Annotated in this window: 105 protein-coding genes, 3 tRNA genes and 1 pseudogene (2 of these 109 only partly in view); 44 read left to right on the forward strand and 65 right to left on the reverse strand. The window is 66.0% G+C overall.

Annotated features, from left to right (window positions below):
* A protein-coding gene (locus tag LGT36_RS10030; RefSeq protein ID WP_226264401.1) for a TetR/AcrR family transcriptional regulator crosses the window boundary here: on the reverse strand, positions 1-378 show its 5' portion. Its footprint begins 234 nt before the window's first position; only the first 378 of its 612 coding nucleotides appear in the window; it begins with the start codon at positions 376-378; the stop codon falls past the left edge of the window.
* A gap of 137 nt (positions 379-515) precedes the next feature.
* Between LGT36_RS10030 and LGT36_RS10035 the strand changes: the two genes are divergently transcribed.
* Entirely contained in the window at positions 516-2,750 is a 2,235-nt protein-coding gene (locus LGT36_RS10035; RefSeq protein ID WP_226095188.1) for an MMPL family transporter, read from the forward strand.
* Between the two features lie 123 nt (positions 2,751-2,873).
* On the opposite strand, the gene LGT36_RS10040 is transcribed toward LGT36_RS10035, so the two are convergent.
* The 4 genes from LGT36_RS10040 to LGT36_RS10055 are packed head-to-tail and all read right to left on the reverse strand — an operon-like array spanning position 2,874 to position 6,922.
* The gene (locus LGT36_RS10040) at positions 2,874-4,385 is read right to left on the reverse strand and encodes an FtsX-like permease family protein (RefSeq protein WP_226095189.1); all 1,512 of its coding nucleotides are present in this window, start codon (positions 4,383-4,385) and stop codon (positions 2,874-2,876) included.
* A 4-nt stretch (positions 4,386-4,389) separates the two neighbouring features.
* Positions 4,390-5,598: a hypothetical protein gene (locus LGT36_RS10045; protein ID WP_226095190.1), complete on the reverse strand. Its 1,209-nt coding sequence runs from the start codon at positions 5,596-5,598 to the stop codon at positions 4,390-4,392.
* Positions 5,595-6,344, reverse strand: a complete 750-nt coding sequence (locus LGT36_RS10050; protein WP_226095191.1) for an ABC transporter ATP-binding protein — start codon at positions 6,342-6,344, stop codon at positions 5,595-5,597. Before LGT36_RS10050 ends, LGT36_RS10045 begins: the two co-directional genes overlap by 4 nt.
* Positions 6,341-6,922 carry a PadR family transcriptional regulator gene (locus LGT36_RS10055; protein ID WP_226095192.1) on the reverse strand — a complete coding sequence of 194 codons (582 nt, stop codon included), beginning with the start codon at positions 6,920-6,922 and terminating at the stop codon, positions 6,341-6,343. The genes LGT36_RS10050 and LGT36_RS10055 overlap by 4 nt, the downstream gene beginning before the upstream one ends.
* Before the next feature lie 195 nt (positions 6,923-7,117).
* Between LGT36_RS10055 and LGT36_RS10060 the strand changes: the two genes are divergently transcribed.
* Positions 7,118-8,305: a low temperature requirement protein A gene (locus tag LGT36_RS10060; RefSeq protein ID WP_226095327.1), complete on the forward strand. Its 1,188-nt coding sequence runs from the start codon at positions 7,118-7,120 to the stop codon at positions 8,303-8,305.
* 10 nt (positions 8,306-8,315) lie between these two features.
* On the opposite strand, the gene LGT36_RS10065 is transcribed toward LGT36_RS10060, so the two are convergent.
* Positions 8,316-9,041: a flavodoxin family protein gene (locus LGT36_RS10065; protein WP_226095328.1), complete on the reverse strand. Its 726-nt coding sequence runs from the start codon at positions 9,039-9,041 to the stop codon at positions 8,316-8,318.
* Between the two features lie 72 nt (positions 9,042-9,113).
* Here LGT36_RS10065 and LGT36_RS10070 point away from each other — a divergent pair, with 72 nt between their 5' ends.
* Complete coding sequence (locus LGT36_RS10070) at positions 9,114-9,872, forward strand: Pr6Pr family membrane protein (RefSeq protein WP_226095329.1); 759 nt, start codon at positions 9,114-9,116, stop codon at positions 9,870-9,872.
* Positions 9,873-10,073: 201 nt separating this feature from the next.
* Here the strand turns inward: LGT36_RS10070 and LGT36_RS10075 are convergent, their stop codons facing one another.
* Together LGT36_RS10075 and LGT36_RS10080 are read right to left on the reverse strand one after the other, a co-directional pair.
* Positions 10,074-11,468, reverse strand: coding sequence for a hypothetical protein (locus LGT36_RS10075; RefSeq protein ID WP_226095330.1), 1,395 nt, complete (start codon positions 11,466-11,468; stop codon positions 10,074-10,076).
* A gap of 70 nt (positions 11,469-11,538) precedes the next feature.
* Positions 11,539-12,027, reverse strand: a complete 489-nt coding sequence (locus LGT36_RS10080; RefSeq protein ID WP_226095331.1) for a carbonic anhydrase — start codon at positions 12,025-12,027, stop codon at positions 11,539-11,541.
* A gap of 74 nt (positions 12,028-12,101) precedes the next feature.
* Between LGT36_RS10080 and LGT36_RS10085 the strand changes: the two genes are divergently transcribed.
* On the forward strand, positions 12,102-12,884 hold the full coding sequence (locus tag LGT36_RS10085) for an SDR family NAD(P)-dependent oxidoreductase (RefSeq protein ID WP_226095332.1): 783 nt from the start codon (positions 12,102-12,104) through the stop codon (positions 12,882-12,884).
* Between the two features lie 106 nt (positions 12,885-12,990).
* On the opposite strand, the gene mmsB (LGT36_RS10090) is transcribed toward LGT36_RS10085, so the two are convergent.
* From mmsB (LGT36_RS10090) to LGT36_RS10120, 7 genes are all read right to left on the reverse strand, one after another.
* Positions 12,991-14,169 carry a multiple monosaccharide ABC transporter permease gene (mmsB, locus tag LGT36_RS10090; protein WP_226095333.1) on the reverse strand — a complete coding sequence of 393 codons (1,179 nt, stop codon included), beginning with the start codon at positions 14,167-14,169 and terminating at the stop codon, positions 12,991-12,993.
* Positions 14,166-15,719 (reverse strand): multiple monosaccharide ABC transporter ATP-binding protein, encoded by a 1,554-nt coding sequence (gene mmsA, locus LGT36_RS10095; protein WP_226095334.1) that lies wholly within the window; start codon positions 15,717-15,719, stop codon positions 14,166-14,168. The genes mmsB (LGT36_RS10090) and mmsA (LGT36_RS10095) overlap by 4 nt, the downstream gene beginning before the upstream one ends.
* Before the next feature lie 124 nt (positions 15,720-15,843).
* The gene (gene chvE, locus LGT36_RS10100; RefSeq protein WP_226094711.1) at positions 15,844-17,001 is read right to left on the reverse strand and encodes a multiple monosaccharide ABC transporter substrate-binding protein; all 1,158 of its coding nucleotides are present in this window, start codon (positions 16,999-17,001) and stop codon (positions 15,844-15,846) included.
* 166 nt (positions 17,002-17,167) lie between these two features.
* Positions 17,168-18,685, reverse strand: a complete 1,518-nt coding sequence (araA, locus tag LGT36_RS10105) for an L-arabinose isomerase (protein ID WP_226264474.1) — start codon at positions 18,683-18,685, stop codon at positions 17,168-17,170.
* Positions 18,682-19,395 (reverse strand): L-ribulose-5-phosphate 4-epimerase, encoded by a 714-nt coding sequence (locus LGT36_RS10110; RefSeq protein WP_226094517.1) that lies wholly within the window; start codon positions 19,393-19,395, stop codon positions 18,682-18,684. The genes araA and LGT36_RS10110 overlap by 4 nt, the downstream gene beginning before the upstream one ends.
* Positions 19,392-21,050, reverse strand: a complete 1,659-nt coding sequence (araB, locus tag LGT36_RS10115) for a ribulokinase (RefSeq protein WP_226264475.1) — start codon at positions 21,048-21,050, stop codon at positions 19,392-19,394. Before araB ends, LGT36_RS10110 begins: the two co-directional genes overlap by 4 nt.
* 159 nt (positions 21,051-21,209) lie before the next feature.
* Positions 21,210-22,211: a LacI family DNA-binding transcriptional regulator gene (locus tag LGT36_RS10120; RefSeq protein WP_226094981.1), complete on the reverse strand. Its 1,002-nt coding sequence runs from the start codon at positions 22,209-22,211 to the stop codon at positions 21,210-21,212.
* A 264-nt stretch (positions 22,212-22,475) separates the two neighbouring features.
* On the opposite strand from LGT36_RS10120, the gene LGT36_RS10125 reads away from it, so the two are divergent.
* On the forward strand, positions 22,476-23,930 hold the full coding sequence (locus LGT36_RS10125; protein ID WP_226094980.1) for a uracil-xanthine permease family protein: 1,455 nt from the start codon (positions 22,476-22,478) through the stop codon (positions 23,928-23,930).
* A 323-nt stretch (positions 23,931-24,253) separates the two neighbouring features.
* Here the strand turns inward: LGT36_RS10125 and LGT36_RS10130 are convergent, their stop codons facing one another.
* The 3 genes and pseudogenes from LGT36_RS10130 to LGT36_RS10135 all read right to left on the reverse strand — a co-directional run bounded on the left by LGT36_RS10130 (position 24,254) and on the right by LGT36_RS10135 (position 25,909).
* Positions 24,254-24,499, reverse strand: a complete 246-nt coding sequence (locus tag LGT36_RS10130) for a DUF559 domain-containing protein (protein ID WP_226264477.1) — start codon at positions 24,497-24,499, stop codon at positions 24,254-24,256.
* A 462-nt stretch (positions 24,500-24,961) separates the two neighbouring features.
* Positions 24,962-25,264 (reverse strand): annotated as a pseudogene (locus LGT36_RS14250) (type IV toxin-antitoxin system AbiEi family antitoxin domain-containing protein); the annotation flags it as partial.
* A 291-nt stretch (positions 25,265-25,555) separates the two neighbouring features.
* Positions 25,556-25,909 carry a metallopeptidase family protein gene (locus LGT36_RS10135; RefSeq protein ID WP_226095122.1) on the reverse strand — a complete coding sequence of 118 codons (354 nt, stop codon included), beginning with the start codon at positions 25,907-25,909 and terminating at the stop codon, positions 25,556-25,558.
* A 69-nt stretch (positions 25,910-25,978) separates the two neighbouring features.
* On the opposite strand from LGT36_RS10135, the gene LGT36_RS10140 reads away from it, so the two are divergent.
* The 3 genes from LGT36_RS10140 to LGT36_RS10150 all read left to right on the forward strand — a co-directional run bounded on the left by LGT36_RS10140 (position 25,979) and on the right by LGT36_RS10150 (position 26,346).
* Positions 25,979-26,051: transfer RNA gene (locus LGT36_RS10140), tRNA-Glu, on the forward strand.
* Between the two features lie 63 nt (positions 26,052-26,114).
* Positions 26,115-26,188: transfer RNA gene (locus tag LGT36_RS10145), tRNA-Asp, on the forward strand.
* Positions 26,189-26,270: 82 nt separating this feature from the next.
* Positions 26,271-26,346: transfer RNA gene (locus LGT36_RS10150), tRNA-Phe, on the forward strand.
* A gap of 20 nt (positions 26,347-26,366) precedes the next feature.
* Here LGT36_RS10150 and LGT36_RS10155 read toward each other — a convergent pair.
* A complete protein-coding gene (locus tag LGT36_RS10155; protein WP_226095123.1) occupies positions 26,367-27,455 on the reverse strand; it encodes a glycerate kinase in 1,089 nt (362 codons plus the stop codon).
* Positions 27,456-27,566: 111 nt separating this feature from the next.
* Between LGT36_RS10155 and LGT36_RS10160 the strand changes: the two genes are divergently transcribed.
* A complete protein-coding gene (locus tag LGT36_RS10160) occupies positions 27,567-27,947 on the forward strand; it encodes a phage holin family protein (RefSeq protein WP_226095124.1) in 381 nt (126 codons plus the stop codon).
* Here LGT36_RS10160 and LGT36_RS10165 read toward each other — a convergent pair.
* The 3 genes from LGT36_RS10165 to LGT36_RS10175 all read right to left on the reverse strand — a co-directional run bounded on the left by LGT36_RS10165 (position 27,944) and on the right by LGT36_RS10175 (position 29,862).
* Positions 27,944-28,909 (reverse strand): DMT family transporter, encoded by a 966-nt coding sequence (locus tag LGT36_RS10165; RefSeq protein ID WP_226095125.1) that lies wholly within the window; start codon positions 28,907-28,909, stop codon positions 27,944-27,946. The genes LGT36_RS10160 and LGT36_RS10165 overlap by 4 nt on opposite strands.
* On the reverse strand, positions 28,906-29,481 hold the full coding sequence (locus LGT36_RS10170; protein ID WP_226095126.1) for a methylated-DNA--[protein]-cysteine S-methyltransferase: 576 nt from the start codon (positions 29,479-29,481) through the stop codon (positions 28,906-28,908). The genes LGT36_RS10165 and LGT36_RS10170 overlap by 4 nt, the downstream gene beginning before the upstream one ends.
* Before the next feature lie 174 nt (positions 29,482-29,655).
* Positions 29,656-29,862, reverse strand: coding sequence for a BldC family transcriptional regulator (locus LGT36_RS10175; protein WP_226095128.1), 207 nt, complete (start codon positions 29,860-29,862; stop codon positions 29,656-29,658).
* 222 nt (positions 29,863-30,084) lie between these two features.
* Between LGT36_RS10175 and LGT36_RS10180 the strand changes: the two genes are divergently transcribed.
* Positions 30,085-30,258: a DUF3073 family protein gene (locus tag LGT36_RS10180; protein ID WP_226095127.1), complete on the forward strand. Its 174-nt coding sequence runs from the start codon at positions 30,085-30,087 to the stop codon at positions 30,256-30,258.
* Between the two features lie 45 nt (positions 30,259-30,303).
* On the opposite strand, the gene purM is transcribed toward LGT36_RS10180, so the two are convergent.
* The 9 genes from purM to LGT36_RS10225 form a co-directional block, all read right to left on the reverse strand.
* On the reverse strand, positions 30,304-31,446 hold the full coding sequence (purM, locus tag LGT36_RS10185) for a phosphoribosylformylglycinamidine cyclo-ligase (protein ID WP_248642064.1): 1,143 nt from the start codon (positions 31,444-31,446) through the stop codon (positions 30,304-30,306).
* The gene (gene purF, locus LGT36_RS10190; RefSeq protein WP_226095117.1) at positions 31,443-32,909 is read right to left on the reverse strand and encodes an amidophosphoribosyltransferase; all 1,467 of its coding nucleotides are present in this window, start codon (positions 32,907-32,909) and stop codon (positions 31,443-31,445) included. Before purF ends, purM begins: the two co-directional genes overlap by 4 nt.
* Positions 32,896-33,255 (reverse strand): hypothetical protein, encoded by a 360-nt coding sequence (locus LGT36_RS10195; RefSeq protein ID WP_226095118.1) that lies wholly within the window; start codon positions 33,253-33,255, stop codon positions 32,896-32,898. The genes purF and LGT36_RS10195 overlap by 14 nt, the downstream gene beginning before the upstream one ends.
* Positions 33,256-33,314: 59 nt before the next feature.
* A complete protein-coding gene (locus LGT36_RS10200; protein WP_226095119.1) occupies positions 33,315-34,256 on the reverse strand; it encodes a carbohydrate ABC transporter permease in 942 nt (313 codons plus the stop codon).
* Positions 34,256-35,329: a carbohydrate ABC transporter permease gene (locus LGT36_RS10205; RefSeq protein WP_370634251.1), complete on the reverse strand. Its 1,074-nt coding sequence runs from the start codon at positions 35,327-35,329 to the stop codon at positions 34,256-34,258. Before LGT36_RS10205 ends, LGT36_RS10200 begins: the two co-directional genes overlap by 1 nt.
* An 89-nt stretch (positions 35,330-35,418) precedes the next feature.
* The gene (locus tag LGT36_RS10210) at positions 35,419-36,777 is read right to left on the reverse strand and encodes an ABC transporter substrate-binding protein (RefSeq protein ID WP_226095120.1); all 1,359 of its coding nucleotides are present in this window, start codon (positions 36,775-36,777) and stop codon (positions 35,419-35,421) included.
* A 505-nt stretch (positions 36,778-37,282) separates the two neighbouring features.
* Positions 37,283-37,708, reverse strand: a complete 426-nt coding sequence (locus tag LGT36_RS10215; RefSeq protein ID WP_226094600.1) for a sterol carrier family protein — start codon at positions 37,706-37,708, stop codon at positions 37,283-37,285.
* Between the two features lie 117 nt (positions 37,709-37,825).
* Entirely contained in the window at positions 37,826-40,153 is a 2,328-nt protein-coding gene (gene purL, locus LGT36_RS10220; RefSeq protein WP_226264451.1) for a phosphoribosylformylglycinamidine synthase subunit PurL, read from the reverse strand.
* Between the two features lie 387 nt (positions 40,154-40,540).
* Positions 40,541-40,972: a hypothetical protein gene (locus LGT36_RS10225; protein ID WP_226095585.1), complete on the reverse strand. Its 432-nt coding sequence runs from the start codon at positions 40,970-40,972 to the stop codon at positions 40,541-40,543.
* Between the two features lie 178 nt (positions 40,973-41,150).
* Here LGT36_RS10225 and LGT36_RS10230 point away from each other — a divergent pair, with 178 nt between their 5' ends.
* The 16 genes from LGT36_RS10230 (at position 41,151) to yicI (ending at position 61,449) form a co-directional block, all read left to right on the forward strand.
* The gene (locus LGT36_RS10230; RefSeq protein WP_226095586.1) at positions 41,151-41,642 is read left to right on the forward strand and encodes a tetratricopeptide repeat protein; all 492 of its coding nucleotides are present in this window, start codon (positions 41,151-41,153) and stop codon (positions 41,640-41,642) included.
* 59 nt (positions 41,643-41,701) lie between these two features.
* Positions 41,702-42,985 (forward strand): serpin family protein, encoded by a 1,284-nt coding sequence (locus LGT36_RS10235; RefSeq protein ID WP_226095587.1) that lies wholly within the window; start codon positions 41,702-41,704, stop codon positions 42,983-42,985.
* A gap of 405 nt (positions 42,986-43,390) precedes the next feature.
* On the forward strand, positions 43,391-44,194 hold the full coding sequence (locus LGT36_RS10240; protein WP_226095588.1) for a sensor histidine kinase: 804 nt from the start codon (positions 43,391-43,393) through the stop codon (positions 44,192-44,194).
* Complete coding sequence (locus LGT36_RS10245; protein ID WP_226095589.1) at positions 44,191-44,850, forward strand: response regulator transcription factor; 660 nt, start codon at positions 44,191-44,193, stop codon at positions 44,848-44,850. The genes LGT36_RS10240 and LGT36_RS10245 overlap by 4 nt, the downstream gene beginning before the upstream one ends.
* A gap of 118 nt (positions 44,851-44,968) precedes the next feature.
* Complete coding sequence (locus LGT36_RS10250) at positions 44,969-45,742, forward strand: ABC transporter ATP-binding protein (protein ID WP_226095590.1); 774 nt, start codon at positions 44,969-44,971, stop codon at positions 45,740-45,742.
* Positions 45,739-47,286 (forward strand): FtsX-like permease family protein, encoded by a 1,548-nt coding sequence (locus LGT36_RS10255; protein ID WP_226095591.1) that lies wholly within the window; start codon positions 45,739-45,741, stop codon positions 47,284-47,286. Before LGT36_RS10250 ends, LGT36_RS10255 begins: the two co-directional genes overlap by 4 nt.
* Positions 47,283-49,262 carry an FtsX-like permease family protein gene (locus LGT36_RS10260; RefSeq protein WP_226095592.1) on the forward strand — a complete coding sequence of 660 codons (1,980 nt, stop codon included), beginning with the start codon at positions 47,283-47,285 and terminating at the stop codon, positions 49,260-49,262. The genes LGT36_RS10255 and LGT36_RS10260 overlap by 4 nt, the downstream gene beginning before the upstream one ends.
* Entirely contained in the window at positions 49,259-51,115 is a 1,857-nt protein-coding gene (locus tag LGT36_RS10265; RefSeq protein ID WP_248642066.1) for an FtsX-like permease family protein, read from the forward strand. Before LGT36_RS10260 ends, LGT36_RS10265 begins: the two co-directional genes overlap by 4 nt.
* 135 nt (positions 51,116-51,250) lie before the next feature.
* Positions 51,251-53,230 carry an FtsX-like permease family protein gene (locus LGT36_RS10270; RefSeq protein ID WP_226094804.1) on the forward strand — a complete coding sequence of 660 codons (1,980 nt, stop codon included), beginning with the start codon at positions 51,251-51,253 and terminating at the stop codon, positions 53,228-53,230.
* A 334-nt stretch (positions 53,231-53,564) separates the two neighbouring features.
* Entirely contained in the window at positions 53,565-54,053 is a 489-nt protein-coding gene (locus LGT36_RS10275) for a phosphoribosyltransferase (protein ID WP_226264415.1), read from the forward strand.
* Positions 54,054-54,109: 56 nt separating this feature from the next.
* Positions 54,110-54,532, forward strand: coding sequence for a rhodanese-like domain-containing protein (locus LGT36_RS10280; protein ID WP_226094611.1), 423 nt, complete (start codon positions 54,110-54,112; stop codon positions 54,530-54,532).
* A 238-nt stretch (positions 54,533-54,770) separates the two neighbouring features.
* Complete coding sequence (locus tag LGT36_RS10285; protein ID WP_248642068.1) at positions 54,771-55,799, forward strand: LacI family DNA-binding transcriptional regulator; 1,029 nt, start codon at positions 54,771-54,773, stop codon at positions 55,797-55,799.
* 110 nt (positions 55,800-55,909) lie between these two features.
* Positions 55,910-57,235 carry an ABC transporter substrate-binding protein gene (locus tag LGT36_RS10290; RefSeq protein ID WP_226094837.1) on the forward strand — a complete coding sequence of 442 codons (1,326 nt, stop codon included), beginning with the start codon at positions 55,910-55,912 and terminating at the stop codon, positions 57,233-57,235.
* A gap of 69 nt (positions 57,236-57,304) precedes the next feature.
* On the forward strand, positions 57,305-58,273 hold the full coding sequence (locus LGT36_RS10295; protein WP_226094835.1) for a carbohydrate ABC transporter permease: 969 nt from the start codon (positions 57,305-57,307) through the stop codon (positions 58,271-58,273).
* A 5-nt stretch (positions 58,274-58,278) separates the two neighbouring features.
* The gene (locus LGT36_RS10300) at positions 58,279-59,175 is read left to right on the forward strand and encodes a carbohydrate ABC transporter permease (protein ID WP_226094833.1); all 897 of its coding nucleotides are present in this window, start codon (positions 58,279-58,281) and stop codon (positions 59,173-59,175) included.
* A gap of 3 nt (positions 59,176-59,178) precedes the next feature.
* Complete coding sequence (gene yicI / locus LGT36_RS10305; protein ID WP_226264484.1) at positions 59,179-61,449, forward strand: alpha-xylosidase; 2,271 nt, start codon at positions 59,179-59,181, stop codon at positions 61,447-61,449.
* 69 nt (positions 61,450-61,518) lie between these two features.
* On the opposite strand, the gene LGT36_RS10310 is transcribed toward yicI, so the two are convergent.
* The 4 genes from LGT36_RS10310 to mmsA (LGT36_RS10325) all read right to left on the reverse strand — a co-directional run bounded on the left by LGT36_RS10310 (position 61,519) and on the right by mmsA (LGT36_RS10325) (position 66,280).
* On the reverse strand, positions 61,519-62,157 hold the full coding sequence (locus LGT36_RS10310) for a hypothetical protein (RefSeq protein WP_226095065.1): 639 nt from the start codon (positions 62,155-62,157) through the stop codon (positions 61,519-61,521).
* Between the two features lie 94 nt (positions 62,158-62,251).
* Positions 62,252-63,373 (reverse strand): sugar-binding protein, encoded by a 1,122-nt coding sequence (locus tag LGT36_RS10315; RefSeq protein ID WP_226095064.1) that lies wholly within the window; start codon positions 63,371-63,373, stop codon positions 62,252-62,254.
* On the reverse strand, positions 63,373-64,731 hold the full coding sequence (gene mmsB, locus LGT36_RS10320) for a multiple monosaccharide ABC transporter permease (RefSeq protein ID WP_226095060.1): 1,359 nt from the start codon (positions 64,729-64,731) through the stop codon (positions 63,373-63,375). Before mmsB (LGT36_RS10320) ends, LGT36_RS10315 begins: the two co-directional genes overlap by 1 nt.
* Positions 64,732-64,762: 31 nt before the next feature.
* Complete coding sequence (gene mmsA / locus LGT36_RS10325) at positions 64,763-66,280, reverse strand: multiple monosaccharide ABC transporter ATP-binding protein (RefSeq protein ID WP_226095059.1); 1,518 nt, start codon at positions 66,278-66,280, stop codon at positions 64,763-64,765.
* Between the two features lie 357 nt (positions 66,281-66,637).
* Between mmsA (LGT36_RS10325) and LGT36_RS10330 the strand changes: the two genes are divergently transcribed.
* From LGT36_RS10330 to LGT36_RS10340, 3 genes are read left to right on the forward strand one after another with little or no spacing between them, the layout of a single operon-like run.
* Complete coding sequence (locus tag LGT36_RS10330; RefSeq protein ID WP_226264485.1) at positions 66,638-67,810, forward strand: ROK family transcriptional regulator; 1,173 nt, start codon at positions 66,638-66,640, stop codon at positions 67,808-67,810.
* A 38-nt stretch (positions 67,811-67,848) separates the two neighbouring features.
* Positions 67,849-68,592 (forward strand): ATP-binding cassette domain-containing protein, encoded by a 744-nt coding sequence (locus LGT36_RS10335; protein ID WP_226095136.1) that lies wholly within the window; start codon positions 67,849-67,851, stop codon positions 68,590-68,592.
* Between the two features lie 34 nt (positions 68,593-68,626).
* Positions 68,627-69,868: an O-succinylhomoserine sulfhydrylase gene (locus LGT36_RS10340; RefSeq protein WP_226095135.1), complete on the forward strand. Its 1,242-nt coding sequence runs from the start codon at positions 68,627-68,629 to the stop codon at positions 69,866-69,868.
* 56 nt (positions 69,869-69,924) lie between these two features.
* Here LGT36_RS10340 and LGT36_RS10345 read toward each other — a convergent pair whose 3' ends face one another.
* The 3 genes from LGT36_RS10345 to LGT36_RS10355 all read right to left on the reverse strand — a co-directional run bounded on the left by LGT36_RS10345 (position 69,925) and on the right by LGT36_RS10355 (position 73,123).
* The gene (locus tag LGT36_RS10345; protein ID WP_226095134.1) at positions 69,925-72,234 is read right to left on the reverse strand and encodes a cation-translocating P-type ATPase; all 2,310 of its coding nucleotides are present in this window, start codon (positions 72,232-72,234) and stop codon (positions 69,925-69,927) included.
* 73 nt (positions 72,235-72,307) lie between these two features.
* Positions 72,308-72,544: a heavy metal-associated domain-containing protein gene (locus LGT36_RS10350; RefSeq protein ID WP_226095133.1), complete on the reverse strand. Its 237-nt coding sequence runs from the start codon at positions 72,542-72,544 to the stop codon at positions 72,308-72,310.
* Positions 72,545-72,664: 120 nt separating this feature from the next.
* A complete protein-coding gene (locus LGT36_RS10355) occupies positions 72,665-73,123 on the reverse strand; it encodes a MerR family transcriptional regulator (RefSeq protein WP_226264374.1) in 459 nt (152 codons plus the stop codon).
* 123 nt (positions 73,124-73,246) lie between these two features.
* Between LGT36_RS10355 and LGT36_RS10360 the strand changes: the two genes are divergently transcribed.
* Both LGT36_RS10360 and LGT36_RS10365 read left to right on the forward strand, forming a co-directional pair.
* Positions 73,247-73,948, forward strand: a complete 702-nt coding sequence (locus tag LGT36_RS10360; RefSeq protein ID WP_226097111.1) for an aspartate/glutamate racemase family protein — start codon at positions 73,247-73,249, stop codon at positions 73,946-73,948.
* A gap of 195 nt (positions 73,949-74,143) precedes the next feature.
* On the forward strand, positions 74,144-76,333 hold the full coding sequence (locus LGT36_RS10365; RefSeq protein ID WP_226097112.1) for a phosphotransferase: 2,190 nt from the start codon (positions 74,144-74,146) through the stop codon (positions 76,331-76,333).
* Here the strand turns inward: LGT36_RS10365 and LGT36_RS10370 are convergent.
* On the reverse strand, positions 76,322-77,338 hold the full coding sequence (locus LGT36_RS10370) for a GNAT family N-acetyltransferase (protein WP_226097113.1): 1,017 nt from the start codon (positions 77,336-77,338) through the stop codon (positions 76,322-76,324). The two genes, LGT36_RS10365 and LGT36_RS10370, sit on opposite strands and share 12 nt — an antisense overlap.
* A gap of 101 nt (positions 77,339-77,439) precedes the next feature.
* On the opposite strand from LGT36_RS10370, the gene LGT36_RS10375 reads away from it, so the two are divergent.
* Positions 77,440-78,465, forward strand: coding sequence for an LLM class flavin-dependent oxidoreductase (locus LGT36_RS10375; RefSeq protein WP_226097114.1), 1,026 nt, complete (start codon positions 77,440-77,442; stop codon positions 78,463-78,465).
* Positions 78,466-78,613: 148 nt separating this feature from the next.
* Here the strand turns inward: LGT36_RS10375 and LGT36_RS10380 are convergent, their stop codons facing one another.
* From LGT36_RS10380 to purS, 4 genes are all read right to left on the reverse strand, one after another.
* Positions 78,614-81,013, reverse strand: coding sequence for a S8 family peptidase (locus LGT36_RS10380; RefSeq protein WP_226097115.1), 2,400 nt, complete (start codon positions 81,011-81,013; stop codon positions 78,614-78,616).
* Positions 81,014-81,175: 162 nt separating this feature from the next.
* Complete coding sequence (locus LGT36_RS10385) at positions 81,176-82,174, reverse strand: ATP-binding protein (protein ID WP_226097116.1); 999 nt, start codon at positions 82,172-82,174, stop codon at positions 81,176-81,178.
* A gap of 272 nt (positions 82,175-82,446) precedes the next feature.
* Positions 82,447-83,151 (reverse strand): phosphoribosylformylglycinamidine synthase subunit PurQ, encoded by a 705-nt coding sequence (gene purQ / locus LGT36_RS10390; RefSeq protein WP_226097117.1) that lies wholly within the window; start codon positions 83,149-83,151, stop codon positions 82,447-82,449.
* On the reverse strand, positions 83,148-83,468 hold the full coding sequence (gene purS / locus LGT36_RS10395) for a phosphoribosylformylglycinamidine synthase subunit PurS (protein WP_226097118.1): 321 nt from the start codon (positions 83,466-83,468) through the stop codon (positions 83,148-83,150). The genes purQ and purS overlap by 4 nt, the downstream gene beginning before the upstream one ends.
* A gap of 93 nt (positions 83,469-83,561) precedes the next feature.
* On the opposite strand from purS, the gene LGT36_RS10400 reads away from it, so the two are divergent.
* A complete protein-coding gene (locus LGT36_RS10400; RefSeq protein WP_226097119.1) occupies positions 83,562-85,073 on the forward strand; it encodes a diguanylate cyclase in 1,512 nt (503 codons plus the stop codon).
* A 28-nt stretch (positions 85,074-85,101) separates the two neighbouring features.
* Here LGT36_RS10400 and LGT36_RS10405 read toward each other — a convergent pair whose 3' ends face one another.
* Positions 85,102-85,584 carry a hypothetical protein gene (locus tag LGT36_RS10405; RefSeq protein WP_226097120.1) on the reverse strand — a complete coding sequence of 161 codons (483 nt, stop codon included), beginning with the start codon at positions 85,582-85,584 and terminating at the stop codon, positions 85,102-85,104.
* Between the two features lie 103 nt (positions 85,585-85,687).
* On the opposite strand from LGT36_RS10405, the gene LGT36_RS10410 reads away from it, so the two are divergent.
* Positions 85,688-86,398: a trimeric intracellular cation channel family protein gene (locus LGT36_RS10410; protein WP_226097121.1), complete on the forward strand. Its 711-nt coding sequence runs from the start codon at positions 85,688-85,690 to the stop codon at positions 86,396-86,398.
* Here the strand turns inward: LGT36_RS10410 and LGT36_RS10415 are convergent.
* From LGT36_RS10415 to purD, 3 genes are all read right to left on the reverse strand, one after another.
* A complete protein-coding gene (locus LGT36_RS10415) occupies positions 86,395-87,366 on the reverse strand; it encodes a TrmB family transcriptional regulator (RefSeq protein WP_226097122.1) in 972 nt (323 codons plus the stop codon). The genes LGT36_RS10410 and LGT36_RS10415 overlap by 4 nt on opposite strands.
* A gap of 61 nt (positions 87,367-87,427) precedes the next feature.
* Entirely contained in the window at positions 87,428-88,306 is an 879-nt protein-coding gene (locus LGT36_RS10420) for a phosphoribosylaminoimidazolesuccinocarboxamide synthase (protein WP_226097141.1), read from the reverse strand.
* A gap of 17 nt (positions 88,307-88,323) precedes the next feature.
* Positions 88,324-89,613, reverse strand: a complete 1,290-nt coding sequence (gene purD, locus LGT36_RS10425) for a phosphoribosylamine--glycine ligase (RefSeq protein ID WP_226097123.1) — start codon at positions 89,611-89,613, stop codon at positions 88,324-88,326.
* Between the two features lie 158 nt (positions 89,614-89,771).
* Here purD and LGT36_RS10430 point away from each other — a divergent pair, with 158 nt between their 5' ends.
* Positions 89,772-90,026, forward strand: a complete 255-nt coding sequence (locus LGT36_RS10430; RefSeq protein ID WP_226097124.1) for a hypothetical protein — start codon at positions 89,772-89,774, stop codon at positions 90,024-90,026.
* On the opposite strand, the gene LGT36_RS10435 is transcribed toward LGT36_RS10430, so the two are convergent.
* Positions 89,995-91,122, reverse strand: coding sequence for a cell wall metabolism sensor histidine kinase WalK (locus tag LGT36_RS10435; RefSeq protein ID WP_226097125.1), 1,128 nt, complete (start codon positions 91,120-91,122; stop codon positions 89,995-89,997). The two genes, LGT36_RS10430 and LGT36_RS10435, sit on opposite strands and share 32 nt — an antisense overlap.
* Positions 91,119-91,838 carry a response regulator transcription factor gene (locus LGT36_RS10440; RefSeq protein WP_226097126.1) on the reverse strand — a complete coding sequence of 240 codons (720 nt, stop codon included), beginning with the start codon at positions 91,836-91,838 and terminating at the stop codon, positions 91,119-91,121. Before LGT36_RS10440 ends, LGT36_RS10435 begins: the two co-directional genes overlap by 4 nt.
* Before the next feature lie 140 nt (positions 91,839-91,978).
* Here LGT36_RS10440 and LGT36_RS10445 point away from each other — a divergent pair, with 140 nt between their 5' ends.
* From LGT36_RS10445 to LGT36_RS10460, 4 genes are read left to right on the forward strand one after another with little or no spacing between them, the layout of a single operon-like run.
* Positions 91,979-92,833 (forward strand): prolipoprotein diacylglyceryl transferase, encoded by an 855-nt coding sequence (locus LGT36_RS10445; RefSeq protein ID WP_226097127.1) that lies wholly within the window; start codon positions 91,979-91,981, stop codon positions 92,831-92,833.
* Positions 92,834-92,843: 10 nt separating this feature from the next.
* On the forward strand, positions 92,844-93,149 hold the full coding sequence (locus tag LGT36_RS10450) for a glutaredoxin family protein (protein ID WP_226097128.1): 306 nt from the start codon (positions 92,844-92,846) through the stop codon (positions 93,147-93,149).
* 1 nt (position 93,150) lies between these two features.
* On the forward strand, positions 93,151-94,110 hold the full coding sequence (locus LGT36_RS10455; RefSeq protein ID WP_226097129.1) for a cytochrome c biogenesis CcdA family protein: 960 nt from the start codon (positions 93,151-93,153) through the stop codon (positions 94,108-94,110).
* A gap of 3 nt (positions 94,111-94,113) precedes the next feature.
* Complete coding sequence (locus LGT36_RS10460; RefSeq protein ID WP_226097130.1) at positions 94,114-94,740, forward strand: peroxiredoxin; 627 nt, start codon at positions 94,114-94,116, stop codon at positions 94,738-94,740.
* Between the two features lie 28 nt (positions 94,741-94,768).
* On the opposite strand, the gene LGT36_RS10465 is transcribed toward LGT36_RS10460, so the two are convergent.
* From LGT36_RS10465 to LGT36_RS10485, 5 genes are all read right to left on the reverse strand, one after another.
* Positions 94,769-96,214 (reverse strand): multicopper oxidase family protein, encoded by a 1,446-nt coding sequence (locus LGT36_RS10465; protein ID WP_226097131.1) that lies wholly within the window; start codon positions 96,212-96,214, stop codon positions 94,769-94,771.
* Positions 96,211-96,522: an SHOCT domain-containing protein gene (locus LGT36_RS10470; protein ID WP_248642070.1), complete on the reverse strand. Its 312-nt coding sequence runs from the start codon at positions 96,520-96,522 to the stop codon at positions 96,211-96,213. Before LGT36_RS10470 ends, LGT36_RS10465 begins: the two co-directional genes overlap by 4 nt.
* Positions 96,523-96,586: 64 nt before the next feature.
* Entirely contained in the window at positions 96,587-97,363 is a 777-nt protein-coding gene (locus LGT36_RS10475) for an amino acid ABC transporter ATP-binding protein (protein ID WP_226097133.1), read from the reverse strand.
* Positions 97,350-98,009, reverse strand: a complete 660-nt coding sequence (locus LGT36_RS10480) for an amino acid ABC transporter permease (protein WP_226097142.1) — start codon at positions 98,007-98,009, stop codon at positions 97,350-97,352. Before LGT36_RS10480 ends, LGT36_RS10475 begins: the two co-directional genes overlap by 14 nt.
* A 5-nt stretch (positions 98,010-98,014) precedes the next feature.
* Positions 98,015-98,857, reverse strand: coding sequence for an amino acid ABC transporter substrate-binding protein (locus tag LGT36_RS10485; RefSeq protein WP_226097134.1), 843 nt, complete (start codon positions 98,855-98,857; stop codon positions 98,015-98,017).
* A gap of 361 nt (positions 98,858-99,218) precedes the next feature.
* On the opposite strand from LGT36_RS10485, the gene LGT36_RS10490 reads away from it, so the two are divergent.
* The 4 genes from LGT36_RS10490 (at position 99,219) to LGT36_RS10505 (ending at position 103,516) form a co-directional block, all read left to right on the forward strand.
* Complete coding sequence (locus LGT36_RS10490; RefSeq protein ID WP_226097135.1) at positions 99,219-99,842, forward strand: TetR/AcrR family transcriptional regulator; 624 nt, start codon at positions 99,219-99,221, stop codon at positions 99,840-99,842.
* On the forward strand, positions 99,839-100,573 hold the full coding sequence (locus LGT36_RS10495; RefSeq protein ID WP_226097136.1) for an ABC transporter ATP-binding protein: 735 nt from the start codon (positions 99,839-99,841) through the stop codon (positions 100,571-100,573). Before LGT36_RS10490 ends, LGT36_RS10495 begins: the two co-directional genes overlap by 4 nt.
* Positions 100,574-100,578: 5 nt before the next feature.
* Complete coding sequence (locus tag LGT36_RS10500; protein WP_226097137.1) at positions 100,579-102,909, forward strand: FtsX-like permease family protein; 2,331 nt, start codon at positions 100,579-100,581, stop codon at positions 102,907-102,909.
* Between the two features lie 163 nt (positions 102,910-103,072).
* Positions 103,073-103,516, forward strand: a complete 444-nt coding sequence (locus LGT36_RS10505) for a helix-turn-helix transcriptional regulator (RefSeq protein WP_226097138.1) — start codon at positions 103,073-103,075, stop codon at positions 103,514-103,516.
* Here the strand turns inward: LGT36_RS10505 and LGT36_RS10510 are convergent.
* From LGT36_RS10510 to purT, 8 genes are all read right to left on the reverse strand, one after another.
* Positions 103,510-104,808: an adenylosuccinate synthase gene (locus LGT36_RS10510; protein ID WP_226097139.1), complete on the reverse strand. Its 1,299-nt coding sequence runs from the start codon at positions 104,806-104,808 to the stop codon at positions 103,510-103,512. The genes LGT36_RS10505 and LGT36_RS10510 overlap by 7 nt on opposite strands.
* A 103-nt stretch (positions 104,809-104,911) precedes the next feature.
* Positions 104,912-105,934 (reverse strand): class II fructose-bisphosphate aldolase, encoded by a 1,023-nt coding sequence (gene fbaA / locus LGT36_RS10515; protein ID WP_226097140.1) that lies wholly within the window; start codon positions 105,932-105,934, stop codon positions 104,912-104,914.
* 45 nt (positions 105,935-105,979) lie between these two features.
* Positions 105,980-107,266, reverse strand: a complete 1,287-nt coding sequence (locus LGT36_RS10520; RefSeq protein ID WP_226095742.1) for an RNA polymerase sigma factor — start codon at positions 107,264-107,266, stop codon at positions 105,980-105,982.
* Positions 107,263-107,622: a YciI family protein gene (locus tag LGT36_RS10525; RefSeq protein ID WP_226095743.1), complete on the reverse strand. Its 360-nt coding sequence runs from the start codon at positions 107,620-107,622 to the stop codon at positions 107,263-107,265. Before LGT36_RS10525 ends, LGT36_RS10520 begins: the two co-directional genes overlap by 4 nt.
* 87 nt (positions 107,623-107,709) lie before the next feature.
* Positions 107,710-108,378, reverse strand: a complete 669-nt coding sequence (locus LGT36_RS10530) for a TrmH family RNA methyltransferase (RefSeq protein WP_226095744.1) — start codon at positions 108,376-108,378, stop codon at positions 107,710-107,712.
* Between the two features lie 10 nt (positions 108,379-108,388).
* Positions 108,389-109,597: an ABC transporter permease gene (locus LGT36_RS10535; RefSeq protein ID WP_226095745.1), complete on the reverse strand. Its 1,209-nt coding sequence runs from the start codon at positions 109,595-109,597 to the stop codon at positions 108,389-108,391.
* Positions 109,594-110,487 carry an ABC transporter ATP-binding protein gene (locus tag LGT36_RS10540; RefSeq protein WP_226095746.1) on the reverse strand — a complete coding sequence of 298 codons (894 nt, stop codon included), beginning with the start codon at positions 110,485-110,487 and terminating at the stop codon, positions 109,594-109,596. Before LGT36_RS10540 ends, LGT36_RS10535 begins: the two co-directional genes overlap by 4 nt.
* A 17-nt stretch (positions 110,488-110,504) precedes the next feature.
* Entirely contained in the window at positions 110,505-111,710 is a 1,206-nt protein-coding gene (purT, locus tag LGT36_RS10545; RefSeq protein ID WP_226095747.1) for a formate-dependent phosphoribosylglycinamide formyltransferase, read from the reverse strand.
* A 53-nt stretch (positions 111,711-111,763) separates the two neighbouring features.
* Between purT and LGT36_RS10550 the strand changes: the two genes are divergently transcribed.
* Entirely contained in the window at positions 111,764-112,441 is a 678-nt protein-coding gene (locus LGT36_RS10550; protein ID WP_226095748.1) for a DedA family protein, read from the forward strand.
* A gap of 24 nt (positions 112,442-112,465) precedes the next feature.
* Here LGT36_RS10550 and LGT36_RS10555 read toward each other — a convergent pair whose 3' ends face one another.
* From LGT36_RS10555 to LGT36_RS10565, 3 genes are all read right to left on the reverse strand, one after another.
* Positions 112,466-113,026 carry a LemA family protein gene (locus LGT36_RS10555; RefSeq protein ID WP_226095749.1) on the reverse strand — a complete coding sequence of 187 codons (561 nt, stop codon included), beginning with the start codon at positions 113,024-113,026 and terminating at the stop codon, positions 112,466-112,468.
* 32 nt (positions 113,027-113,058) lie between these two features.
* Positions 113,059-114,021, reverse strand: coding sequence for a hypothetical protein (locus tag LGT36_RS10560; RefSeq protein ID WP_226095750.1), 963 nt, complete (start codon positions 114,019-114,021; stop codon positions 113,059-113,061).
* 193 nt (positions 114,022-114,214) lie between these two features.
* A protein-coding gene (locus LGT36_RS10565; RefSeq protein WP_226095751.1) for a hypothetical protein crosses the window boundary here: on the reverse strand, positions 114,215-114,443 show its 3' end. Its footprint extends 689 nt past the window's final position; 229 of the gene's 918 nt are visible here — the last part of the coding sequence; the start codon falls outside the window, past its right edge; its stop codon occupies positions 114,215-114,217.

Here is a 114,443-nt window from a genome sequence, read left to right on the forward strand (position 1 = left end):
GCTCGACGCCTTCTCGTCATGGATGAGGGGCGCGAGGTTCGGGTCCTTCATCACGGCCACCACGTCGGCGTCGCATGAGGACATGGCCATGATGACGTCTCGAATGAAGCGTTCCCGCTCGGGCGCAGTAGTGAGGTCCCGCGGCTGCTCCATGACGGACGTGATAGCCGCGAAGGTCTGACCGACGATTTGCTGGAGCAGCACTTCCTTCGACTCGAAGTGGTAATACAGCGCAGCCTTGGTCACGCCCAGTTCGTCCGCGATATCGCGGATCGAGGTGCCCGCGAAGCCGCTGGTGGCAAACAGATGAGCCGCCACATCGAGAATGCGCTGGCGCGTGTTGGTGCGCGGCGCCTTGAGTTCGGCTTCGATGCTCATTTTCCCATTCTCTCACTGCGACCCGCCACTAGGGCAGCGACCGCGCGCGACGTTCCACTTGACGACCGTTTAGTCAGTATGCCACGATCGCCCTACCCCATCTTACCGGTCGTTCAGTCACTCCGAAAGGGTCTGAAATGAAAACCCTCGCCCGCCTCGCCACGACAAGGCCCATCCTCGTATTGCTCGCCTGGCTCACAGCCGTGGTGGGCCTCACCGCCGCCTCTGCCGCAGCCGGTCCCGACTTCCGTGACACCTTCTCCCTGCCAGGAACCGACTCCCAAGCCACCTACGACCTTCTCGACGAACGCTTTCCTCAGCAATCGGGAGACGCCGACACCGTCGTCGTCAGCGCCGACGCCGGCGACCTGAGTGCGTGGCAATCGACCATTGAGAAGGCCTTGGCCGAGATGGCCGCAGTCCCCTCCGTCGCCCAGGTGACAAGCCCGTTCACGCCGAAAGGCGCCTCGCAACTGAGCGCCGACGGCTCGGTGGGCTACGCCACCGTGGCGTACGACGAGGCCGCGTACAACCTGCCGATCGACGACATCGAGCACGTCGCAGAGCTGACCGCCAGCCTCGACGCGATCGACGGCCTGACCGTCGGCCACGGCGGCGGCCCTGCCTCACGGCTTCAAGAGCCTGAAGTGGGCATCGGCGAACTGATCGGCCTCCTCATCGCCGGCGTGATCCTGGTCATTGCGTTTGGCTCCGGGCGCGCGGCGACCGTGCCGCTGATCTCGGCCATCGCCGCCGTGACGGCAACCGTCGGCACCCTTGGGCTGGCCAGCAACCTCGGCCCACTCACGCCGTCCGCGTCGATCCTCGCCGTCTTGCTCGGCCTCGGCATCGGCATCGACTACGCCCTCTTCATCGTCAATCGCCACCGGCACTCGCTCAAGGCCGGCCGTGGCGTGCGCGAGAGCGTCACCGGCGCGATGGCCACGTCTGGCCGTGCGGTCGTGTTCGCCGGCATCACAGTGTTCATTGCGCTTGCAGGGATGCTCGTGCCTCAAATCGCCTTCCTCACAGGGCTTGCCATCACCGCGGCCATCACCGTCGCGTTCTCGGTGGCGGCCTCCGCCACGCTCGTGCCCGCGTTGCTCACGCTCTACGGCACCCGCATCCTGGGCAAGTCCGACCGTGCGGCCCTTGCCGAGCACGGTCGTGTCCCCGAGCCCGCGGCCACTCAGGGACGCTTCGCAAGGCTCGTCGAGCGTCGGCCGCTTGGCGCGTCGCTCGCCGCCGTCGCCTTCCTCGCTTTCCTTGCCATCCCTGCCCTCGACATCCGCTTGGGCAACTCCGACGCTGGCAACGACCCCGCTGGCACGCCGTCGCGTGTCGCTTTCGACCTGATGTCCACCGGCTTTGGCGCAGGTACCAACGGTGCAGTGGTGGTCGCAGTCGACCTGGGCGAGACGGGCGCCTTCACAGCCGACGCTCTTGCCGGGACCGCGCCGTTGCCACCCCAGTTGGCACAGCTGGCACAGGACTTGGCGGACGACGCTGGTGTGGCTGCGGTCATCGGTCCAGTGCCGAACGCTGCTGGCGATACGGCGCTCTTGAGGGTCGTTCCCGATTCTCGTCCACAGTCTGAAGAGACCAATGAGCTGGTGGAGCGCATCCGCTCCGACTACGCGCCTGCCGCGACTAACTACGACGTGCACGTGGGCGGCGTGACGGCGTCCAACATCGACTTCACCGACAGGATTGCCGATTCGATCCCGCTGTTCTTCGCCCTCGTGGTGGGGCTGTCAATGGTGGTGTTGCTCGTGGCGTTCCGCTCCTTGGTGTTGCCCCTCGTGGGAGCGGCACTCAACCTGCTGAGCGCTGGCGCCGCGTTCGGAATCTCCGTGGCGGTGTTCCAGTGGGGCTGGGGACACCAGCTCTTTGGCGTGGGAGGTGGCGGACCCGTGGAACCGTTCATTCCGCTGATCCTGTTTGCGCTCCTGTTTGGTCTCTCGATGGATTACCAGGTGTTCCTGGTCAGCCGCATGGCAGAGCTGTGGCACTCCACTCGCGACAACGCCTACGCGGTGCGCCGCGGCCTCGCCGAGGTCTCGCGCGTCATCGTCGCGGCGGCCTCGATCATGGTGGTGGTCTTTGGTTCGTTCGTGACGTCTGATGCCCGCTTCATGAAGCTGCTGGGACTCGGACTCGCTGTCGCCATCTTCTTGGACGCGTTCGTGATCAGGGTGGTGCTCATGCCGGCCATCATGCGCGTGCTGGGTGCCCGCTCGTGGTGGATCCCTCAGTGGCTCGACCGGCTATTGCCGCATATCGACATCGACGGTCACGACCATGACAACCGGCCACCAACCGTAATCGATGGCGCGGCGCCGCGCGAACCCGAGCCGGTGCTCGCGCGTTAGCAAGACGAGCGCCTACCCGAGAGGGCGACGCACGCCCTGTGGGGATGACGCGACGGGATGTGAACGGATAGACCGCCGCGTGGTCCCCGCAGGGCACTTCTGTTGGCCGCGCCGCTGGCCCATCTACGCGGCCAAACGGTAGTGGGTGGCCCGGACAGGCTTGGTGAAGGCGGCCGCGAGCAGACCGACCACGGACGGAAGCGCTATCAATGCGGCGCCAAGCCACAGCCACGGCGGGCTGAACTGCATGTCAAGGCTCTGGTAGCTCAAGGTCCATGTCGTCATCAACCCGGTTGCCAGTCCCATGGCGCTGGCCACTGCCACGATGATGGCGCCTTGCCAGCCTGCGGAAGCCCTTGCGAGGCGAGGTGAGGCGCCCAGCGAGGCCAGAGTGAAGTCGTCCCTGCGGGCATCGGCGCGAGCCAAACCTAACGCCACTCCGGTCGCGGCGCCGGCCACGAGGAGCGCCACCGCCAATGCTGCATAGGCCAGTAGCAACTGGTATTGAGGCGTCTCGTAGAGGCGTTCAACGCGCAACCAACCGCCGCCTGCGGTCGTCAATGCTGCGTTGATCCGCGCTTCCTGCTTCTGGTCGATGCCGCCGTCCACGTGGACGTATACGGTGCTCGGAACCACCGGGTATCCGAGCTCCGCCGCCGTGGCTGGCGAGATGATCCCCGCGAACGCTCGCGTCTGACCACCGGCAGTTCGTTCCACGACGGCGGGCAGGCCAAATTCTCCTGACGGCTTGTTTGTCGGCCCCGCCTCGTCCCCGTACGACGGATAGTTCCCGGCAGCGTAGTCCCACAGTTGGATGGTCAGCGCCCCGTCGGTCACCTGATCAGGATTGAACGCCACCGCCTCGCCACCTGCGAGCGCGTCCAAGGCCGCCTGCGACGGCTCCTGACCCGTGATGGCACTCAACTGTGCGGCACCTCCAACCGCCACGTTGGAGTTCCAGGCCACGTCGTCGTCGCAGCGCGGATCCTCGGCAATCTCGCGTGCCGTGCGCCCCTGGTGGAGGCAAAGAAGTTCTCGCGGATACGCCACCTCGGGCACCAAGGTGCCCGGCTCCACGGTGCCGGTGTCCCATGCCGCCACCTCGGTGATGGTGGCGTCCGGCACCACGCTTCGTACCGCCTCGACCAACTCGCCCGCTGTGGTGGAGGTGGCGTCCATGTCGAGATAGAGCCTGCCGTCGCCAAGGGGCGCCTGGAAGTCCCTCTCTCCCTGCCATCGGGCGATGTCTTGGTCGTTCGTGACCACCACGGCTGTCGCTATCGCCAGCGTTGCCCCGATGGCGGCGATCACGGGAACGGTGCGCCCCACGTTGCGTGCGGCGTCCCTCGCGGCAAGCCGTGCTGACACGCTCACCGGGGCGAGGACCCGCGCGAGGCCACGCAAGAGCGCGGTGGAGACAAAGGCAAGTCCCGCAAACGTCGCCGCGAAGCCCGCTATCAGCAGCACCGAGGCCTGGTTGGCCATGGAGGAATCGTCAATGACGTCGAACGACGCCTCGAAGCGACGTGTGGCGACGATGTCGAGCGCCACACCTATCGCCACGAGTGCGGAGCCGACCCAGGCCATCCAGCGCCGCGGCGGTGAAGGCCTGCGTGCCCCGCGCAACGCTGACATCACGTCAAGACGAGACGCCACCGCTGCGGGAATGAGCGCCGACAAGGCCCCCGCCAGGGCGCAAAAGGCGATCGCGGCGGCCGCGTGGAGGGGCTGCCAGTGATAGCCCCAGACTGCACTCTCGCCGCCGTTCCCACCCGCGTTGAGCAGGTAGGCGATCCAGCCCCATCCCGCGCCGAGTCCAATGGCGGCGCCCACCACGCCGCCAATCGTCCCCAGCAGGAATCCCGTCGCGACTCCCACGGTGGTCAGCGCCCCCCCTGCTCGCGCCGTTTGCGGCCAGCAAGGCGAGCCTTCGCTGGTCCCGGCGGAAGCCAACGGAGAAGGCCGACCCTGCCAGCAAGGCCAAAGCGATGAGGCCGATGCCTGCGGTGGCCAGCATGGCGGGTGCGACCCCGTCGCTGCCGGACGAGGGCCCATAGGCCACGTCGGGAGGGTCGAGCGCCACGGCACGTGAGTACGCGACCACACCCAGCGTGTTCCACTCCTGGATTTGCGCCCACGTAGGCGCCAGGTCAGGTAGGTACCACGTCACCACAGGCTGGTCGCGGTCACCGACCATCGCTGCGTCGGTCAGCACGACGAAGTCTCGGTACGAGCCACGGTATTGCTCGACAATGCCCGTGACCGTCGCAGTCATGTCAGGAGAGGTCAACTCCACCGAGTCGCCCACCGTCACCTCGAGAAGCTCCGCCGCGCTGACAGATACCAGCACCTCGTCGGCTGCAACGGGGGCAACTCCTTCGACCACGTCATACAAGCCCGCAAACTCGGTACGCCACAACTCCCCGGCGAGATACTGGGCCCCCACCAGCGCATCGCCGGCACGCACGGTTCCGCCGCCTTGGGCTACCGGGATTGCCTCGGTTCCCGACGGAAGGATGGCCTGCACGTCGACTAGTGCGGCACCAAGTTCCGAGAACTCGACGTCTTCCGTCCCCACGGTGCGGGGGTCCGTCGGCGCTTGCACCACCGACTGGCCACCCCACATGCTCCCATCGAGCCACGCCTGGTTCTGTCCTAGTTCTGCGCGAATCTGTTGCTGGGCGGTGGGCTGCTGGCTGACATGGACTGTGCCTACAGCCATCAGCACCGCACCCGCCAGCGAGACCATCGTGACCACGAGCACGCCCTGGCGCGGGGCGCGCCGTAGTTCCTTGGTCGCCAAACGCAGGGCCGTGAGCCCGCGCCACATGGGGGCGAGTGGCTTCACCGCACTTCGCCAGCGAGTAGTTGCTCTGGCCGGGACGCAGTCGACTGATCGATGATCCGCCCGTCCGCCAGGTACACAATGCGGTCAGCCCATGCGGCGTGGCGTGGATCGTGGGTCACCAATACCACCGCGCCGCCCTCATCGACTCGCTCTCGCAACCCAGCCAGCACATGGTCACCGGTGACGGAGTCCAGAGCTCCCGTGGGCTCGTCGGCAAGCAGCAGCCCGCGTGTTCCCACGATGGCGCGCGCGATAGCGACGCGCTGCTGCTGACCACCCGAGAGGTCGTCAGGATAGTCACTGCTGCGCTGTCGCATATTGACTGAGGCAAGTGCCCGCCTGGCCTCAGACCGCGCGGTGGCGCGGGAGGCGCCCGCAAGGTCGAGCGGCAGGGCAACGTTCTCGAGGACCGTCAGGGCTGGCATGAGATTGAAGTCCTGGAACACGAAGCCGATGCGCTCGCGACGCACGGCCGCGAGTTGGCGGCGGCCGAGCGTACCAAGGGAGAGCCCACCCACCTCGACAACTCCGGAGGTGGGAGTCAGGAGCGCGCCCGCAATGGCGAGCAGGGTGGACTTCCCTGAGCCTGACGTGCCCATGACGGCCACCATCTCTCCCGCCTCGACGTCGAGGCTCACGTTCTCGAGCGCGTGGATGGAGGTGTCGCCGGAGGGGTAGGTCTTGTTCACTTCTCGAAGGCGTAGCGCGGGGCCTGAATCTTCACCGGTCCTTGCCGCGCGCCTCATGACCGACCCACCGTTTCGTGGGCGACCGTATCTGTGGAGGCCGGGGCCGCGGCCTGAGCGCGCGAGGCGCGCCGTCTCGCGAGCCGCGACTCGGTGTGGTCGAGCCACCGCACCTCGGCCTCTGCTCGGAAGATCATGGCGTCCGCCACCAGTTCCCACGCGTCATCTGCGCCGGACGATGTGCGCTTGGCGCGCGTGAAGTCCTGCAGGGCCTCCATGGCCGCCTTGCGCTGGGCCTGAATGACCGCACCGACGTCCACGCCGGGGCTGGTCGCCGCGAGCGCGACTTTGAGTGCGATGTCCTCGCGGCCGGGGCTCGCCGGAACGGTCGGTGTCGCCCACCATTGGGATGCGGCCTTCCTGCCGGCATCGGTGAGTGCGTAGTGCACCTGGCGCTCATCGTCCGCTTCTCGGCGCTCCACGAGGCCGTCTCGCTCAAGACGGTCAAGCGTGGTGTATACCTGCCCGATGTTGAGGGGCCATGCCCCACCAGTGCGCTGTTCGAATCCTGCGCGCAGCTCGTACCCGTACTGCTCCCCCTCGACGAGCAGCGCAAGCAATGCGTTCTTGATGGACATGGCCCCCCTCATACATACTCGGTATCTACATACTGAGTATGGGTAGCGTGCGCAGAGGTGTCAAGCGCTTCCGCGCGGGTTGACGAAACGAGACCGCAACCCCGGTTCCCTCGCGCGCTCCGTGGGAATCTTCTCGGCACCGGTTCCCGTTGAATCTGTGGCGGACTCCCCGCCTTCGAGCCGGAAGGAGCCGCTGTGCGCGCACTGCGCAAGATGGTGAGCACTCACGCCACTCCCGAGGATCACAAGGTCACCACGGCTGAGCTGTTCTTTGACCTTGTCTACGTGTTCGCCTTCACGCAGGTCACCGCGTGGATCGCACACGAGGCTTCGCCGCTTGGCGCCGCACAGGGCCTCACGTTGCTCACAGTCTTGTGGTGGACGTGGGTTCCCTACGTGCGACTCGGCAACAGCGTCAGGGCCGATCGCGGCCTTCCACTCATGGGCTTCGTCGTCACGATGGCCGCCGTCTTTGTGGCCGGCTTCGCCATCAACGGGCTCTGGGAGGCGGAAGGCGGGACGCTCAAGCCGCTCACCTTCGCGGCGATGTACCTCGTGATCCGCGGCGTCCACGCCTCGATCTCCGCCTACGTCTCCCGTGATGACGACCGCGCGCTGCGGCACCTCGCGTGGCTCGCCGCCGCCTGGCTGCCCTCGTCCGCACTCCTCATCGTCGGCGCTTTCATGTCGCCGGAGACCCGGCTGTGGTGGTGGATCGCCACGATTGCCGCCGACCTCGCAGTCTCGTACGTACTCGACGCGGTGGGACGCAGCCCGGAACTGCGATCAGGCGGGCACGTCGCGGAGCGCTACAACCTCATGTTGATCGTGGCGCTTGGCGAGTCGGTGGTGGCCGTCGGGGCCGCGGCAGACCAGGTCGAACTGGGCGCCACCCTGCTGGCCTTCGCCGTGGCGGGCATCGCCTTGGCCGTCGGGCTCTGGGGCCCCTACTTCAGGGCCGTGGGGCCCGCACTGGAAGAGGCGCTCACGTCCGCGAAGGAGAAACTCAAGCCTGCGGTGGTGCGGGACCTCTTTACGTATCTGCACCTGCCGCTTGTTGCCGGGATCATCGTCGCTGCCGCCGGCGTCGAGGAAGCGATCAAGGCGCTCGAGTCCGACGAGCCCAGCGGGGTCGCGGGCACCTTGATCGCCGTCGGCGCGGCCGTCTACCTCGCGACCCTCGCTGTCGTGATGCGCCTGGCCGGCGGTCGGTGGTCGGTACTCGCGGTGGCCGCCCTGTTCGTCGCCACCGCCGTGTGGTGGGCGTCGTCCCTTGCCGTGCTCGCCCTGCTCGCGTTGGTCGCCGTCGTGCTCGGCGCCGCGACCGTGTTCACACCTGGTCGCTCGGAAGAGGAAGTCTCAGTGGTGGAGGTCAAGGAGTAGCGGCCCCGCCTTACCCCTGGCTACTCGCCGCCGGGTGGCCAAAGCGCTCGCCCTCGCTCCACGCCTTCGACGAGTTCCCCCCAGCGGGGAAGCCCCCCGAATCCTTGAGCCAGCGCGCAGTATGCATGAGGTTCCACGCCATGAAGGTGGCGGTCTGCTGCGTGAAATCGTTGTCTTGGCCGCCGCCGTCGTCACTGAGATAGGAGGGGCCGGGGCCCGCCGCGCCCACCCAGCCGGTGTCGGCCTGAGGCGGGACAGTGAACCCGATGTGCTGGAGCGAATAGAGCAACTCCCTCGCCACGTGCTTGTAGCCGTCCTCGTTACCCGTGACGACTGCTCCACCTGCGCGGCCGTAGAACTGGTACTGGCCGCGTTCGTTTGGTTCACTGCTGATCGCATACAGGCGCTCGATGACGCGGCGCGCGACCGATGACTCGGCGCCGAGCCAGATGGGCGAGCCCAGCACCAGGATGTCCGCCTGAAGGACGCGCTCGGCCAGCGCGGGCCAATCGTCGCTCGGCTGGTTGCCGCCAGGCACATCCTCCGTCATGTCAGCCGCCATACCTGGCGCAATGTCGTGGTCGACCGCCCTGAAGGTATCGACCGTGACGCCTTGGTTTGCCATGACAGCCGCCGCCACGTCGAGCAGGCCCTGCGTGTTGCTCGTCTCAGGTGACGGCTTCAGCGTGCAGTTGATGAAGAGCGCCTTCAGGTCAGAGAATTCTTGCTGTGTCATCGATGACCTCCTTCGATATGTGGCAGTCAGTGTGCGGGAATCGGGTCAAGGTCTCCTAAGGTTGAACTCGCCATGAGCCGTCACCATTCCGCCTCTACCCGCTGGGTAGCCACGCTGCGCGTCGCGATGTCGCTTCTCATCGTCGGCGCGCTCATCGCGACGCTCACTGACAATTCCGGCCTGGTTCCGTCGAGTTACTTGGATCTCCTCAGCTACTACACGCTCCAGACGAACGTGGCGGCTTTGATCGTGTGGGTGGTGGCAACAGTCGCCGCGAGCGGCATGGCTCAAGCACCGTGGTGGCTCGAAGTCGGGCGCGCCTTCGTCGCCGCCAACCTCGTGCTCATTGCGTGCGTCTACTGGGTGCAGGTGGCGCCGCTTGGCCTTGAGCACGGGCCGCAACTGGTGACGGTGATGATCATCTCCCACGTGGTCACGCCGCTCTACATGATCGCGGAACACTTGCTCGTCGGCACTCGGCTGCCCGTCCCCACCAGGCTGTTGCCGTGGCTCGTTGCCTACCCGATGGCATGGTCGGCGGCTGCTGTCATCCGCGTGTGGTCGGGGGGTTGGGTGCCGTATGAGTACCTTGAACCTTCGCGCGGCATCGGAGCTGTCGCTGTGACGATTGCGGCGCAAGGGGCCGTGCTGTGCGCCCTCACCTGGGCGGCCATGCGGCTGCGGGCGTGGCGCCGTGTGCCAGATCCCGCCTACCGGGCCGAGACGTCACCAACATCGATAGAAATGGCGCGCAGCGATGTCTCCCAGCGCGCCTTCTCCCTCGCCGCGAGCACGGACATCACTCCCCAGAGCCCCAAGTCGTCGATATAGCCGATAAACGGCAAGAACAACTCGGGAATCACGTCGATCGGCGACACCACCTAGACAAGCGTTCCGATGGCGGCTAGCCATGAGACGGGCGACAGCTTCCAGGTGCCGTTGGCGATCGCCTTGAAGAACTTCATCCACATCCGCATCGCGAACTCCTCTCGTCCAGCCCAGCGTAAGCGACGGGAATGTCCGCGCCGCAGACTATGCGGAGTCTGCGGCCTCTCGTGCGGGAAGTTCCGCCTCCGCCATGGTGACTGGATCAAGCCACAGGCCGTCAATGACGTCCTGCAGTCTCTGCTCCCCGGTTCCAGCCTCCACGTAGTACTCCCCCTGGTGTCTCCAACCGAGCACGTCGACGATGTCAACCGAAATCAGGTCGAAGCGCCCGTCCGCATCCGCGGGTCGCAGCTCCACGGTGGCATATCGCGCACCACGCATCACGATGCGACCCCCTTTCGCACCATCGGCCCAGAAGTACTCGTCCGGGAGTTCCGCGTCGAGAATTGCCTGCTCGACGCCGCTCACATACGGGTCGTCTTGCGCCGGATCGACGCGTGTCACGAGGTACGGGGCGTCATCCGCATTCTCGCCCGATCCGCGGTAGTACGCCGGCACTGCGTGGGGTAGGTCCGCATCATCGATGCGGATGCCCCGGTCCTCGGCCTCGCCCATATCGGACTCGGTGGACCACCCTTCGAACACGGGGAACCGCACGCCGTGACCATCCCTGATCACGGCTCCCTGCCATGGGGATCTCCGCTCCACGACCGGCAATCCCTTCCACCCACCCTCGACGTAGATGCCTACACGCGCGTGGCCATTGAAGTTGAGTCCCGAGATGCCTGGGCGACCGTCCATGAGGTAGCCGATGCTGATGGTGTACCGCGTGGAGACTTTCTCCCATGCTTGTTCGCCCGTGGACCTCACAATGGGCCGTGCGTACGAGGCGCGGAAGGTGTAACTCGGACCAGGGAATGCGCCGGTCTCGTAATCGACCCGAATCAGTGACAACTCCTGAATGCGCGCGCGAGGTTCGTCCTCGCTGTAAGAGACGGGCTGATAGCCCGCCGTCTGACGCCACTCGAGTCGATCATCGTCGACCAACACAAAGTCGCCCCGGTCGGCGCCAGCAGTGAAGTAGTCGCGAAATGGGTCGACCTGGAGAAGATGGCCGTCCGCAAGATTCCAGAACGCTTCTTGCGCCGCAGGGGAGTCATCAAAGACCAACGGCGAGTCGATGACCACGGAGACGAGGAAGTCAAGGGCGGCACGCGCATGGATCTTGAGCTCATCCTCTCGGAGCGACTCCAGGGCCGACGTCGAAACGATCGCGTCTTCCAGATCGATGACCAACCACGGGTCGCTCACCGACATATGTGCATACGTTCCGTACTGATCGCTTCCCGTGCCATAGACCCCGATGCCGTAGTAGTCACCGAAGTCGAGCGGCTCAGCCGGCTGAAGCGTCGGCGTCTGCTCAGAAGCGCGGACAGCCGCCGACGCCGACGGCATCGGCTCGTCTCTGTCCACACCCGAGCAGCCCACGGCGCATGCCACCGCCGAAACCAAGGCCACTATCCGCATCACCCGTGTCATGACCAGCACTCAAGCAGACAGGGGCGCCCCCGCGTCTCGCGTCAGCGACATCTGTGGATAAGTGGCGGGACTACACGACCTCGCGCAAGCGCCCAGAATGCACGTCGAACACGAAACCGCGCACCTGCGTCGTGTCCACGAGGAACGGGCAGCGCTGCAAGCGGGCCATCGACTGACGCAGGTCGGCATCGAGGTCCTTGAAGGACTCGGGGCTCCAGGTGGGCTTGAGCCCCGTCTCGTCGAGCAACTCGTTGCGCAGTTCGTCGTCGCTAAAGGTCAGGGCGCCGCAGTCGGTGTGGTGAATGAGCACGATCTCTCGCGTGCCCAGTTTTCGCTGCGAGATGGTGAGCGAACGGATCACGTCGTCCGTCACCACGCCGCCAGCGTTCCTGATGACGTGCGCGTCACCGATGTCCAGGCCGAGCATGGCGAAGGTATCGAGCCGCGAGTCCATGCACGCCACCACGGCGAGTTGACGCTTGGGGGCGAGGGGACGGTCGGCAATGTACTCGGCGGCGTAGTCGGCGTTGTGCTCGAGCAGTTCGTCAGTGATACCCATGGGCCATACGGTAACCCGTGGAAAGTGGAATAGGGCGCTCAACGGCACACGTTGCGTCACCAAAGGAGGCCACCATGGCACGCATTTTCATTACCGGTTCCACCCGCGGCATCGGCGCGGAGACCGCGCGACAACTGATCGACCTTGGCCACGAGGTGGTGGTGCACGCCCGCAACGCCGCCAGGGAGGACGACGCGGCAAAGGCGGTTCCCGGTGCCGCTGGGATCGTGACGGGCGAACTCGATAGCCTCGCCTCAACCGCCGCGCTCGCCGCGTCCGCGAGCGCACAGGGACCCTACGACGTGATCATTCACAACGCCGGCGTCGGCGGCGGCTTGGCCGGCAGGGAGTTAACCTCCGACGGTTTCGAGCGCATCTTCCACACCAACGTCATCGCGCCCTACATGCTGACCGGTCTCATGGTGTTGCCGCGGCGCATCGTCTACCTGACCTCGGGGCTGGAAGCGAACGGCACCTGGGCGCCAGAGGACTTGCAGTGGACGCAACGCGAGTGGCGCGGCATGCAAGCCTACTCGGACTCCAAGCTCCACGACCTGATGCTCGCGCTGGAGGTCGCGGCGCGCTACCGCCATGTGATCTCGAACGCCGTCGACCCCGGCTGGATCAAGACGGAGATGGGCGGGCCGCAAGCGCCCGACCCCGTCGAGCTCGGCGCCGAGACCCAGGTGTGGCTAGCAACATCCGACGACGCTGAGGCGACGCTCAGCGGCCGCTACCTCAAGCGTCGTCAAGAACTCGCGCCCAACCCGATTGCACTCGACGCGCCCTCCCGCACCGCCCTGATCGACGAGTTGGAGCGCCTCACAGAAGTGAGCCTGCCGTCGCGGGAGCAGTAGCCGCAGACGCGACGATGCCCCACCGGACCGCACGCTAGAAACGGTTCGGCGGGGCATCGCCCCCTGGCACACCACGGGAGGGGCGCACCAGGTCGGAGAGGTACTGCTATTTGGTTCCTGCGCGACGCTTGTTGTACACGTCGAATGCCACTGCGAGAAGCAACACGAGACCCTTGACCATCTGCTGCTCCGGCAGTTCGAGGCCCAAGAGCGACATGCCGTTGGACAGCACGGCCATGATCAAACCACCGACCATGGCTCCCGTCACTCGGCCGACGCCGCCGGTGACCGCCGCGCCACCGATGAACGATGCGGCGATGGCGTCGAGCTCGAACAGTTGTCCTGCTCCCGGCTGCGCTGAGTTGGTACGAGCTGAGTACAGCACGCCTGCCACACCGGCCAGGAAGCCCATGTTGAGCATGATGCCGAAATTGACCCACTTGACCTTGACGCCAGACAGCGTGGCCGCGGTGAGGTTGCCACCAATGGCGTAGACGTGGCGGCCGAACACGGTGCGCGTAGTGACGACGGTGTACACCATGACCAGCACACCAAGAATGATGAGCACGTACGGAAGGCCGCGAGCATTCGCGAGCTGCCACGCAAACGCCATGACGACGGCACCGACGGCGACGATCTTCAGGATGAAGAGCCACAGCGACTCGACGCTCTGGTTGTAGGCGAGACGCGCCTGACGCCCACGCACTGCGCTGGCCGCGTAGCCAGCGACGGCGAAGGCGAAGATCAGGATGGTGAAGAGGTCGTAGCCGTCTCCACCGAGCCACCCGTTGGCAAAGCCGTTGCCGATGTCTTGGTAGACCTTGGGGAACGGCGACAGGGAGATCGATCCGAGCACGTACCACGTGGTGCCTCGGAACAAGAGCATGCCTGCCAGCGTCACGATGAACGCAGGAATGCCCACAAAGGCGACCCAGAAGCCCTGCCAGGCGCCAGCGATGATGCCGACAGTCACGGCGGCGAGCACGCCCAGCCACCAGGGCAGTCCTTCCCTGATCACGAGCAGTCCCGAGACGGCGCTGGCGAACGCGGCGACGGAACCCACCGACAGGTCGATGTGCCCACCGATGATGACGATCACCATGCCGATGGCCAGCACCAGGATGTAGGAGTACTGCAACACGATGTTGGTGAGGTTTCCTGGGCTCAGGAGCGTGCCGTCGGTTCTCCACGTGAACAGCGCCACGATCGCCACGAAGGCGATGAAGATGCCGCTCTGGCGCACATTGCGCAGCATTAAGTCTTTGAGGTTGGCCGTGCCTGTCATGACTGCGCCTGTTCCATTTCCTCGGCGCCTCCATTGGCGGCCGAACGTTCTTGAGTCATCAATTTCATCAAGCCCTCTTGGGTGGCATCCGCGACGTCGACGACGCCCGTGATCCTCCCGAAGGCAAGGGTGTAGATCCGGTCGCACGTGCCGAGCAGCTCCGGCAGCTCCGAAGAGATGACGATCACCGCCTTACCCTCCGCGGCGAGCCGGTTCACGATCGTGAAGATCTCGTACTTGGCGCCCACGTCAATGCCCCTCGTGGGCTCATCAAGGATGATCACGTCGGCGTCGGTGTAGATCCACTTGGACAACACCACCTTCTGCTGGTTTCCACCAGAAAGGTTGTTGACCGTCTGCATGACCGTTGGCGTCTTGATGTTCATGGAGCTGCGGTATTCCTCAGCCACCTTGAGCTCTTCGTTGCCGTTGACAAAGCCGTTGCGGCTCAACTTGAAGAGCGCTGCGGACGAGACGTTGCGGCGCACGTTGTCGATGAGGTTGAGGCCGTACTTCTTGCGGTCCTCTGTCACATAGGCGATGCCAGCATCGATCGCGTCAGACACGGTGCGGAGGTTGAGCACCTTGCCGTCCTTGAGGATGGTGCCGGAGTGCGCGCGCCCATAGGCTCGTCCGAAGATGCTCATCGCCAGTTCAGTGCGACCTGCGCCCATCAGGCCTGCAATGCCGACAACCTCACCCGCGCGGACAAAGAACGAGGCGTCCTCGATGACGACGCGCTCTTGCTGCGTGGGGTGATACACGGTCCAGTCCTCGACCCTGAACACCTCTTCGCCGACGTGCGAGTCGCGCTCTGGGTAGCGGTGTTCGAGGTCGCGACCCACCATGCCGCGAATGATGCGGTCCTGGTCGACACCGTCGTCGGCCATGTTGAGAGCCTCGATGGTCTTGCCATCGCGAATCACGGTCGTCGTGTCGGCGATGTTCTCAATCTCATTGAGTTTGTGCGAGATCATGATCGACGTGATGCCGCGCTCTTTGAGCTTGCGCAGCAGGCCCAGCAGGTGGGCCGAGTCGGTGTCGTTAAGCGCCGCGGTGGGCTCGTCGAGGATGAGTAGCTTCACGTCCTTCGAGAGCGCCTTCGCAATCTCGATGAGTTGCTGCTTGCCGACACCGAGCTGGCTGACGGGCGTCACAGGGTTCTCGTGCAGCCCGACCTGGTTCATGAGCTCGGTGGCCTCGTGGTTGGCACGGTTCCAGTCAATGAGTCCTGTGCGGCCGCGGCGCTCGTTGCCGAGGAAGATGTTCTCCGCCACCGTGAGGTGGGGCACCAGCGCAAGCTCCTGGTGAATGATGACGATGCCTGCGTCTTCGGACTCGTTGATCGAGTGGAAGCGGGCAACCTGCCCTTCAAAGACAATGTCGCCGTCGTAGGTGCCGTACGGGTAGACGCCCGACAGGACCTTCATGAGGGTCGACTTTCCTGCGCCGTTCTCGCCGCAGATCGCGTGGATCTCGCCCTGTTCGACGGTCAGATTCACGTCTTCCAGCGCCTTGACGCCGGGAAATTCCTTGGTGATGCTCTGCATCTGAAGGATGGTGGACACGCGCCTACCTCCGTTGGTGGCTTCGTGGGGGGGGTGGAGGCCGGCTCCCACGTGGTGCCGGGCGGGTTGCGCCCGGCACCACGATGGGTTCGGCGGGAGTGACTACTTACTCGGCGACGCCGGATGCGACCTCTTCGGCCGTCCAGTAACCGGAGTCAACAAGCAGCGACTCGATGTTGTCTGCGTAGACGATGTCCGACTCGAGCAGGAACGAGGGGACCACCTTGACGCCGTTGTCGTACGTCTCGGTGTCGTTGGCCGTGGGCTCGCCACCGCTGAGGAACTCCTCAGTAGCGGTCACTGCCTGAGCGGCCAGCTTGCGGGTGTCCTTGAAGATGGTCGCGAACTGCACGTCATCTGCAATGAGCTTGACCGAGGCGATCTCGGCGTCCTGACCGGTCACGATCGGGAAACCATCCGCGATGGTGGCGGGGTAGCCGGCGTTCTGCAGCGCGGTGATGATGCCGCGTGACAGGCCGTCGTAAGGCGACAGCACACCGTCAACGGTGGTGCCTCCTGAGTAGGAAGCCGTCAGCAGGTCTTCCATGCGACGCTGTGCGGTCTCCTGCTGCCAGCGCAGAATGGCTGCCTGCTCGATCTCGACCTGGCCGGAAGGAACCACGAGGGTGCCGTTGTCCAGGTAGGGCTGCAAGGTGTCAATCGCGCCGTTCCAGAAGAAGAAGGCGTTGTTGTCATCGAGCGAACCTGCGAACAGTTCCACGTTGAACGGGCCGGTCTCGCCGGTCTCGTTGCCGTCCTTGTCCAGGATGCCGAGGCCGACCAGCAGCGAAGTCGCCTGCTGCACGCCCACCTGGTAGTTGTCGAACGTCACGTAGAAGTCAACGTTCTCGCTCTCGCGGATCAGGCGGTCGTAAGCGATGACGGGGATTCCCTGGCTGGCTGCGTTCTCCAGCTGGGCCGTCAACGCGGTGCCGTCGATCGCGGCGATGATCAGCAGGTCTGCACCGTTGGTGATCATCTGGTCGATCTGCTGGGTCTGCGTGGGGATGTCGTCGTTCGCGAACTGCAGGTCGACGTCGTAGCCGAGCTCCTGAAGTCCACTCTCAACGGCAGCGCCGTCTGCGATCCAGCGCTCGGACGTCTGCGTGGGCATTGCCACGCCGACGCGAACGTCTTCAGCGACAGGAGCCGCTCCGTCGGTGGGGTCGTCGTTGGTGGTTCCGGCACCTTCGCCGGAGCAAGCTGCAAGTCCTAGAGCTAGGACTGTTGCAGCCGCGGCACCCATAAGCCGCTTTGCGTTCATATCTCCTCCTCGAGATAGTCCGCCCCTGTCAGGAGCGGTCGTACAGTCAGTATGTTCACGTTAACATTTCGATGTCAAACCACAATTGGTCACGATCCGGTTACAACACGAACCGGTTCGCGTTTCGACACATTTTCGACGCCGGCGTGTCGGCCGACGTCGGGCCTCAGCGACGGCCAGGCGAGCCGTAGAAGGCCGCGTTGAAGCGCATGGAGCGCTCCACGTCGGCTGCCGTGACGCCGTCGTCGATCGTCACCAGCTCGACACCCATGATGCGGGCGAAGTTCTCGATGACCTGTGGCGACAACTGGTTGGACATGGCCGTGTGGTGCGCGGCACCCGCCATCATCCACGCCGTGGCGGCCGTCTTGAAGTCAGGCTTGCTACGCCACACGGCGCGGCCAACGGGGAGGTTGGGCATCGGCTCCGGCAAGTCCACGTTCTCGACTGCAGCGACCACCAAGCGGAAGCGATCGCGCATGTCCGACAGCGCCACGACGATTGCTGGCCCTGCGTCGGCGGTGAACACCAAACGCACGGGGTCCTCCTTGCCGCCGATGCCGAGCGGGTGCACCTCAAGGCGCGGCTTGGCAGACGTCAGCGAAGGGCTCACTTCAAGCATGTGAGCGCCCAGCGTGAGCTCTTCGCCCTCGACCAGGTGATATGTGTAGTCCTCCATGAGGCTCGCGCCTCCTGGACGGCCTGCACCCATCACATTGGCGATGCGCACCAGCATGGCGGTCTTCCAGTCACCCTCTGCCCCAAAGCCGTAGCCGTCTGCCATGAGGCGCTGCACCGCGAGGCCTGGCAGTTGCTTGAGTGCGCCCAGATCCTCAAACGTGTCGGTGAAGGCCGTGAAGCCGCCTTCCTCAAGGAACGCGCGCAGAGCCACCTCGATGGCGGCGCCATCGCGCAGGGACTGGTGTCGAGCGGCGCCTGGGAGCAGCTCCTCGGCGACGTCATACAACTCGATGTACTCGGCCACGAGCGCGTCGATCTCGGCGTCGGTGACAGCGTCAACACGCTCCACCAACTCGTTGACACCCCACGTGTTGATCTGGGCACCAAAGACGGCTTCCGCCTCGGTCTTGTCGCCCTCGGTGACGGCCACAAAGCGCATGTTGTCGCCGAAACGCGCGACCTTCATGGAGCGGGCGGCGTGAGCGCCAGCAGCGGCGCGCGTCCAGTCCCCCACGCGCTCCTGAACAGAGGCGTGCGAGGCGTGACCCACCACCGTGGTGCGCGGCACTCCCAGTCGAGACTCGATGTACGCGTACTCCCTGTCGCCGTGTGCGGCCTGGTTGAGGTTCATGAAGTCGAAGTCGATCTTGTCCCACGGCAGCTCGACGTTCGCCTGCGTGTGCAGGTGCAACAGCGGCTTGGTGAGCGCCTGAAGTCCGGAGATCCACATCTTGGCCGGGCTGAACGTGTGCATCCACGTGATCACGCCGATGACGTTCGGGGCCGCGTTGGCCTCGAGCATCGTCGCGTGGATCTGCTCACGCGAGATCTGCACGGGCTTCCACGCGATCTTGACCGGGACAGCGTCGGCGCCGTCAAGGTGCGCCACCACGCCTTGCGACTGCTCGGCGACCTGCGCCAAGACCTCGTCGCCGTACAGCGTCTGGCTACCGGTCAGGAACCACACCTCGTACTCGGCGAGGTTGGGAACGATGCTGGTCATGAGAGGCCTCCCTGCGGCTTCTGTCCGTAGACGTTTTGGTAGCGATCAAAGAGCGCGTCGATCTTGTCTTGAGGGATCGGCACCAGGTCGCCCCCCTGCTTCGCGATGTGGACGGTGCGCGCCACGTCCTCACACATCACGGCGGCCTTGACCGCGTCTTTGGCGTCCTTGCCGATGGTGAAGACGCCGTGGTTGGCCATGAGCACCGCCCGCGAGCGGTGGCCGTCGAGGGTCGCGACGATGCCGCGGCCGATCGAATCGTCGCCGATGATGGCGAACGGGCCCACGGGGATCTCGCCGCCAAACTCGTCTGCCTGGCCGGTGATGACGCACGGGATCGGCTCGTGACGAGCGGCCCACGCCGTGGCGTAGGTCGAGTGGGTGTGGACCACCCCGCCCACGTGGGGCATGTGGCGGTACACGTAAGCATGCGCGGCCGTGTCGGACGAAGGCGAGCGATCGGAGCCGGCCGTGCCGGGGATGACGTTCCCGTCAAGGTCGCACACCACCATGTTGTCCGGTGCCAGGTCCTCGTAGCCGACCCCGGAGGGCTTGATCACGAACAGGTCGTGCCCAGGCACGCGGCCCGACACGTTGCCACCGGTCCAGATGACCAATTCATAGCGCGGCAACTCCGCGTGGAGGTCGCTCACTTGCTGACGCAGCCCGGCGACGGTCTCTTCAATAGCGCCGACGTCGTAGTTCGTCACGAGTGCGCCTCCTTTCGCATGGCCTTGAGCCGCTTCATGACGTCGTTGGCGCCGCGGCCAAAGTAGTCGTGAATGAGCTGGTATTCGGCGAAGAGGCGGTCATAAGCGTCGGCCGCTTCTTGGTTGGGCTGATACTTGCCCCGCTCGACGCGGCCCATGGCCTCTCCAGCGTCGGCGACCGACGCGTAGGCACCTGCCGCGGTGGCCGCGTGAATGGCGCTACCCAAGGCCGGGCCCTGGTCGGAGACGATCGTGGACAGCGGCAAGCGGAGCACGTCCGCATACATCTGCATGAGGTGAGGGTTCTTGAGCAGCCCTCCGGCCACCACAAACTCGGTGACGGGAACGCCCGCCGCGTTGAAGGTCTCCACGATCACGCGCGTGCCAAAGGCCGTCGCCTCGAGGAGCGCTCGGTAGCCCTGCTCGGCCTTGGTCGCGAGCGTCTGGCCCACGATCACGCCAGACAGATTGGTATCCACCAGCACAGAGCGGTTGCCGTTGTGCCAGTCGAGCGCGACCAGACCGTGTGCGCCGACCGGCTCCTCGAAAGCGAGGTCGGTCAGATGTTGGTGCACGGACTTGCCAGCTGCCTCTGCGTCATCGAAGTAGCGGCCAGGCACCTGGTTCTTGACATACCAAGCAAAGATGTCGCCGACGCCGGATTGGCCAGCCTCGTAGCCGTACTTGCCAGCGGCGATGCCGCCGTCGACAACACCGCACATACCGGGCACGTCGACCAAGCTGTCGCCGTTCATCACGTGGCACGTCGACGTGCCCATGATCGCGAGCATTTGCCCAGGCTCCATCGCCTTGGCGGCGGGGGCCGTCACGTGGGCGTCGACATTACCTACTGCGACGGCAATCCCTTCGGGCAGACCGGTCCACTTTGCCGCTTCCGCGGTCAGGCCGCCTGCGCGCTCGCCCAATTGGCCGATGCGGTGTGCCAGCTTGGAGGCCGCGAAGCCCTTAAATGCGGGATTGAGAGCGGCTTCGAAGTCCTCGGAAGGGTAGTCGCCGTCTTGAAGGATGCCCTTGTAACCGGCCGTGCAGGCATTGCGGACGTACTCGCCGCACAGTTGCCACACGATCCAGTCTGCGGCCTCGAGCCAGTGGTCCATCCGTTCGTACATCTCGGGGTCTTCTTCGAGGATCTGGAGCGCTTTGGCGTACTCCCACTCGGAAGAAATGAAGCCTCCATAGCGAGGCAACCAATCCTCACCACGCTCGCGCGCGAGGGCATTGATGCGGTCGGCCTGAGCCTGGCCCGCGTGGTGCTTCCACAGCTTCACGTAGGCGTGCGGGCGCGATTCAAGACCAGGCACCTCGCACATGGGTGTGCCATCGGCGAGCGCCGGCATCGGCGTCGACGCCGTGAAGTCGGTCGCGATACCGATGACATCGGCAGGGTTGATGCCCGCCGCTTTGATCGCTGCGGGGACGGCCTTTTGCAGCACCTCGCGATAGTCCTGGGGGACCTGGAGCGCCCACTCGGGGGGCAACTTCTCGCCCGTCGCCGCGAGTTCGCTGTCCATGACCGCATGGGGGTACTCGTGCACCGCAGTGCCAAGCTCTTCGCCATCGCTCACGCGGACCACCAAGGCTCGCCCGGAAAGCGTGCCGTAGTCCACGCCCACTACGTACTTGTCGTCTTGCACTGGGGCCTCCTTGCCCTCGGAATACCGGTGCTGCCGGCGAGAAACCGGAACCGCCAACCTCTGAATGATAACGCTAACATTTGTGAGCGCAACCGGGACATTGGTTCCTGACTGCCGGTGCGGGCTCGTGAAGCCCGCAGGCGGGCCGCATTCGAGGGCCTACATGCTCGGAGCGGCCACCGATGCGCGCACAATGAGCTCAGCTGGCAGTGGCGTCGTGTCAGGGAGTTCCTCGCCGGACAGTGCGGCTACCAGCACTTCTACTGCGAGCGCACCGACCGCTCGGAAGTCCTGCCGCACCGTCGTCAGCGGGGGCATCGTGTGCGCCGCCTCAGGAATGTCGTCGAAGCCGATTACCGAAATGTGACGCGGAACGTCGATGCCGCGAACGCCAAGGGCATGGATGAGGCCAAGCGCCATCTGGTCATTGGCGCACAGGACCGCGGTCGCGGAGTGGTCGAGTTGAGCGCCTGCGTCAAATCCCGACTGAGCCGACCAGTCGCCCTCGATCATCGGCAGCCGTGGCAAGCCGAGGCGCATCATCTCCGAGACGAACGCGCTCTCGCGCAGCCTGCCCTCGGTGGAGTTGCCTGGCCCGGTGATGTGCTGAATCCGCTTGTGACCCATCGCGACCAAGTGGTCGAGGGCCAGCCTGACTCCTTGGCCCTGGTCAACGGAGACCGACCACGGCGCGCGCTCGTCCCCCGTCAACAGATAGGCGACGGGGACGTTGCTCGCCCTGGCGTCGGCGACGTCAAGCACGCTGCGAGTGGGCGCCATCAATACGAGCGCCTCGATCGATCGGCCGAAGAGGAAGTCGAGCGCCTCGTCGACGGACTCGGGGTCGTTAGCCGTCGCCGTGCTGAGGGCTTGGAAACCCGCGTCTCTCAGGGCCCGTTCCACTGCATAAAAACTGGAGGTTGGGCCGAAGTTGGGGGTGTCGGGCACCAGCACTCCGACGGCTTGGGAGCGACCGGTGGCCAAGGACCTCGCGGCAACGTTGCGGCGATAGCCGAGGTCAGCAATAGCAGCCAGCACTCGATCCCTGGTACCGGGTCGGATCCCCTCGAAGCCGTTGAGTACTCGCGACACTGTCTGGTGAGAAACCCCTGCGCGAGCAGCAACGTCGTGCATGCTCGGACCGCGCACCACGTTCACCATTGCCACCCCACCGTTCCTCGTGTCGACATCGTGAGGCTACCGGCCAGGAGCGTTCGCCCCACCACGCCGCGCTACGTGTCAGCCAAAAATGTTGGCGTTAACATCATTTCACACGAGAGGCAATCTCGGACAGGCCCTTTCGCCAACTTCCTCCGACGCGCGGGACCTGATGCTCAGGAACCCAGGACCTTCTACCCCTAGAGTGCGAGCAAGCCGGACACGATGGCAGGCCCGGCGATGGAGAAAACAAGGCGAAGGAGCCGCATGTCTACCGTTGTGTCTCGACTCAAGAGTTATATGTCATGGACCGTCCATGGCGACGGCAAGAATCTGAAAGCCAATCAGGCCGTAGCGCCCGACGAGCGCCTCACCTACCCACGCACCATCGGCATCGGCGCGCAACACGTGCTGGCCATGATGGGCTCCACCCTGTTGGTGCCGGCCATCACGGGCATGCCAGCGTCCACCACGCTGTTCTTCAGCGCTGTCGGCACGGCCGTCTTCCTCATGATCACGGGCAACAAGGTGCCCTCCTACCTCGGTTCGAGCTTCGCGTTCATCGCTCCGCTCGCCGCCGCAGGCGTGACGTCCGCAAACGGACCTCTTGATGGTGCCACGATCGCCGTCGGCCTCGGCGGCATCCTCCTAGCCGGTCTCCTGCTCGCCGGCGTCGGCGCGATGGTGCACCTGCTCGGTGCCGGTTGGATCCAGAAGCTCATGCCCCCGGCTGTCACGGGAACCATCGTGGCGCTCATCGGACTGAACCTTGCTGGCGCCGCGAAGGACATGTGGAACGGCAGTCCGTGGACCGCGCTTGTGACCCTCTCCGCGGTATTGCTGCTCATGGTGCTGTCCAAGGGCTTCCTTGGCCGCATCGCCATCCTCGCCGGAGCCGTCATCGGCGGACTGTTCGCCGCGATCCGTGGCGAGTGGGACGGCGCCGGTGCCGTCATCGGCGAGGCCGCCTGGTTTGGCTTCCCCGAGTACCACACGCCCTCGTTCAAGGGCTCGGTGCTCGTCGCGTTCATCCCTGTGGTGCTGGTGCTGATCGCAGAGAACATCGGCCACGTGAAGTCGGTCGCGGCCATGACCAATAGGGACCTCGACCCTATGACCGGCAAGGCGCTCTTCGCCGACGGCGTCGCCACGACCCTCGCCGGTCTTGGCGGCGGCTCTGGTACCACCACATATGCCGAGAACATTGGCGTCATGGCGGCTACGCGGGTCTATTCGACACTCGCGTACTGGGTGGCTGCGGGAGTGGCGCTACTGCTGAGCCTCGTGCCCAAGTTCGGAGCCGTCGTCGCGGTGGTGCCGATCGGAGTCCTTGGCGGACTCGCCACGCTCCTGTTTGGCCTCATCGCGGTGCTCGGTGCGCGTATTTGGGTGCAGAACGGCGTGAACTTCTCGCACCCCGTCAACCTCGTCACGGCGGCTGTCGCGCTCATCATCGGCACGGCCGACTACGTGGCCGTCTGGGGCTCGATGACCTTCAACGGCATCGCGCTCGGCACGGTCGCGGCGCTCGCGATCTATCACGGGCTGTCATGGGTGGCGCAGAAGCGTGGCACCCAGGAGACCCCTCCCACCAGCCCCGCGATGGTGGAGGCCGATGTGGTCGCCGCCAATGCGGCGCGCACGGCCGACGCGTCCAAGGCGGCGTCGAAGCCCGCCACCAAGCCGCGTGCGGCAACCAAGCCCGGCACTACCAAGAAGTAGGACCTCAGCCGAACGCCGCGCCCCTGATGGGGGCGCGGCGTTCGTGCGTTCTGAGCCTCAGCCTCCGTACGGAACCTCGACGTCACGCACCCCGCACCGCTCACCGCTCACCCCGCACCCCCACCCCGCACCGCTGACCCACACCCCACACCCCACACCCCAAACCCCACACCCCTCACCACTCACCCACACCCGTCAAGAACTCACTGCCTCGATGACGGCAACCACGTCAGCGCCGTGGGGCCCAGGCACTTCGGTCGAGTTGGTAGTGAGTTCTTGACCCCACGCGACCTTGCCCGCGGAGCGACCAGTGTCGCGAACCGTTACCGACGCAACGAGGCGGCCCCACGCACCACGGCCACCACCTGCTCCACGAGCGCGCCCACGTCCCCCATCACGTCGGCGTAGCCGAAGCGCATCACCAGGTAGCCCGCAAGGAGGGCCGAGCGGTCACGCCTCCTGTCGGCGTCGAAGGCGGCGGTCAGAGCATGCGTGGCGCGCCCGTCGGTCTCCACGACGACCTTGCCCTCGACCAGAAGGTCGACTCGACCGACACCGGGAATTGTCACCTGCGGCTGCACCTGCAGCCCCGCCGCTCGGAGCGCGACTCGGGTGCGCGTTTCCAGCAACGACTCACTCCGACCATCACAATGGCGAGCGAGCCACCGACGGGGCCGCGCCGGCGTGTACCGAAGGCCACCAATGTCCCCCTCCAGCATCAGCCCCTTGTTCAAGGCCGAGTCCACCATCTCGAGCTGTTCCAGGCGGGAAGCGCAGCGTGTTGCAGAGTCGATCACATCGGCCGTGCGGGGTGAATCAGGTGGAAGCCGTCTCGTCATGTGGACAATCACCGACGCAGGCGGCCAAGCGTTGGGGCGCCCGGAACTGCGGTCATGGGCAACCGCCATGTGCAGTCGGTCATCGCGAGACGCGACAGGCAACCCGAGGTGGCGGGCTGCGGTCAAGCAGGTGGGCTCGCATCGCCACGCGATACGTGCCACCTGCACTCGATCAGCAAGCGGAACGGCGTACACCCCTTGCCGCACGCGCTCCATGGTGCCTCGCGCCACTGCGTTCGCGAGCGCCCGGTCCGCAATCCCCATGCCGACCAGCTGTTGTCGCGTCGCCACTCCGCCCAGCAACGTAAGGACTTGCTCAGGAGTCACGTGGGGAAGTGTGGCGTCGTCACCGGCTCCAGGGCTTGGTCCGTCGACGAAACTGTGGAGACAGCGGCCCTGTGGATAGCGCTGTCGGTATCGCAGACAGGCCCATGCGCTCCTCGCGCGCCTCGCACCCTCCAACAAACCGCTCGAACCCGTCCCACCTCGGCTCACTCCGCCCAAAACTCACTACCCGCTCGCCGCTCCGGCGCGCGGCGACGTGCACAGCAGCCGTGCGGGCGAGTTCAGTAGTGAGTTCTTGACCGGACCGGGGCGGGAAGAAGCCCAAGGGGGCCGGACGGGGGCGGGAAGAAGCCCAAGGGGGCCGGACGGGGGCGGGAAGAGGCCCCGCCGGGGCGGGACGGGGGCAGGAAGAGGCCCCACGGGGCGGGAAACAAGGGCGGAAGTGGGCAAGGACAGGGGCAGGCCGCGGGGAATGCGTGGGACGCGCTACAGAGCCGTCGGCTAGGCCCACCCGAGCGCATGCAGGCGGTCATCATCGATGCCAAAGTGGTGCGCGATCTCGTGCACCACCGTGACGGCAACCTCTTCGCGCACCTCATCGGGACTGTCGCACACCTTCAGGGTCGGATTGCGGTAGATGAAGATGCGATCAGGGAGCTCGCCGAAGCCCCAGTCGGCACCCCTGTCCGTCAGCGAGACGCCGTCGTATAGGCCCAGCAACTCCGGCTCACCATCGGGCGAATCGTCCTCGATCAAGATCACGACGTTGTCCATCAAGTCCAGTAGCTCGGCTGGCACCATGTCGAGCGCGTCATCGACCGCTTGCTCGAAATCTTCTGCCGACATGGAGACCATGACCCCATTGTGTCCCACCCGTGGGTGGACCCACCCTCCGACTACCCCTATCATTGACACTTGGCTCAAGCCCCTATCGTCTAGTGGCCTAGGACGCCGCCCTTTCACGGCGGTAGCACGGGTTCGAATCCCGTTGGGGGTACTGGGTGTCGGCTGTCATGGTCTACACTTTCTCTGGTCTTGTTCCGCTCCGGCGGGACGTCAAGGCCCTGTAGCGCAGTTGGTTAGCGCGCCGCCCTGTCACGGCGGAGGTCGCGGGTTCAAGTCCCGTCAGGGTCGCGGGTATGAATGCCCCTCTTATCCAAGAGGGGCATTCGTCTCAAAGGGGGGTGCGGTCTCTCGCCGATGCCGCGCTCCTTGAGGCTCTGTAGCTCAGTTGGTAGAGCGCACGACTGAAAATCGTGAGGTCACGGGATCGACGCCCGTCGGAGCCACCACAAGAAGCCCCGCCGCTGCGCTACCCCTCGCCCCACGCGGCGGCGGCTGCGGCCCCCGCGGCCCGGAGCCAGAAGGCCGGGCGTGCAAGAGCATCAGCACCTGAGCCAGCCAAGTCTATGAGCGAGAGCGCCTGTACGGGTGGCTGCTCCGCGACTTGGCCAGCGATGACGGCGGCACGTGTGCCCAGGCGCCCGGCCGCGGTCAGCACCTCGCCCACCACCTTGCCGCCCGACGACTGCGCGTCGTACCGGCCCTCGCCGGTGATGACTAGGTCGATGTGAGCGAGCGCGGCCGAGAGCCCGGTCAGGCGCTGGATGTAGGCGGCTCCCGACTCGATGCGCGCGCCCCAAAGCGTCGCGAACCCGAAAGCCGTGCCTCCCGCCGCACCCGCGCCTCGAGCGTCGAGGTCGCCACCCAGCACCAGCGCGTAGTGACGCAGGGCGGCGTCGAGCACCTGCACGTCGGCCGAGGATGCCCCCTTCTGCGGACCAAAGACCTCCGCAGCTCCCTCGGGCCCAAGAAGGGGCGCGGTCACGTCGGTGAGCATCGTCACGCCGCCCGGGGGCGGCGGACGGAGTTCCGAGTTGTCGCGCATGTGCAGATCGGCAAGCGCGGCCCCGCCAGGGCCAAGAGGCGCACCTGAAGCATCCGTCAGTCGGAGGCCCAAAGTCATCAGCGCACCCGCACCCCCGTCGGTCGACGCCGATCCTCCAAGCGCCAGCACCAGTCGAGTCGCTCCTGCATCCAGCGCAGCGCCGATGGTCTGGCCGAAGCCGCGCGTGGAGGCCCTCAGGGCGTCGTGCTCGGCCATGAGCGGCAGCCCGCACATCTGAGCGAGTTCGACGACGGCTACGCCATCGGGCAACACCAGCCACTCACCACGGGTCGGTCTGCCGTCCGGGCCGTCGACGGGGAAGGTGCCGCGGCGTTGCGCACCCGGGATGCAGGCCTCGATCGCGTCGAGCGTTCCCTCGCCGCCGTCGGCTTGGGGCATGAGCTCCACGTCGTCGCTCGGCCGTACTTCAAGCCACCCATCCGCGATAGCCCTGGCCGCAGCGTCGGCCGCTATCGAGCCCTTAAAGGAGTCAGGCGCTATCGCGACTCTCATACCGGGAGTCTAGGCGGGCACGCCTCGCTTCCGATGGGCGGAATCTCCCGGCGCGTTTGCGCATAGCCCCCGAAACACGCTGTACTGGAGTCTTCAGTCCTAGGAGGAACTATGAAGACCGGCGGCTTTGGCAAGTACCTGGTGAACGCACTGGTGGCGGCCTTCGCGGGCCAAGCTGTGGGGATTCTGCGCACCGAGCTGGACGACGCGAAGACCGAGATGCAGCAGAAGGCCAAGGGCATCGGGATCGGTGTCGGCCTCGTCGCTGCGGCCACGTCGTTCCTGTTCTTTTCCCTCGCAGTGTTCCTGGCCGCCGCAGTGATTGGCCTCGCGCAGGTCTGGCCGGCGTGGCTCGCCGCTCTGGTGGTCGGAGGCGGCCTCTTGCTCATCGCCGGCATTCTGATCGGTGTGGGTGTCTCCAAGATCAAAGAGAACAAGGACCTGAAGCCCGAGCGGGCCATCACCAGTCTGCGTCGCTACTTCGGTAGTTAAGCCACGTCGACAGAGGGCGCTCCCGGCGGAGTCGCCGCTGGCGGGGGTATGCGCTTGGGCCGGGTCCGGCCAGCCAGCCAGACGCCGACGAACACGACGGCGGCGCCCACCGGCTCGTACCACTGAAGGCCCTCTCCCAGGATGGTGACTCCGAGCACCGTCGCGACCACCGGCACCAAGAACGTCACCGACGTCGCGGCCGTGGCACCCGCGAGCTTCACCACCTTCCAGAACATGACGTAGGCGAACGAGGTGCCGAGCACGCCGAGCGCCAGCAACCCCCACAGCGGCGCCCCTGTGAGCGAGAACGCTCCCGGTTCGGGCGCCCCCGAGAAGACGGCCACCGGGGCAAGCATGACGGCCGAGACTCCTACCTGGGTCATCGACAGGCCGGCCGGGCCAGCGCTCACCCGGGTGAGCAACATGCGCGACAACGTGCCCCCAATCCCATAGAACGCGGTCGCCGTCAGCATCAGGACAGTGCCGCTCAAGGAAAATTCGCTGACGTCCCACGCGCCCACGAGCACTGCGATGCCCGCCGCTCCCACGAGGAGACCAACAAGTTGGGCGCGCGTCGTCCGTTCGGCAGGGATGAGGAGCGCCACAAAGAGTGCCGTCCACAGGGGCGTGGTGGCGTTGAGCAGGCTCGCGAGGATCGACGTGATGTGTTGCTCCGCCATCGGGATCAGCACCATCGGCACGCCCGACATGCACACGGCGACCACCGAGATCGCTCCCACTTGCTTGAGGGTGAGACGCGGCCACCGGCGCGACAGCGCGACCATACCGACGAGTACGACGGCACCGACCGCCAACCGCCCAAAGCCCACTTGGGCCGGCGTGAACGCCTCGAGGCCCATCTTGATGAACAAGAACGAGGATCCCCATCCGAGCGCCGCCACGACAAGGGAGGGCATCCAGGCCCGCATGGGGGCGTGCTCAACGGGCGCGACGGTGCTCATCGGACCCCACCCGTCGGCGCCAAGGCATCCGGACTAGCTTCTTGGCCGGCGCGCAGTACGGCGGCGTCGCCCCAGCCCGCCTCAAAAGCCAGCAACGCCGCCTTGATTCCCGGCCCACCAGGCCCGTACTGTCCCAGCCTCCCGCCCGACGCGATCACCCTGTGACATGGCACGAACAACGCGATCGAGTTGTGACCACACGCCGTACCGGCGGCGCGCATCGCTCGCGGCCTTCCCGCTGCAGCGGCCACCTCCTGATACGAGACGGGCTCGCCCGCCACGATGCCGCGCGTTGCTTGCCACACCTCTTGAAAGAACGGGCCGCCTGCTTGCGCGACCGGCACCTGGGACAGCGGCGCGGCGTCGGCGTCAAGCCATGCTCCAACGGCCTCCTCAACGTGCGGAAGCGAGCCTTCCGCCCAGCCCTCTGCGGCCAGGCCCGCCGGCAGCAGTGCGGCCACGTGAGCAGGAGGTCGGAACCCAGCGGCGCGCACCACGCCGTTGGCATCGGCAAAGACGCTCAGGCTGCCCACCGGTGTGTCGAAGCGCTGATGCGCCAAACCAACATTCATGGGGCAACATTACGGCCGCTGTCAGACACGCGACGGAGGCCGCTTGCCCTCAAGGTGGCACCCTTTGTGCAGGCAACGCGGGTGGTAGTCCCCGCCCCAGCGTCGGCGTCGTCCCCAGGGCAAAGAGAACGGCCCCCGCCCTTGGAGGACGGGGGCCGCTGTGACTTGCGAATGCTAAGCGGAGTGAGCCTGTTCCTGCGCCTCAGCGAGCAAGGAGCGGACCTCCAGCTCGCGGAAACGCCGGTGACCACCCAGCGTGCGGATCGAAGAGAGCTTGCCAACCTTGGCCCATCGGGTCACGGTCTTAGGGTCTACGCGGAAAATCGCGGCGACCTCACTTGGCGTGAGCAGCTTCTCCGGGTCATGGAGAGTATCAGCCATCATTTTCTTTCCCTCAGTTGTGCCAGGAGCCCTGCGGGCATCGTCGCCCCATGAGACTCTTGACTCATACGATTATGACGCGGTTCCTGAAAGATTTCCTTTTTTTGTCGGTATGTCTAGAGATTCGCGACTGGTCGAATGAAGGTTGTAGAGTATCGACAGGACTCGAGGCCGAGGACCGCAGTTCTGCGTGTCCTCAGTAGTCAGAAGGGACGGGCGATCATGGGGCGCGGCCGTCAGAAGGCAAAAGACGCGAAGATTGCGCGGCAGCTTAAGTACACCGACCACAGCAGTGATCTGCGTGAGTTGGAACGTGAGCTCATCGGTCGGCCGAGCGTGCCCGCGCAACCGTCAGAGGATGACCGACGCGATCGTTGGGCCGACGACGACGACTAGCGTCGACGTTCGGACACTACGACGAGGACGGCGCCACGAGCGCCGCTAGTAGCGGTACGTGCCGCTGAGGTACACCGCTCCGCCGCGGACTCCCTTGGCGCCGCGGATCGTGTCAGGCGACTCAGTGCGCGCATCGTCAGCCACGACGGCCCCCAGTACCCATGCGGGCACGCCAGCCGCTGCTGACGCCGCCATCAACGCGTCTGCGTCCTCTGGAGCCACCAAGACGACCATGCCGACTCCCATGTTGAGCGTCGACTCGAGGTCGTTCCAAGGCACACGCCCAGCAGCCTGGACCGCCGCGAACACGGCGGGGAGGTCCCATGCGTCGCGCGCCACGTGCGCCGCCAGCCCCGACGGCATGACGCGAGCGACGTTCGCCGCAAGCCCGCCTCCGGTGACGTGAGAGAACGCGCGCAGCCCGGGGATCGAGGAGGCGAGCTCCACGCACAGTCGAGCGTAGATCCGAGTGGGCTCGAGCAACTCAGCACCCACCGAGCGGCCGAGCTCAGGAACTTGCGTATCGAGAGTCCAACCCGCGTGGTCGACCACCTTGCGCACCAGGGAGTATCCGTTGGAATGCAGCCCTGATGACGCCATCGCCACGACCACGTCGCCCTCTCGCACGCGCTCGGGACCGAGCAGCAAGTCGGCCTCCACCACGCCGATGGCTGCGCCCGCGACGTCGTAGTCGTCAGGCTCCATGACTCCAGGGTGCTCCGCAGTTTCGCCGCCCACGAGGGCTGTGCCTGCCATCTCACAACCGATCGCGATACCGCGGACGATGTCGGCGATCCGCTCGGGCACCACCTTGCCGCAGGCGATGTAGTCGGTCATGACGAGCGGCTTCGCGCCACACACCACAATGTCGTCGACGACCATCGCGACAAGGTCTTGGCCGATCGTGTCATGCACGCCCATCTGCCGCGCGATCACGATCTTGGTGCCGACGCCGTCGGTCGAGGAGGCGAGCAACGGCCGGCGATAGTCCTTGAGGGCCGAGGCGTCGAACAGCCCGGCGAACGCGCCGATACCGCCGAGCACCTCCGGTCCGTGGGTGCGGGCAACCGCGTCCTTCATGAGCTCGACGGCCTTGTCTCCAGCGTGGGTGTCGACACCGGCGTCGGAGTACGTGATTCCGCCTGCCTTCTCCTGACGGCCCTGGCTGGCCGCACCGCCGCCCGTCACTTGGCGACCTGCGTCATGAGGAGGTGGCGCGCGTCCACGGGTGTCTCCATGGGGTACTGGCCGGTGAAGCACGCTGTGCAGAGGCGTTCCTCCGCCTGCTGGGTGGCGGCAACCATGCCTTCGAGTGAGATGTGGCCGAGCGAGTCGGCTCCGATGTACTCACGCAACTCTTCGATCGTCTTGCCAACCGACGCAAGCTCCTCGCGCGTCGGGAAGTCGATGCCATAGAAGCACGGCCACTGAACAGGCGGCGCAGAGATGCGCACGTGAACCTCGGTGACGCCTGCGTCGCGCAGCATTGCGATGATCGCGCGCTGAGTATTGCCGCGCACGATCGTGTCGTCGACCACGATCAGTCGCTTGCCTGCGATCACTTCGCGCAGCGGATTGAGCTTGAGCCTGATACCCAACTGGCGAAGGGTCTGCGAGGGCTGGATGAACGTGCGGCCCACGTAGGCATTCTTGGTGAGTCCCTGGGCAAAGGGGATTCCAGACGCCTGGGCGTAGCCGACCGCCGCTGGCGTCCCTGACTCTGGCACAGGGATCACGAGGTCGGCCTCGACGGGGTGCTCGCGCGCGAGCGTCCGACCCATCTCGAGCCTGGCTGCCTGGATGGACCGGCCTGCGATCGAGGTGTCGGGCCTGGCCAAATAGACGTATTCGAAGACGCAACCGTGCGGCTCGGCCTTGGCGAAGCGCTGGGAGTGAACGCCGTCGGCGTCGATCGTGAGGAACTCGCCTGGCTCAACCTCCCGCACAAACTGGGCGCCGACGATGTCGAGCGCAGGGATCTCGGAAGCGACCACCCAGCCGCCTGACGGCAAGGAGCCCAGGACGAGCGGGCGCACGCCGTGAGGGTCACGCGCGGCATACAAGGCGTGCTCGTCCATGAACACGAAGGAGAACGCGCCCTTCACATGAGGCAGCAGCTCAAGTGCGGTCTCCGACAGCGTGTCGAACTCATCGGAACCCAGCAGCGCCGTCACGATCGCCGTGTCGGTGCACTTGCCACCCTTGAGGTCGAGGCGCTTGGCCATCCCCTCGCGCGCAACCAACAGGTCGATCAGTTCTTGGGGGTTGGTGAGGTTGCCGTTGTGGCCGACAGCGACGGTGCCGTGAGCAGTGGGGCCGAGCGTCGGCTGGGCATTGGCCCACGTCGAGGCGCCCGTCGTGGAGTAGCGGGCGTGCCCCACGGCGATGTGGCCCTGGAGCGCCTCGAGCGCTCCCTCGTCGAACACTTGGGACACGAGCCCCATGTCCTTGAACACCAGAATCTTGTTGCCGTCTGACGCAGCGATGCCAGCGGACTCCTGACCGCGGTGCTGGAGCGCGTACAGCCCGAAGTAGGTCAGCTTGGCGACCTCTTCGCCGGGCGCGTACACGCCGAACACTCCGCAAGCGTCCTGTGGGCCCTTCTCGCCCGGCATCAGATCGTGATTGAGACGTCCGTCACCGCGGGCCATCGGCCATCCCTTCATCGTCGTGGCTTTCGCTGGGTGCGTCCCAGACAGAATCAATGGAGGCGCGCTGTCGGTCGGCTGAGCGGCCAGAGACGTACTCCATGACCGCCGCTTGCGCGCCCGTGATGAGCCCGCCCGCAAGGGCACCTGCGACGCCAAGCATCAACATGGCAACACCCCGGCCGACGCTGGTGCCGGCTGGCAGCGTGGCGCCCAGGATGAGGCCAACAAATAGGCCGATGCCGACGCCGGTGAGGATGAAGCGTTCCGTGCGGGGCGCTCGGCGATAGGTCGCCGGAATGGCGCTGTCGCGCAAGTGGTCCTCGGTGGGCTCGGTGCCGTCGCTCACGGGATGAGTCTAGGCGGTGACGCGCCCGCGCCGGTGCGTGACCGGCGCGGGCGGCACCGTTAGCCCTTGGTCGAACCGGCCAGCAGGCCGCGAACGAAGTACCGCTGAAGCGAGAAGAACACGATCAGCGGGATGATCATCGAGATGAACGCGGCGGGAGGGACCAGGTAGGCGTATTGGCCATAGTCACCCGCAAGGTTCGAGATCGGGTAGGTCAGTGGATAGGTCTTGCTGCCACCGAACACTGCCGATACGAGCAGGTCGTTCCACACCCACAGGAACTGGAAGATCGCCAGCGACGCCACTGCGGGCAGCGACAACGGGATGATGATCCGGAAGAACGTCTGCGTGTGGCTGGCGCCGTCAACGCGCGCGGCTTCGAGGATGTCGCTGGGTATCTGAGACACGAAGTTGTGTAACAGGAACACCGCTAGCGGCATGGCGAAGATCGTGTGCGCTATCCACACTCCAGGGAATTGACCGGCGATGCCGAGGTTCTCTGGACCGAGGATCCTGAGCAGCGGGATGAGCGCCAACTGCAGCGGCACCACCTGCAAAGCGAAGATCATCACGAACAGGAAGTTCGAGCCCCTAAACGGGATCCATGCGAACGCGTAGGCCGCCATGAGGCCGAGCACCAGCGGGAACACCACCGACGGCACCGTCACCACAATCGAGTTGATGACGTTGCCGAGCAACGGTGGTGCCGTGGAGTTGTCGCCGAACGACTGGAACAACACGTGGTTGAAGTTAGAGAAGGTCAAGTCGCCATCGGCGAGAACCTCCCACCAGGCGTCGGTGCGGTAGCGGTCGCCGGGAATGAGCGCCGTCATGAAGAGGGCCACCGTGGGGATGGTCCACAGCATGGCGATGATGATCGCGGCAGCGGTGGCCCATGGCGATGTCAGGTTCTCCTTGGCCTGGCCTGCCCTGGTCTTTCTGCGGGCGGACTTCGGCTTGGGCGTAGCTTCTGGGCCAGCGGGAGGCATCACAACACTCATCAGCGCGTCTCCTTCACCTTGTTGAGCGACCGCACGTTGTAAATCACGATCGGAATGACGAAGACGAACAGGATCACGGCGAGCGCCGCGCCGAGGGGCTCGCGGCCCTCCACGAAGCTCAAGACGTACATCTTGTTAGCGACGATGTCGGTGTTGTCGCGTCCCTGGGTCACTGTGCGGACGATGTCGTAGACCTTGAGGGAGGCGATCGTGATGGTGGTGAGCACCACCACCAAGGTTGCCCGAATCGACGGCACCGTAATGGACCAGAACCGCTGCCAGGCGTTGGCTCCATCAAGAGAGGCGGCTTCGTTCATCTCCGCCGGAACGCCCTTGATCGCGGCCGAGATGATCACCATGGCGAATCCGGTCTGGATCCATACCAAGATCACGATCAAGAAGAACGTGTTCCAAGGGGACTCGACGAGGAAGTTCACGGGCTCAACGCCGATCCACGACAACAACGCGTTGAGCATGCCCGTCTGGGAACCGACCTGGTTGTAGTCATACATGACCGAGCCCCAGATGACGGAGGCGCCCACGAACGAGATGGCCATCGGCATGAAGACGAGCGACTTCAGCGCCTTCTCACCCTTGGCCTTATCGATGAAGACCGCGTAAGCGAGACCGATGGTGGTGGAGAGCCCTGGAACCAGGACCATCCAGATCATGGTGTTGATGACGGACCGCAGCGTGGTCGGGTCAGTGAAGGCGAACCGGTAGTTGTCGAGGCCGGTGAACTGAGTGACCGTGGTGTAGATGCCGGTCGTGGGATCGGGCTGCTCAACGACCTTGTTGAACGACAGCCAGATGGTGTCGATGGCGGGCCAGATGAGGCCCACTCCAAGAAGAAAGAGAACTGGTGCGATCAACACGACCAGTTGGACCTTGTCGCGGATCCTGCCTCGCACGAGGTCGGCGCCGAACATGACGAGCGATACCACGACAAGAAAAGCCACGATTGCAATTGCGGCGAGCAACAGATTGCTGCTCTGTGTTTCCCAGAACTCGCCATCGAGCCCTGCCATGGGCAGCCCCCGCGACAAGGACAAGGGCACCTCAGTCGACGTCATCGTCGATTCCTTTCACCTCGTGTGGCAGACACCGGCTGGGCCCCGCGACGATGCGCGAGGCCCAGCCAGCTTGAGGACTTACCTTGACCTTACGGCCAAGCGTTCTCGATGTCCGTCAGAACGGTCTCGAGCGGCTTGCCCGTGACGTAGTCGTTCATGCCGGTCCAGAACGCGGAGGAACCCACCTGTGCAGGCATCAGGTCCGATGCGTCGAAGCGGAAGACGGTGTCTTCGCCCTGCAGGATTTCAATGGACTCCTGCCCGATGGGGCTGGAGGCGTTGTTCGGGTCGAGACCCTTGTTGGCCGAGATGACGCCACCGATCGAGACGCGCTCGTTGGCCCAGGTGTCGGACGCAAGGAACGTCTGGAGCGCCACGGTTGCTGGGTTGTCGTTGAACGCGGCCACGAACTCGCCGCCACCGGTGACGGCGTCGCCGTCAGCCTCGTCGATCTTGGGCGTCAGGAATGCCCAGACGTCACCCTCTGGGTCAACGTTGGTGCCCTCTGGCCACTGTGCCTCGTAGAACGAAGCCTGGTGGTGCAGCGAGCAGCTGCCCTCGAGAATCTGCAGTCCAGCCTCCTGGAAGGCCGTGTCCACGATCGACGCCGAGTCACCGAGGCCACCGTTGACGTACTCGGGGTCCAGTGCAATGGCACCGAAAGCCTCGAACGCCTCCGTGATCTCAGGCGACGTGAAGTCGAGGTCGCCGGCAACCCACGCGTCGTAGGCCTCCGGGCCCTGCTGACGCAAGACGATGTCCTCGATCCAGTCGGTGCCAGGCCAGCCCGTTGCGGTGCCGGACTCGAAGCCGATGCACCACGGAGCGTAGTTGGCGCCCGAGCCTGGGTTGGCGGCCATTTCGGCCGTCAGTTCCATGAGGCCATCCCACGTGGTGGGAACCTCGTAGCCCTTCTCGGCGAACTCGGTTGGCGAGTACCAGACCCAGCCCTTGACCGACGCCATGAGCGGTGCCGCGTAGAACGTCTCACCCACGGTGCCGTAGTTCTTCCAGTCCTCTGACCAGAACTCGTCAACGTTCGCCTCGACCGACTCAGGAGCGGCAACGACCGCGCCGGTGCCTACCACGCGCTGGAGGAGACCAGGCTGCGGGATGATCGCCAGGTCAGGGGCGTTGCCACCCTCGACGCGAATGTTGATCTCGGTCTCGAACTCATCCGAGCCGTTGTACGTCACGTCGATACCGGTGCATTCTTCGAACTTGGTGATCGACTGCTCGAGCTGCTCGGCTTCGACACCAGAGATGGTGCCGTAGAGCTCGACGGCGTCGCCTTCGAACGTTCCGTAGTCGGCGTAGGCCTCGCAGCCCGCCGCCATGTTGCCGCCGTCGTCCGTTGTCATCGTGCCCGTGGTGTCAGGGTCGTCCGAGGACGAACATCCTGCCAACAAGAGACCCGAGACGGCGACGGTAGCAAGCTGAACCTTCATGATTCGCTTCATTAGCGTTGCTTTCCTCTCCGTTGAGTCGTGCCTGTGCTCCGACGAGGTTTTGCGGGATACCTGCACCCGCTTCACCTGGTAGGTAGCCGCGACGGTCAAGGGAACTCTGACCACCGCTCGCGACCGTTTCCACCATATGCAGGCCATAAGGCCCAGGCAATCGCAGAACGCGGTTCATGTCCCGATCACGGCTTCGATAACGTTTTCGTTACCACTTTGCAACCGTTATCACTGGTACGCGTGCGGTCGCCCAGGGGCTCGGTCGCGGCCGCGCTCCCCCTTCCAAATGGCTTGATTCGTACCGCCTTGCCGGGGGTCTGCGGCCGCAGTGGCTTGATGCGTACCGGGCCCGGTACGCATCAAGCCACTGGCGCGCAAAAGGCCCCGGCGGCGGTACAAATCAAGCCATTTTCGGTGGGGGTGCGTGCTGGTGCCAGGCGTCTTGCTGGCACCGTGCACTCACGGGCGCCGACGCCCATCAAGACAGTCCTGATCAGACCAGCGGTAGCAGTCCCGACAATTCAGCTCGCTCGCCCGACGCTCGCGCCTTGCCCTCGCGGACGGCGTCGGCCCACGCCACGTCACCCGTGCACAGAGCTACCCACGTCTCGGCGTCCATTTCGATCACGGCAGGGGGCGTGCCGCGTCGGTGCGAGGTCCCCTCAATGCACTGCACCGCCCCGAACGGTGGCACGCGCACCTCGACGCTGCGACCAGGGGCGCGCTCGCCAAGCTCCTGGAGCAAGTACCTCACTGCGGTGGCCGTGATCGAGGAGTCCACGCCGAACAGCTCCCGCGATCCCTGAGGTGAGTCCACACGGGAACTGTCAGAGGACGCCGCCAGCGGCGTACGGCGGGCGGCCACGATCTGGTCCACCGCGTTGCGGCCTATCGAGGGAGAGATTCGTCGCTGAGCCATGCGGTCAAGTCTGCCGCAGGCTCGGCGAGGGTGCGCGCCGACGGTGCTTGTCGACACCGGCCGACGCAGCGTCGCAGTTGCGCCAAGCCCTCGCCCCCGGCCGACGCAGTGGCGCTGTTATGCGAAACGTGCGGGCAGCGGCGCGTCCCAAGCCTCGCGAAGACCCTCGAGCGCCAGCGTGAACTGTCCCTGAACCTCGATGACCGGCTCTTCTTGAGTGACGCCGACACGCGCGAAGTCCACGCCCCGCGCCTCGAGCATGGCTGTCCAGCGCGGCTCTTCCGTGCGAGGCACCGCGACCAGCACGCGTCCTTGCGACTCGCTGAGCCATGCCTGGGCCGGGCTCACGCCGTCGCGCGTGACGATCTCGTCCAGCACCACCCGCGCACCCACCCCGTACCGCAACGCTCCCATGGCGACCGCCGCGGCAAGCCCGCCCTCGGTCACCTCGCGGGCGGCGTCGGCCAAACCGTCACGCGACGCGGACACCATCACCTCTGCCAGCACCTTCTCGGCGGCGAAGTCGACAGCGGGCGGCAGCCCGCCTAGGTGCCCGTGCAGTCCAGCGAAAGCGGAGCCGTCGAGCTCCGCGCGCGTGGCGCCCACCAAGTACAGGGCCTGCCCAGCCTCCCGCCACCCCGAGGGAGTGGCGCGGCGGACGTCGTCGAAGACGCCAAGGATGCCGACGATCGGGGTGGGGTTGATCGAGGAGTCGATGCGCCCTGGTTCACCGGTGCCGTTGTAGAGGGATACGTTGCCGCCGGTGACGGGCACGCCCAACTCGAGACATGCGTCGGCGATGCCGCGCACGGCCTCCGCGAACTGCCACATCGAGTCTGGGTCCTCGGGCGAGCCGAAGTTGAGCCCGTCGGTCACGGCGCGCGGCTCGGCGCCGGCAATCGCGACGGCGCGGTACGCCGCCGCCACTGCTTGTTCGGCACCGGCGTAGGGGTCGAGCTTGGTGTAGCGGTCATTCGAGCGGGTGGCGATCGCGACTCCGCGGCCCGTCGTCTCGTCGACGCGCACCACGCCCACCTCGTCCGGGCGGGCCTGCGCGGTGTTTCCCTGAACATAGCGGTCGTACTGACTAGTAACCCAAGCCCTGTTCGCGAGTGCCGGGGAACCAAGTAGCGCCAGCGTCGTCGCCTTCAAGGCGTCACCGTCTGCGGGAAGCGCGAGGGACGACGACGTGTCGGCCTGGAGGCCGTCCATCCATGCGGGCCGCGCGTAGGGGCGCTCGTAGACGGGACCGTCGTGAGCGACGGTGCGAGGGTCGACGTCGACGATGCGCTGTCCGTGGTGGTCGATCGTGAGTCGCCCGGAGTCGTTGACCTCACCCACCACGGAGGACTCGATCTCCCACTTGCCCGTGATCGCCATGAACGCGTCGAGCTTCTCTGGCGTGACCACCGCCATCATGCGCTCCTGCGATTCCGACATGAGGATCTCGCCTGCGTTAAGGCTCGGGTCGCGAAGCAGGACGTCGTCGAGCCACACGTGCATGCCGCCGGAGCCGTTGGACGCGAGCTCGCTCGTGGCACACGAAATGCCAGCAGCACCAAGATCCTGGATGCCCTGCACCACGTCGGCAGCGAACAACTCGAGGCAGCACTCGATCAGCACCTTCTCCATGAAGGGGTCGCCCACCTGGACGGAAGGTCGCTTGGCTGGCACGCCGCCTTCGAACGTCTCGCTCGCGAGGATCGAAGCCCCGCCGATGCCGTCGCCGCCGGTGCGCGCACCGAACAGGACCACCTTGTTGCCCACGCCTTCTGCGGAGGCCAGGTGAATGTCCTCGTGCTTCATGACGCCCACGCACAGCGCGTTGACGAGCGGGTTGCCCTGGAAGGACGCATCGAAGGAACAGCCGCCGCCGATGTTCGGCAGTCCGAGGGAGTTGCCGTAGCCGCCGACGCCGGCAACCACACCGTGGACGACGCGGGCGGTGTCGGGGTGGTCGATGTCGCCGAAGCGCAGCTCGTCCATGACGGCTACCGGGCGCGCGCCCATGGCGAGGATGTCGCGGACGATGCCGCCGACGCCGGTCGCGGCGCCTTGGTAAGGCTCCACGTAGGAGGGGTGGTTGTGGGACTCGACCTTGAACGTCACGGCCCAGTTGTCGCCGATGTCCACCACGCCGGCGTTCTCGCCGATGCCCACCATGAGGTGCTTCTTCATCTCGTCGGTGGTCTTGGACCCGAACTGACGCAGGTGGACCTTGGACGACTTGTAAGAACAGTGCTCGGACCACATCACGGAGTACATGGCGAGTTCGGCGGCGGTGGGGCGGCGACCCAAGAGGTCAACGATGCGCTGGTACTCGTCGGGCTTGAGACCCAGGGCGGCGTACGGCATGTCCTGGTCGGCTGTCGCCTGCGCGTGCTCGACGGTGTCGAGGTGCGAGTCGGGTGCGGCGGCTGGGCTGGCGGCGGGCGCGTCGGTCATGCGGGTCCCTACTGTTTTCGGGGGTCGGCGGCTGGGGTTCAGCCTACCGGCGCGCGAGTCGCGTGGTGGTCGTTGGCGTGAGCGTGCGTGTGCGGGCGGGCTCGGCCCATCGAGCTCGCCGGGCCCGGGCTGTTGCGCGGACCCGTCCTCTAGCGCGCGCCCGTACCCTCCCGCGGCCCGCACTTCAGCGCGCACCCGTACCGTCCCGCGGCCCGCCCTTCAGCGCGCACCCGTACCCTCCCTGACACCCGGTCGAGGGCGCGTCCCGCGTGTCGCGCGCGACACGCCGCACCTGCACGGACCGCTGTGTCAGGGACGGTACGCAGGGGTGAGCGTGCCGCCGCGGATCATCAGAGGCCGCAGGGGTGCGCACGCGCGTAGGCGCGGCTACGCCGCGGCGAGGTAGTCCGCGAGCGCGTCGCGCGACTCGCGCAAGAGGTCGTCCCACTGGAGGCCAGGCGCCCTGAGGTGGAGCAACTCGTTGCCCTCCCAGCGGTAGGCCTCCACTCCTAGGACCCGACCGAGAATCACGCCCACCTGGCTCACCACGTGGGAACCGAGCATCAGTTCGGCGGAAGCGGCGATGAGCAGCACGTGCGTGTAGCCCTCAACGCGAGACGTCCCGCAATCGAGGATGACGGCGCGCGGTCCCACGGGCACGCGTGGCTCGCGGGAAAGTGCCTCGCCGGGCGATCTCCCTGGCAGTCGGCCGGTGTCGTCCGCTGCTCGCGGGGCATAGCGCGAGGCGCCATCACGCAATCGATGCGTGATGGTTTGCAGGGCAGTCGTGTCGATCGTGCCCTCGCCTCGTGCGGTCATTCCCTTACCCCTTATGGCCTGAATCGTCCTCTTCTATTGAGGCCCAGGCATGCCACCCCTGTCTAGTCAGTGTCGGCAAATCCACACAAAACCCCCGGACCTTGTACCCACCCACATCGCTCTGCCCGCGTGAGCGCGACGCCGTCGCTCGGCGGACGACGCTGTCATAGTGGTCGGCATGGACATCAACGCGTGGGATCGCGCAATCGACGCCTTCTATGCGCGCGACTTCACGGAGGCCGACCCCGCCGGCACCGTGGCGGCGATGCGCGAACTTCTCGACACCATGGCGGCGGACGACGCTGGCGCCCTCGTGGCGTTCGAGTTGGCCGGGGTGCACGATTCCCTCGGGCTTGAGGTCGAAGCCGTGCCTTTGTATCGCGAGGCGCTCGCCTCTGGGCTGGACGCGGACCATGCCTCGCAAGCCCGCATCCAACTAGCCAGCACGCTGCGCAATCTGGGCCAGTTTGATGAGGCCGTCGAACTGTTGTCGGTCCCCGCTGAAGGAGATCTGGAGCCTGCCCGCAAGGCTTTCCTGGCGCTCACGCTGCACTCGGCGGGGCGCGCCGATGAGGCGTTGCGTGAGGCGATCGAGGGCATCGTGCCCTGCCTACCGCGGTATCAGCGGTCGCTTGCCAGCTATGCCGCCGCGCTCACCGACCCCAAGTAAGTGAGCTCGACCCAACGCCAGTGGCACCTTAAGCGTCGTAGTGTCGGAAGGGACTCGCCATGACTCGTCACCACCGCTCGGCCGCAGGCATGGTCGCCGTATGCGCAATCACGCTTGCGGCCTGCGCGTCACCCGGCGCCTCCGGGACCAGTTCGCCCGACCCAGAGGTCGACCGTCCAGCGCCGGACTCCCCCCATACAGAGGACCTGGCCCGCGCGCTGAACGACACCGGATTCGCGATCTTCAGGGCGGCCGCCGAGGAGGGCGAAAACACCACGGTGTCGCCGCTCAGCATCGGCACCGCGTTCGGCATGCTCAATGCGGGCGCGACCGAGCCGGTGGCTGGCGCACTAGATGAGGCCTTCGCCTGGCCGGTCGAGGGCCCACAACTACTCGACGCGTTCAACTCGCTCGACCAGCGCGCATCCTCGGAACCAGCCGACTTCCCAAGCCCTGGCCAGGACGAGCCCGTCCACGCCGTCGTCCGCATCGCGAACAGGATGTTCCTTGACGAAGGCTTCGAGCCCCAGCAGGACTACCGCGAGCGGTTGGCCGCATCGTTTGATGCCGGTGCCCAGGTGACGCCCATGAGCACCGACCCTGAGCAGGCGGCCGACGCCATCAACGGTTGGGTCGACGACCGCACCGAGGGCCTCATTCCTGAACTCGTGACGCCGGAGATCTTCGACGATCAGTCGCGGCTGGTCCTCGCGAACGCTCTGTACATGAAGGCGGAGTGGGCGCATCAGTTTGAGGAGTTCGCCACGGCGGACGAGCCGTTCACGCTCCCGGGCGGCGACACCGCCGACGTCCCGATGATGAACAGTGGCATCCGCAATGGCACGGTGCACGAGGGCGAGGGCTTCGTGTCGGTGGTGCTGCCTTACGCCTACGACGAGCTCGAGATGGTGGTGGTGGTCCCGGATGACGGCGCGTTCGAGGACGTGCGTGCGGCGCTGGGCCAGGACACGCTCGACCAGATCGACTCCGCACCGGAGGGGACGGGCTACACGCTCGCGATGCCGCGCTTCACGGCCGAGTCGCGCACGGACTTGCGCGCCGTCATGGAGGGTGAACTGGGCATCGAGGACCTGTTCGGCGTGGTCGGCTTGGACGGGATTGCTCCCGACATGTACGTGAGCGCCGCGGTGCACGCCACCAAGGTGATCGTGGACGAGGCGGGCACAGAGGCCGCCGCTGCGACCGCCATCGTTGCTGGCACCACGAGCATGCCTGCGCCGCCCGAGTTCGAGATCAGGGCTGATCGCCCGTTCCTGTATGTCATCAGGGACAACGACACGGGCGCGGTGCTGTTCGTGGGCCAGGTGCTCGACCCGCGGTAGCTGCCAGCACGCCCCGAAGTGGCTCGATTCGTACCGCCTGGCGGCGGTCCGGGCGCCTTGGTGGCTTGATTCGTACCGAGCGGCGCCAGCGAACGCGTGCCACGCCCGATGAAGCGTCGCACGAGCACCACAAATCCTCGGTGTCGGCCGACGTTGTGCGGGGCCCTCCGGGCAACGGGGGGAAATGTGGTGCTGGCGCGAACGCGTGCCACGCCCCCGGCACCGTCGCGAGAGCACCACCTTTTGGACTCAGTAGCGCTCGCCGTGCGGAGCCATCAGCGCAGGCAGCCGATTTGTGGTGCTCGCGCGACGCGGGTCGGCGCCGGGCATGCGACGGGCGGACGGGCTCCACCCGCAGGTCAGGCCTGCGAGCACCCCGCCACGCACACGCCGTACCCTGAGCCCATGATGTGGCTGGGGTGGGTGCTCGCCGCGGTGGCCGGGGGCGCTGCTGCGTGGGCGTTCGCCCGGCTCAGCGCGGAGCGCCGCCACACCGCCGTGGCCGAGCGCTTCGCCGCACGCGAGTCCCAGGCCGCCCAAGCCCTCGCCGCCTCGGACGAGCGCGCCAGGATCGCGCGCGAAATGCACGACGTGGTCGCGCACACCCTCACGGTCGTCGTCGCCCAAGCAGACGGGGGCCGATTCGCCGCACGCACCGACCCCGCCGCAGCCGCGCGCACTCTTGACACGATCGCCGACGTGGGCAGATCAGCGCTCACCGAGATGCGAGCACTCCTCGGCGTCTTGCGCACCTCAGAAGGCGAGGCGGAACTTGGGCCCCAGCCGAGCGTCGGCGACATCCCCGGCCTGGTCGCGACGGCGAGGGAAGGCGGCCTCGACGTCTCGTTCGTGACGACGGGAACCCCGCGACCGCTTCCCATCGGCGCCGGGCTGACGCTCTATCGGATCGCTCAAGAGGGCCTCACCAACGTGCGCAAGCACGCCGGCCCCGTCGCCACCGCGTTCCTGCAGTTGACATGGGATGACGACGACGTGACCCTCACCGTGAGTGACGACGGCAGGGGCGCGGCGGCACAGTCGGACGGCACCGGCGGTGGTATCCAAGGTATGACCGAGCGGGCCACCGTCTTTGGCGGCACCCTCACGGCGGGCCCGAAGGCGGGCGGCGGCTTCCTCGTGAGGGCGCGGCTCCCGTTGCCGCGCCGCGAGCACACCGAGCACACCGAGCATCACAAGGAGACCGAGTGACCATCCGCGTAGCGCTTGTCGACGACCAGCAACTGATCCGCGCTGGCTTCCGCATGGTGGTCGCTTCGCAGCCAGACATGGAGGTGGTCGCGGAGGCCGGATCGGGCGACGACGCCGTGAGGGCTCTCGCGGCGCTCCGCCCGCCGGCCGACGTGGTGCTCATGGACGTCCGGATGCCCGGCCGCGACGGCATCGACGCGTGCGCAGAGATCACCGCCAAGTCGCCCGTGAAAGTGATCATCCTCACCACCTTCGACCTCGACGAGTACGTCGTGGCAGCCATCAAGGCAGGCGCCAGCGGGTTCTTGCTCAAGGACGCGCCGCCGGAAGACCTCCTCCACGCGATTCGCACGGTCCACGCTGGCGACGCCGTGATCGCCCCCACGGCCACGCGTCGGCTGCTGACGCGACTGGTCACCGCGCTGCCCAAGTCGGGAGAGGCCCCCGGCATGGCCGACCTCACTGCCCGCGAGCGCGAGGTGTTGGTCCTGATGGCGCGCGGACTGTCCAATCAAGAGATCCGCGCCGAGCTGGTGCTCGCTGAGCCCACCGTCAAAACTCACGTGGGCCGAGTGCTCGCCAAGTTGGGGGCGCGCGACAGGGTCCAGGCCGTCGTGATCGCCTACGAGACCGGCCTGGTCACGCCCGGCACGTGAGCCGTCATACCGCGGTACCACCGCAAGTCCATCCCCCGGTCCGATGCGCTGGCGGCGGGCGCTCCCGTAGCGTCAAGGCATCGACACCCTTGGTGTGGATGCAGAGGGGGGAGGCGCCGTGACGGATCAACCGTCGACAGCGGCCGGGGAGCAGTCCGCGCCGTTGGCGTTGCGCTCACGCGGCCTGACCAAGACCTACGGTTCTGGTCAGGCCGCCGTGACCGCAGTGGACCACGTCGACCTCGACATCGACGCTGGCGTGCTGACGTCCGTCATGGGGCCCTCTGGTTCGGGTAAGACGACGCTGGTTCACCTACTCGCGGGCCTCGACCGCCCGGACGACGGCCAGGTATGGGTGGGCGACGACGAGCTCACCGGCATCTCCGACGCCGCGCTCGCCCGCATCAGGGGGCGCGTGGTCGGCTTCGTGTTTCAGGGCTTCAACCTGTTGCAGACCATGTCCGCCGCGGACAACATCGTGCTGCCGCTGCGCCTCAACCAACTGCCGCGCGATCCTCACTGGCACGCGACGCTCATCGAGATGCTGGGGATCGGACGCGAGCTCGAACGAAGGCCATACGAGCTGTCCGGCGGCCAGCAGCAACGAGTCGCCATCGCTCGCGCGCTCATCACCAAGCCGCGCGTCGTTCTCGCCGACGAGCCCACCGGCAATCTCGACACCCACGCGAGCGCGCAAATCCTCTCCCACCTGCGCACCAGTTGCCGAGAGCTGGGCCAATCGGTGGTGATGGTCACGCACGACCCGACTGCAGCGTCGTACGCCTCCAAGGTGTTGCTTTTTGCTGACGGCAAGGTCGCCGGGCACATCGACAGTCCGTCGCCCGACGCCGTGCTTGCGGGCCTCGACGCGCTCGCGGGAGTCGAGCGGTGAGTTCGCGGGTGGTGCGGGGACTTGAGATCGGCGTGTTCCCCGTGTTGTGGACCACGAAGAGGCTGCTGTCGGTCCCGGTGATGTGGTGGACGCGCACGGCCCTCGCGCTTGTCTCGGCCTCATTCGGATACTTGGTGTGGGCGCGCTTCTTCGCACCCCACGGCACGCTCACGGGCACATGGTCGGGCTATTCCAATTCCCTTGCGTACGGTGTTGCCTGGCTGTGCTTCATCATCCTCATACAGGCAGGGCCTCGCGGACTCGATCGTCTTGGAATCGCCCTGCTACACCGCGTCGCCCGCATGCTTCCCGTGCGCGGTCAAGGCGCACTCGCCGTGACGAGGCACACACTCGAAACCCGCGACAGCGACAACAAGGCGTCCTTCTGGAACCGCCGGTCTGAGGTCGGCGGGTTGGTCGCGGCAGCCCTGCTGGCCTCAGGCCTCACGGCGGCGTTCACGATCGACCGCGCGATGGAACGCCAAGAGGATGCGTTGACTTTCACTGCAACAGTGGTACCACTTGACACCACGCAGGAGTCCGCTTCATCCGGCGTCGGTGTGCATCGTGCGGCTCTCGATCCATCCGTCATCACCGTCCTCGAAGCGGACCCCTCGCTGGCCGTCGTGCCATACGGGCGTGTCACGGTTGGTCCTACTGGTGGGGTCTCTCCCCAGGCCACGATCACGCTAGTTTCCGTAAGTGACCTGGACGGGGTGGTTCCCGCTGGCGCGGGACCGCTCGGGCTTCAGGACGGCGTGATGCTCAGCCCCGAACCGGAGAGCGAGGAACTCGCATTTCCTGCCCCCCGACAGGTGATCGATGTCTCGACGGGGACCGGCACCGCGACGCTACTCAACCGGGTGTGGTCGCACCCCCTCTCGTTCGCGACCCGCTCGTGGGGCGAGGCGGCCTGGGGCGAGATCCCGGTGGTTGGTGCCCTGGTGGCATACGTCGGCGGCGAGTTGCCCGCGGGAGAGCGCTTCGACTACGTCGCCGCTGCGACGGCTCGTGCCGGCGCTGAGGCACAAGTGCTGCCAACCCTGAGCGCAGAGGCCCTCGCGTTTCGTCAGGACGAGGACACGTTCACGCGTGGCTATTACGGCGTGATGTCAGCTTTTGTGGTGGCGTTGGCGTGTTTCGCTACCGTACTGATCGCCGTACGCACGGTGAGGAAGCACCGCCAGGTGCGAGCCACCGTCGCAGCGCTGGGGGCCACCCCACGTGCGCTCGCGCTGGCAGTACCGATCGACGCAGGGATCACCCTCGCGGTTGCCTCTGCCGTGGGCGCACCCATCGGGGTTGCGGCCGCAGCTGTGGCCAAGGTGCCGAACCTTTTCGCTTTGGGAGCCCCTTTCAACATCAACGCCATCGTGAACGGACTCTGGTGGAACCTCACCCAAATCTCCTGGGGGCCGGTGGCCGGGGTGGTGGGTGGGACCTGGCTCGTTGCGGTCGCGGCGACCACTGCCTACGGGTTTGCGGTGGCGCGACGCACACCGGTTGACGAGCTGCGCGTGGCGATCAAGGAGGGGGCGCTGTGAGCACCAGGTCGAAAGCTGACTCCACACCACGGCTCGGCGCTCTGCAGTGGGTGGGACCCGGCCTCGTAGGGTTGCTCGCGCTCGCCGTTGCCCTCGCACAGGAGCCGCTCTTCACACGGCCGACCTCCAGCGGTTCCGGTTCGATTACCCCGATCCTGCCCGCGTACTACGACTTCCTGATCATGCTGTTCTACTCACCGGTCCTGATCGGACTGCTCGCTTCGCTCATCGGCGCTTTCCGCGCGATCTCGACCGCCTCTCATCGGCGGGAGTTCCGCGCGCTCATGGATCTGGGCGCGCCTCGCAAGGCGCTCGTACGTGAGCAAGTGCGCCTCGGCCTGTTTCACGGTGCCGTCGCGGCGCTGACGGGCACCGTCCTTGGCACCGGGATCACCCAAGGTGTGGCGGGCCCGGGCGGACACTTCAACTCCAATACCGCCTGGACGCTGCTCACGGTCCTTCTGCTGTTAGTCGTTGCCACCACGCTCGCGTACTGGTTCGTGGGGTTCTGGGTCACGGGCGGCACTGGCCGCGCAGTTTCGCCGCGCGACATCGAGGTGGCGATGGGCGTCGAATCGGTGCCCATTCCCAGGCGCCGCCTGAGGCGATTCGCCGTGCCGCTTGCACTGGCCGCGTTCGTCGTGGTGTCGGCGCTCGTCACTCCTCACCTTGAAACCTCGAACTTGGAGTCCTCAGGGCTCGTGAAGGTCTGGATCATCGCCTACTCGATGGTCGCGTTCTTTGGAATTCCCTTCCTCATCATCTGGGCGGGAGCGAAGGCAGCCGCGTGGCTCAGCCACCTCACGGGACGCGCACTGCTTCACGGCGGTAACGCCGCGAGGATCGCGGGCGACGGGCTCACGCGCCCCACTCCAGCGCGTGCCGTGGCGATCGGCGCCGTGGGACTCGTGCTCGGCGGCACGCTCGCCATCGGCATCATGGTGAACGCGTTGGAAGCCCGCAATGACGCGGGCGCGGCTCTAACTCCAAGCCTCATGGTCTCGACCACCGGGCTGCCCGACCGTGACATCGTCGCCCAGGCCTCGCAGGCCGTCGGCTGGAACTCGCAAGGACTCGACCCGGAGCTGGTGGCGGCGCTTCAAGCCGATGACCGCGTCATCGCAGTCCCTGCCGCCATGCTCACAGCTCGCGTCGGCTCCACGGACGGGTCGCCTGCGGTGGGGGACGACAGCACCACCTACCTCGCCGTCGACCCCACAGACCTGGACCGGGTCAGCAAGGGCTCAGCGCGAGCGCTGTACTTCGAGGGCGCGGTGGCGATGGGGGGCGGCGTCAGCCCCGCGGTGCTCTCGGTGGGAGAGGCGTCGGCCAAAGTGACCTCACCCAAGGTGGGTGGGCCCTTCACGGCACTTCCTCGCGATTGGGCCGAGGGCGAGTTCGGACGGGGCGTCACCAGTGCTGTGTTGCTGTACGACGGAGAAGCCGGCGACGCTCAGGCGGCAATCGTCGACTACGACGTTGACGACCTCCGTGTGACGGACTTCGGCGGAGGCGGCACTGGCTCAGGCGGGCTCAACCGCGCCGGCGTGCTCACGGTCTCAGGAACGCTCCTCCTGCTCGCAGTTGGCATGGTCATCGCACTGTCCCTCAGCGTGCAGCGGACGCGCGGGCACGACTACGCGACCATGTCTGCGCTCGGCGCGTCACGCCCGGCGCTCAGGTGGGGCACGGCCATCGAGTCCGCAGTGGTCGCAGCCTCGGGGTCGGTCATGGGGATCTTGCTTGGGGGCGCGTGGGGACTGTGGCTCGGTCTGAGTAGCGACCGCATCTCGTGGGAGCTCGTGTGGACAGGTATCGCCTTCGATCTCGACCACGCTCCATGGGGCACGGTGCTGACCCTGGCTCTCGCCGCGATCGTGGCCTCCGCCATTGCCTCCGTCATAGCGCGCTCCCGTCTCGAGCGTCTCACCCCCGCCGAGCAACTGCGCGAGGCGATCAAGGAGGGGGCGCTGTGAAGCGGCTGGCGGCGTGGGTGGCAGCTAGTGCGTCGTTCGTCTTCATGCTGATTGCCCTGCCGTGGGATCGACAGTCCTGCCCGCCAGAGTCATGCACGATGTCGACGTCTTACGTCGGCCTGGGGATGCCCGCACTCATCGCGGCACTGGTTTTTGCGGTTCCCGTCGCGGTCCTCACTGCGATCCTGGTGGGGCTTCTGGGCGTGCGGGATGCCAATGAACCCCGCGATGTCGCCGTCATGGCCGCGCTCGGACAAACACGAGCCGCGGCAATGCGCGTCGCTGCAACGACCGGCCTCCGCCACGCAGCAATCGGGGTCGGAGGGGCCTACCTCCTCACCGGCGCAGCGCACCTGGCGATTCTCGCGACAACCGGTTGGCCGGTGCTCACCACCGAGGTCGAACTGTGGCTTGGACGCTTCATCCTCGCCGGGGTGGGCAGTGTGGCGCTGATCCTCGCTCACGTCATCGACGCCACGCGACCGCGCCGGACACCGGTGGAACGACTCCACGAGGACGCCGTCGATATCGTCGACTCCCACCGATCGATCACGCGAAACGCGCGCATCATCGGGTGCCTCGGCGGCCTCGCGAGCGGGCTTGTCGTCGGGCTTGCGATCAGCCACGATGAGCTCGGCGGTGAGGCACCGAGCGCGGTGAAGACGACCGCTGGCGTTGCCGTCACCGTCCTCGCCTTCGCCTGCGTCGGCTTGCTCCTCGCTGTGGTGATTCCATGGGCGCGGGGCATCGCGCCTCGCGTGTTGCACGCGTCGGCCGCGATTGCGGGGAGGTTCCGTGCGCCCCGCCTTGCTGTCATCTTGGACAGTCGCGCACACTCCGCCTCCATCGTCGGCGGCCGCATCGTGAGCGTCCTCGGGGGGATGGCCTTCCTCGTCGGCTTTCTCTCCGCGGGACCGACGAGCCCCGCGATGTCAGACCTCTTTCTGCAGTCCGTGCACTTTGGCACGACCGGAAGCCCTCACGAGGTGATCGACCAGTATCGCGCCATCGATGGTGTGACGGTGGTGGTGGGTAAGGCGCAGCCGCCCTCCGACGACTTCGCGCCTGTCCTCGTCAACCCCGGCGACCTCGCGGAGGTTGACGAGACTCTGCGCGCGCTCTTGCTGCGCTACCCACGGGCCGTCATCGGCGGTTGCGGGTCATCCCTTGAGAGCAGCGGCTTTGCCGGGTTCGTCCCCAGCGGCATCGTGCCATTGGAACGTGGGTGCGTGTCGTTGGTCAACGACTCCGCCGCTAGCGTCGGCACGGGTTCCTATGCGCTCCTGCTGTATGCGGAAGAGGGTGCCGACCGCTCAAAAGTGCAGACGATACTCAACGGCATATCGCCGCAAGGCACGGGAGTCACCTACTCCGGTTACTCCACGATGGGAGCGTCGAGCACGACCATGCTCGGCACTCTCGTTGAAGTGGGATTGGTGGTGATCCTGGTCGTCGTCCCGATGGTGGCCCTCAGCGTCGGCGTGGCACGCAGGAGGCGTCGGGACGACGCCACACTCGCGGCGCTCGGGGCAGCACCTCGCACTCTGCGCACGGCCGTGGTGGTGGAATCGACAGCGATCGCGGCCTTCTCCGTGGCGACGGGCCTGGCGTGGGGCGCGCTCGCCCATGCGCTCGTGACGGCGGTCAACTTCGCTCGTCTGTCGCTGGGCGGCGTCATCACGGACTCGTACTTGCGCTGGACCCTGAGCTCCATCGCCTGGAGCGACATTCTCATGATCGGCGCCGCTGCCGTCCTCGTCTTCGGGGCCACGTCGGCGGTCGCCGCGCTTGCGCTACGGCGCCGCACTCCCGTGGAGAACCATCGCCCTGTGAGTTCCAGAGTGTTGTCATGATCCTCATGCTTCCGGGCGGCCCGGCGGTCGTGCGATGAGTTGGCTTCTAGTGTTCGGCCCAGTGCCTGCCGCTTTCATGGCCAGGCGCACACCTGTCGACGAGTGGTGCGAAGCGATCAAGGAGGGGGTCGGGCGATGATCTGGCAACTTGTCCGGGAGCAACTGCGTTCCCAACGACGCGCGGCGGGCGCGCTCTTCGTGCTTGTGGCACTCACTGTCGGGCTGTCCGCGGGCGCCGGCATCGCATCCGCGACCGCCCAAGCGGATACGACAGCCGTCAACCAGGACGGCTCGTGGCCCACGGGTACCGCCGGCGCCTGGATTCCGGTATGGGTACCCGAACCAGGCGTCGACACCCTCTCCACATCCCTTCCCTTCAAGCCCCTTACTCTGAGCGAGTACGCCGAGATGCTGGCCGCTATTCGGGCAGTAGACCCTCACGCCGTGGTGCACTTCGCCGTGGGGGCCCGCACGCAAGCAGAGGACGCTGCGCCCACGATCGCAGTCGCGCGCGACGGGGACTTCGCCAAGGACTTCTTTGTCGAGGGCAGCGCGCCCATAGTGGGCGAGGTGGCACTCTCGGTTCCCCGAGCGCGCGAACTTGGGCTGAGCATCGGCGATGCCCTGCCGGTCTACGACGACGCCGGTGGCACCGCGCTCACCCTGGTGGTGTCGGGGCTCACTCGTACGGACCAGGGCCGGTGGTCCGACGTTCCGATCGTCTCCGTCGAGGATGGGCTGCGTCTCGCGTCGGTGTCACCAACTTTTTCCTACACCACCGCCTCCGGCGACCCCGCGACAGTGGTCGACTTCACGGTCGTGTGGGATGGCGACGTGCCGGCTGGTGTGGCCAAGACCCTCGCCAAGGCTTCTGGGGACGACTCGTTACTCTTCTCCGACGCCGGGCCCCGTGCCGCTACTCTCATGCTGACTAACAGCTCCCCGTGGCTGCTCCTCGCAGCCGCGGTCACGGCTGTGATCGCCATCGGCGCAGCCGTCGCCTCGGGCAAGGACCAAGGCAGGCAGCGAGCCAGCTGGGTGGGAACCGCCAAGGCGCTCGGGGCCGCCCGGCGCGACGTGGTTGGCGCGACACTCCTCGAGGCCGTTGGGGTCGGTCTGCTCGCGTGGCTCGCCGCCATCGCAGTCGCATGGGGCGTCAATGTTGCGGCTCTGTGGCCGCGCCGCGCCGACGCCGCTTGGATCCTGGAGCGCACCGCGCCGTCAGTTCCTTGGTGGGTGGTGCTCGGGTCTGCGCTGCTCGCCGTCGTGCTCGCTCTCATCATGGCTGCCGTGCCGGCACTGTGGGCCGCACGCGTCCCGCCACGCGAGGCACTCGTACCGAACCTCACGATCGAACGCGCAGTCCCCGGACACGCGCGCCGCCTGGCCGTCTACGTTCTTGTCGCTGCGGCGGGCGTGCTCGCAATCGGGTTCGTCCAGGCGCCAGTCGGGTGGACACTCCTCTTCACTGTGACGACTGTGGGGGCGCTCGGGGCTGCCGTCGAGACGGCGCGGCTCGTGACGCCGCTGCTTTCTCAACGACTCGTCGCAGCACGCGCACCGTGGGCGATTGCCGCAGGAGACGCGATGGGCGCACGGCCCGGCGCGGCAACGTTCCCCTTTGCTTCGACCGCCGCGGTGTTCGCGGTGACCACGGGTTGGCTGACGTGGCAGGCAGGCGAAGGCATGACCGGCTCCTTGTGGAAGGACTGGAACGCGCGGGCGCTGGCGGGCGTCGCCGTGTTGGCACTGCTCGCGCTGATCATCGCCGTCGCGGTGTGGATCGGTGGTGGCCGATCGCGCGTCGACGCCTCAGTCCAGGGCGCATTGGGCTTAGGCCACAACGCCCGCATCATCGCATCGTTGGCGCGGCTTGGCGCGCCCGTGCTTGCGGGTGGCGTGGTTGGGGCAATTGCCGCGGTGGCGGGAGTCGCACTGCTAGGCGCGGCTGCGTCGTGGGGCGCGTTGATATGGCCGCCGCAGACCACCTCGTGGCGCATGGTGGCGACCACCGGCACCTCCATTCTGGCGATGATCCCGGGCCTGATCGTTGCCGCCGGAACCGCAGGCCTCGCGTCGTCACGCACCGCCGATGTGCGCGTGCCCCGCTCTTAGTCAGGGCGTAGGCGCCCGCAACCAGCGGCATCGCGTCAAGAACTCACTACGCCACGCGCACGGGGCCAATTCGTCCGCCGCAGGGGTGCACAGACGGTCATCGCGGTAGTGAGTTCTTCACACTCCGAAACGAATTGGGTCGCGCCGATGGCGCTGCGCCGTCGAGTGAGGAGCGGCCAGACCGTCGCGGGAGCACCACAAATCCACGGGTGCGGCCGAACCCGCACGGCACGCGCGCGCCGAGCGTCCATATGTGGTGCTGGCGCGACGGGCCGCGTAGACAGGTCCTGCCTCCCCCCGGGTAGTCTCGCTTCACCCCACCGTGAGGAGCCCCATGTCAGAGCAAGACCGCGAGATCCTCGCCTGGCAGGGCTTCGGCGATGCCTCCCGCGACCTCGCCCAGGCGGTCGCGGACTCGGGTTTCCAGCCCGACGTCGTAGTGGCCATCGCCCGCGGCGGTCTCCCCGTCGGCGGCGCGCTTGCCTACGCGCTCGGCACCAAGGGCGTCGGCACCATGAACGTCGAGTTCTACACGGACATCGACGAGCGCCTGCCAGCGCCCATCATCCTGCCGCCGCTGCTCGATACCGAGTACATGCAGGGCCTCAAGGTATTGATCGCCGACGACGTGGCCGACACGGGCGAAACCCTCGCCTTGGTCAAGACGCTCATGGAGCAACACGCTGGCGAGGTACGCACCGTCACCCTGTATGCGAAGGCGCGCTCGGTCATCGAGCCCGACTACGTCTGGAAGCGCACCGACAAGTGGATCACCTTCCCCTGGTCAGCCCTGCCTCCCGTCACCGCTTCGAAAACTTTCTAGCCCCAGGGAGCCCGTCTCCCTAGACTGTGTTCGACACTCAACGTGGAGGAGGGCTCATGGCCGAGTACGAGGGCGACATCACGCCCCAGCAGGCTTGGGAGATGTTGCTAGACAACCCCGCAGCGGTATTGGTGGATGTGCGCACCGAAGCCGAGTGGCGGTTTGTTGGCGTACCGGACACCTCCGAGACGGGCAGGGAGCCCCTCTTTGTCGAGTGGATCAATTACCCGGGAGGGGCGCCCAACCACGGCTTCCTCGAGGAGCTCGCCGACGCTGGGATCGTCCCAGATACCGGCGCTCCCCTTCTTTTCTTGTGCCGTTCTGGCCAGCGCAGCATGGGGGCGGCTGCGGCCGCGACTGCGGCGGGCATGGGTCCTGCGTACAACATCCTGGATGGCTTCGAGGGCGGTCCCGACGTCGATGGTCACCGCGGCGTGCAGGGTTGGAAGGCCGCCGGTCTCCCGTGGCGTCAGGGCTGACAACAGCCCTCGCTGTGTCAGCGACCTCCCGCCCCGGCCGCGTACCAGGGCCTTCGCCTTGCCGCATCTGCGCCACGAGCCCCGCACCGCTCGAACCGGTTTGATAACGATTCTGCAACCCTGTTGCTTTCCGCCGCGCGACCGTCCTATTGTCATTGACAAGCGATATCGAAGCGCTTCGACGATTTCGGCGAACTGCCGGCTCACGAGCGCTCCACTATGACGATGAGGTCAGGACATGGCAACGATCGACGACGTCGCCCGCGAGGCGGGCGTAGCGATCTCGACGGTGTCCTATGCCCTTTCCGGCAAGCGCAAGGTCAGCGCCGATACTCGCGCCAGGATCGAGGCAGCCTGCCTGGCTCTCGACTACGCACCACGAGCGTCGGCAAGGGCCTTGGCCGCCAACCGCTCTGAAGTCATCGCCGTCACGGCGCCGCTGCACCCCGACACTGATCCCTCCGCTCACATGGCCTTCGCCATGGAGGTCACCATCGCGGCGCGCACCCACGACTACGACACTCTGCTGCTCGTCCACGACGATGCCCAGCAAGGCATGCGTCGATCCGCCGCGACCGCTCTCGCCGACGGCATCATCGTGCTCGACGTCGCCGCCCACGACGAACGCGCCACGCTGGCCCGCAAGCTCAGCTGTCCCGTCGTCTTCATCGGCGTGCCCGAGGACACCGAGGGCCTGGTGTGCGTGGACCTCGACTTCGAAGCCGCGATCAGGACCTCGATCGACACTCTCATCGAGGCGGGACACCGCAGCATCGGCCTGGTCAGCCAGCACCGCGAGACGCTAGAGCGGGAATCCAACTACCCCCTGCGCGTCGTCCATGAGTTTGAGCGCTACGCGCAGGCCTGCGGCATTGAGTACGCCGTTGCGTACCCAGAGACCGACGACGCCGCCCCGGTGCTCGACGATCTGTTCGCCGCGGCACCAGGCATGACCGGCATCGTGCTCAGCACGGCCAACGCGGTCGCCCAGTCCCTTCAGGCAGCCCTGGCCGCTCGCGCCTTGAGCGTGCCAAAGGACGTCTCGGTCATCGCGGCGGGAATGACCCCCGTCATGGCGCGCACGCCGCTTCCCTACGACACGCTTCCGTTGGACCCCCGGCTCACCTGCCCCGTTGCCGTCGACATCCTTGTCGACCTCCTCGAGGGGAAGGCGCCATCTCAGGGCGTCACCCTCGTCACCCCGATCTATCAATCCCAAGGCTCGGTCGCACCTGCGCCCGCTGCCGCATCCCTGCAGGCCAGATGATGCTCCACCCACAGCATCGTCGTAGAATCGTCGGCTTCGTCGAAGCGCTTCGATTGATGTCGCCTGCGAACCCCACGGCCCTCGGGCCACTACAAGGAGGTAGGAATCCCATGAAGTACAGGAACCGCACCATGGGGGCGCTCGTCGCCGTCGGTGCACTGACACTCGCGGCATGCTCGTCCGGCGACTCGGACGACACAACCGCACCCACGGGGGCAGGCGGCGAAGCCGACTTCTCCGGCGAGACGCTCAAGGTCATGCACTACGAGGGCGACGAGTCGGCCATGGGCAAGGCCTGGAACCTCGCGATCGAGATGTTCGAGGAGCAGACCGGCGCGACCGTCGACCTGCAGACCACCGCATTCGAGGACCTCAACGCCTCGGCAGAGCAGCTCTTCGACTCCTCAGACGCACCAGACGTGTCCGAGTACAACAAGGGCAACGGCACCGCTGGCCAGCTTGCGGCCATCGGCGTGATCCAAAACCTGGACGACGCCTACGCCAAGTACGGCTGGGCCGACAAATTGGGCGCTGGCGTCGACACGATCGCCAAGTACAACGAAGACGGCGTCATGGGATCGGGAAGCTTCTACGGCGTCCCCAACTACGGCGAGTTTGTCTTCATGTACTACAACACCGAGATGTTCGAGGAGTACGGCATCGAGGTGCCCACCTCCCAGGAAGACCTCGAGGCAGCCATGCAGACCTTCGTTGACAACGGCATCACGCCGCTGACGACGTCGGCTCAGGAATACCCCATGGGGCAGCTCTGGTACCAACTTGCGCTGAGCCAGGCAGACCGCGACTTCGTGAACGCTTACCAGCTGTACACGGAGGAAGTGAACTGGCAGGGCGAGGAGATCTCCTACGCCACCGAAACCCTCAGCGACTGGGTCAGCAACGGCTACATCAGCAGCGAGGTCTCCGGCCTCACCGCCGAGGACGCAGGCCTGCAGTTCATCAACGGCGAGGTCCCGATGTTCTACTCGGGTTCGTGGTGGTACGGACGCATGCTGTCCGACGTCACCGACTTCACCGTGGGCATCACCAACTGGCCTGGCACCACCCTCACGCCCGGTTCAGGTGGCAACATCTGGGTCATCCCCGTCGAGTCGAAGCAGCCTGAACTTGCGGAGATCTTCATCGACATCACGATGAGCCCCGAAGTCCAGGCACTGCTGGGCGAGTCAGGCGGACTGCCGGTCGCGGCCAACACCGAGGACGTTCAAGACCCCGACGCTCAGGCACTCATCGGCCTGTTCAACGAGGTCAACGACCGCGACGGCCTGTCCTTCTACCCCGACTGGCCGACCCCCAGCTTCTACGGCGACCTCAACGGCGTGATGCAGGGCCTGGTCAACGGCACCTTCACTCCCGAGCAGGCGCAGTCTGAGCTCGAGAACTACTACGAGAGCTACGTCTCGACGGTTCGATAGTCACACCATCCCTTCAGGTGCGGGGGTCCTGGTCTCACCACCAGGGCCCCCGCCGGAGACGGACCCCTCATGCCATCTATGACCCGCACCCCCAAGCGCCAGGTGCAGCCCCAAGACGCCCCCCGCATCCCGCAGCGCGGTGGCGGGAAGCTCGGCTACTGGCTGTACTTCATTCCCGGCGCCATCCTCGTGGGCGTGGTGATCTTCTACCCGATCATCCGCAACCTCCGGCTGAGCTTCTTCCATTGGCGCGGCGGTCGCGCGGAAGAGCAGTTCGCCGGATTCGAGAACTGGACCGCGCTCTTCCAGGATTCCGAGTACCTGCAGTCCTTCATGAACATCGCCTTGGTCATTGTCGCCATGGTGATCGTCCCGACGCTGCTTGGCCTCGTGGTCGCCGCCGCGCTGTTTGACGTGGTTGGCCGCCGATTCGGAGGCAAGCTCTCCAGTTTCTTGCGCGCCACCTACTACCTGCCGCAGATTCTGCCGATCGCGGTAGCGGGCGTGATGTTCAGCTGGATCCTCAAGCCCAATAGCGACGGCGTGCTCAACCAGTTCCTCAGCTTCCTCACCGGCGACGACGTCGCGGTGAACTGGCTGGGAGGCCAATACAGCACCGCCATCATCTCCACGATGGTGCTGATGATCTGGATCCAGATCGGCTACCCCGTCGTGATCTTCATGGCCGCGCTGCAGCGCGTGGAACCGGAACTCTACGAAGCATCGGAACTCGACGGCGCCAACTGGTTCCAGCGCTTCCGCGCCATCACCCTGCCGATGATCCGGCCGGAGGTGTTCGTGGTGGGCCTCACCACCACCATCGCGGCACTCAAGGTGTTCGCGCCCGTCTTCATTCTCACCAGGGGCGGTCCGTCGAAGTCCACCTACGTGCCGTCGTTCTATGCCTACCAAGAGTTCATCAGCGGCACCGACAAGGGCTACGCGGCCGCGATCGCGTCGTCCATCACCATCGTCGTCTTCATCGTGTCCGTGATCTTCATCAAGGCGCAGACCCGCGCCGAACGAAAGGATGCGTGAGCGCCATGACGACCGCACCCGCCACCCTCAACGGCCAGGGCACCAAGCACCGCCCTGCGGGCACCAAGCACAAGAAGCGCGGCCGCACCACCAGCGAGTGGATCGTGCTGGTGCTCATGGCACTAGGCGCCTTGCTCGTGGTCTTCCCGATGCTGTTGTTGCTGATCAACGCCTTCAAGTCGCCGGCCGACTACGCGAACTCCAATCCGCTCGAACTGCCTGAAGCGCTGAGCTTTGACGGCATCCAGGCGTTCTGGAGCGGCCACAACTTCCCGCGAGCGCTGTGGAACTCCGTGTTCATCTCCGGGATGGTCGCCATCCTCGCGGTGATCCTTTCCGTCCTGAACTCCTTCGCGATCGGCATCGGCCGCGTGAAGGGCCGCACGTGGCTCATCCTCGTGTTCCTGATGGCCAACTTGGTGCCACAGGAAATGCTGTTCGACCCGCTGTTCAAGCTCTATGACGACTTGGGCCTGCTCTCGAACCCGTGGTCCGTCATCATCACCTTCACGGTCATTCAGTCGGCGTTCGGCACGTACCTGCTGTCGAGCCTGCTGGGCACCTTCCCCAAGGAGATCCTCGAGGCGGCGGCCGTTGACGGAGCCTCCCGCTTCCGCTCGCTGCGCTCGATCATCGTGCCCATCCTGAAGCCGACGCTGTCCGTCCTGATGGTCTTCTTCTTCATCTGGACGTGGAACGAGTTCCTCTTGCCGCTGGCCTTCCTGAATACGGACGATTCGCTCACGGTGCCGCTCGTGCTCGAGCAACTCAACGGCGAACGCCAGACGGACACCACCACGCTGGTCGCGGGAACCCTCATCAGCGTCATTCCCACCATCATCTTCTTCCTCATCTTCCAGCGCACGCTGACCAGGGGAATTACCGCAGGAGCAGTGAAGTAAGCCATGAAGTTCACCGACGGTTTTTGGCAGTTGCGACCGGGAGTCACCGCCGCCTACGCGCAAGAGGCGTACGACATCATGGCGGATGGCGACAGCATCGTCGTGACGGCCCCCACCAGACGTATCGAGACGCGCGGCAACGTGCTCAACCTGCCGGTACTCACCACCACCATCACTGCCGTCGCCGACGGCGTGGTCAAGGTGCGCGTCGAGCATCACACCGGCGTGAACACGCCGCGCCGCTTCGAGGTTAATGAGGAACGGGTGCCCGGCTCCCTGTCGATCACCGACGATGAGGGCGTCATCACCGCCGGCGGCCTGCGCGCCGTCATCAAGCGTGGCGCTCCCTGGGACCTGTCGTTCTGGCATGGCGACACGCGCCTCACCGGCTCCGGCCACAAGGCCCAGGGCTACATCACGCTCGCCGACGGTGCCCCGGTCACCACCGACCCAGCCGGCGTGGCAGGGGTGACCACCACCGGCCTTGCCCCGTCAAGGACGTACGTGCACGAGCAACTCGATCTCGGCGTCGGCGAACTCATTTACGGCCTAGGCGAGCGCTTTGGCCCGTTCGTGAAGAACGGCCAGACGGTCGAGACGTGGAACGCCGACGGCGGCACCAGTTCGGAGCAGGCGTACAAGTCGATCCCGTTCTACCTCTCGAGCGAGGGCTATGGCGTGTTCGTCAACCAGCCTGAGCACGTGTCCTTCGAGGTGGGCAGCATGGCGGTCGAGCGGGTGCAGTTCTCCACGGCGGGCGAGGGCCTCGAATACTTCGTGATCGACGGCCCCACCCCCAAGGACGTGATCGACCGCTACACGCGCCTCACGGGCAGGCCTGCCGAGGTCCCCGCGTGGAGCTATGGACTGTGGCTGTCCACCTCGTTCACCACGGACTATGACGAAGGGACCGTCAACTCCTTTGTGGACGAGATGCGCGACCGCGGCATCCCCTTAAGCGTCTTCCATTTCGACTGCTTCTGGATGCGCGAGTTCAACTGGACAGACCTCGAGTGGGACTCGCGTGTGTTTCCCGACCCCAAGGGCATGCTGCACCGCCTCCACACCGAGCGCGACCTGCACGTGTGCGTGTGGATCAACCCCTACATCGCGCAGCGCTCGGCCCTGTTTGCCGAGGGCAAGGAGAAGGGCTACCTGGTCAAGCGGGTCGACGGCTCCGTGTTCCAGTGGGACTGGTGGGTCGCGGGCATGGCGCTCGTCGACTTCACCAACCCCGACGCTGTCACATGGTTCCAGGACAAGTTGCGTGCGCTACTGAGCCAGGGCGTCGACGCTCTCAAGACTGACTTTGGCGAACGCGTCCCCACAGACGTGGTGTGGCATGACGGGAGCGATCCCATGGTCATGCACAACCTGTACACGCAGCTGTACAACAAGGCGGTCTTCGAGCTCCTCGTTGAGGAAAGGGGCGAGCGCGACGCCGTGCTCTTCGCCCGCTCTTCCACCGCCGGCGGCCAGCAGTTCCCCGTCCACTGGGGCGGCGACAACACGTCGTCCTTTCCGTCGATGGCGGAAACGCTGCGCGGAGGCCTGTCCCTCGCGTCGTCCGGCTTTGGCTACTGGAGCCACGACATCGGCGGCTTCGAAGGCACCCCAGACCCCGCCGTGTTCAAGCGGTGGGCGGCGTTCGGCCTGCTCTCTTCGCACTCCCGCCTGCACGGCTCCGACAGCTACAGGGTGCCGTGGGCGTTCGACGAGGAGGCCGTCGCGATCACCGCGAAGTTCACCCAGTTCAAGAACACGCTCATGCCCTACCTGTACGCGGCAAGCGCCGACGCTGCGGCCAAGGGCGTTTCCGTGGCCAGGCCGATGTTCTTCGAGTTCCCTGATGACCCGGCCGTCGCCTACCTCGACCGGCAGTACATGCTGGGCGACAACTTGCTGGTTGCACCCGTCATGTCCGCCTCTGGCGAGGTGCAGTTCTACCTGCCGCGGGGCACGTGGACCAACATCTGGACGGGCGAGACCGTGCCTGGGGGAAGCTGGCTCACCGAGGTTCACGGCTTCGAAACGCTGCCCGTGTACGTACGCGAAGGTGCGGCCATCGGCATCGGCGCCCACGCCGACCGCCCCGACTATGACTACCTCGACGGACTGACCGTGCGCCTCTACGGCGTTGCCCCAGAACTGGACCTGACCATGCCGGTGGTCCAGCCCGATGGCACTGCGCATGTGATCCGGATTACCGGAACTCCCGATGCGCCAGTGGCGAGCGAAGCGGGAATCACCGTTCAGGTGGTCTCCCGGCGTTAGCAGCCTGGTCCCGCGGGCACCTCCCTTCCCCGCGGGACCGGGCTGCTGCCGCGCACGGCGGCGGTTGCTCTAGGGCTCGATGACCTCAGGGTCGACCGGCTCGACAGGGGTGTCCACGCAGTCGTGCATCCCGCCGCCCGGTAGCGCCGCCCGCTCCTGTGCTGTCAGCATGTGATCAGCGTCTGAGGAACAGATGCGGGTGATGGTGGTGAGACCCTCAGGGTCGACCATCACTCCGCCAGGGTCGTCCGCGACGAGCGGCAATGAGTTCCAGCCGCAGCGTTCGTGCTCCTCGCGTAGCGACTGTTCCTCGACATCCTCGAACTGCGCCGCCACCATCACGCCGGTGTCGGCGAACCCCACGGCGTTGCCGTCGGCGTCGAGCATGGCTGGGCCGTCGAAGTTCTCGCCGGGGTGCATGGGGTCGGCCATCACGGAGGGTGATGCGCTGTAGCCAGCCGGAGGCATGAAGGGCACCTCGACCGTCTCGTCGTCGACTCCAAAGCGGGCTTGCCAACACACCGTCATCACCGAGCGACCGTTCTGATCGGTGCGCTCCTCCACATTGGTCGCCAAGAGTGTCACGGGGCCCTCGACGCGCACGCCAGGCACGAGGTATTCGAGGGTGGTCGAACTGTTGCTACCAGACGGCGCGCACGCCGTCGCGAGGAGCGCGAGTGCGCTTGCCACCGCCGACCGTTTCCGCATGCTGTTCACGCTACGCTCCCCGCCAGGTCGAGGGGACGCGAAAGGGCCCCCACGGCATGCGCCGCGAGGACCCTTTCGGTGCTGACGTTGCTACTTAGCCCTCGGTGAGGGGGCCAAGCGTCGAGTCGTTCGCATAGACCTCGGCAGCGTTCGCCTGGGTCACGATCTTCGGCTCCAGCAGGTACGCGGGCACAATCTTCACGCCGTTGTCGTACTGCTCGGTGTCGTTGATCGGGATCTCGCCACAGTTCTGGAGCTCAACGATCGACGCGATCGTCTGAGCAACCAAGTCGCGGGTGTCCTTGTAGATCGTCGAGTACTGCTCGCCTGCGACGATCGACTTGACCGATTCCACTTCGGAGTCCTGGCCAGTGATGACAGGAGTGTCCTTGCCTGCCTGTGCGACCGCAACGAGCGCAGCACGTGCCAGGGTGTCGTTTGGCGACAGGATGCCGTCGAGGGCGACATCGCCCGCATAGAAGCCCGAGAGGACCGTGTCCATGCGCTTCTGCGCGTTCTCGGCCTTCCAGCCCTGCGTGGCAACCTGCTCGAACGTGGTCTGTCCGGAGACGACGGTAAGCGTGCCGTCTTCGATCTTCGGCTCCAGAATGCTCATGGCGCCCTCAAAGAACGGCATGGCGTTCGCGTCGTCAGAAGAACCGGCGATGAGCTCGATGTTGTACGGTCCGTCGCCCTGACGCTCGGCGAGACCTTCCAGCAGCGCCGTGCCCTGGAGGACGCCCACCTGGTAGTTGTCGAAAGCGATGTACGCGTCGACGGCTTCAGTGTTCTTCACCAGACGGTCGTAAGCAATGACGGTGGCGCCGGTTGCCTTGGCTGCCTCGAGTTGGGTACCCAGCTGCGAGCCGTCAATAGCGCCGACGACGATGACCTTTGCGCCGGCCTCGACCATTGCGTCAATCTGGTTCTGCTGCTCGGTGACACCGCTGTTGCCGAACTGCACGATCGGCTCAAAACCCGCTTCTGCCAAGCCGTCGTTGAAGAGCTGCTCCGCAAGGACCCAGTTCTCGGAGGTCTTTTGCGGGAGGGAGACGCCAATGGTGGCGCCCTCAGGAATGCACAGTTCGGTGCCGGAGGCCGTCGATCCGGTGGTCGGTTCGTCGGCCGCGGTCTCTCCGCGGTCTGAGGAGCAAGCGGTGAGCGCGAGGGTGCTCGCCGCCGCGAGGGCGATGAGCCCTGGAAGGGTCTTGCGCATTACGTCCTACCTTCTTTGTCTTGTGCATCCGCCGTTGGATGCGCTACTTGGACAGCGGCGGTCGCTGGCTTTGCACCCGCGCCTGCCGCTGCTTCGGTCCGCAGTCCGACGGTGGCAGGCGTCCCAGCCTCGCCGTCCACGGAATCTTGGAGCGCGGGCCTGCTCCTGAAGAGGTGCCCAATGATCGATGGGCGGCCCTGCTGCTTGTTGTAGACGTCGAAGGCAACCGCGAGGAGCAACACCAGGCCCTTGATGATCTGGGTGCGGTCCGAGCCGACACCCATGAGTTGAAGCCCGTTGTTGAGCGTCGCCATTACCAGGCCACCGATAATTGATCCGGTGACGGTGCCGATACCTCCGGAGACGGCCGCTCCACCGATGAACACGGCCGCAATCGCGTCAAGCTCCCACATGTTGCCGTCGAATGGGCCCGACGCGGTCGAGCGGCCGATGAACACCATTCCCGCGACGGCCGCCAGAATTGACATGTTCATCATCACGAAGAAGTACGTGCGCTTCGTGGAGACTCCAGAGAGCGATGCCGCCACACGGTTGCCGCCAACGGCGAAGATGTGGCGGCCAATCACGGTGCGCTGCGTGAGCACGTGATACAGGATCACGAGCCCCACCAGAAGAAGCCCAGGAACCGGGAAAGACGTGCCCACGCGGCCCGAGCCGAAAAGGTACGTGATGTAGGCGATGACAAGGATTAGCAGGCCAGCGCGCGTTCCAGCGATCGCGTAGCTCTGGGGTTGCGCACCGATGCGGATGGCCTTCTTGCGCGCCTTCAACTCGTGCCACACCACATACGCCGCCGCGAGGATGCCCAGCAATAGCGTCGAGTTGTTGAGCCCGGTGTTGGGCCCCCATTCACCCAGGTAGCCAGCACCGATGAACTGGAACTCGTCCGGCACTGGCACCGAGTTTGACTTGCCGATGTACTGGTTCACGCCTCGGAAAAGCATCATGCCTGCGAGCGTCGTAATGAACCCTGGTATCCCTACGTACGCGACCCACCAGCCCTGCCAGGCTCCGATCGCGGCCCCCACGCCGAGCCCGAGCAGCATCCCCATCCACCACGGAATGCCCCAGTCGCGGATGGCCATCGCAACGATGATGCCCGTCACCGCGGCGACGGATCCGACGGACAGGTCAATGTGACCAACCACGATCACCATCACCATGCCGATGGCGAGGATGAGCACGTAGGAGTTGCCATTGATCAGGTTCACCATGTTGGTGGGGGTCAGGACCTTGCCATTGGTCATCACCTGAAAGAACAAGAGCAGCGCTACGAGCGCGCCCAGCATCGTGAATTGGCGAACGTCTCCGCCAAACAGGCTTTTAAAGGAGTTCATCGTTGATATTCCTTCTGTGTGTCGAGGCCGGTCAGGCAGCGCTTGCGGTGGTGGTTGTCATGAGGCGCATCAATCGTTCTTGGTTGGCGTCTGCGTGGTCGACCACGCCGGAGATGCGGCCTTCGCACACTGTGTAGATGCGATCGCAGAGTCCGATGACTTCGGGAAGCTCTGACGAGATGACCACGACGCCCTTGCCCGCGTTCGCGAGGCGCTGGATCAATCCGTAGATCTCGTACTTGGCTCCCACGTCGATTCCACGCGTGGGCTCGTCGAGAATGAGGAGCTCCGGCTCGGTGAACATCCACTTGCCCAGCACGACTTTCTGCTGGTTGCCACCCGAGAGCTTGTTCACGCCTTCATTCACGCTGGGAGTCTTGATGCGCAACGACGTGCGGTACTCCTCCGCGGCGATGAGTTCGGCCTCTTCGTCGATCATCGATAGACGGCTGATCTTGTGCAGGCCCGCCGCGACGATCGTCTTGCGAATGGTGTCGAGCAGGTTCATGCCCAGGGTCTTGCGATCCTCGGGAACGTAAGCAATGCCGTGCGCGATCGCGGACTGCACAGTGGGAATGGACACGGCCTTGCCATCGATAAAGATCTGGCCTGATCGGTAGATGCCGTAAGAGCGACCGAAGACGGAACGCGCCAACTCGGTGCGCCCGGCGCCCATGACACCAGCGAAGCCCACGATCTCGCCTCTGCGCACAAAGAAGTCGGAGCCCTTGCACACCAAACGCCCAGACACCTGCGGGTCCTCAACCGTCCATCCGCTGACCTCGAAGAACTTCTCGCCAATGTTCGGGATGTGTGCCGGGAAGCGCGACTCAAGCGAACGGCCGACCATGCCTCGAATGATGCGATCTTCGTCGAGCGGCTCGTTCTCGACATGCAGGGTCTCGACGGTCACGCCGTCTCTGATGATGGTGACCGCGTCCGCGATCTCCGCGATCTCGTTGAGCTTGTGGCTGATCATGATCGAGGTCAGCCCGCGTTGCTTCAGGCCGCGCAACAGATCAAGCAGGTTGGCGGAGTCCTCCTCGTTCAGCGCCGACGTGGGCTCGTCGAGGATGAGCAGCCTGACGTCCTTTGACAGTGCCTTGGCGATCTCCACCAGCTGCTGTTGTCCCACGCCGAGCGCCTTGATGGGCGTGTTGGGATCGACCGAGAGTCCCACCCTGGCGAGCAGTTCAAGCGTGCGGATGTGCGCCTCGTCCCAGTCGATGAGACCTGTGCGTACCACTTCATTGCCGAGGAAGATGTTCTCGGTGACGGACAGTTCTGGAATCAGCGCGAGCTCTTGGTGGATGATCACGATCCCTGCGTGCTCGGACGCCTTGAGGTCGCGGAACTCGACGTGCTTGCCTTCGAGGACGATCTGCCCCTGAAACGTGCCGTGAGGGTAGACACCGGAGAGCACCTTCATGAGCGTCGACTTGCCGGCGCCGTTCTCCCCACAGATGGCGTGGATGTCGCCGCGCCTCACGGAGATGGACACATCGTCTAGAGCCTTGACACCGGGAAACTCCATGGTGATAGAGCGCATCTCAAGTGTCACGTGGTGTGTCGCCACATCGTCTCCCAACGCTTCGTCGAGCTCGGAGTAATAGTTCAGGGTCTTGTACCGGTTCAGACGCTATTGCCGTCGCCTGTTGGCGTCAAGTCTCGAACCCAGGCGTAACCATTTCGTTACGAACCGCGAAGGGAGCAGAGCACATCGTGCGAGACTCAAGGACGCCTTCCGCCTCGTGGGGCGAGGGTTACGCGCCGACCTCTTCGTCCAGGCGGCCAAGTCCGAACGTTGACGTCGCGCCTCAAACTCAAGCCCCAGCCCGCCGTCTCATGGATTCGCTTTCCAAATTCAGCACTAGTCGGCGTCGGCGTCGCCGGGTACTCTCATCGTGTGGCGGGACACGTGCTGTCGTCAGGGTCGCAGTCGGCACTGCGCGAGGCGAATAGCGCCCGCCTGCTGGCGGCCGTGCGACGATTCGGCGGAATCACTCAAGTGGAGCTCGCAGAGGCCACTGGTTTGTCCCCCGCAACCGTCTCCACCATCGTCAAGCAACTCCTTGCCGCTGGCATCGTCGAGACTCGCACCACCACCCGCAGCGGCAGGCGCGCACAGTTCGTCACGCTCGCTCACAAGTCGGGCCTGCTCATCGGAGCGCACATCGGGAGCCGCGCCTTGAGGTTGGCCGTCGCCGATTCTCGCTTCGAGATCCTCGCCAACCGGACGCTCCCGCTCCCGTCAGACCATCGTCTCGACACCACGCTCGACCGCACCGCTCTGCTCGCGATGGAGCTAGTGGACGGGCTTGGCTCCACGACGTCGGAGATCCTCGGCGTCGGCATCGGCCTGCCAGCACCTGTCGACCCTGAGCGCGGCATGATCCTCGATGAGGGCCTCATGAAGGGCTGGGCCGACGTGCCCATCGCGGACGTAGTGAGCGCGCGCATCGCCGCACCCGTCGCCGTCGACAACGACGCCAACCTGAGCGCACTTGGCGAGACGCGCTTCGGCGCGGCCAAAGGGTTCCGCGATGTGTTGTACGTCTGGGCGTCTTACGGCACTGGCGCCGGACTCATCATTGGCGGAGAGGTCCACCGTGGTGCGCGAGGCAACGCGGGCGAGATTGGGCACACCCTCGTCGACCCGCAGGGGCCCATCTGCAAGTGCGGGAGCCGTGGTTGCCTGGACACTCTGGTGGGCGCGCAAGCGCTCATCGATTCGCTTCGCATCAGCCGCGGGCCGATGTCGCTGCACGACCTCGTGGAGCTCGCCTCCTCAGGAGACCCCGGATGCAGGCAGGTCGTCGCCGACGCCGGTGCCGCGATCGGTGTCGCGGCGGCAAACCTTGCGGTCGCCTTCGATCCTGAAGTCGTCGTCGTCGGAGGGGACCTGGCTCAGGCGGACGCCATTCTGCTCGACCCCATCCGCGCCGCGATGAATCGCCGCGTTCTCATCTCCAGAACAGAGCCGCTCGAAGTACGCCAAGGCGAGCTCGGCACGCTCGCACCAGTTCACGGGGCGCTTGCTCGGGCCGCGGATCTGTCGCACGTCCCCGGTGGTCGATGATGACCGCCGGGAGGCCACAGTCAAGACGGGACATCACCATGAACGCACCGCCGCTGCTGCGTATGAACAAGATCTCCAAGTCCTTCGGGGCCGTCCAAGCCCTCGTCGATGTCGACTTCGAAGTCAAGCACCATGAGATCGTCGCGCTCGTGGGCGACAACGCGGCGGGCAAGTCGACGCTTGCGCGAGTCATTGCGGGCGTTTACGAGCCCGATCGCGGCACCATCCGCATCAATGGAGAAGCGGTCACCCTGCCTCGCACAGCCGTCGCCCAAGCCAAAGGGATCGCCACCGTGTTCCAAGGGTTGGCGCTTGCGGAGAACCTGGACGTCACCGCGAACATCTTCTTGGGACGCGAGATTCGGGAACACGGTCTGCTCGCGGAAGAACTCATGGAGACCCTCGCCCGCGACTACCTTGAGCGCCTCAATGCGCGAATCCCCTCGCCCCGCACGCCCGTGTCAAACCTGTCGGCTGGGCAGCGCCAATGCGTCGCCATCGCGAGGACCCTCGTGGGAGATCCTCAACTCATCGTGCTTGACGAGCCCACCGCGTCGCTTTCTGTTGCTCAGACGGCCGAAGTCCTCACACACATTCAGAGCCTGCGGAGCCTTGGGCTAGGGGTCGTATTCATCAGTCACAACCTCACGGACGTCCGTGCCGTCGCCGACCGCATCGACGTCTTGAGGCATGGCAGGCTCAATGGCTCCTTCACCGCGCCCCACGACGCTTACGAGGAGATCATCGCCGCCATCACGGGCGCCACCACCGTGCGCATATGAGGTGAGGGCCAAGCGTCGGCACTACCCTGTGGGCATGACAGACGACGCGTCCCCCGCCGTTCCCTCCCCGCCAACCACTCTTCGTCCCGACACCCTCGCCGTGCGCGGCGGGCTGCATCGGACCGCCTTCGACGAGATGTCGGAGCCGCTGTTTCTCACGCAGGGCTACATCTACCCCAATGCCGCGAACGCTGAGGCCGCGTTTGCAGGCGAGATCGAGCGCTACCAGTACAGCCGGTACGGCAACCCGACCGTGACGACGTTTGAGGAGCGGTTGGCGCTCATCGAAGGTGCTGATGCCTGCTTCGCTACTGCCACCGGAATGGCGGCGGTGTTCGTCTCCCTCGCCTCGATCCTTCGCCAGGGTTCACGCCTTGTCGCAGCACGTGCCTTGTTCGGCTCTTCCCTTGCGGTCTTCAACGAGTACTTCGCCGAGTGGGGTATCCAGGTCGACTACGTCGACGCCCACGTAAATGCCGATTGGGAGCGCGCGCTCGCCACCCCTGCCGATGCCATCTACGTGGAGTCCCCCACCAACCCGATGCAAGACGTGGTTGACATCCCGTTCGTGGCCGCGCTCGCCAAGAAGGCCGGGGCACTGTTCATCGTGGACAACGTGTTCGCCACGCCCGTCGGCCAGAAGCCCCTCGAGTTGGGCGCCGACGCCGTGGTGTACTCAGCGACCAAGCACATCGACGGCCAGGGCAGGGTGCTTGGCGGTGCAGTGCTCGGTTCGAGCGAGTACATCAACGGCCCTGTGCGCACGATGGTGCGCACGATTGGCTCGACGATGAGCCCCTTCGCGGCCTGGGTGCTCGCCAAGTCGCTCGAGACCCTATCGATCCGCGTCAAGGCGATGGCGGCGTCGGCCGTGGACCTGGCCGCGTGGCTTGACGCCCATCCCCAGGTCGCGGTCACGCGCTATCCCCTGCTGCCCTCGCATCCTCAGTACGAGCGCGCTGCGTCACAGATGACGCTCGGCGGCACGCTCGTCACGATCGACATCGCGCTACCCGAGGACGTCGACCCTCACGGCGATGAGGCCAAGGCCGCAGCGTTCCGCTTCATGGACGCGCTGCAGGTGATCGACATTTCGAACAACCTTGGCGACGCCAAGTCGATCGCGACGCACCCTGCGACTACTACTCACCGCAAGCTCGGCGTCGAGGGGCGCGCGGCCGTCGGCATGAGCGCTGCGACGGTGCGCCTCAGCATCGGACTTGAGGATGTCGAGGACCTGCGCGAAGACCTGGCACGCGCGCTCGAGGCCGTCTAGGCGCCCTCGTCACCTGCTCACCGAACCCGCACTGCTAGCGGGCCCGCACGGCCCGGTTACGCGCGCGCTCGGAAGCGGCGCAGTCGCAGCGAATTGCCGACGACGAACAGACTTGACGCGCCCATCGCACCAGCGGCGATCATCGGGTTGAGCAGCCCCGCGGCCGCCAACGGGATCGCGACGACGTTGTAGGCGAAGGCCCAGAACAGGTTGCCGCGGATGGTGCCGAGAGTCTTGCGGGCCAGGCGGATCGCATCGGCGACGCCTCGCAAGTCGCCCGTCACCAAGGTGAGGTCGGAGGCCTCACGGGCGACGTCGGCGCCGGTGCCAATCGCGATGCCGACGTCCGCCTGGACGAGGGCGGGCGAGTCGTTGACCCCGTCGCCCACCATGACCACGCGGCGGCCGCCCTTCTGCAGGCCCACCACCACCTCTGACTTGTCACCTGGTAGCACCTCCGCGATGACGCTGTCGATACCCAGTTCGGCGCCGACGGCGCGGGCGGCGCGCTCGTTGTCACCGGTGAGCAGCACGACGTCGAGACCGAGAGCCTTCAGGCCGTCGATCGCCTCGCGGGACGTGGCCTTGACCGTGTCTCGTACGGCGATCGCTCCCTCAGCGGCGAGCGCCGAGCGCGTCGGCACAGCGTCGGCCGCACCGCCAAGGAGGCCGCCGGAAAGGGGCGCTGCTCTGCCGACAAAGACGACGGTGGCTCCGGATTCCTCCTGGGCATCTGCCCAGGAGGCGAGAGCGGCTGGCAGGACGTCGAAGAGCCTGCGCGAGCCCACCGTGACGTCCGTCATCGCGTCCTCGGCAGCGTCGGCGCCAGGAAGTTCGAGGCCGCGCACGGTTGCCGTGACACCTCGCCCTGGCGAGGACCTGAAACCCTTGATGAGCAGCTTGCGCTCGTGGGCGTCGGCGATGGCCTTGGCGATGGGGTGTTCCGAGCGGGCTTCCACGGAAGCCGCGGCGTCAAACAGCCGGGCCGCCTGATCAGCATCGAGGTCAGGAGCGTGCTCGGCGAGCAGGGCCATCCGACCCTCCGTGACGGTGCCGGTCTTGTCGAGCACCACGGTGTGCAGCTCGCGCGTGTCTTCAAGAACCTGGGGGCCGCGGATCAGCACGCCCATCTGCGCCCCTCTGCCCACGCCGACCATGATGGCAAGCGGGGTGGCAAGGCCAAGCGCGCAGGGGCACGAGATGATGAGCACTGCGACCGCCGCGGTGAATGCTTGGTCGACGTCTCCCGTCGCGAGTAGCCAGCCGACGAGCGTGCTCACCGACAGCACCATGACGATGGGGACGAAGACGGAGGCGATGCGGTCGGCGAGCCGTTGAATGCGGGCCTTGCCTGTCTGCGCCTCGTCCACCATCCGGGCGATCTGCGCAAGCATCGTCTCCGCACCAACCCTGGTGGCCTCAACGGTGAGCGAGCCGTCGGCCGCGACCGTGCCGCCCACCACCTCGGTGCCGGGGCGCGCGGCGACGGGCGCGGACTCCCCCGTGATGAGCGACGCATCGACCGCGGCCTCGCCCTCGACCACCAGGCCGTCCGTGGCGATCGTCTCGCCCGGGCGCACGATGAAGCGCATGCCGAGCCCTAAGTCGTCGCGGCTGATGACGGTGCCGTCTTCCAGGGTCGCGGTCGAGCTCTGGCGGGCGCTGAGGGCACGGATCGCGTCTCCGGCATGCGCCGTCGAGCGGACTTCGAGCCACTTACCCAACACGATGAGGGAGACGATCACGGCTGCCGTCTCGAAGTAGACGTGCCCTGTGCCCCGCAGGAGAACCACCATCGACCAGGTCCACGCCGCGACCGAGCCGACGGTCACGAGCGTGTCCATCGTCGTGGCGCGGTGGCGTGCGGACATCACGGTCGAGCGGTGGAACTGCCAACCGCTGTAGAACACCACAGGGGTCGCGAGCGCGGCCATCACCCATTCCCAGCCAGCGAACTGCCACGCGGGCACCATCGAGAGCAGGACCGTGGGAATCGTGAGAACCGCGCCGACGATGAAGCGGCGGCGGTAGTCGGCGATGCGCGCGGCATCGGCGCTGCGGTGAGCGGCGTGTTCGTCGGCCAGCGACATGACGTCGGCGCCGGGCTGGGCGGTCTCGCCCTTTGCCGGAGTGAGCACCTGATAGCCGAGGCCCGCGATCGCGGCCCTCATCATGTCCTCGAGCTCTGCGGGGTCGATCGTGCCGTCCACGTTGACCGTGGCGCGGCGGGTGGCCACGTTGACGTCCGCACCCTCGACTCCTGGAAGTACCGCGAGGCCGCGCTGAATCGTGGAGGCGCAACCGGCACACGTCATGCCGCCAACGGCGAGATTGATCGTGTGCGACTCGGCATCGGTGGCGGTCATGGTTGCTCCAGTACAGGTCTGCGTCGGTGAGGTACTTCTGGGTGTCGCTGAGCGAGGGCCGCGGCCCTTGGCACTAGGAGACCACGCGGTAGCCGGCGTCGTGCACGGCGCCGTCAATGGCGAATTCGAGTGAGCCCCGGTCCACTGATCCGTCGGGGTGGACGGCGACGCGTCCACTCGCCACATCGATGTCGACGTCAACGACGCCGTCGGTGGCTGTCAGTGCCGAACGGACCTTGCTGGCGCAGCCTTCGCATGTCATTCCCTCGACGGTGACGTCGATGCTGGGGATCTCATGGGCAGTGGTCATGGCGAAGTGTTCCTCTCTGCGTGCCGGCACCGTGAACCGGGGCGTGGAACCCACGCTAAACCTTCCCCTGGACTGGAAGGTCAAGTCGGACTCGGGAGCGCGACGTCCGCGTCACGCGCGCTAAGCGAGCGGGAGCAATCGTTGGTGAGAGGCAGGCCTCGGCCGCAAGCCTTCTTGCGCAGCCGTGGCGCCGATGACCTGGCAGCGAGCAGGGTCGTTGCACGATGACGGATCCAGGGCTTCGGCCCGCTCCGCCATGGCGCGCAGCTCATTGCGCGTGGCCAGCAACCGGTCGATCTGCGCGTCAACGTCGGCGAGATGGCGGGAAAGGATCTCCGTGGTGTGGCTGCACGTGGACTCGCCGGCAGCCTTCATGCCGAGAATCTCTCCAGCCTCGGCAAGGGTGAGTCCGGCCGCTTGGGCGTCGCGAACAGAACGCAGGCGCTCGACGGCATAATCTCCGTATTTCCGGTAGCCGTTCGCATGCCGATCAGGCTCGTGCATGAGACCGATCTGCTCGTAGTAGCGGATGGTCTTGGTGGTGAGGCCCGTCTGGTGAGCCAGTTCGCCGATGCGCATGGCTCCATGGTACGCGAACCTTCCAGTTGGATGGAAGGCTGCGGGCTTGCGAGCCAGGGGCACGGCCCGCCCGGTGCCACTCGAAACCGCGCAGGCACCTGCAGCCCCGCCTAGCCTGGAGGCATGCGCACCTCACCTCGCAAGATCGGTCTGCTCGGCGGCATCACGTGGCACTCGACGCTCGAGTATGAGCGGCTCATCCACGAGGGAGTCGCCGAGGCACTGCCAGGCCAGACGGCTGACCTTCTGATCCGCCACTACAACTTCGGCGACATCGCCGAGACTCAGGCGGCTGGCGACTGGGACGCGCTCGGTGCCCTGTTCGCGGCCGACGCCCAGTGGCTCGTCGCGGGAGGCGCAGAGGCCATCCTCATTTGCGCCAACACGATGCACATCGTCGCCCCGGCAGTCGAGGACGCGGTCGACGTGCCAGTGATCCACATGATCGACGAGACTGCGAAGGCGATTACTGCAGCCGGACTCGACACCGTCGCTCTCTTGGGCACCGGTTTCACCATGCGGATGCCGTTCTATCGAGACCGGATGGCGCGCCACGGAGTCACCACCGTCGTGCCCGACGAGCCCGACCTCCAGGCGATCCACGACCTCGTCTACACCGAACTCGCGCGCGGCCTCGTGACCCCTGCGGGCCGCGAACTCGCGCGCCGAGTCACATCAGAGACCCTCGCACGCGGAGCCCAGGGCGTGATCGCCGGCTGCACCGAGATACCCATGGTGCTGACTGCGGAGGACGTTGACGTTCCCTACTTCGATGCCCTCGCCCTTCACGCCAAGGCTGCTGTCGACTTCTCGCTCGCGGGCTAGAATGCCCCGAATGGGCTGGTAGCGGCAAAACCGGGGCAATTCGCTCATCTCGCCCGCGAGCCCTTTCCAGCGGGAGCCACCCGGTCTATCGTGAATCTCGAGCACACGAGGTAAGGGGGTCTCGGAGTGACATTGCCGACGCGCGTTGTCCCCCCGTCTCAGGTCGCGATTCCTGATTGGTGCCAGCGAGACCGGATGGCCGCAAGCCACCTGGTCGCCCATGACGCCCTGCGTCGCGGCCCCGATGAGCGCGCCCAGATGCTACGCCGCATCGGCGTGAGCAAAATCATCTGGGACTGGCGAGACGAACATCTGGCCGCATTCGAGACCGAACTCGACGCCCTGCGCAGACACCACGTCGACCTCGCCGGAGTCTGGACCCCGCTGCCCATGCCAGCCTACGAAGAGCCCGACTACGCCAGCCGCTTCGGCGTCGTCCCTGGCGCCATCAAGACCCTCATCACCGAGGCGGCGCGCCGCGGGCACTCGCCGGATCTGTGGACCCAGATCGGTTTCGGCCAACCTGGTGCTCCCGCCGTCATGTCGCCCGAGGTTCACGCGGCCGAGGTGAGCCGCGCAGCCGATCATCTCTCTGGCCTTGCGCGGCTCGCGCGCGGCCATGGAATGTGCGTGGTGCTCACCAATCACGGCGGGTGGGCTGGCGAGCCGCGCACCCTGGTCGATGTGGTGAAGGAGCTCGCGCGCCGCGGCCTTGGCAACGTGGGCATTGGCCTGAGGCTCCAGCACGCGCACCACCTGATCGCCGACCTCGACCACCACCTCAAGGTCATGAACGAACACCTCGTGGCCGTCATGCTGAGCGGCGCCGACGCGGGGGCTGAGTTGACGGGCCGCGTCATCTTGCCTTTTGGCGCGGGCAGCAGAGATCGCTGGGTCACTCACGCCTTGCTCGAGTCGGGTTGGCGTGGGCAACTCGCCATCCACGCCGTCGGTCAAGACGACTCGGAGGCCAGGCTGTTGGACAGCCTTGACGGTTGGGAGTGGTCGGTCGACCGCTTCCTGAGGCATCCCAGGCCACGGCCGACGCCGCGGATTCTCGAGCCGACGTGGCCACCTCGCGAGGACTGGGCTGGCAGGGCAGTGGCCGCCGCGAGAAGAGACCATGCGGTCGGCGCTCTGGCAGGGGTCCCGGCACCGGCGGCGGCCGCCCGAGCCATGAGCCAGCTTCCTGCCGTAGCGCACGCGGCCCCCGCGGCAGCCGCTCCTGACGCACCCGTGCAAACGCCACGGGTGCCGACTCCATATGGCCAGCAGGCACCTCCTCGCCAACCCGCACGGACGGCTTCGGCCGCCGCGTACTTTCACCCACCGGCGGCGACACGCCAGGACGTGGCACCACCCGCCCCGGCCTCCCGGCCGACGCCACCCACACCGTCATCGTCACCCGTCCAGGCCGACCGTCCGACCTCGCCCGCACTTCCGCCATCCCGCGCCACCGCGCCAACACCGCCCGCGCCAATGCCGCACCGTTCTGCGCGGTCCCTTCCTCCCGCGCCCACGTCCCCTCCTATCCCCCCTTCTCGCATCGACCTTGGCCCCACGCGCCGCCAGCGCCGCGCCGCTCGCGAAGAGCACGAGCGCACCGCTCGCGAGGCAACGAAGGCCGACCGCCGCGCCCAGCGCGAGGCGGCACGCCTGCCAGAGCGCATCGGGCATCGGGACGTGCGCATGATCGCTCCCGATCCGTACACGGGCGCGATTCACGCGCTGCTGCTTCACCTCGAAGAGTCAGGGTTCACGGGCGCGCCGCGCTCTTTCGGTTGGGACGACAGGGGCCGGCACCTCGTCGAGTTCGTACCAGGAATGAGGGCGGATCACCCGCACGCCCCAGAGGACGCGCTGAACCCCGCGCGCATCGGCCGCTTCATGCGCGCCATGCACGATGCCCTTGAAAGCTTCGAACCGCCCGACTACGCGCTGTGGTTCGATGGCCTTCCCCCGCCAGGTGGCGACCTGATCGTCCATCACGACATCGCGCCCTCGAACATTGTGGTGCGCGGGGACGGCAGGCTCGTGGCGATCGACTGGGATGCGGCTGGGCCAGGCACCCGCTTGTGGGACGTGGCCTACGCGGCACACGCTTTCGCTCCGCTGTACCAAGCTGACGCCGATATCGCCGAGGCCTCCAGGCGGTTGCGCGGGCTCGTCGACGGCTATGGCCTTGACGACGCCGAGCGCCTGGCGTTGGTCCCGCTGCTGGCCATGCGCTCGAAGCGCATGTACGACTACCTGGACAAGATGCGTGCCACGGGCGTGTCTCCTTGGACGGACCTGTGGGAGCGCGGCATCGGCACCGTGTGGCAGGCGGACGCCCAGTGGATCAGGGACCACTCCGACGTCTGGGAGCGCGCGCTACTGAGCTAGCGTCTCGGTTCCGGGAATCCACCAGCCCGCGGCGTCGAGAACCTGCCTCGCCACGTCCTCACGCGTTGTCGCGTCGGTCGTGACAACGGCGTCGTCGAGGTCGAGGCCTTCCAAAATCTCGTCGAGCTCGCGGGAGCGGTGCAGGCCAAACTCTCGCCACTTGCCCTCCGGCTCCCGCGCCGTGATGCGTTCAGCGCGCGTCTCCTCCGTCGCCGCCACCCTCACCACCGAGACCTGCGCAGGGCCTGCGGGGCTCGCGAAGACGCGCGCATAGCGCTCGCGATCGTCGGGGTCCTCCACCACCCTGGCGACGACCACGCAGCCGTAACCGCGCGCTCGATAGATGGGCGCGATCGCGGCGAGAGCGAGCATGAGCAGATGCTGCTGGTAGGGGTCGTTCGACGGCTCGGGTGTGGCTTGGCAGAGGGCGTCGGCATCGATGAAGGCGACTCGCACCCCTGCCTCACCCAATACGTCCCTGATCGCCGACGCCGTTGCCGTCTTTCCCGCCCCCATCGCACCGTTGACCACCAATAGTCGGGTGGGTATCGCCTTCGCCATGCAGATCGATCGCGCGTCCTCCGCGTAGGTGCCGTAGGACGGGATGCGGGTGTAGCCAATGCCTTGATACAACGCAACAGCTTCAGGCTGGGCTTGGCCAGTCTCGAGCACGAGGCGCGTGGCGCCGACGCGGAAGGCCGCGCGCTCGATCGCGCCCATCATGACCCGCGCGTAGCCGTTCCCGCGATGCTCCGGCCGCACGAAGAGCCTCTTGATCTCGACGGTGCCGGGCCGATCAGGGTGGTAGACCGACCAGCGAACCACGGCGGTGCCAACGGGCTCATCGTCTTCGGTGAGTGCGAGCAGTGACAGGACCAGCCCGTCGGGCCTGATCGGAAACTGGACTTCCGGCCCCCCGTAGCGCTCCTCCAGCTCAGCCGACAACTCCTGCCACAGTGCGACCGCTCGCGGGTCATCGACGCGCACGGACCGGACCGAGATCATGTGCCGAGCGTATCGTCGCGCCCACGGGAATAGTGGGTACTCCGTGCCGGTTCTTGTCACAGACGGTGACGCGTCAACGACTCATGTGGAAGGATGCGGCCGTGAAGAACATCGGCTTTCTCTCGTTCGGGTGGTACTCGAAGGCGCCCGGGTCGAAGGTGCGCACGCCTGCCGATCTCATGCACGACACGATTGCGCTGGCGGAAGCGGCGGAAGACGCTGGCATGGACGGCGCGTGGATTCGCATCCACCACTACGACCAGAACATGTCCTCCCCGTTCCCGATGCTCGCTGCGATGGGAGCCCGCACCTCCCGTGTGGAACTGGGTACCGGCGTCATCAACATGCGCTACGAGAACCCGCTGTACATGGCGGAGGCCGCCGCGACGGCCGACCTCATTTCCGGCGGGCGCCTCCACCTGGGCGTCTCCCGAGGGTCACCAGAGGCGCCGCTCGACGGCCCAGGGTCTTTTGGCTACCCGTTGCCGGCTGGCAAGACGCCCGCCGAAGACGCCGCCGAACGGATCGCGCGCTTTCGGGAAGCCATCTCCGGCGTCGGCATCGCGGAGCCAGGCCCTCAGGCGCACGTGATGCGCGGGCAGTTGCTGCCGATCACTCCCCAGTCCCCCGGGCTGAGCGACCGCATCTGGTACGGAGCTGGCAATACCGAGTCCGCGCGCAGGGTAGGCGCGCTCGGCATGCACCTCATGTCTTCCACGCTGGTGCTTGAGGCGACAGGCGAGCCGCTCGGAGTGGTGCAGAACAGGCAGCTCGAGGCGTTCAGGGACTCGTGGCGCGAGGCCGGTCACGAGGGCGAGCCGCGCGTGTCGGTCTCGCGTTCGATCATGCCCATCATCGACGACGCCACGAGGACCTACTTTGGCCCCCTGCTGGAGCGCGACACGATGGGCGCCAACCGGGACCAGGTGGGCGAGATTGACAACTCGATCAGCACCTTCGGCAAGTCCTACGTGGGCGATGTGGACAAGATCGTGCGCGAACTTCGCGACGACGACGCGGTGATGTCTGCCGACACGGTGTTGGTGACCATCCCCAACCAGTTGGGCGCCGATTTCAACCGCACCACGTTCGACGCGTTCGTGGCCATCAGGGACGCGCTCGCTTAGGCGCGCCCGGCTGCACTCGCTGGCGTCATCGCACCCTCGCACAACAACTCCTCGCCGACATCCCAGACGTGCGCCCGAGCGGAGGTCCCATTCACCGATAACCCTGGGCGCTCCATGCGGTGCCACTTACCGTCTTCGATGCGGAACGTCAGCGCCCGATCACCGTTGGCACACCCGAGGCCGCAACTATCTGTTGTTGCGTCGGAGTCCACAAATCAACTTCGATCTCAGGCGACTCAATGCTGACAACTAGGGAGTAGTGCGCACCCCGGTCACTCTGATCGAGACCTTTGCGATACTTCCACCACCCTGAGACGGGGAACACCGCGATGGCTCCCTTGTCTGCGAGATCCGCAGCGTTCCCGCTCCATATATCGGTGTGGAGCGACCCAGGGCGCTGTTGTTGCTGGGAACCAAAGAGCCATCCAATCTCCGTGTCGAGCCTCATTGGGCCTGAGGCATCCTCGTCGCGCGCTAGAACGTTGTTGCGTTCAACGAACTCGTGCAAGGCGTCTTCAGGCCGCTTGACCGCAAAACGCAAACCGAACGACGGGTATGCCCAGCGTCCACTCCAGCCTCGTCTGGAGGGGTTCGGCTCGATGAAATACGACAATGTCACCCGAAGCCGCACCTGTGCTTCACCAAGGTCCCGCAACTCAGCGACCGGCCAAGGAAGCGTGTGGAGGTTCATTTCGTGCGCACGCGCGTCCTGGGCTTCAGCCTCGCGGCGGAAGGGGTGGATTTTCGCTTCAGAAATCAGAGTGAGTGCGTCTTGAGCACTGCGTAAGGCGCGCTCTGCGCTGGGTACGCCCATGCCATAGCGCCTCAGCAACTTTGCCGAATCTGCCTTGGTCGTTGCCTTCGAAAATCTGTCCCGCATCCTCTCCGTCCACTCGGCAGAGTGGACTAGGAGTGCGCGAACCGTCTCGGGCCTTAGTGCGGGATAGGCCGCCTGAATGTCCGCTGCTATCGCCGCGACCTGCGCGGAGGCGGCTGACGTGTCCCGTGTCGTCGTGAAGAAGCCCTGCCCCGGCGATTGAAGCCTTGTCGTGAGGAGTGCGAGGTTCTCAGGTGTGTCAGCTACTCCGCCGCCGGGCGGCCATGCGGCGTTCCCTCCGTCCGCGACGACCTCGGGTTTGAATGGCCAGTTTCTGGCGTCAAACGCCACTGAAGTGCGGCTAACGGCGGAGAGTTCGCCCCGCGGAGAGATCGGTACATAGCCATCAAAGATCGGATCCGCGTGCGCCATGTCGTCAGTGGCTGAGTAGGCTCCTACGGTGAGTGCATTCCATGCATGCGCAGGGTCTTCGACAGGTTCCAGATCACTTCGGTCCAGGTGATCTTCAGATGAGTTCAGTTCACGAATATTGCCCGCTGACACCACAAATAGGCGCGGTTGTGGCGTCTCGTCGCGATCGAGTACGACGACCGTCTCGCCAAGATCACCAACTGAACGCCCAAAAGTCAATGCATCAACAGCCGCCGACCAAGCGGTCGGTGCTCCTGCGAAGTCAGTCTCAGGTGCGGCCTCGGCGGTCACCGCGAGCAGGAAGACCCGCGCTCGTTGCGAAGCTTCAATCTCCGGCCGAGCAACGGCGCGAGCCGTGACCGCACCAAAAACATCTGGCGCTTGGGCGGTCTCGCCGGCCAGGATCTTCACCGACTCGAGCCGGTGCTTGAGATGGACAGGTGACGCGGTTGTGACCGCGTACTTGAGGTCGTAGTAGAGGGCGAGTCCAGCCATCTCCGTGCCATGACCTCCGGAAGGCGTGCTCGCCCACGTCGCTTTCGCCACGTGCGTATCAGCGACACTGAGAGAGCCAGCCAAGAGCGGATGACCGTGTTGTACGCCAGTGTCGAGCACACAGACAGCTGGCGCATCGTCGGCGGGCGGCACGAGGCGCGAGACCAGGTCGTCGACCCACTCCGACTGTTCGGTTGCCGTCATCGATGTCAAGAGAGCAGCGATCTCGTGTGGGCGCCGCAACTCGGCCAGTGCGTCAGCGAGTAACCGAAGGCAGCCCGACAACTGATCCACCGACGCCTTGACTAGGACCACGGAGCGCTCGGCGAAACCCAAGTAGTGGTCGCTGACGGACAGTTCGTTCTCAGCTGCGATGGCCGCGAAGCGCTGGCGCTCGGCGACACCATCGCCGTCGTGTGCGAGCCAAACCTCCCACCAGACAGTTACTGACGAGTCAAGAGGAAAGGCCTCTACTTGATCTGTCCAGAGCCCGAGTAGAGTTGCCCTCCGGACGGAGGCGATGGACTCCACCAACTTGTAGTTGTCAGCGTGTCTCTTATGGAGCGTTTGCAGGTACTTCTCGATCTTGCGCAGGAAATACTGTCTCTTCCCGTCAGGAATGAACACTGTAGCGATCTGCACAACGTCGCCGTGTGCGTTGCTCTCTGAACGCACGGCTCGAAGCTCCGGTTGGTCGCCGGCGCCGCGGTTGTCGAAGCTGCCTAGCGCAAGCTCAAGGCCCGGCATCGACTCGAACGACACGAGAATGCCCCGGCTCTGTTCATCGCCTTCTGCGGGTGTCACAACGCGTCCGATTTCGCCAGCCAGCAGTCGGCCGTGCTGGGCGCGATCGCCTGAGAAAGAAGCGGGTTCGCTCCCACCTCCAGTACTAGCGCGGCGGAATGGCTCAGGAACTGGCGGCGTGGGGATTACGAGATGGACCCGGTCGCGCGTCGTCATCCGGAACTAGGCCATCTCGCCTTGAACTGAGTTCGCCCGTGGACGGCTCCTCATGGCCGAGACCAGTTCGCCAGTCGAGATAGTGGTGCGCCCGCCAAGCACACAGCGCTTCGCCGCATTCTCGGCAGCCATTGAGATCTCTGCGTGGCTCAGGCCCCTCGCGGCATCGATAACCTTGGTCCAACTCACGCGACTAGTGCCAAATGTCGCCAGACGGTTGCGAACCACGGCACGAATCGCGTCATCTCCCGGCAACTCGAAATCCATGACCACGTCAAATCGCCGGTAGAGCGCGCCGTCGAGTAGCCGCGGGTGGTTCGTGGCCGCGACAACGACACTCTCCGATGAGTCCTCCTCGAGGAACTGAAGAAACGAGTTCAACACTCGCCGAATCTCGCCAACGTCGTTGGATGCGGCGCGATTCCCAGCAAGCGCGTCCACCTCATCGAACAGATACACCCCGCGCGTTTCGGCCAGTGCGTCGAAGACCAGGCGGAGTTTCGCCGCAGTCTCCCCCATGAACTTTGTGATGAGCGTGTCGAGTCGAATCGCAAAGAGCGGCATGCCAAGTTCACCCGCGATCACTCGGGCAGTTGAAGTCTTGCCCGTTCCTGGAGGACCGACCAATAAGAGTCGGCGCACGGGCCGCAGCCCGTGCCTGGTAAGCACCTCCGAGCGTCTTTGCTCAAGGAGTACGTGCGCGATTCGCTCCGCCAACGGTTCGGAGAGCACGAGGTCTGCCAACTTGTCTTCTGGGTACGCCACCGTGAGCAGTGACGAAAGTTCGCCTCGCGGCTGCGCCAGTGGGACGACCGCCGCGATTCGGGAAGAAGGCGATGAACGCTTCTGGAGACTATCGACCAGGTCCCGGAGTTCGCGCGCGAATTTGTCTTGACCTGAGCGAGCCGCCTTTGCGGCGACCTGAATCGCGATTGAGTAGAACTGGGAGTCGTCGCCGCTGGCGTGACTGTTCACCAGCGCTTTCACCTGGTCGTTGGTTGCCACCTTCGAGCCTCCCTCCACTTCGTGCCTTGCGCCAGCACCTGTGGACCGCAGAACGAGTCTATCGGCATGCCGCAAAGACCGACGGCACCGCGCAGAGGTGCTCATCCCCTGTCATCCTGGTTGGGCTGACCCAGTTGGCAGTCCAGGCGACAAGGCTCGTTCGCCCGATTTGCGAGACCGCTTTAGACTCGCTCCCGTCGCCCGGCGCGTCGCGTGCCCTCGCGGTCAGACGTGTGCATCACCCCGACCAACGCCAGCCGCGAGCGCGGGCTCTACGCCCGCGCCATCAGTCCCTTGATGGCCGACGTGAAGAACGCGATACCGTCCGTGCCGGTGCGGCCACCCTCAACTGAGTCGGGGCCAAAGCCAGGCTCCACCGCGTGCTCGGGGTGCGGCATGAGACCCACGACGTTGCCGCGTGCGTTGGTGATGCCTGCGATGTCGCGGCGCGAACCGTTGGGGTTCCAGCCCACGTAGCGGAACGCCACGCGGCCCTCGCCCTCAAGCTCGTCGAGTGTGTGCTCGTCGGCCACGTACTGGCCGTCTTGGTTCTTGAGCGGGATCACGATCTCTTCGCCCTCGCGGTACTCGGTGGTCCAGGCCGTCTCCGCGTTCTCGACACGCAAAGTCTGGTCGCGGCACACGAAGTGCAAGTGCTCGTTCTTGATCATCGAGCCCGGCAGCAGGTGCACCTCGGTGAGCACCTGGAATCCGTTGCAGATGCCGAGCACGGGCATGCCGCCATTCGCCGCGTCCACGATCGTGTCCATAATGGGCGCGAAGCGCGCGATCGCACCTGCTCGCAGGTAGTCGCCGTAGCTGAAGCCACCGGGAAGCACCACGGCGTCGACGCCCTGGAGGTCAGCGTCGGCGTGGAACAGTGAGACCGGCTCCGCGCCTGCAAGACGGACGGCGCGCAGGGCGTCACGGTCGTCGAGGGAGCCCGGAAAGGTGACGACGCCGATGCGAGCGGTCACGCCAGCAGGTCCTTCTGTCCGTTTGGCGTCTCTGAAGACTTCGCGTGACCGCACCCGCAATTGCCGCCGCACTCCTTTTGCTTGACGGAGACCACGTCTTCGATCACGGGGTTGCTGAGCAACGTCTCTGCAGCGTGCTGGACCTTGGCGAGCACCTCGTCCGTGATCTCGCCGTGCACCTTCAGCTCAAAGCGCTTGCCCTGTCGCACCTCACGAAAACCCTCGATGCCAAGGCGCGCGAGCGCGGCGCCGATAGCCTTCCCCTGAGGATCGAGGATTTCGGGCTTGGGCATGACGTCCACAATGATCTTCGGCATGGATGCAGTCTAGCGGCGCAGGTGCTCATGATTTCCTGCCGCAGGCCGATGGACATCGTGTGGGGACACAACTGGGAAGGGCGTTCTGTGGGCATGGCACGACGAGTCGCCGATGGCCTTCGTCGCTACTCGCGACCCTTCAGTAGGTGGGCCGGCAGAAACCGCAACGCGGAGACTGGCGCATTTGCCTCGGCGCTTCGGCTACTCCACGGGCTCGCACTGGTGTCCTTGCTGGCGGCATTACCCAACTTGATCGAAAAGGGCGTAGAGGAGTCGGTCTTTGGCCCGCTCGGCTTCGCGATTCTGCTCGTCTCGTGGTCGGTGCACCGCCCTAGGCGAACGATGGTCACCGCGGTGGACGCGGTGGAAGCCGTCGCCATCCTCATGGTCTCCCTCGGCATGGAGCGGACCTGGCAGGCGATCGTCATCGTGCTAGCCACGCTCTGGTATCGGTCCCTCGGCGGGTCCGCGTGGTCGGTCGTTGCTCGCATCGCGCTTTACACGTCGGGCGTGGCTGTCGAGTCAGCCATCACGGAAGGCGGCGTGAGTTGGGAAGACGCTGCCGTCGCCTTCGGCTCGCTCCCGTTCTGGGTGGGCACCGCAGTAGTCGCCCGACGCATGGGCCTGATGTTGCTCGAACACGACAAGGTGTCAGCGATCGGCGCTGTCGAGGCAAAGCTCAGCGCCATCGTCGTGGCCGACCCCGACTCGGCCCCACTCGCGGAACTGGCCTCCGACTCGTGGCACGAACTATGCGACGTGGTGCCCGGATTGCGGATCGTGCGCCTGGAGCTTCGCGACGGCTCCCTCCACGCCGTCGAGTACGCGGGCCGCTGGGAGCGCACGCCAACGGTGGAACTGAAACTCGACGAGCGCGAGGTAAGCCGTTGGGATCTACTCCCCTCCATCCGGGCGGGAAATCTGCCTCACCTGGACGAAGCGGCCGGGGAACTCTGCCGGTGGGGATTGGGCCCTCAACTTGATCCCGAAGGGCTGAGGCGCGTGCTCGTCGGCATCCCACAGCACGTCAGCCCGCGGCTTGTCACAGCGGCGACCGGAGCGCTCGAGCGGACAGAGCTCATGCAACAACACGCGCGGGACCACGTCCTCTTGGGTGTTCAGGCCCACACTGATGAACTCACGGGGCTCGACAACAGGCTGGGCTTCTTCGCCACGTTGGCCATCCTGGAGGGCAAGGGCCAACCGATGTGCCTGGTCTTCGTTGATCTCGATGACTTCAAGGACGTGAACGACAAGTACGGGCACGCTGTCGGGGACGAGGTGCTTCGCGAAGTCGCCCAGCGTCTTCGGGACATCGGCCCGACTGCAGCCTCGGTGGCGCGCTTGGGCGGCGACGAGTTCGGCGTGCTGTTTGAAGGCGCGGGGCTCGCCGTGGGTTCGCAAGCCGGCGAACGGGCAGAGTCAGCGCTCGCGCAACCTCTGGTGACCTCGGCTGGTCCTGTGCGGATGGGAATGAGTTGGGGGGTCGCCACCGTGGAGGACGGCAATACGTCCAACCTGTTGGCTCGCGCCGATAGCGAGATGTACCGGCAGAAGCGCTCGCATCGGGCCATGGCCGGGCGCGATCGCCGCTCCACCGCCTAGGGATCAGCGAACCTGAGGGGCCCGCTGATCAGCACACCCAGTTGTAGGTGAGTTTGGTGTTGGTCAGCCACGTGTCAAGGTCGCCTGAGTCGGAGGTCCAGTAGGCGAAGCCACCCTCGTACACGGTGAGAGTGCCCACCGCATCGCCGGGACCAGGCGCGATCACCATCGGCACGCGAGCGATGGCCACGCCGTGGCCCGAACCGCCGCCGCCCCAACCGGCCGTCGCGGCCGCAGCGTCGGCGCCCGCGGACGGGAAGCCGTCTGTATCCGCCGGAGTGAACGGGAACCACATTTCGCCTTCGTGAGCGAGGGTCTCGTTGCCGCACGCGGGATAGAACTCGACGTTGTCGTAGGTCGCGATCACGTCTCCAGGCGTTCCAAGGTCGATCTCGACGCCCGGCTCAGGCAGCGGCTCAGGCGACCCTCCTGACGAAGCGCAACCACCGAGACCGACGATGAGTCCCGCCGCAAAAGCGACCGCGGCGGCCACCACCCTGAAGCTCTTCATATCAGTAGGACGTACAGGACGCCGTGAACGTTGGGTCGGAACGCTCTGGTCTACCCTGGTGTGCCGCAATTCTCGCGGCGGGCAACACCGGACGGAGACTGAGATGCACCACTTGGCGTTGGGCGCTGCGACGGCTCCTGACCTGCTGAACTCGGCTCTCGACACGCTGCGCGTCGTGCTCGAGTACGTGGGCACCGTCGCCTTCGCGATCTCCGGCGCCGTTGCCGCAAGCCGCCGACGCATGGACCTGGTGGGCGCGGTCGTGCTCGCTTGCCTCGTCGCCGTGGGAGGAGGAACCGCGCGCGACCTGCTGCTCGACCGGCCAGTGTTCTGGATGGAGAACCCCACACTCGTGCTCGTCGCGGTCGCCACCGCCTTGGTGATCGCTTCTCTCTACCGCCGGCGTTCGATGGACGCCTTGGCGAGGCATCGCATCGTCGAGGGCTCCGATGCCGCTGGCATGGCCATCTTTGTGGTGATCGGCACGAGCATCTCGCTCGAACTCGGCGTGAACCCCGTGGCGGCGGTCATCGTCGGCGTTGTCAACGGAGTCGGCGGCGGGGTGCTGCGCGACCTCTTCGCGGCCCAAGTGCCCGAGGTGTTTTGGAATGGCCAGCTCTACGCGACGGCGGCCCTCGCCGGAGCCGCGCTCTACGCGGCCCTTCACGCCGCTCACGCCGCCGTGCAGGTCACTTTCTGGCTGCCGTTGCTCGTCATCGTGGCGCTCAGGGTCCTCTCGCTCACGCTCGGTTGGGGAGTGCCCACCGTGGCCGTGGTGAAGAAGCGCGAGCGCCAAACAGAGGACCACGCCTAGGCCGGTTGCGCTCCCGCGGTGTGTCGTTCCTGATCGCGAGCCCAGACGCTGCCGAGCGCGAACTGTCCGGAGACGCCGTAGTGCCTCATGGCGGCCTCAACCCGGCGTCGGCCGGTCCTTGAGGTAAGACCGAGCGAACGCGAAGCGCTCTCCATGGTCTGTCCAGCGCTCATGAGGCTCAGCATCGAGTCCCATGGCGCCTCGGACTCGCCCACAGGTGACGACTCATTCCACAGGTGGTCAAAGACCCAGCGCATCACGTGGGCGAGGGCGGGCGACTTGAGCGTCATCACCGCGGTGGGCGCGGGATCGCCCCACACGAGCGGGATCATCACCAAGTCATCGCCCGTGATCCAGAAGTAGCTGGGAGGATCGGGGTGCAAGCGAATTTGAGTGCCGGCCTCCTTCTCGTTTTGCAGGTGACCGGCGGTGTGAATGTGCGCCACTGGCATCAGCACCCTGATGTCGACGTCGCGCTCTTGGCGCGCGGCCCAAAAGGTCTTCTCGTGTTCGATGTTCGCGGCGGCAAGAATCGCGGTATCCGGCATGCACACCCAGACCTTGGACGGCACGGTGGGGGTCGAGTGCTTGCGCCACACCTCCGCGAGTGCCCACGGTCCGCGCACCACGTCAGCCGTGAGGACGTCGTCCCCGTCCTCGCTGTGATCGTGAATGAGGGCGGGCAGATTGGCGAGAAGACCCTGAGCCTCGTTGACGACCTGGTCGAGGTGAACGGACGTCTGCTCAAGCACGCCTCTCAAGTACTCCGACACCGTTGCGGCCGGACTGCGGTAGGTAATGACGTCACCCTCGACGCGGAGCAGACCGCGATCCTCGAGGGTCTCCAGCGCGGCCGCGACCTCGTCTCGTGGAAGTTCCGAAGCCTCTGCCAGGGCTTCCGTCGACGCCGCCCTGGTCTTGAGCGCGAGCACGAGCGTGGCCATGGGATCCGTTGTCGCTGACATCACGGCCCTTCGTTAGGGGTGCAGCACCACGATCGAAAGGGCCCTGCAGGCGAATGGAGTTGAGCTATCCCGCAACCAACCTGTCGTACGCCTCAAGGTAGCGCTGCCTCGTCCTGTCGACCACCTCGTCGGGAAGGGCGGGTGGAGGGCTGTCGCCGTGGCGGTCCCAGCCCGACGCTGGCGACGTCAACCAATCGCGCACAAATTGCTTGTCGAAGCTCGGCTGCGCGTGGCCAGGTTCCCACTCGTCCATAGGCCAGAAGCGGCTCGAGTCGGGAGTGAGTACCTCGTCCGCGAGCACGATCTCGCCCGTGGCGGATCGCCCAAACTCGAACTTGGTGTCGGCCAGAATGATGCCCTTGCCGGCAGCGATCTCGTGAGCACGGGTGTAGGCGGCGAGCGTCAACTCGCGCAATGCCTCCGCGTCCTCCCCGCCGATGCGAGCCGCCACGGCGTCAAATGACACGTTCTCGTCATGCTCGCCCACGTCGGCCTTGGTCGCCGGAGTGAAGATGGGGGCCGGCAGGCGCGACCCGTCGACGAGGCCGTCGGGAAGCTCGACGCCGCAGACCGAGCCGGAAGCCTTGTACTCGACCAGCCCTGAGCCCGTGAGGTAGCCGCGGGCGACGCACTCCACGGGAAACATGTCGAGCCGTTCGCAGATCATGGCGCGGCCGGCGACTTCGGCAGGCACCTCGGCCTCGACCGTGTGGTCTGGCACCAGGTCGCGCAGGCGATCGAACCACCACAGCGTGAGCGCCGTGAGCACCGCACCCTTGCCAGGGATCTCGGTGGGGAGCACCCAGTCGTAGGCGCTGATGCGGTCGGAGGCGACCACCAGCATGACGTCGCCGCGCGGGTGCGGATCGACCGGCTCGTAGAGGTCACGCACCTTGCCGGTGTAGACGTGGCGCCAGCCCTCGATCGCTGGGGCGACGGGCATTGTCACGAAGCCAGGCATCAGGCCTGCTCTTCGTGAGCAACCTGCTTGGCGATGTCCTTGCGGTGGTGCGAACCGTCGAGCGTGATGAAGTCGATCCCGCGATACGCTCGCTCTCGAGCGGCTGCCAGCGAGGGGCCGTAGCCGACCACAGACAACACTCTGCCTCCAGCTGAGACGAGTGCGCCGTCGTCGCCGAACTCGGTGCCCGCGTGCAGCACGTGCACGCCAGGCTCGTCTTCCACTTCGCCAAGCCCGCCAATAGGGTCGCCGTTGCGCGGGGACGCCGGATAGCCCTTTGACGCGACGACGACGGTGACAGCGCCGCCCTCGGCCCACTCCAGGGGCGCAAGGTCGGCGAGCCTGCCCTCCGCGGCCGCGAGCAGCACGCCGGCGAGCGGGGTCTCCAACTGGCACAACACCACTTGTGTCTCTGGGTCGCCGAAGCGGGCGTTGAACTCGATCACCCGGACGCCCTGTGCGGTGAGCGCAAGACCGCAGTACAAGACGCCGACGAAAGGCTTGCCTCTGCGCGCCATCTCATCGATCGTCGGCTGGGCCACAGTCGCGACGACCTCGTCCACTAGTCCCGCAGGCGCCCACGGCAGCGGGGTGTACGCCCCCATGCCGCCCGTATTGGGGCCCTGGTCGCCGTCGTAGGCGCGCTTGAAGTCCTGAGCCGGTTGCAGTGGAACCACGGTCTTGCCGTCTGACAGGCAAAACAGGCTCACCTCCGGACCGTCAAGGAAGTCCTCGATCACGACGGTCCCGCCGGCGTCGATGATGCCTTGGCCATGTGCGCGTGCGAGTTCCCAGTCGTCGGTCACGACCACGCCCTTGCCTGCGGCCAGGCCGTTGTCCTTGACCACGTGAGGCGCGCCGAACTCGTCGAGGGCGTCCTCCAACTCGTCGGTGGTCCGGCAGACGCGCGACTCGGCCGTCGGCACTCCTGCCGCCGCCATGACCTCCTTGGCGAACGCCTTGGATCCCTCCAACTCTGCCGCCGCGGCGTCGGGCCCAAAGACGGGGAACCCTGCGGCGCGCACCGCGTCGGCTACGCCTGCGACGAGGGGTGCCTCAGGCCCGATGATCACCAGGTCCGCCGCGATCTCTGTCGCGAGGGCAGCCACACCCTTGGGGTCCATCACGTCGCGGTAGTGCCTCGTCGTGGGACGCCCTGTACTGCTCACCAGGGAGCCGATGCCCGGGTTGCCTGGGAGGGCGTGGAGTTCGGTCACAGCGGGGTCGAGGCTGAGGGAGCGGGCAATAGCGTGTTCGCGCGCTCCGGAGCCGACCAGGAGGATCTTCACACCCTCCAGCCTATCGAGGCGGCGCGGCTGGAGAGAATCTCAACGAAACCTTCACGAGGACACCGTCCGATCTTGACGAAGCGGCCCAACCATAGAGAGGAACGAAGGGTACCGGCCTTGGCGACCGTCAGCCGGCTCCACTCGAGAAAGAGGAGCACATGGTGCAATGGTGTGGCGACATGGGAGTCGCCGAGTGGCTCGGCATGATCGCCCTATGGGCCGCCGTCATCGGTGTAGCGATCTGGGCGGTCGCTCGACTGTTTCCTGCGCAGCCCAGTTCGCATGCGCGAGCGCTACTCGACCAGCGCCTCGCGCAAGGCGACACTGATGTGGAAACGTACACGTCGGCGCTCGCAGCAATGGACCTGGGCGAGCCCGGCGCTACTCGGGTTGAACCGCTGCGGGAAGCGTGACAACGAAACGCGCTCCCCGTCCTTCACCCTCACTCGAAGCCATCACCGTCCCACCGTGCGCCTCGACAAGAGCCTTCACGATGGCGAGCCCGATCCCGGATCCGCCACGCTCGCGGTCGCGCGCCGCGTCCGCCCGATAGAAGCGCTCGAAAAGGTGTGGCATATGCTCGGGCGCGATTCCTTCGCCCTGGTCGCTGACGGACACCACCACCCACTCGCGGTCATCGCTCGCGTGAGCCCCCACCGTGACCGCTCCACCTTCCGGGCTATGACGCACGGCGTTGTCAATCAGATTCGCGAGCACCTGGGCAAGGCGTTCGGGGTCGACGACGATGGCGAGCCGATCGGCAGATGTCTCCACCTGAACCTTCACGCCGACGAGGCCTGCCCGGTCGGAAGCAGCGAGCACGGCCGCCCTGACGAGCGCCACGGCGTCCGAGCGCTCGAGCCGCAGGTTCGACTCGCGACTCTCGGCACGTGTCACGGCCGCCAAATCCTCCGACAGGCGCACCAGTCGCGCGCCCTGGGCGCGCAACACCGCCACCATCGACGGACTCAACTCAGCCACGCCATCCTCGATGGCTTCAAGAGAGGCGTCGATCGTGGCCACGGGCGTCCGGAGTTCGTGCGCGACGTCCGACAAGAGACGCGTGCGCAGACGCTCGGACTCCTCCAGCCGGTCCGCCATACGGTTGAAGGCGACCGCGAGAGCGTCGAATTCTCGGCCGATGCCTGGCTGAGCGACTCGCACACCGCTTGCGCCGGCTGCGATTCCCTGGGCAGCGGCAGCGAGGGAAGACAACGAGCGGCCGATGCGTCGGCTCAAGAGGACGCTCACTGCGAAGGCGGCCAGGACGCCGAGCGCGAGCGCCAAGGCCAGGGCCAGAGCACTCGCGGTGCGGAAAGCGATCACCGAGTGGTCGATGGTAGAACCAGAGTCGGAGACCTCGGCGGAATCCAGATGACGGCGGAACGCGGATGGACCAATCGCGCCAGCGACAAGCCATGCCGTGACGGCTGCCGTGCCCAGCACGACAGCGATCGCGATGAGGAGCCGCGGCGCAAGTCCCGTACGCGCGCCACCGTCAGCCGTCACTGCCCCGTTCCGATCCGGTAGCCGATGCCGCGCACCGTGCGGACATACTGTTGTCGCTCTGCGCTGTCATTGAGCTTCTGACGCACGTGAAGGATGTGCACGTCCACCAAGTGTTCGTCTCCCACCCATCCGCCTCCCCACACCTCTTCCAGGAGGGCTGAGCGAGTCAACACGCGCGTAGGTCGCACAGCGAGTGCGGCAAGCAGGTCGAATTCCGTGCGCGTGAGGTGCACCGGCTCGCCGGCAAGGCTTACCTCTCGTGCATCGAGATTGATTGCGAGGTCACCGACCCGCAGCAACTCGGACTCTTGATTGCTAAGGGCGACGGCATTCGCTCGCGGACGACGCAGCATGACCCGCACGCGAGCCACGAGTTCGCGAGGACTGAAGGGTTTGGTGACGTAGTCGTCAGCCCCAGCCGACAAACCCACCAAGGTGTCCACCTCCTCGGCGCGCGCGGTCAACATGACCACATAACAGTCGGAGAACGTCCGCAACTGCCGGCACACCTCCAAGCCGTCGATGCCGGGAAGGCCGAGGTCCAAGACCACCACGTCAGGGTCGAGTGTGCGGGCACGGCGCAGCGCGTCCTCTCCGTCACGGGCGCGCTCCACCTCGAAGCCGTCGCGCACGAGGTAGTCGGATACGAGTTCCGCAAGCGCTGGCTCGTCATCCACCACGAGCGCGCGCAGGGGGACTCCAGGGGACGGTGTCATGCGCCCCATTGTCACGGAACCGGCGCCGTCCGCCCACTCCATGCGGCCACGACGACTCGAAACTTCACCGAACCTTGACCAAATGTCGCCGGGGAGGTCAATGCGGCATCCCGAGGATGAAGGCACACGAAAGGAATTCCATGCAGCCCGTGCTCTTCTCGATTCTGGGACTCGATATCCAGACCTACGGCATCAGCAAGGCCGCCGCCGCCGTGGTCGCCGCAATCCTGCTGGGGCGAGCTTTTCGCCGCCACGGCCTCAACAAGGACGACGCATACACGTTCGTGTTGTGGGCCACCGTCTGGGGTTTTGTGGGGGCAAAGATCTACTACCTCCTCGAGAATGCGTCCACCCTGACCGCACACCACCTCGGAGGCATGGGCTTCACCTGGTATGGCGGCCTCCTGGGCGGCATCGCATCCGCTTTGGTAGTCATGCGGCGGCGACACCTCCCAGCCGCAACGGTCGCGGACGCCGCGATGATTCCGCTCAGCGTCGCCTACGCGATCGGTCGCATCGGCTGTTGGCTGTCTGGTGACGGCACATATGGCAAACCAACGTCGCTGCCCTGGGGCATGCCAGTCACCCACGGTGTGGTCCCCACGGACGTCGCCGTGCACCCCACTCCCCTCTACGAAGCGCTCGGGGCGCTGGCCATCGCCGCACTGCTCTGGACTCTCGCTAGGCGGCAGCCGCCACCGCTTGCCGTCGTCGCGGGCTATCTGTTTCTCAGTGGCGTCGCACGTGTAGCTGTCGAGTTCCTGCGCATCAACGAGCCGGCGTTGTGGGGATTGACTCAGCCGCAACTGTGGTCGATCGCCAGCATCGCGGCCGGGCTCGCTCTTGGCGTGGCCGTAGCGCGGCGGGGTCGGCGCCCCGTGGACGATGCTCCCGATGGCCCGCTGCGGCCACACAAGTCTTCATCGAAAGTTGATGTAATGCCAGTCGAGTCTGCAGGGCCCTCCACGCAGACTGATCGCGTCCAGACACCGTAAGGAGACCGTCGTGCCCATCCTTGAGCCTCACCGTATTGCGGTGACCCTGGTTCACAGTCCCGCCTGCCACTTCTGCGACGACGCCTCCGTGGCGCTCGCCGAACTCGCGACCACGCAGCCCATCGACGTCACGACGGTCGGCCTGGAGTCCGATGAAGGCGCGGCGTTGGTCGCGCGGCACCGCCCCGCAATGAACCCACTCGTGTTGGTGGACGGCGAGTTCTTCAGTTCCGGTCGGCTACCGCGCAAGAAGTTGCTACGCCTTCTCTCTCGCCGCGCAGACGCAGCCGCGGCGTACCAGGCAGGGGTCAGCTGATATGGGCACCGAACTTCTCGCCACAGGCAGCATCCTCGCCGCGTTCTTCGCAGGTGGAGTGGCGTTGTTCGCCCCCTGCTGCATTGTCTTCTTGGCTCCCAGCTACCTTGCTGGCGCGGTCAAGAACCGCCGTCGGCGTCTGATTCCCCTCACGCTCATCTTCGCGGCTGGCCTGGCCGTTGTGCTCGTGCCCATCACCTTGGGAGTGAGCCTGCTCGCGGGTGCCATTGCCCAGTACCACGAGCCGTTGTATTGGGCTGGCGGCCTCTTGATGATCGCGTTGGCGGGTCTGTCCCTTTCCGGACGCATGTGGTCGCTGCCGTCGTTTGTGCGCGCCCCGGACACGAGCCGCGGCGACAGTGCGAGCTTCTTCACGCTTGGCGTTTTCTCCGGCGTCGCATCGAGTTGCTGCGCGCCGGTGCTCGTGGGCGTCATGACGTTATCTGCGCTCTCTGGGTCAGCGGCGGGCGGCGCGGTGCTGGGCCTCGCGTATGTATTCGGAATGGTCTTCCCGCTGTTCGTCATGGCGCTGGTGTGGGACCGGGCGCGCTTAGGCGAAAAGAAATTCCTTCGCGCCAAGCCGGTGCGCTTGAAGGTCGCGGGACGGACTCTCGTCACCAACACCGTGAACATCGCCGTCGCCGTGACGTTCGCGGTGATGGGCGTGTTCGTCATCGCGCTCGCGGGGGAATCCGAGATGACCGGCGGAACAGCCGCACAGAGCTGGGCCTCCGCGACCCTCACCCGGACGTTCGCGTGGACCCAAGAGGCACTCAGCCCAGTGCCCGAGCCCGTCCAAGCGCTCGGGCTTCTCGCGCTCGCAGCGGTGTTCGTGTGGGGCGCGCTTGTCGACCGACGCTTGCCGTGGAGCCGCCGCAAGGACGCGCCACCCGCATCGTCCCCCGAAGCCCACTGCCACGAAGCCCCCGCCACGACGTCGTCCGTCGCCGACAAGGAGTAACTCATGCCCTCAGGATCCGCAACCCGCCTCAACAAGCGCGAACAACTGCTCGCAGAGGCCCGTGCCGCCCAGCGTCACCAGGAGCGCCGCCGTACCCTCATCACGCGCGCCTCCTGGCTGGTCGGCGTCCTCGCGATCGGCATTCTCGTGACGGTGGGCCTGCTGTCCGCCCGTCCGGAAACAGGTGCGGTGCAGGAGGTCGCAACACCGTTCACTCTGCCACTGAGTGAAGGCGGCGAGGTGTCCCTGTCCGACTACGCCGGTAGCCCGGTCATCCTCTACTTCAATGAGGGCGCCGGCTGCGACTCGTGCATTTCGCAGATGGCAGCGATTGAAGCGAATCCAGGGTTCGCTGAGGCCGGCATCAAGGTGCTTCCCATCGTGATGAACACTGCCGATCAGATCAACCCTGTGCGCGAGCGCCTCGCCGTGGAAGCCCCCTTCGCACTCGACGATGGCAAAATCTCCAGCGCCTATGGCACGCTCGGCAACGGCATGCACGAGGGCCTGCCGGGACACGGCTTCATTCTCATCGACGCGGAGGGCGTCCAACGCTGGTACGGCAACTACCCTTCGATGTGGCTCGATCCCGAGGAGCTTCTCGAGATCGTGACCGCAGAGTTGGCCTGACGGGAGCCCTTTGCCCCAGCATCTTGCACTACCGAACCTCGACCACGCCCATCATGCCTAGATCCTCGTGATCGAGGATGTGGCAGTGGAAGACAGTCCGGCCTGAGTGGCGGTCGAAGGCGATCCGCACCGTCACCTCTTGGCCGGCGGGTACGTCCACCACATCGCGGATGTCCACCTGGCCCTCGCTGTTGTCGCCCATCAGCTGCATGGGCCAGGTGTGCAGGTGGAAGGGGTGGGCCATGGTTGATGTGTTGCGTAGTGTCCACTCCTCGATCGCCCCCAGCTCAACCTCATGATCGATACGCGCGCCGTCAAAGGTGCGGCCGTCAATGGTGAAGCTCATGCCCCCGCCGCCCATGCCCATCGAGAGAGTGAGAGTGCGAGCGCGATCCACGGTCGCGCCGCGAAGATCACGGGGCGGCGACGGTGAGGGCGACGACGCGGGAGAAGGGGCGCGGCGAGCGGCCACGCCGGGCACGATCGTGAACAGGGTCGCGTCGGCCGGATCGGCGCCGCCACCTCGCATCATGCCCATGCCCCCAATGTCATAAGCGCGGGCGACGAGGCCTGTCGGGGCGTCGGCGACAGGGGCGTCGAGATCGACACGACCGCCGGGCGGCACGAGCACGCGCTTGCGCGCGAACGGCGGGACGAACGCGCCCGAGTCGAAGCCGCGAACGGTCATCTCACGACCCCCGAAATCCAGATCGAGGTATCGGGAGACGCACGCGTTGATGATCAGCAGTCGCTCAGAACTCCCCCCAGGCGCGGCGAGGCGGGGCGCCACGTGGCCGTTGACCAGCACGGTCTGACCCAGGCGGCCCTGCATGCGGTCCATCGCCGAGACGTCGGCGACCCCTCCTCGCGACAACGTGGTGTCCGAGACCACCGCCACTCGAGGCGCTCCCCCGGACCAGTCCTCGTCGTCCACCACGATCGCCCCATACAGACCACCGAATACTTGGTCAGCGACGAGACCGTGGCGGTGGGGGTGATACCAGAACACCCCAGCCGGGTGGTCGTCTGGCAGGTGGATGTTGTAGTCGAAGGCTTCGCCAGGGCCGATGCTGAGGAAGGGGTTGTCGCCGTTGTCCTCCGGCGAGACCAGCAGGCCGTGGGTGTGAAGGTTGGTGGGCTTATCAAGATCGTTGACCAGGCGCACCCGGATCCGGTCGCCCGGGCGAAGATGAAGCGTGGGTCCTGGCACTGAGCCGTTGTAGCTGAGCATCCGCGCCGTGGCGCCTGCGATGGTCACGTCGGTGACAGCGGCGCGCAGTTCGAGCTCCAGGAGGCCTCCTCGCGACTCGACCACGGACGGCTCTGTCCATGTGGTGCCCCGCACGTCGTCCTTGCGTTCGCCGTCGAAGGGAGGCCAACCCTGCGCGCGCAATCCGATGGCGCCAAGCGCAACCGAGCCGGCTCCCGCCGCGCCCAGCGCGAGAAGCGCGCGTCTGGAGAGGGGCTCCGTCACCGACCCTCGAGGTTCTTCTTGCGCTCGGTGAACTCCTCCGTGTCAATATCACCGCGCGCGTAGCGCTCCTCCAGGATCGCCCGGGCGGACGACGTGGTCGCTGGGGGCGGCGTCGTGCCACCATCGCGCGACTTCGATGCGAGCCGCACCACCGCGAACACGAGCGCTGCGATCCCGACGAGGATCAGGATCCACAACGCCCACATCACACCGAAGCCTGCCCCGCCCATCATTCCGTCATAGCCGTGTCCCCACATATTCGATCTCCTCTCACTGAGCCACCGCGGTGGCTTTCCGTCTGCTTCCATGATGAACCCCATGAGGTGAAGTGCATACCCTCGGGAGTATGAAGATCGCGTGAAGACGGTCCCGCTAGAGCGGGTGCAAGAGGCGATGAACGAACTGTCTGGTGCGTTCCTCTCGCGGCGCACGAAGTACTTGCGCTGGCTCCCCGTGCTCAAGCACCCGGCCCTGGTCCACGAAGGCGACCTGCTGCGCCACATCGCGTGCGAACTGCAGCTCGTGGGTCACCACCACCATGGTCCATCCCTCGGCTGCCAGGTCGCGCATGAGAGTCAGGACGTCGCCCACGAGTTCCGGGTCCAGTGCGGAGGTCGGCTCGTCGAATAGCAGCAGGTCGGGTCGAAGCGCGAGCGCACGGAGGATTCCCACCCGCTGCTGTTGGCCTCCTGAGAGTTCGTGGGGGTAGGCTCCCGCGCGGTTCACCATGCCCACGCGGTCCAGCAGAGCGAGGGCTTCTTCGCGGACCTGCTCCTTTTGCCGGCGCTGAACGATGACCGGGCCCTCCGCAATGTTCTCCAGCACGGTGCGATGCGGAAACAGATGATAGTGCTGGAACACCATGGTCGAGCGATCCCTCAACGCCCGGAGCTCACGCGATGCGGGGCGGGCGGAGAAGTCGACGGCCGTGTCTGCAATCGTCACATGACCGGCATCGGGTACCTCGAGTCCGTTGAGGCATCTCAGCAGTGTGGTCTTCCCGGAGCCTGAGGCCCCGATCACTGCCAGCACCTCGCCCCGCGCCACCTTGAGGTCGACCGAACGCAGCACCTCGGTCTCGCCAAAACGCTTGGAGACTCCTTCCACGGTGAGGAGGGACGATGATGGGGTGGGGTCAGTGTGCGACATAGCGGTCCAGTCTCCTTTCGATGGTGCTTTGCCCGCTGGATAGCGCGAGGCAGATCACCCAGTAGACGATTGCGGCTTCGACGTACAACACCATGAACTCCTGACTGAAGGCCGCGATTTGTTGGGCCTCGCGGAAGAGTTCCGTGACCAAGATGAGCGAAGCCAACGAGGTGTCCTTGACCAGCGAAATGAAGGTGTTCGACAGCGGCGGCACGGCGACCCGCGAAGCCTGGGGCAGGATCACCCTTCGCAGCGAGGTGCGCCGGGACATCCCGATCATGTACGACGCCTCCCACTGGCCCTTCGGCACCGAGAGAATCGCGGCCCTCACAACCTCAGCCGCATAGCCACCGACGTTGAGCGAGAAAGCGATGATCGCACTGGGCCACGGATCGATCGTGAGGCCCAGCGAAGGCAGCCCATAGAACACGACGAAGAGCTGAACTAACAGCGGGGTGCCGCGGACGACCGAGACGTACAGCCTCGCTGCAGCTCGCGCCGGACGGTTGCCATAGAGCCGCATGAGCGCGACCCCGACCGCTATCACCATGCCGACGGCGAAGGATGCGAGCGCCAACGGGATGGTGCCTCGAATCGCCCCGCTCGCTAGCGGGCCGAGCGATCCGAGGACCAGATCCCAATCAATTTCCGTCACTGTCCCGGCGCCACCGAGACGTCGTCGCCAAAGAACTCTTCAGAGATTGCGGCGAGAGTGCCGTCGTCAGCCAAGGCAGCGAGGGCGTCGTCGATGGCCTTCGCGAGAGCGTTGCTACCTCCTGCAAGAGCAAAGGCGCTACGTGAGAAGTCCTCAGTCTCCGCGGCGATCACCAAGCCCGTGTTTCCGGTCTGCTTCTGGTAGTCGAGGAAGGTCAGCTTGTCGTTGATAGTGGCGTCTACGCGCCCTTGCTCGACGAGTGCAGCGGCCTGCGCCCAACCTTCGATCGCCTCGATGTTCGCGCCTGACTCCTGCGCGAGGGTGTGCCAGTTGGACGTGAGCGACTGTGCAGTCGTCTTGCCCTCGAGGTCATCAAAAGACGTGATATCGGAAGCGCCTTCAGGAACCACGATGACGCCCGTTGAGTAGGTGTACGGCTGCGAGAAGGTGTACGTCTCCTCACGGTCGGGCGTGATGGACACTTGGTTTGCGATCACGTCGAAGCGGCCAGCCTCGAGGCCTGCGAAAATCGCGTCCCATTGCGTCTCCTCGAAGCGCGCCTCGACGCCGAGCTCTTCTGCGACCGCTCTGGCGACCTCGACGTCGTACCCGGTGAGATCTCCCGAGCCGTCTACGTGGTAGCTGAAGGGACGGTACGTGCCCTCTGTGCCGACGACGAGTTCGCCTGCCGCCTGGACGTCGGCGAGGGACGTGTCGGTGGCGGTCGCAGTGGCACCCGTCGAGGGTCCGGCGGCCGTGCCATCGGCGCCAGAGGAGCATGCCGTCAGGACCAGCGAGGCGACAAGGAACGAGACGGGGAGTGCGATGCGGTGAGTCATGGCTGATGCCTTTCATGGTGCGAGATGGCGCGTACGCCGATGCGAGAACCGCCACGATTCGGTCGTGGTGGCACGGGTGTTTTCGGCCGCGGCACAGGGAGACCTGGCGGCGGTGGCGAAAGGCGGCGAGGATGCCGCCGGGCTGCGGTGAGTGCTCCGGCTAGGAGGCGGGAATCACGATCAACAGCTGAGCGAGGACGCCCCACGACACGACAAAGCACCGCAGCCGTGGGGCGCGGGCATCTGCATCATGGAAGTGGCGTGCATGGGTACGAGGATACCTCACGAGGTCCCAGCCTCCCGCAGGACCTCCTGCCCTGATCGATTTGCTTGCTAAACAGATGTTCAGTATGTTGAACAGATGACCAGTGAACGCGACGTCACCGCCAGGGCCAGCATCCGCAACTGTGCGCTCAGACTCTTTGGCGAGCGAGGGCCCGACGCAGTGACGGTGCGCGACATCGCGGCGTGCGCGGGCGTCTCGCCGGGCTTGGTGCTGCACCACTTCGGCTCCAAGCAAGGCCTGAGGGATGCGGTCGACGCGCACGTGATGACCATCTTTGACGAGATGCTGGCCGGCGCAGTCGAGGACCCCGCTGCGTTCACCTCAGGCGAGCCGCAAGCGGTCAAGGGCTTTGCAGAGCTCTTCGCCTCCCAAGTGCCCCAGGACTCCCCCATCCCGCCATACCTGCGCAGACTGTTGCTCTCCGGAGACCCCGTGGGCCGCACCCTGTTCCGGCAGTGGTTTGAGTTGTCGCTCGCGGCCTTGGACGCGATGGCCGGCGGCGGCAACGCAAGGCCGACGCCCGACCGCGACGCGATGGCCGCGTTTCTCATGGTCAACGACCTCGCCATGATCCTGCTCCACGACCACATTGCCGACGCGATCGGCACCGATCCGCTCACGCAAGAGGGCATGCAGCGCTGGGCTGCCGTCGCCTTCGACGTGTACCTGAACGGCGCCTTCACCAAGGAGGACTCATGACGCCCACCCCCTCAGCCTTCGCGACCGACACGGCAGTCCGTCTCAACGCGGTCACCAAGACGTTTGGCTCCGGCGACGCCGCAGTGCACGCCCTCAAAGGGATCGACCTGGAGATCGGTACCGGCCAGCTAGCGGTCGTGCTCGGCCCGTCGGGCTCCGGCAAGACCACGCTGTGCAACATCATCGGGGGAATCGAGACTGCCACGAGCGGCGACGTCACCGTCGGCGGCGAGAGCATCGGCGGCCGCAAGCCCGCGGACCTGTCCGACTTCAGGCGCGATCATGTGGGCTTCGTGTTCCAGTTCTTCAACCTGATCCCTACCCTCACGGCGCGCGAGAACATCGAGGTGATCATCGAGTTGACGGGACGCGGGGACAAGACTCGCGTGCCTGAGCTGCTCGAGTCGGTGGGCCTCGGCGACAGAGGCGACAGCTTCCCTTCCCAGCTCAGCGGCGGTCAGCAGCAGCGCGTCGCCCTCGCCAGGGCGCTCGCCACTGACCCCGCGATCCTGCTGGCCGACGAGCCCACAGGTGCGCTCGATCTCGACACCGGCCGCCAGATCCTCGCGTTGCTGCAGGAACTGCGCGACCGCGGCCGCACCGTCGTCGTCATCACCCACAACACGTCCGTCGCTCAAATCGCCGACCGCGTGATCACCGTGGTGGATGGTCGAATCGAGTCGACGGAGGACAACGCGTCGCCTGCCAACGCCGACGACGTCACGTGGTGATCGGGATGCGCGTCACCATCAGAAAGAGCCTCAGGGATCTCGCCAGGCAGCGCGCCCAAGTGATCGCCGTGGGCGTCACCATCTTGCTGGGCGTCATGCTTTACGTCACGACCGCTGGCGCGTTTCTCAACCTGAGCGACTCCTACCAGCATACGTACGACCGCCTCCACTTCGCCGACCTCATCGCCACCGGCCCCGACGCGCAGGCCGCAGCCGACGCCGCACTCGCGGCCGGCGCCACGGACGCGATCACGCGCATCCAGGTGGATCCGCCGATGCGGATCGACGGCACCGCCCTGGTGGGTCGCGTGATCTCGCTTCCCGACTCCGGGCGTGCGGCGGTCGACGACGTCGACGTGATCGAGGGCGACTACCTTGACGAGGGCGCGACCGACCAGGTGCTCGTGGAGAAGCACGCCGCGGAGACCTTCGGACTGGTCCCCGGCGACACCGTCGAGGTGTTCGGCCAAGGTGCGTGGCACACGGCCACCGTGCAGGGGATCGTGGTCTCTGCCGAGTACATCTGGGCGGCCCGCAGCCGCCAAGAAGTGATTGCCGACCCCCACTCGTTCGCGGTGGTGTTCGCGCCGGAGTCCGCCGCACGCGAGTGGCTGGGCGCTGAGCCCACTCAGGCACTTGCCCTCCTGCCAGAAGACACCGACGCCGACGCTACCGGCCCGGTCGCCATCGCCATGCGGGGCGCTGGCGCTCACGACGTGGTGACGTGGCGCGACCAGCCGTCCCACGCGACCCTGCAGGAGGACCTCGACGGCTTCAACGACATGTCGGTCGCCTTTCCCTTGCTGTTCCTCACGGCCGCTGGCGTGGCGTCATACGTGATGCTTGCCAGGCGCATCCTGCGCGAGCGACCCATCATCGGCACCCTCATGGCCTCTGGCGCTCGGCGCGGCCGCGTCTTGCGTCACTACCTGTCTCAAGGGGTGATCGTGGGGCTCGCCGGGGCCGCCGTCGGCGTGGTTTTGGGCGCCGCAGCGAACGGCGCGGTGACCAGCGCCTACACGGGGGCGCTCGGCATTCCAGACACGGTGGTGCGCACGCGGCCATGGATGCTCGTGGCGGGGCTGGCGTTCGGCGTCATCGTCGGACTGCTGGGCGCCTTCGGGCCCGCCCTGACGGCGTCACGCACTGCTCCAGCCGAGGCGATGCGCGCGAGCGCCACCCCCCTCACTCCCGGACAGTGGAGCCGCTTCGTGGCACGCCTCGGCCGCCTTCCCGTGACCGCCCGCATGGCGCTGCGCGACGTGGGCCGCAACCGTCGTCGCACGCTCGCCACGGCATTGGGCGGGGTGCTCGCGCTCGTGGTAGTGATCGCCTCCGTGGGCATGATGACGAGCATCCTTGAGGCCTTGCGCGTCCAGTATCACGAGGTCGCCATGCAGGATGCGACGGTCACGGTCGCTGCCGGCGGGCCCGACGCCGACGCCCTTGCCGCCATCGCTGGCGTCACCACCGTGGAGCCCACCGTGGTGGGTGGCACGACCGCCATCGCCGGGGACAAGAGCTACGCCACGTCGCTCCAGGGGTTCGAGCAGGGCACCCGCATGCACGGATTCCGTGCGCCCGACGGTTCGACGGTGGCATTGCCGGAAGACGGCGTGCTCGCGGGAAAGGCGCTCACAGACATCCTCGATGTTGAAGTGGGCGACACCATCACGCTTGCCGTCGGCGGCACCGATCATGAGGTGCGACTGGCAGGCCTCGTCGACGAGCCGCTCGGCACTTCTCTGTACGCCACCACCGGCGTTGCTGCGGATATCGTCCCCTCTCAAGGCCTCGACACCTACCTCTTGAGCGTCGACGACGGCGCGGAACGCGACCAGTTGCGCGACCACATCACCGGCATGCCAGGGGTGGTCGCCTATCAAGACGCCGACGCCGTGGTGGGGGTGGTCGACAGCTACTTGGGCCTCTTCTACGCGTTCATAGGTGTGATGATCGCGTTGGGGTCGGTGCTGGCACTTGCCATGATCTACGTGACCATGGCCGTGAGCGTGGCCGAGCGCACCGGTGAGCTCGCGACACTCAGGGCAGCAGGGGTGAGCGTCGGCAAGGTGGCGCGCACCATCGCGACGGAGAACCTGTTGGCTACTGCGCTCGGCATCCCGGTCGGGTTGTGGCTCGGGGTGCTCGCGGCGCGCGCATTCCTCGCATCGTTCTCCAACGACCTGTTCAACCTCGAGCTCGCCATGCCGTGGTGGATGCTGCCGGCATGTGCGCTCGGGGTGCTGGCCGCGGCCGCGCTGTCACAGTGGCCTGCCGTGCGGGCGGTGCGGCGTGTTGACGTGGCGACGGTGGTCCGCGAGCGGGCGGCCTGATCGAGGGCAGCGCGTCCGCACCGCCGCACCACCCCGTCGGCACCACCACGCCCCGGCTCTCCACAGTTTCCAATCGGGCATTTAAGCGAGAGCTGAAATGCGCGAAAGTGATACTCAGGCATCTGAAGGCCGTGACACATGGCGCGGCAGTGGCGGAGGGAACGTGGGCGACGAACAAGGACAGCGGGGCAGTGGCGCCGAGCGTTCGGCAGCACGTCACCCCTCGGCCGCCGCCGGTTCCGCACTGACCGCGCCGACCGCGCCGACCGCGCCGACCACCCTGAACGCGCTCCACGATGAGGCGCTCCTCGACCGACTCGAGGGCGACGCCGAACTCGATCGGGTGGCCCGCGCGCTCGCCGACCCCGCGCGCCGCTTTGCCCTCGAACTTCTCGTCGTGGGGGGAGCCTCCGCCGGGGACCTCGCGGCCTCGTTGAGCGACACGTTCGGCATCTCGACCGCACGAGCTTCGCAACATCTCCAACTGCTCGCCAAGGCCGAGTTGGTTGACGTCACCGCAGACGGGCCATGGCGGTGGTATAGCCTGCCCCGCACCGTTGGAAGGCCGCTGAGGGACTGGCTGCGCGGACTCGAACGCTCCTACTGACCGCGCGCGTGCAGCAGGTCGTGCCTCACCAGGATCTCGTCGCGGGCGGGGCCGACACCGATGGCCGAAATACGGCAACCCGAGATCTTCTCCAGCGCTACTACGTAGTCCTGTGCGTTCTGCGGAAGTTCCTCGAACGTCGTCGCGCCGGAGATGTCCTCCGTCCAACCAGGGAAGGTCTCGTAGATCGGCACTGCCGCTGCGAAGTCGGCCTGGTCCTGCGGCAACTCGTCAAAGCGCTTGCCGTTGACGTCGTACGCGACGCACACAGGGATCTCTTCGATGCCCGTGAGCACGTCCAACTTGGTGAGGACAAAGTCCGTGAGGCCATTGACCCGGCAGGCGTAGCGGGCGATCACGGCGTCGTACCACCCGCAGCGGCGCGGCCGCCCAGTGGTGGTTCCGAACTCGTGGCCGACGTCGCGCAACAACTCGCCCCACTTGTCGGTCAGTTCCGTGGGGAACGGACCCTCGCCCACGCGGGTCGTGTACGCCTTGACGATGCCGATGACGGAGTCGATCTTGGTGGGGCCAACACCAGAGCCGGTGCAGGCGCCGCCTGCCGTCGCGTTCGACGACGTGACGAACGGGTAGGTGCCGTGGTCCACATCCAGCATGGTCGCCTGGCCGCCCTCGAACAGGACGTTCTTGCCGGCGTCGAGCGCCTGGTTGAGCAACAGCGACGTGTCCGCCACCATGGGCGCGAGCCGCTCGCGGTAGCTCAGCAGCTCCTCCACCACTTCGTCCACTTCGATGGCACGGCGGTTGTAGATCTTGACGAGCATGTGGTTCTTGGCGACCAGCGAGCCTTCCACTTTGTCGCGCAGCACGGCCTCGTCAAAGAGGTCGCCGATGCGGATTCCAAGGCGGTTGATCTTGTCGGCGTACGCAGGGCCGATGCCGCGGCCGGTGGTGCCGATCTTGCGCTTGCCTAGGAACCGCTCCGTCACCTGGTCCAGGGTGCGCGCGTACGGCGCGATGACGTGCGCGGCATTGGAGATGAGCAACTTGGAGGGGTCGACCCCGCGCTCGATGAGCGCATCGAGTTCGCCCATGAGCACGGAGAGGTCAACGACAACGCCATTGCCAATCACAGGGATGACGCCTGGCGTCAGAATCCCCGATGGCAGCAGGTGGAGGGCGAACTTCTGATCGCCGATCACGACAGTGTGACCGGCGTTGTTTCCGCCATTGAACTTGACCACGTAGTCGACGCGGGAGCCAAGAACATCGGTGGCCTTGCCCTTACCCTCGTCGCCCCACTGGGCCCCTACGATCACGACGCCTGGCATCGCTTGACTCCCCTCACCCGGTCTTAGCCGGGGCTTGGTTGTTACTAGAACGTGCGAAAGCCCCCGGCGCAGTTGCGACCGGGGGCGTTCCGCATCGCAATACCTAGATCTTCTTACCAGCCGAGCCGAGCTGCTGGCAGGCCTCGACCACGCGAGCGGCCATTCCTGCCTCGGCAAGCTTGCCCCATGCGCGGGGGTCGTAAGCCTTCTTGTTGCCCCACTCGCCATCGACCTTGAGCACGCCGTCGTAGTTCTTCATCATGTGGTCAACGACGGGACGCGTGTACGCGTACTGGGTGTCCGTGTCGACGTTCATCTTGATGACGCCGAACTCGACAGCGGTCGCGATCTCCTGGGCAGTGGAGCCCGAGCCGCCGTGGAACACCAGGTCGAAAGGCTTGTCCTTGCCGACGCTCGCGCCGACGGCCGTCTGGATCTCGCCGAGGATTTCGGGACGCAGCTTCACGGCGCCTGGCTTGTAGGCACCGTGCACGTTGCCGAAGGTCAGCGCCGTGAGGTAGCGGCCCTTCTCGCCGGTGCCGAGCGCCTTGACCGTCGCCATGCCGTCTTCGACGCTCGTGTAGAGCTTCTCGTTGATCTCTGCTGCGTGGCCGTCCTCTTCGCCACCGACAACGCCGATCTCGATCTCGAGGATGGTGTTGGCAGCCTGCGACAGCTCCAGCAATTCCTCGGCGAGCTTCAGGTTCTCGTCCATCGGGACGGAGGAGCCGTCCCACATGTGCGACTGGAAGATCGGCAGACCGCCAGCCTTGACCTTCTCGGTCGAGGCGGCGAGCAGCGGACGCAACCAGTTGTCGACGTACTGAGCGTGGCAGTGGTCGGTGTGCAGGGCGATGGTGACGCCGTAGGAGTCGGCGACCTCGCGGGCGTAAGCGGCCAGGGCGAGCGAGCCAACCACCTGGTCCTTCACGCGTGCGGCGCCGGAGGCGTACTGACCGCCGCCGACCGAAACCTGGATGATGCCGTCGGACTCAGCCTCGGCGAAGCCCTGAATGGCTGCCGTGATGGTGGACGACGAGGTGATGTTGATCGCCGGGAAGGCGTATCCGCCAGCCTTGGCGGCATCGAGCATCGCGTTGTAGGACTCGGGGGTGGCGAGGGCCATGCGTAACTCCTGAATAAGTGGGTGTAGTAACCGCCGCCTATTGTGTCAGAAACCAGGGCCCGACGCTCCCGGCCCATCGTCCCGGACCCGGCTGGCCAAGCGGTCTATGTGGGAGGCGGCGAACGCGGCTTCCGAGTGGTTGGTCGTGAGGGCAGCGGCAACCCGCCACGCCGCGAGTGCCTCAGTGGTGTCGCCCAGCCGCTCGAGGAGGTGGGCTCTGGCCGCGTGAAACAGGTGGTACTTCGCGAGCCCCTCGATGCGCTCCACCTCGGCGAGACCCTCCGATGGCCCGCGCGCCTCCGCCACCGCGACGGCACGGTTCAACGCGACGACGGGGCCGGGGGTCATCGTCAACAGCAGGTCGTACAAGCGCACGATGCGTTCCCAGTCCGTCGCGTCGTGCGTGTGTTCCGCCGCAATGAGGGCCTGCACCTGCCACGGCCCCATGCGCCGTTGTGCGAGCGCGACGGACAGTGCCATGGAGCCTTGAGCGATGCGGACCCTGTCCCACAACGTCCGATCCTGACGCCCGAGAGGCACCAGCACTCCGTTGCGATCCACCCTGGCCGCCTCACGGGAGCGGTGAAAGAGTTGAAGCGCGAGCAGCCCTCCCAGTTCGGGTTCGTTAGGTAGCGCATCTGCCGCCGTGGCCGTGAGCCGGATGGCCTGATCCGCGAGTGCCGAGCGCGTCAACCCGCCAGCGTCGGCCGTGTGCGCGAGGTAACCCTCGTTGAACACCAGACCCAGGACGGTCGCAAGAGTCTCCGCCCGCTCGGAGAGGTCGGCCGGGATGATGAGCGGAATCCTGGCATCCCTGATCTTGCGCTTGGCACGCACGAGTCGCTGTGCGATGGTCGCCTCCGGCACCAGGTACGCGGCCGCGATCTCGGCCGTCGTGAGTCCCCCGACGAGCCGCAACGTGAGCGCCACTTGCGCGTCGCGCGCGAGCGCCGGGTGGCAACACAGCAGCATGAGCCTGAGTTGCTCGTCCCCCACGTGGGCCAACTCCTCGATAGGCCGCGGATCCTCATCGGCGCCCGCGCCTGCCTCGGCCTCGATCAGCGGCGCGTGTGCGACGGCTCGTCGCCTCCGTGCGGCCTCACGCCGCGCGCGGTCGACGGCCACGTTGCGCGCCACCGTATAGACCCACGCGGCGGGGTTCGCGGGGATCTCCTCGCTCCAAGCCGTCGCCGCGCGGGCGTACGCCTCTTGAAGACACTCCTCGGCGACATCGACGCTGCCGGCGCGGTCCGCGAGGAGGGCGAGCAACCGCCCACCCTCCTCGCGAGCCAGCCGCGTGAGCGCGTCGGCCGCTGCCTTGGTGGTGGTCACATGAACGCGGAGAGGTCCATGATGGGCCGCACCTCGACGGCCCCCTCGCCGACGGGGAGCTTGCGGGCCCATTCGATCGCATCGTCAAGGGTGTCGACGTCGATCAGGTAGAAGCCACCAAGGTGCTCTTTGAGTTCCACGAAGGGGCCGTCAAGGACCTGCGTGGCGCCGTCCTTGTGGCGCACGGTAGTGGCGGTCTCGACGGGTAGCAGCGCCTCGCTTGCCACGAGGGCGCCTGCGGCCGTCAGTTCGTTGGTGTAGTCGGTCCACGCCTGCATGTACGCACCGAACTCCGGGGCTCCCGGCTCGGGCGAGGGCAGCGTGGGGTCAGAGGCGATGATCAGTAGGTATTGCACGTCGGTCTCCTTGAACGTACGAGCCCGAGCCAGCCCCGGGTCTCACCCTCATGACGCAACACCGGGTCCACATCGACACTCTTCGTGTCAGATAGCGGCGTGCCCCGCCTCGATGTCCCCATGCTGGCGCACCCAACTGTGCATCGCAATGGCTGCCGCCGCCCCTGCGTTGATGGAGCGCGTCGAGCCGTACTGCGCGATGGCGAGCGTGGCGTCGGCCGCCTCCCGCACCGCGTCGGAGAGGCCGACGCTTTCCTGGCCGAATACCAGCACGCACTCCCGCGGCAGCACATACGTCTCGAGAGGAACGGAGCCAGGCAAGTTGTCGATGCCGATGACCGGCAGGCCCTCTCCCCGCGCCCACTGCGCGAACTCCTCGACGGAGGAGTGGTGCCGCACGTGCTGATACCGGTCGGTCACCATGGCGCCGCGGCGGTTCCAACGCCGGTTGCCGACGATGTGCACCTCGCGCGCCATGAAGGCGTTGGCGGTGCGCACCACGGAGCCGATGTTGAAGTCGTGTTGCCAGTTTTCGATCGCGACGTGGAAGGGGTGACGACGCTCGTCGAGGTCCGCCACGATGGCCTCGTGGCGCCAATAGCGGTACTTGTCGACGACGTTGCGGCGATCCCCGCCGCTCAGCAGGGCGGGGTCGAGGCGCGGGTCGGTAGGTGGGTCGCCTTCCCAAGGCCCGACGCCGACGCTGGCAGGTTCCCCAACGAACGGTTCCTCCGCCGCTACGGGTGCCTCGTCCATGACTGACAGGCTACGCGCGGCCGCCGCTCTTCCACGCCGCCACCAGGTTGGTGCGCTGGGAGGTGTTGAGGACGGAACCCGCGTACAGCCTGGCGCCCACGATGATGAGCACCACCGCCGTCACGGCGACGATGGCCGCCGCGATAGCCGGCTCCCACAGTGCGGCATCGCCGGTGGCCACACGACCGGGCATGATGAGCGGCGCCGTGAGCGGCACGTAGGACAACACGACGCGCAGTGGGCTCTCTTCGGTGAGGAAGACGGCGGCGAAGAACGGGATCATGACGGCCAACTGCATGTACAACGTCGATGACTGCAGGTCCTCGATGCGCGCCGAGAGCGAACCCGTGACGGCCCACAGACACGCGAGCATCAGGAACCCCAACACGAAGAACAGCAAGAACCACCCCGAGGCTCCGAGCGCTTGACTCACGATGTCCCCCTGGCCCGCCAGGCCTGCGCCCACCAGCCCCGCGCCGACGATGAGTGCCACCTGCGCGATCGCCATCACCGCGTTGCCAGCGACCTTGCCTGCGAGCAACCACCGCACCGGCAGCGCCGCTACCAGTAACTCGACCACGCGCGACTGCTTCTCTTCGACCACTGACTGCGCGATCGCGATCCCGAACGTCAGCACCGAGAAGTAGAACAGGAATCCGAAGACGACCACAAGGAGTTGCGGCGGCACGGCGTAGTCAGGCCCCGGCTCGAGGATGTCCACTCGCGGCGGTGTGGGAGCGACGAGCGCGCTGAGTTGCTCGTTCGTGAGTCCCGCTTCGCTGGCGACCTGTTGAGACGTCACCTGCGCCGACGCGGCGGCAACAAGGCTCGTCAACTCGTCGGGAACGCCTTCACGGCCCGTGAGGACCGCGCGGCCGCCGTCAACGCTCAGCACTGCGGTGACGTTCTCGTCCTCCAGCGCCGCCTCGACCGACTGAGCCTCGACGATGGTGACGTCAGCCTTCGGCACTCCGGGAAGTCGGGCCTCGTCCGGCGCGGAGACGAGATTCACCGCCGCATCTGAGACCTCGTACGCGTCCTCTGCCACGGCTAGCGTGTACGACGGCGCGCCTCCGGAGAGCATCGCTGGCAGCGCAATCGACGCGATGATCACGGCGATGAAGATCACCGTCGACGCGAGAAAACCCTTGTCGTGGAGCTTGACGTTGATTTCCCGTCCGGCGATGATCCTCACCAATTCGCCACGGTTCACGCTCATCGGGTCACCTCCGCAAACAGCTCTGACAGCGACGGCACGGCCCTGCTGAAGTGGGTGACCGCCCCGGCGCGCTGAGCATCGGCAAGCAGCGCTTGAGGGTCGACGCCTTCCCCCAGCTCGATCACCGAAGACTCGCTACCGACGGCAACCACGTCAGCGCCCGCGAGCGTCGGCCGCCATTCCGGCGCACCCTCAACGCCCACACGGTAGCGAGAACCCGCACGCTCGTCGCGAAGCGCTTGGGCGGTTCCCGCCGCAAGAACGCGACCCTCGTGAATGAGCACGATGTCGTCGCAGAGCCGCTCGACCAGATCGAGTTGATGGCTCGAGAACAGGACGGGGACTCCGGCCCGCGCTCGCTCTGTGAGTCGCTCCGCCATCGCATCCATCGCGATCGGATCGAGGCCACTGAAGGGCTCGTCCAACACGAGCAACTCAGGCTCGTGGATGAGAGCCGCAGCCACCTGCACCCGCTGTTGATTGCCCAGTGACAGTGTGTGCAACAGATCCCCAGCGCGATCCGCCAGGCCGAAATCGGCGAGGAGCGCGTCGGCCCTTTCACCCGCAACCGTGGTCTCCACGCCGAAGATCCTCGCGAGATAGACCAGTTGGTCGCGCACCTTCATCTTGGGATACAGCCCGCGCTCTTCTGGCATGTAACCCACGCGCCGACGCGCATCGAGAGTCATGGGGGCGTTTCCCCACGTCACGGTACCCGCGTCAGGTGCGAGCACTCCCACGATCGCGCGCATGGTCGTGGTCTTGCCGGCACCGTTAGCGCCAACGAATCCCGTCACACGACCCGGCCGCACGTCAAAAGTGACGTTGTCGAGCACCTTCCGGTTCCCAAAACTCTGCGTCAAGCCGCTGACGTGCAACGTCAAGGGCATGTGGCTCTCCTTAGCAATCACGCCGGTGAAATGTCTGTCAGCTCGACCGAGAGCGCCGCCTTCGCGTCGCGTGCTCGAGCGCGAGCCTCGTCTACCGTAACGCCTCTTGAGAGCGTCACCGCCATTCTGCGTCGGCCCTCGACGCGGGGCTTGCCGAACAGTCGAATGTCCGTGTCAGGCACCGCCACCGCATCGCCGACGCCGTGGAATGTCGCCACTCCCTGCCCTTCCACCAAGACGGCGCACGACGCCGAAGGGCCGAGCGTCGTGACGTGCACTGGCAAGCCAAGAATCGCCCTCGCGTGAAGAGCAAACTCGCTGAGATCTTGCGAGACGAGGGTGACGAGGCCGGTGTCGTGCGGCCTGGGCGACACCTCGGAGAACAGCACCTCGTCGCCGCGCACAAAGAGTTCCACTCCGAAGACACCCCAACCGCCAAGCGCCCCGGTGACGGCCTCGGCGATGGCTCGCGATCGTACGAGGGCTTCGTGAGACATCGCTTGCGGTTGCCACGACTCGCGATAGTCGCCGTCCTCCTGTACGTGCCCGATCGGATCGAGAAACAGGGTCCCTCCGACGTGTCGCACCGTCAGCTGCGTGATCTCGTAGTCGAAGTCGACAAAGCCCTCGACGATCACTCTGCTGCCAGCGGCGCGCGCCCCTTCCATGGCATACCGCCACGCAGCATCGGCGTCGGCCGGGGTCTTGACCACTGACTGACCCTTCCCCGACGACGACATGACGGGCTTCACGACGCAAGGTGTGCCCAACTCGGCCACTGCCGTGTGGAGAGCCTCGAGCGAGTCGACAAAGCGGTACGGCGACGTGGGGAGTCTCAACTCCTCGGCTGCGAGGCGCCTGATCCCCTCGCGGTTCATCGTCAGGTGTGTCGCACGAGCGGTCGGAACCACCGTGATGCCGCGAGACTCGACCTCGAGCAGCACCTCGGTGGCGATCGCCTCGATCTCCGGCACCACCAGATGCGGGCGCTCCTGGTCGATCAGGGCGCTCAAGGCGTCGGCGTCAAGCATGTCCACCACGTGCGACCGGTGCGCGACCTGCATCGCGGGGGCGTCCGCGTACCGGTCTGCCGCGATGACCTCGACGCCGAAGCGCTGAAGTTCAATGGCGACCTCTTTGCCGAGTTCTCCTGAACCCAAGAGCAAGACCCGGGTGGCTCCGGTGGACAAAGGGGTGCCCAAAGCGGTGGTTGTGTACGTCATCTCCCCATCCTGGCAGGCGCTGAGGGCTCACGCCGCTGGCTTACGCTTGTCAAATGCGCGCACCGATGTTGCTTCCCGATTGGATGGATCCTGAGATCCTCATCAACAGTTTCATCGACCGCTTCGGCGCCGCTGCGCTCGTCGCCATTTGCGTCGTCGTGCTCATCGAGACCGGGCTGCTCTTTCCCTTCCTGCCGGGAGACTCGCTGCTCTTCACTGTCGGCCTGTTCATCGGTACAGGAGCGCTCGAGGTTCCGTTGTGGGTGGCATGCCTTGCCCTGTTCGGAGCTGCACTGTTGGGAGACCAGCTGGGCTACGCCATTGGTCGCAAGGCCGGCCCCGCCATCTTCAGGCGCCCCGATTCACGCTTCTTCAAGCAGCAGTACATCGATCAGACTCACGCCTTTTTCGAGCGCTACGGCGGTCGCGCCATCATTCTGGCCAGGTTCGTGCCGTTCGTCCGCACCTACATCCCTGTAGCCGCTGGCATCGGCAAGATGGAGTACAAGCACTTCTTGCGCTACAACGCCATCGGAGCCTTGCTATGGGGCGTTGGCGTGACGTTGCTGGGGTACTGGCTCGGCCGATTCGACGTGGTGAAGAACAACATTGAGATTGCCCTGATCTTGATCGTGGGCGTGTCGCTCATCCCGATCGCCGTCGAGTGGCTCAAGCACCGCCTCGAAGCGCGCAAGGCTTCGCGCCTGATGGACGCCGTTGAGTCGGACTAGCGCCTCGCCCTGGAAGCGGAGACGCTAGAACTCCACCGTGGGGGTCTGGCGTACAGCGGCGTCCTCGATCTCGAAGTATTCGGCGCGGGTGAAGCCGAACATCGAGGCGACGATGTTGCTGGGAAAGACCTCAATCTTGGTGTTGAGCTCGCGAACGTTCGCGTTGTAGAAGCGCCTGCCGGCGGCAATGCGGTCTTCAGTGTTGGTGAGCTCCTGCTGAAGTTGCTGGAAGTTCTGGTTCGCCTTGAGGTCTGGGTAAGCCTCCGCCACCGCGATCAAGCGGCCGAGCGCTTGGGTGAGCATGTTTTCCTGTTGCGCCTGTTCGGCGACGGAAGAGCCAGGCTCAGAGGCCAAGTTGCGCGCACGCGTGACCTCTTCGAAAGTGCCCTTCTCATGAGCGGCGTAGCCCTTGACCGTCTCCACCAGGTTGGGGATCAGGTCGTGGCGACGCTGCAACTCCACGTCAATCTGGCGCCACGCCTCCTGCACCAGGTTCCGCAAGCGAACCAGGCTGTTGTACAGCGCGACCGCCCACACGGCGACAAGCGCCAGCACGACGAGGACGACGACCAGGACGATTTCCACGAGAACTCCTTCAGTTCGCTACGTCGCCGATGCTATCGGGCAGGGGGACCTGGCGCCAGGCGGCCATCGTCATCGGTGGATGACTGATCTTTCTGGGAGAATCGAGCGTCGTACTTGCGGCGCTTGGCATAGAGCACGTGTTGCTCGTCTGCGTCTCGGATCTCGGGCTTGTAGCCGCCGATCAACGCACCGGGAGTGCTCATCGAGGGCAGTGGTCCTGGCGAGTTCGCCAGCCGACCGTGATCGTCAACGGTATGACGCGGCAAGTACCGTGCGATCGCAATCAGGCCGCTCAGCCGGGAGGCCAAGGACGAGATCCCTTCTCCCTCGCGATCAATCCTGACGGCGAGACCACGTTCGAACAGCATCGGTGCCCGCGGAGTCAGGGCGTTAAGACTGTGCAGCACGCGCGGTCCGAGCATGTCGTGAGCGATACGAGCATCGCTACACACCACGCGCCAGTTTCGATTGAACGACGCAGACTCGAAGTCGCGGTCGGCGCCTCCCAAGAGCTTCGTGAGAGCAGAGGTCACTCCCTCGGGAATGAGCATCAGGCGCGGTAACTCGTCCGGGAGCCTGACCACCGATACCCGGTGACGGCCGGTCAATGTCAGACTGTCATGGACGCGCACATGCCACTCGTAGATGCCGTCGTAGCACTCGAATCCGCCGAATCGTCCCGCGATGACATGGATGTAGCGTGAGGTTGACGTGTTGAAGGGCGGAGTCCGCAGCGTCGCCAAAAGTCCTGACAACTGTGTGTGGTAGGTCCAACCGTGTCTCGCAGCGAAGGCCTGCGCCTCGCGTCGACGATGACCTGCGAGCGCAGTGTCCGCGAAGAACGAGCCTGCCACCGTGACGACGCCGATCAGCGCGAGCACGGCCATCAGCGGCGTGACGAAGCCGATGTACAAAGCGAGCCCGGCAACCGCGAACAGCCCCGCGCCGATGAATCGACGCACGTTGCGCGGAGCCGCCAGTTGTGCGAGCCACATGGCCTACTCCAGTCCGAGGTCGGCCAACCGCGCGTTGCGCGCGTGGGAATGCTTCAAGGGAAGGGGCGCTCTCATGAACGCGAGCCTATCGAGCGTTGAGCGCGAGAACGGGGCCTTTCGCCTCGACCGTGCGGTGCCGCTTCGCCGCTGGCGCCAGCCACGGCTGAACTGTTCGGGCGACTACCGCGCCGTGCTACTGCGCACCTGGCGTCGCGGTGGGAGGCAGTTGGACGGGTTGGGCGGCAGCGCCGCCCCCGTCTTGACGTCCACGCACCGCTGGTTTCCTCCGCTGGTCATCCGCATCAAGAGGTCGCGGGTAGTAGACGGTGTCGCGCGGCACGTCCTGGCGACTCAAGCTGGAGCGATCGTCAATGGTGTGCTGCGGTATGAGTCGCGCCACCGCGAGAACTCCGCGGAGCCTT

The organism is Demequina sp. TMPB413 (assembly GCF_020447105.2).
In the GTDB taxonomy this organism is placed as follows: Bacteria; Actinomycetota; Actinomycetes; order Actinomycetales; family Demequinaceae; genus Demequina.

Excerpts from the sequence above, each read along its gene's own strand:
- LGT36_RS10035 (WP_226095188.1), top strand. The coding sequence starts at position 516 with ATGAAAACCCTCGCCCGCCTCGCCACGACAAGGCCCATCCTCGTATTG.
- LGT36_RS10040 (WP_226095189.1), bottom strand. The coding sequence starts at position 4,385 with ATGTCAGCGTTGCGCGGGGCACGCAGGCCTTCACCGCCGCGGCGCTGG.
- LGT36_RS10050 (WP_226095191.1), bottom strand. The coding sequence starts at position 6,344 with ATGAGGCGCGCGGCAAGGACCGGTGAAGATTCAGGCCCCGCGCTACGC.
- LGT36_RS10055 (WP_226095192.1), bottom strand. The coding sequence starts at position 6,922 with ATGTCCATCAAGAACGCATTGCTTGCGCTGCTCGTCGAGGGGGAGCAG.
- LGT36_RS10065 (WP_226095328.1), bottom strand. The coding sequence starts at position 9,041 with ATGACACAGCAAGAATTCTCTGACCTGAAGGCGCTCTTCATCAACTGC.
- LGT36_RS10070 (WP_226095329.1), top strand. The coding sequence starts at position 9,114 with ATGAGCCGTCACCATTCCGCCTCTACCCGCTGGGTAGCCACGCTGCGC.
- LGT36_RS10075 (WP_226095330.1), bottom strand. The coding sequence starts at position 11,468 with ATGACACGGGTGATGCGGATAGTGGCCTTGGTTTCGGCGGTGGCATGC.
- LGT36_RS10080 (WP_226095331.1), bottom strand. The coding sequence starts at position 12,027 with ATGGGTATCACTGACGAACTGCTCGAGCACAACGCCGACTACGCCGCC.
- LGT36_RS10085 (WP_226095332.1), top strand. The coding sequence starts at position 12,102 with ATGGCACGCATTTTCATTACCGGTTCCACCCGCGGCATCGGCGCGGAG.
- mmsB (WP_226095333.1), bottom strand. The coding sequence starts at position 14,169 with ATGACAGGCACGGCCAACCTCAAAGACTTAATGCTGCGCAATGTGCGC.
- mmsA (WP_226095334.1), bottom strand. The coding sequence starts at position 15,719 with ATGCAGAGCATCACCAAGGAATTTCCCGGCGTCAAGGCGCTGGAAGAC.
- chvE (WP_226094711.1), bottom strand. The coding sequence starts at position 17,001 with ATGAACGCAAAGCGGCTTATGGGTGCCGCGGCTGCAACAGTCCTAGCT.
- araA (WP_226264474.1), bottom strand. The coding sequence starts at position 18,685 with ATGACCAGCATCGTTCCCAACCTCGCCGAGTACGAGGTGTGGTTCCTG.
- LGT36_RS10120 (WP_226094981.1), bottom strand. The coding sequence starts at position 22,211 with ATGGTGAACGTGGTGCGCGGTCCGAGCATGCACGACGTTGCTGCTCGC.
- LGT36_RS10125 (WP_226094980.1), top strand. The coding sequence starts at position 22,476 with ATGTCTACCGTTGTGTCTCGACTCAAGAGTTATATGTCATGGACCGTC.
- LGT36_RS10135 (WP_226095122.1), bottom strand. The coding sequence starts at position 25,909 with ATGGTCTCCATGTCGGCAGAAGATTTCGAGCAAGCGGTCGATGACGCG.
- LGT36_RS10155 (WP_226095123.1), bottom strand. The coding sequence starts at position 27,455 with ATGAGAGTCGCGATAGCGCCTGACTCCTTTAAGGGCTCGATAGCGGCC.
- LGT36_RS10160 (WP_226095124.1), top strand. The coding sequence starts at position 27,567 with ATGAAGACCGGCGGCTTTGGCAAGTACCTGGTGAACGCACTGGTGGCG.
- LGT36_RS10165 (WP_226095125.1), bottom strand. The coding sequence starts at position 28,909 with ATGAGCACCGTCGCGCCCGTTGAGCACGCCCCCATGCGGGCCTGGATG.
- LGT36_RS10170 (WP_226095126.1), bottom strand. The coding sequence starts at position 29,481 with ATGAATGTTGGTTTGGCGCATCAGCGCTTCGACACACCGGTGGGCAGC.
- LGT36_RS10175 (WP_226095128.1), bottom strand. The coding sequence starts at position 29,862 with ATGGCTGATACTCTCCATGACCCGGAGAAGCTGCTCACGCCAAGTGAG.
- LGT36_RS10180 (WP_226095127.1), top strand. The coding sequence starts at position 30,085 with ATGGGGCGCGGCCGTCAGAAGGCAAAAGACGCGAAGATTGCGCGGCAG.
- purF (WP_226095117.1), bottom strand. The coding sequence starts at position 32,909 with ATGGCCCGCGGTGACGGACGTCTCAATCACGATCTGATGCCGGGCGAG.
- LGT36_RS10200 (WP_226095119.1), bottom strand. The coding sequence starts at position 34,256 with ATGAGTGTTGTGATGCCTCCCGCTGGCCCAGAAGCTACGCCCAAGCCG.
- LGT36_RS10205 (WP_370634251.1), bottom strand. The coding sequence starts at position 35,329 with ATGACGTCGACTGAGGTGCCCTTGTCCTTGTCGCGGGGGCTGCCCATG.
- LGT36_RS10210 (WP_226095120.1), bottom strand. The coding sequence starts at position 36,777 with ATGAAGGTTCAGCTTGCTACCGTCGCCGTCTCGGGTCTCTTGTTGGCA.
- LGT36_RS10215 (WP_226094600.1), bottom strand. The coding sequence starts at position 37,708 with ATGGCTCAGCGACGAATCTCTCCCTCGATAGGCCGCAACGCGGTGGAC.
- purL (WP_226264451.1), bottom strand. The coding sequence starts at position 40,153 with ATGACCGACGCGCCCGCCGCCAGCCCAGCCGCCGCACCCGACTCGCAC.
- LGT36_RS10225 (WP_226095585.1), bottom strand. The coding sequence starts at position 40,972 with ATGACCGCACGAGGCGAGGGCACGATCGACACGACTGCCCTGCAAACC.
- LGT36_RS10230 (WP_226095586.1), top strand. The coding sequence starts at position 41,151 with ATGGACATCAACGCGTGGGATCGCGCAATCGACGCCTTCTATGCGCGC.
- LGT36_RS10235 (WP_226095587.1), top strand. The coding sequence starts at position 41,702 with ATGACTCGTCACCACCGCTCGGCCGCAGGCATGGTCGCCGTATGCGCA.
- LGT36_RS10240 (WP_226095588.1), top strand. The coding sequence starts at position 43,391 with ATGATGTGGCTGGGGTGGGTGCTCGCCGCGGTGGCCGGGGGCGCTGCT.
- LGT36_RS10270 (WP_226094804.1), top strand. The coding sequence starts at position 51,251 with ATGATCTGGCAACTTGTCCGGGAGCAACTGCGTTCCCAACGACGCGCG.
- LGT36_RS10275 (WP_226264415.1), top strand. The coding sequence starts at position 53,565 with ATGTCAGAGCAAGACCGCGAGATCCTCGCCTGGCAGGGCTTCGGCGAT.
- LGT36_RS10280 (WP_226094611.1), top strand. The coding sequence starts at position 54,110 with ATGGCCGAGTACGAGGGCGACATCACGCCCCAGCAGGCTTGGGAGATG.
- LGT36_RS10285 (WP_248642068.1), top strand. The coding sequence starts at position 54,771 with ATGGCAACGATCGACGACGTCGCCCGCGAGGCGGGCGTAGCGATCTCG.
- LGT36_RS10290 (WP_226094837.1), top strand. The coding sequence starts at position 55,910 with ATGAAGTACAGGAACCGCACCATGGGGGCGCTCGTCGCCGTCGGTGCA.
- LGT36_RS10295 (WP_226094835.1), top strand. The coding sequence starts at position 57,305 with ATGCCATCTATGACCCGCACCCCCAAGCGCCAGGTGCAGCCCCAAGAC.
- LGT36_RS10300 (WP_226094833.1), top strand. The coding sequence starts at position 58,279 with ATGACGACCGCACCCGCCACCCTCAACGGCCAGGGCACCAAGCACCGC.
- yicI (WP_226264484.1), top strand. The coding sequence starts at position 59,179 with ATGAAGTTCACCGACGGTTTTTGGCAGTTGCGACCGGGAGTCACCGCC.
- LGT36_RS10310 (WP_226095065.1), bottom strand. The coding sequence starts at position 62,157 with ATGCGGAAACGGTCGGCGGTGGCAAGCGCACTCGCGCTCCTCGCGACG.
- LGT36_RS10315 (WP_226095064.1), bottom strand. The coding sequence starts at position 63,373 with ATGCGCAAGACCCTTCCAGGGCTCATCGCCCTCGCGGCGGCGAGCACC.
- mmsB (WP_226095060.1), bottom strand. The coding sequence starts at position 64,731 with ATGAACTCCTTTAAAAGCCTGTTTGGCGGAGACGTTCGCCAATTCACG.
- mmsA (WP_226095059.1), bottom strand. The coding sequence starts at position 66,280 with ATGCGCTCTATCACCATGGAGTTTCCCGGTGTCAAGGCTCTAGACGAT.
- LGT36_RS10335 (WP_226095136.1), top strand. The coding sequence starts at position 67,849 with ATGAACGCACCGCCGCTGCTGCGTATGAACAAGATCTCCAAGTCCTTC.
- LGT36_RS10340 (WP_226095135.1), top strand. The coding sequence starts at position 68,627 with ATGACAGACGACGCGTCCCCCGCCGTTCCCTCCCCGCCAACCACTCTT.
- LGT36_RS10345 (WP_226095134.1), bottom strand. The coding sequence starts at position 72,234 with ATGACCGCCACCGATGCCGAGTCGCACACGATCAATCTCGCCGTTGGC.
- LGT36_RS10350 (WP_226095133.1), bottom strand. The coding sequence starts at position 72,544 with ATGACCACTGCCCATGAGATCCCCAGCATCGACGTCACCGTCGAGGGA.
- LGT36_RS10355 (WP_226264374.1), bottom strand. The coding sequence starts at position 73,123 with ATGCGCATCGGCGAACTGGCTCACCAGACGGGCCTCACCACCAAGACC.
- LGT36_RS10360 (WP_226097111.1), top strand. The coding sequence starts at position 73,247 with ATGCGCACCTCACCTCGCAAGATCGGTCTGCTCGGCGGCATCACGTGG.
- LGT36_RS10365 (WP_226097112.1), top strand. The coding sequence starts at position 74,144 with ATGGCCGCAAGCCACCTGGTCGCCCATGACGCCCTGCGTCGCGGCCCC.
- LGT36_RS10370 (WP_226097113.1), bottom strand. The coding sequence starts at position 77,338 with ATGATCTCGGTCCGGTCCGTGCGCGTCGATGACCCGCGAGCGGTCGCA.
- purS (WP_226097118.1), bottom strand. The coding sequence starts at position 83,468 with ATGCCGAAGATCATTGTGGACGTCATGCCCAAGCCCGAAATCCTCGAT.
- LGT36_RS10400 (WP_226097119.1), top strand. The coding sequence starts at position 83,562 with ATGGCACGACGAGTCGCCGATGGCCTTCGTCGCTACTCGCGACCCTTC.
- LGT36_RS10405 (WP_226097120.1), bottom strand. The coding sequence starts at position 85,584 with ATGAAGAGCTTCAGGGTGGTGGCCGCCGCGGTCGCTTTTGCGGCGGGA.
- LGT36_RS10410 (WP_226097121.1), top strand. The coding sequence starts at position 85,688 with ATGCACCACTTGGCGTTGGGCGCTGCGACGGCTCCTGACCTGCTGAAC.
- LGT36_RS10420 (WP_226097141.1), bottom strand. The coding sequence starts at position 88,306 with ATGCCCGTCGCCCCAGCGATCGAGGGCTGGCGCCACGTCTACACCGGC.
- LGT36_RS10430 (WP_226097124.1), top strand. The coding sequence starts at position 89,772 with ATGGTGCAATGGTGTGGCGACATGGGAGTCGCCGAGTGGCTCGGCATG.
- LGT36_RS10440 (WP_226097126.1), bottom strand. The coding sequence starts at position 91,838 with ATGACACCGTCCCCTGGAGTCCCCCTGCGCGCGCTCGTGGTGGATGAC.
- LGT36_RS10445 (WP_226097127.1), top strand. The coding sequence starts at position 91,979 with ATGCAGCCCGTGCTCTTCTCGATTCTGGGACTCGATATCCAGACCTAC.
- LGT36_RS10455 (WP_226097129.1), top strand. The coding sequence starts at position 93,151 with ATGGGCACCGAACTTCTCGCCACAGGCAGCATCCTCGCCGCGTTCTTC.
- LGT36_RS10460 (WP_226097130.1), top strand. The coding sequence starts at position 94,114 with ATGCCCTCAGGATCCGCAACCCGCCTCAACAAGCGCGAACAACTGCTC.
- LGT36_RS10470 (WP_248642070.1), bottom strand. The coding sequence starts at position 96,522 with ATGGAAGCAGACGGAAAGCCACCGCGGTGGCTCAGTGAGAGGAGATCG.
- LGT36_RS10475 (WP_226097133.1), bottom strand. The coding sequence starts at position 97,363 with ATGTCGCACACTGACCCCACCCCATCATCGTCCCTCCTCACCGTGGAA.
- LGT36_RS10485 (WP_226097134.1), bottom strand. The coding sequence starts at position 98,857 with ATGACTCACCGCATCGCACTCCCCGTCTCGTTCCTTGTCGCCTCGCTG.
- LGT36_RS10490 (WP_226097135.1), top strand. The coding sequence starts at position 99,219 with ATGACCAGTGAACGCGACGTCACCGCCAGGGCCAGCATCCGCAACTGT.
- LGT36_RS10495 (WP_226097136.1), top strand. The coding sequence starts at position 99,839 with ATGACGCCCACCCCCTCAGCCTTCGCGACCGACACGGCAGTCCGTCTC.
- LGT36_RS10500 (WP_226097137.1), top strand. The coding sequence starts at position 100,579 with ATGCGCGTCACCATCAGAAAGAGCCTCAGGGATCTCGCCAGGCAGCGC.
- LGT36_RS10510 (WP_226097139.1), bottom strand. The coding sequence starts at position 104,808 with ATGCCAGGCGTCGTGATCGTAGGGGCCCAGTGGGGCGACGAGGGTAAG.
- fbaA (WP_226097140.1), bottom strand. The coding sequence starts at position 105,934 with ATGGCCCTCGCCACCCCCGAGTCCTACAACGCGATGCTCGATGCCGCC.
- LGT36_RS10530 (WP_226095744.1), bottom strand. The coding sequence starts at position 108,378 with ATGGACGAGGCACCCGTAGCGGCGGAGGAACCGTTCGTTGGGGAACCT.
- LGT36_RS10535 (WP_226095745.1), bottom strand. The coding sequence starts at position 109,597 with ATGAGCGTGAACCGTGGCGAATTGGTGAGGATCATCGCCGGACGGGAA.
- LGT36_RS10540 (WP_226095746.1), bottom strand. The coding sequence starts at position 110,487 with ATGCCCTTGACGTTGCACGTCAGCGGCTTGACGCAGAGTTTTGGGAAC.
- purT (WP_226095747.1), bottom strand. The coding sequence starts at position 111,710 with ATGACGTACACAACCACCGCTTTGGGCACCCCTTTGTCCACCGGAGCC.
- LGT36_RS10550 (WP_226095748.1), top strand. The coding sequence starts at position 111,764 with ATGCGCGCACCGATGTTGCTTCCCGATTGGATGGATCCTGAGATCCTC.
- LGT36_RS10560 (WP_226095750.1), bottom strand. The coding sequence starts at position 114,021 with ATGTGGCTCGCACAACTGGCGGCTCCGCGCAACGTGCGTCGATTCATC.